Raw genomic sequence first — 112,586 nt, 5'->3', positions numbered from 1 at the left:
TCACGCGGCAGGGCAAATCGATCGTGATGATTTCGAGCGAGCTGCCCGAGATCGTCGGCATGTGCGATCGCGTCGCTGTGTTCTCTGGCGGGGCCATCGTGGCGACGCTCGAAGGCGATGCCATCAACTCGGGCGACATCATGCGTTGCGCCACTTCATCGGGGAGCCTTCAATGACTGCCACTGCGGGTCTTTTGATTCGATGCGCTGCGTTTGGCGTTCGTTGTTCTGGGCGCTGCTGTTCAGGGCGTCGCTCACGCCGACACGGTGCTCTTTTTCGCGAATGTCCCCCGCTTCGCTCCTCCTTTATTTCGCGAAAAAGAGCACCGTATCGGCGTGAGCGTTGGACAGAGCGGTTGTTGATCGCCGATCACCAGCAGCCCGCCCATGTGCGAATGACACCGGGTGCTCCCCGCAGCGAAATAAAGGAGGAGCGAAGCGGGGGACATTCGCACAGGGGAGCTCCCGGTGTCATTCGCACGCACCCCGAACAAAAGCCCTCGTCTTCACAAACCAGCAATGCCCAGTGGAGCACCTGAAATGAACGCCACCACCACCCACCCCACACCGCCGGCGCCTGCAGGCAGCTTCTTCACCCAGTTGCGCCGCTCCACAGCATTCCTCCCACTGGTAGGACTCATCGCCATCTCGATCTTCATGATCGTCGCGACCGACAACTTCCTCTCATGGGGCAATCTGCAGAACATCGCGCTGCAGTCGTCCATCAACGCGATCATCGCGGTAGGCATGACGGCCGCGATCCTTACCGGCGGCATCGATCTTTCGGTGGGTGCGGTGGTCGCGCTGTCGGGCACGCTGGCCTCGGGGATGATGGTGCAGTTCGGACTTCCTCCGATGCTTGCCGTGCCGCTGGGGCTGGCCGTCGGCGTGGTGATCGGCCTCTTCAACGGCTACTGCGTGGCCTATCTGCGCATGCCGCCGATCATCGTGACGCTGGCCACCATGGGCATCGCACGCGGCGTTGCATTGATCTACACGGGCGGCTATCCGATCGATGGCTTGCCGGACTCGTTCGCCTTCCTTGGCGGCGGTGTGCTGGCGGGCATCAAGGTGCCGATCCTCATCATGCTGGCGACTTACCTCGTGGCCTACGTGCTGCTGAACATGGCACCGTTCGGCCGCTATGTGTATGCCATCGGAGGCAATGAGGAAGCCACGCGGCTGTCTGGCGTGCGTGTATCGCGCTACAAGCTGCTTGTGTATGGGCTGAGCGGATTCACCGCAGCGATTGCCGGCATCGTGCAAGCCGCACGCGTGACCAGTGGACAGCCCGGCGTGGGCGTGGGCTTCGAACTGGACGCCATCGCGGCGGTGGTGATGGGCGGTACGTCCATTGCCGGTGGACGCGGTGCCATCGTGGGCACGCTGGTCGGCGCGCTGTTGCTCGGCGTGCTGAACAACGGTCTCAACATGATCGGCGTGTCGCCGTACCTGCAATTGATCATCAAGGGCGGGATCGTTCTGCTCGCCATCTTCATCAGCCGCGAGGCGAAACGCTGACCCTCTTTCCTGTCTTGCTCCTTCCCCCTCTGGGGGAAGGCTGGGATGGGGGGCAGGCGGCGCTGGATCAGCCACAGCGCCTTATCGACCGCCGCTTGCCCCCACCCCTGCCCTCCCCCGGAAGGGGAGGGAGAAAGACCCGAACACAACACACCCTCTGACCACAAGGACCCCATGTCGTATCAAAAACTCCAGCCCAACGCATCGGGCGCCATCGGTGAACTCGCCGCCATGCAGGCCGTCGTGTGCCACGGCCCCAAGGACTACCGCCTCGAAACCGTCGCGATGCCCACCATCGGCCGCAACGAACTGCTGATCTCCATCGCCGCCTGCGGCATCTGCGCCTCCGACTGCAAGTGCCACTCGGGCGCGAAGATGTTCTGGGGCGGCGACGGCCAGCCTTCGTGGGTCAAGGCGCCGGTCATTCCTGGCCACGAGTTCTTCGGCTACGTCGAAGCACTCGGCGAAGGCGCGGCCGAACACTTCGGCGTGGAGAAAGGCGACCGCGTGATCGCCGAGCAGATCGTGCCCTGCGGCAAGTGCCGCTTCTGTACTTCGGGCAAGTACTGGATGTGCGAGGTGCACAACATCTTCGGCTTCCAGCGCATCGTGGCCGATGGCGGCATGGCCGACTACATGCGGCTGCCGCCGACCTCGCGCGTGCACAAGATCCCCGATGACATCTCGCTGGAAGACGCTGCCATCATCGAGCCGCTGTCGTGCGCGATCCATACGGTGAACCGTGGCGACATCCAGCTCGACGACGTGGTGGTGATCGCTGGCGCCGGCCCCCTCGGCCTGATGATGGTGCAGGCCGCGCGCCTGAAGACGCCGAAAAAGCTGATCGTGATCGACCTCGTGCCCGAGCGCCTGGCACTCGCAAGGCAGTTCGGCGCCGACGTGACGATCAACCCGAAGACCGAGAACGCCGATGCCATCGTCAAGGGCCTGACCGAAGGCTACGGTTGCGACGTGTACATCGAGACCACCGGCGCACCCATCGGCGTGACGCAGGGGCTGGAGATGATCCGCAAGCTCGGTCGCTTCGTCGAGTTCAGCGTGTTCGGCTCGGAGACCAGCGCCGACTGGTCGATCATCGGCGACCGCAAGGAACTGGACGTGCGTGGCGCGCACCTGGGGCCCTACTGCTACCCGATTGCCATCGACCTGTTGGCGCGCGGCCTCGTCACCTCGAAGGGCATCGTGACGCACGACTTTCCGTTGACCGAATGGGAGCGCGCCTTCGCGCTGGCAAACTCGCTGGATTCCATCAAGGTGCTGCTCAAGCCGCAGCCCAGACCCTGAGACCACACACCATGAAATACGTGATCGGCGTCGACATCGGCACGCAGAGCACCAAGTGCCTGCTGGTCGGCATCGACGGCAAGGTGCATTCGCAACACAGCGTGGCCTACCAGCCCGAAACGCCGCAGCCGCTGTGGGCGCAACAGGACTGCACGGTGTGGTTCGACGCGGTGTGCGAGAGCGTCCGCACCTGCGTCGCGCAGAGCGGCATCGCGCCCACGGACATCGCCGCGATGTGCGTGAGCAGCCTCTACGGCGGCGCGGGCATCCCGGTCGATGACGCCATGCAACCGCTGCACCCCTGCCTGATCTGGATGGACCGGCGTGCCACCGCCGAAGTCGCGTGGGTGAACACGAATGTCGATGTGCCGCGTCTCGAAGCCATCACCGGCAACGGCGTCGACAGTTATTACGGCTTCACGAAGATCCTGTGGGTTCGCGAGCAGTTGCCCGAGGTGTGGGCAAAGACCGCGTACTTCCTGCCGCCCAACAGTTACATCAACTGGCGGCTGACGGGCGAGCTTGCGGTCGATCACAGTTCGGCCGGCAACATCGGCGGCGTGTACGACGCGGCGCGGCGCCGCTGGTCGAGCGAAGCACTCGACATGCTCGGCATTCCGGCGCGCATGATGCCGCCGCGCCTTGTCGAGTCGAGCGATGTGGTGGGTGGCCTGAGCGCGGAATGGGCTGCGAAGCTGGGCCTTGCCGAAGGCATGCCGCTGATGGCGGGTGGCGTCGATGCGGCCGTGGCGACTTTCTGCGCGGGCGTCACCGGCAGCGGCGACCATGTGGCGATGATCGGCACCAGCATGTGCTGGGGCTTCGTGAGCCCGACGGTCGATGCGCGGCACAAGCTCATCACCATGCCGCACGTGTACCGGGGCGCGGACCGCAGCTATGTGTTCGGCGGCGCGATCACGGCGGGGGCGGCCATCACATGGTTCAAGGACACCTTCTGCCAGGCCGAAATTGCCGAGGCCGCGCGCACCGGCGAGGACGCGCACGCGCTGATCGAGCGCAAGGCTGTCGACGTTCCGCCCGGTGCGCAGGGGCTGGTCTTCCTGCCCTACCTGATGGGCGAGCGCAGCCCGATCTGGGACGCACAGGCCAAGGGCGCATTCATCGGCCTTTCGCTCGCCCACAGCCGCGCGCATCTGTACCGCGCAGTGCTCGAAGGCGTGAGCTTTGCGCTGCAACACAACATCGAGGCCGGCCGGCAGAGCGGGCAGCCGCTGGACGACCGGCTCATCGTGGTCGGCGGCGCAGCGCATTCAGACCTGTGGATGCAGATCGTGGCGGACATCACGGGCTACCGGGTGTTCACCATCGAGGAAGAGGTCGAGGCGGCGCTTGGTGCGGCGATGCTTGCTGCGCTCGGTGCTGGGCTGGTCGACGCAACTGTCGCAGAGAGCGGCTGGGTCACGCTGGTTGAACGGGCGCGGCCGGAGCCTGCGGCGCAAGCGGTGTATCGCGAGCGCTTCGAGATCTACAAATCGCTTTACCCGGCGTTGCGGGATGCGATGCATCGGCTGGGGTGAACTCTTTTCTTTCGATTTGAGGCGCCGCTGTTCGGGGCGGCACTCACGCCGACACGGTGCTCTTTTTCGCGAATGTCCCCCGCTTCGCTCCTCCTTTATTTCGCGAAAAAGAGCCCCGTATCGGCGTGAGCGGTCAGAGCGGTCGTTGATCGGCTGCACACCAGCAGCGTGCCTAGGTGCGAATGACACCGGGTGCTCCCCGCAGCGAAATAAAGGAGGAGCGAAGCGGGGGACATTCGCGGAGGGGAGCTCCTGGTGTCATTCGCACCCGCCCTGAACACAACATCAAATAGACCCACTGACATGACCACCTCCTTCGACTTCTCAGGCAAGCGCGCACTCGTGACCGGTGCGAGCAGCGGCATCGGCCGCGCAGTGGCGGTACGGCTCGCGCAGTCAGGCGCGCAGGTCACCGCCATAGGACGCAACGCGGCCGCGTTGGAAGCACTGCACACTGAAGCCAATTGCACGCCGCTGGCACTCGACGTGGCCGACGCCCCCGCGCTGGAAAGCGCACTCGCGACATTGCCAGCCTTCGACCTCGTGGTGAACTGCGCCGGCATAGCCCTGCTCGAATCGGCACTCGACCTGCAGGCCGAGAACTTCGATGCCGTGATGGCCGTCAATGCACGCGCGGCGGCATTGGTGGCCTCGCGCTGCGGCAAGGCCATGATCGCGGCCGGCGTGCGCGGCAGCATCGTCAATGTGTCGAGCCAGGCCGCACTGGTGGCGCTCGACGCGCATCTTTGCTACTGCGCCTCGAAGGCCGCGATGGATGCGATCACGCGCTCGTTGTGCCTCGAATTCGGACCGCACGGCATTCGCGTGAACAGCGTGAACCCCACCGTCACGCTCACGCCGATGGCCGAACAGGCCTGGGCCGATCCGGTCAAGAGCGCAGCGGCGATCCGGGGCATTCCGCTGGGTCGCTTCGCGCAGGTGGAAGAAGTGGTCGCGCCGATCCTGTTCCTGCTGAGCGACGGCGCGTCGATGGTGAGCGGTGTCGCGCTGCCGGTGGACGGCGGCTACACCATCGTCTGAAAGAAAGAAGGAAGCCGCTCAGGCGAAGCGGCTGCCGCCCTGAGGAGCGTCGAGCAGCGCATCGAGGTTGCGCGTGATCTTCTGCTCGATCTGATCGCTGAAGCTGCTGAACAGAAAGCCCAGCGTGGCATCGAGCGTGAAGGTGCTGGCCGTGACCTCGACAGTGCCGTCGATGCCGGCGCGGGTGAACTGCGCGGTGTCTCGGTCTTTGCCTTCGGTGTAAGCGCATTCGAGGCCGAACTCCTGCTCGGCCTGTTGCACCCATTGGCGCGCGACTTCGCGTGCGCCGGCAATGCCCAGCGTGTGGTTGCGTTCGATATGGATGTCAGGCACCGTGATCTCCGTTTTTGTCGTTGTGGTCGCTGTGGGTTTGCAGGATACCGGTGGCCGCCTGCAGCGCGCTGCGGCGTTCTTCCTCGGTCGGCAGCCGGGAAATGCGCCGGACCTCAGTGTAGAAGCGCGGCCAGTCGTGGCCCTCGCGCTCGAAAAGTTTCTCGAAGCTAGGCACCAGGTCGTCGTAGGCGCCCTGTGCACCGAAGGCCGCGTTGTTGGCGCGCGCCACCCAGCCGTCATAAGCGCCCTGGCGCGGCCCGGTCCAGCCCTCGCGCAGCTTGGCATAGCGCGCGCGGAAGTCGGCCATGGCAGCCTGCTTCATGACTTCCACGGCGGCCCAGTCCTTGGCCTTGGCTTGCGGCGATTCGTAGACCTGCGTCAGCGCGCGACGGGTGTTCAGTGCCAGCGCCCTGAAGTCCTGGCGTTGCGAATCGAACTGCGTGTATTCGCGGCGGGCTGCATCGCCGGCTTCGCGCTGCAGCCACATCGCGCCGCCGATGCGTTCGACCGCTGTGGCGTAGGACTCGTTGAACACCGTGTCGCCCGCCACGTAAAGCACCTGGTGCGCCAGCTCGTGGAACACGATGCGCGCGAGTTCGCCCTCGGGGTAGCCGATGAAGGTGGACAACAACGGATCGCCGCCGGCCCAGTTCATCCAGCCCAGCGTGGAATACGCGGGCACGGGGTACACGGCCACTTCCATGTCGAGCTTCTTCTGCGCCTCGGCTTCGGTCTTGGCCGCAGCTTCGTCGTAGTAACCGCGATAGCCCACGCAGCCCGCGACCGGGAAGCACCAGCTCTTGAGCGTGAGCGAATACGGCGGCGCGGCCACCACGTTCCACACGGCGGCGGCGCGGTGCAGGTCGGCGTACGACTTGTAGCTCGGGTTGTCGGGCAGGCCCAGCTCGGTCACGGCGAAACTGCGGATGCGTTGCGTGAGTTCGAGCTTGGCCTTGAGCGGCGCCGAAACAGCCGGGTCGGCCAGCCATTCGGGCACGGGCTTGGCGGCCCGCATGATGCCGATGTGGCCACTGGCGGATTGCCAGTAATAGCCGAGGTCGGCGCAGCCGGAGAGCGACAACAGCGCCGCACCGGCCAGCGTCAAGGCAAACAGCGGCCTCATGCTTTTTCGACTTGCACCAGACAGTCGTAGAAAGTGGGTCCGCGGCCGATGTCGGTCAGGCGCTGGCTGGTGAGTTCGTTGACGTTGGTGCCGTCCATGCCGAGCTTGCGCCACCAGATGCCCATGCCGTGCACCACGCCCTGGCGCGCACGGCGCGAGACCTCGGCGCGGCAGCGGTGCTCGCCGCGCTTGTTGAACACGCGCACGGTGGCGCCGTCCTCGATGCCGCGCGCGGCGGCATCGGCCTCGTGGATTTCGAGCAGCGGCTCGACTTCGATGGCGCGCAAGCTCGTCACATTGACGAAGGTCGAGTTGAGAAAGTTGCGCGCGGGCGGCGAGATCATCGCGAGCGGGAACTCGGTCGAGCTGCCGGCGGGCTCCCAGTTGGGCACGTGGTCGGGCAGGCCGTCCATGCCCATGGCCTGCAGGCGCCCACTGAAGAATTCGCAGCGGCCCGAGGGCGTTGGGAACTTGCCTTCGGCAAAGGGCGCATCGGGCAGCTTCACCGTGGTGAAGCCCTGCGCAAGCAACTGCGCGAAGTCAATGGTGTCTTCGGCAAAGGCGGTGCGGCACAGCGATTCGTCGCTCTCCGAGAAGCAGGGCTCGTCGAAGCCCATGCGGCGCGCGAGTTCGCGAAACACCCAGGCGTTGCTGCGGGCCTCACCGCGCGGCGCCACGGCCGGGCGGTTGAGCAGCACGTCGGTGTGGCCGTAGCTGCAGTGGATGTCCCAGTGCTCCAGTTGCGTGGTGGCGGGCAGCAGGTAGTCGGCGTAATCGGCGGTGTCGGTGCGGAACTGCTCCAGCACCACGGTGAACAGGTCTTCGCGCGCGAAGCCCGCCACCACCTTGGCCGACTCGGGCGCCACGGCAACGGGGTTGCTGTTGTAGACCACGATGGCCTTTACCGGCTTGGCGGTGTCGAGCAGCGCGTCGCCAATGGTGCTCATGTTGACGGTGCGCGGCCGGCGGCCGGCCAGCAGGTCGGGCCGCTGCAACGCGGCGCGGTCGACCGGGTAGTGGCCCGAGCTGCTCAGCAGCAGGCCACCCGCGCGGTCGCGCCACGCACCCACCAGCGCGGGCAGGCAGGCGATGGCGCGGGCCGCGTTGCCGCCGCCGCGCACGCGCTGCATGCCGTAGTTCAAGCGGATCGCGGCTGGCTTGGTGGTGCCGTAGGCCTGGGCCAGCGCCACGATCTGTTCTTCGGGCACGCCGCAGACTTGCGCCGCACGCGAAGGCGGCCACTGCAGCGCACGCTCGCGCAACTGTTCCCAGCCCAGCGTGTGTTGAGCGATGTAGTCGTGGTCGAGCCAGTCATGCACGATCAGCTCGTGCATCAGTGCCAGCGCCAGCGCGGCGTCGGTGCCGGGCAGCAGCGCGATGTGTTCGTCGCACTTGTCGGCGGTTTCGGTCTTGCGCGGGTCGATGCACACCAGCCGTGCACCGGCGCGCTTGGCGGCCTGCGCATGGCGCCAGAAATGCAGGTTGCTGGCGATGGAGTTGCTGCCCCAGATGAGGATCAGCTTGGCTTCGGCGAAGAACTCGATCCGCATGCCGACCTTGGCGCCCAGCGTGTAGACCATGGCCTCGCCGCCAGCCATCGAGCAGATCGTACGGTCCAGCAGCGTGGCGCCCAGCTTGTGGAAGAAGCGCCGGTCCATCGATTCGCCTTGCACCAGCCCCATGGTGCCCGCGTAGCTGTAGGGAAGAATTTCTTCAGAATTGCCCTGCAATGACCGAAGTTGCGCGGCGATGTCGTCCAGCGCGGCATCCCACGACACCGGCTCGAACTGGCCGCTGCCCTTGGGGCCGACGCGTTTGAGGGGCTGCACCAGCCGTTCGGCATGGTCGTTGCGCTCGATGTAGCGCGACACCTTGGTGCACAGCACGCCACCGGTGTGCGAGTGGGCGGCATTGCCCTGCAACTTCACGGCGACACCGTCCTTGACGGTGGTGACGAGCGCGCAGGTGTCCGGGCAGTCGTGGGGGCAGGCCCCCAGCACGGTGGACGTTGCGGTCTGGGGTGCTTCTTCGAGCAAGGTATCCGGTGCGTGGGCCATCGGGCGAGTCTAATTTGTGCGCAAACCAAAGCACAGAGGGAGGTTTTCACGATGACGGCCGTTGGGGCATTCGTGGCGCCGCTTGTTCAGGGCGGGTGCGAATGACACCGGGTGCTCCCCTCCGCGAATGTCCCCCGCTTCGCTCCTCCTTTATTTCGCTGCGGGGAGCACCCGGTGTCATTCGCACAGAGGCACGCTGCTATTGATCCTGCGATCAACGACCGCTCTGAGCGCTCACGTCGATACGGGGCTCTTTTTCGCGAAATAAAGGAGGAGCGAAGCGGGGGACATTCGCGAAAAAGAGCACCGTGTCGGCGGGAGCGACGCCCTGAACGGCAGCACCCCAATTCAACGCATCAAATCAAAAAGGCTCAGCCAGCAAGCCCATCCACAGCCTGAAACATCGCCTGCCGAGCCTGGCTGACGATCTGCCCACGCCACGCATCGGTGTCCGTATAAAAGGCCTCGACCATCCGCGCGCGAATGCCATCGGCCAGATCGGACGGTGCTTCCGGGTGCTTGTGCAGCCAGTGGTCGGCACGCAGCGCACCGGTCACTTCGATCATCGGCAACGTGCCGTATTCGAGCGCGATGCCGGTGTACTCGGCCTGCGGGCACTCCTCATACATGGCGTCCCACATCAACCCACGCAACAGCGCCGAGGTCGACGAGCCATCGTAGATCGACGTGACCGGCTCCGCAGGCGTGCCCCACCAGGCATTGGCGCGCGCATAGGCGACCTTGTCGTCCTTGCAGGCAAAGATGCGCTCGCCCAGACCGTTCGGCCCGAGCCCCGTGTGCAGGTCGATCCAGGCCACGCGGCGCGCGCGGCCCGCATGGCGGCGCAGCACTTCGCGAATGGTCTTGTTGCTCCAGGTCGGCGCCTTGCCGCCGAAGAACAGGCCGTCGTCGAACTGGTACTGGCCGCTGGTGACGGCCGCCTGGTAGGCGGTGGCGCCGTGCTTGTCGATCCACTTCGCAATCGCGGCCTGGTTGTCTGGCGTGGGCGGCCAGGTGTCGGGCAACAACAGCGCATGCAGCTTGGCGTAGGGCTCGTTCACCGGCACCGGCTTGGAGAAGTCGATGAAGTTGCGGTTCAAGTCGACGTTCTCTTGCGTGACACGTCGGCCATAAGAAAAACCGTGCGGGTTCAGCGCGTGCACATACAGCACCGCCACACCCTGCGCCCTGGCCTTCTCTCGCCATTCGGCGTCGTGCAGCGCGAACACCTGCACGCCGCTGCCGCAATGGCCTTCGACGCCGTGGCAGGCGCTGGTGACGATCAGCAGATGCTCGGCATTGGCATCGCCGTCGAGCGCCACGTCCATCGACAGGTCTTCACCGTCGCGGCCCTTGAGCGGGTGCGCATGCGGCTCGACCGTGAGGCCGGCACTCACGCAGCCTTGAAGGAATTTCTGGCGCGCCTGCGCGTAGCGCGGCGAGAAGGCTTCGGCGATGCCGATCATGGGGCGCCCCCGCCGGGCTTGAGGAACTGCTCGGCGATCTGCACCCAGCAGGTGGCGCCCAATGGAATGAGGTCGTCGTTGAAGTCGTAACTCGCGTTGTGCAGCGTGCACGGGCCTTCGCCGTGGTGCACGTCGCGGTGCGCGCCGTCGCCGTTGCCGATGAAGGCATAGGCACCGGGCTTGGCCTGCAGCATGAAGGCGAAGTCTTCCGAGGTCATGGCGGCTTCCTGCTTGAGCACGTTCTCGGCACCGACGATGTCGCCCATCACGCGGCGCGCGAAGTTGGCCTCGGCCTCGGTGTTGATGGTCGGCGGGTAGTAGCGCTCGAAGCGGAAGTCGCAGGTGGCGTCATGCGCCGCGCAGATGTGCTCCGAGACCTGCTTCATCTTCGCCTCGATCATGTCCAGCACGTCGAGCGAGAAGGTGCGCACGGTGCCCGACAGCTCGCAGTTGTCGGGAATCACGTTGTTGGTTTCGCCCGCGTGGATGGTGGTGACCGAGATCACGGCCGAATCGGTCGGCTTCATCTTGCGCGTCAGGATGGTCTGGAAGGCCTGCACGATCTCGCAGGCGATCGGCACCGGGTCGATGCCGGTCTGCGGCAGCGCGGCGTGGCCGCCCTTGCCGATCACGTTGAGGTAGAACTTGTTGCCCGACGCCATCACCGGGCCGGGGCTCACGGCGAACTGGCCGGCGGCCATGCCGGGCCAGTTGTGCATGCCGAACACGGCGTCCATGGGGAACTGCTCGAACAGCCCTTCCTTGATCATTTCGCGGGCACCGCCGCCGCCCTCTTCGGCCGGCTGGAAGATCAGGTAGACGGTGCCGTCGAAGTTGCGGTTCTTGGCCAGGTGCTGCGCGGCTGCGAGCAGCATGGCCGTGTGGCCGTCGTGGCCGCAGGCGTGCATCTTGCCGTGGTGCTGGCTGGCGTGGGCGAAGGTGTTGAGTTCGGTGACGGGCAGCGCGTCCATGTCGGCGCGCAGGCCGACGGCGCGGTGGCTGGTGCCGTTCTTGATGATGCCGACCACGCCGGTGGTGCCGAGCCCCCGGTGGATGGGAATGCCCCATTCGGTGAGCTTGCCTGCCACCACATCAGCGGTGCGGACTTCTTCGAAGCAGAGTTCGGGGTGGGCGTGGAGGTCACGTCGGACGGCGGCAATGCCGGCCGCCTGCGTGACGAGGGAATCAATGAGTTTCATGGCGTGGTCTCAAAACGCCAGTCTATCCACTCTGGCATTTCGAGGCACGGCGGAAAACACGCAGCCGGTGCGTCAATGGCCTGCGGTCCAGAAGCCGCGATGCGGCGCCGCGGCTTCGTCTTCGAGCAGCGGCCCCACCACTTCGACGCGCCGCTGACCACGCACGAAGACCTCGCGGCAAGGCAGCGAGAAGGTCGGGTTTTCCGGATGGTCGCCGGTCAGGCCGAGCAGCGCATGTTCGGAAAGCGCATAGACCACGCGGCCGATGTTCGTCCAGTAGATGGCGCCGGCGCACATGCAGCAGGGCTCGGCGCTGGTGAACAGCGTGCAGCGGGCCAGTTGCTCCGGCGTGCGCAGGCGCGCCGCCTGCGCGGCCGCGACCAGCTCGGCGTGCTGCGTGGGGTCGCCCTCGGGGGGCATCGAGTTGTTGCCGGCCGTCACGACGACTTCGCCGTGCTCGTCGGCCACCAGCGCGGCAAAGGGATGGCGGCCACGGGCCTTCGATTCTTCCGACAGCGCGATCGTCATGCGCAGCAGTTCGAGGTCGCGCGTGGACAGGTTGGCGGGCGTGGCGTTGGGTGGGCTGTGGTTCATGTCAGTAGAGCTTCGTCAAGAGAAAAAAGATTTGTCTGGATCAGTGCACCACGGCAACGGGTGCTTCTTCGGTCACCGTCGCCGCCCCCCGGTTCAGCAGCAGATTGAGCAGCACCGCCGTGATCGCACCCAGGAAGATGCCGCTTTCGAGCACCAGCTTGAGCGGGCCGCTGGCATGCGCGAACAGCGCGGGGAACGACATCGGCAGCACGCCCACGCTCACCGACACGGCCACGATGATCGCGTTGCGCGTGCCTTCGAACTTGACGCGCGAGAGTTCCTGGATGCCCGCCACCGTCGTCATGCCGAACATCACGATCGCGCAGCCGCCGAGCACCGGCCGCGGCACCGAGGCGATCAATGCACCGAGCTTGGGAAACAACCCCATCAGCACCATGATGGCGCCCGCCGAGGCCACCACGTAGCGGCTCTTGATGCCCGACAGCGCGATGAGTCCGGTGTTCTGCGTGAAGGCGTTGTAGGGAAAGCTGTTGAAGACGCCGCCGATCATGGTCGACAACCCATCGGCACGAAAGGCGTTGCCCAGCGTCGCCTGGGTCGACGGACGACCGACGATCTGCCCGATGGCCAGGCAGTTGCCAGTGGTCTCGGCCATGATGACCAGCATCGCGAGCGTCATGATCAGGATGGGAGCCAGCCCGAACGCGGGCAGGCCGAATGCGAAAGGCGCGCTCACCTCGAACCACGCCGCATGGCCCACCTGCACGAAATCGGTGAGCCCGAAGGCCGCTGCAATCGCCGTGCCCGCAATCAGCCCCAGCAGCACCGCGAGGTTGCCGACGAAGCCGCTGAACCGCGCATAGACGAACAGCGTGATGGCAATGGTCGCAAGGCCCAGCAGCAGGTTCTGCACGCTGCCGAAGTCGGCCGCATCCGGGTTGCCGCCGCCCAGCCAGATCGCGGCAGCCGGCATCAGCGAAATGCCGATCACGGTGATGAGGCTGCCGATGACCACTGGCGGAAAAAAGCGCAGCAGCCGGCTGATCACCGGCGCCAGCAGCACCGTGATGGCGCCGCCGGCGATGACGGCGCCGAACACATAAGGCAGGCCGTATTCCTTGCCGATCATGATCATCGGCGCCAGCGCGATGAACGAGCAGGCCTGCACCAGCGGCAGCCGCGCGCCGAACTTCCAGAAACCCAGGGTCTGGATCAGCGTGGCAATGCCGGAGGTCAGCAGGTTGGCATTGATCAGCGTCACGACCTGCGCCTGCGTGAGCCCGAGCGCGCTGCCCAGGATCAGCGGCACGGCCACCGCGCCCGCATAGAGCACCAGCACATGCTGCAGCCCGTAGGTTGCCATCTGCTGCGGGGGCAGCACTTCGTCCACGGGGTGGGCACCGGAAGAAAGGGTCATCGAAAGTCTCCGCGTTGTATGTCGGCTGTTTTTTTGCCCGGCTCTGCGGCCGGACGGGGCGGATGATCGATGGCCTCCATCGGGCGTCAAAGTTAGTATTCATCGTTTTTTTCGATGGAAGAAGGACGCCGTGCGCTATTCGCTGGAGCAACTCGAAACCTTTGCCGCCGTGGCGCAGGCCGGTTCTTTTTCGGCGGCGGCGCGCCAGTTGGGCAAGACGCAATCGACGGTGAGCGCGGCCATCGGCAACCTCGAAGTCGACCTGGGCGTGGCGCTGTTCGACCGCGCGACCAAGATCCCCACGCTGACGGAGGCCGGCCATCGCATGCTGCGCGAGGCCAACGGCGTGCTCGACCGATGCCTCGCACTGGAAGGCCATGCGCAGAGCCTGGCGGAGTCGGTCGAGTCCGGCCTCACGCTGGCCATCGAAATTCCCTACAACGTGCTGATGCCTGCGTTCGCGGCCTTTGCCGCGCAGTTTCCGTATGTCGACCTGGAAGTGCGGCATCCGCTGCACGGCGATGTCAGCGCACTGGTGCAGCAGGGCGAGGCGCAGCTCGGCATCGGGTTCGCGCAGCCGGGCTATGCGCGCGAGCTGGACTTCGTGCAGATGGGCAAGCTGGTGATGGCGCATGTGGCAGCGCGCGGGCATCCGCTGGCGGCCATGGCTGCGGTGAACTTCACCGACCTGCACCGGCATCGCCGGCTCGCCTTCAGCGCGCACAGCGAGCGGCTGCCCACCACCGAGTACCTGGGCGCCACGCGATGCTGGCGCGCCGAGAGCTACCTGGCGCTGCTGGAGATGACGCGCGCCGGCCTGGGCTGGGCCACCTTGCCGAGGCGGCTGGTCCAGCGCGAACTGGCCGATGGCGAACTGGTCGAGCTACAGCTGGGTGCCTACCCGCACACCGACTGGCTGCTGGGCGTCGACCTGCTCTGGAACAAGGCGCGCCCGCTCGGCAAGGCGGGCACCTGGCTGCGCACCGAGCTGGCGCGCTTCAAGGTATCGGAGACCGACAGCGCCGGCCATCCGACCACCTTCTGAAAGCCGCCGGACCTCAGCGGCCGATGCTCTTCAGGTAGTCAGCGCGCGCGGCCAGCGCGGTGTCGGTGAAGTCGGTGAACACGCCGTCCACGCCGAGCTTGTAGTACACGGCGTATTCGTTCTTGCCATCCTTGTTGTAGTCGGAAGCCAGGCGGCGCGACTCGTTGCGGAAGGTGAAGGGGTGAACGAACAGGCCGGCCTTGTGCGCGTCGGCAATCAGCGTGGTCGGGGCCATCGAGGTGGCGTCGGCATCGTTGATCTTGCCGTCCTTGTTCACGTCGACCGGCTTGCCATCGGCGCCAATGGTGCCCTTGATGCTGACGATGTAGCGCTTCCACGGGCCGATGCCATCGGCATAGGTCTTGATTTCGGCCAGGCCCGCGGGCGTGACCATGGCGTCGAAGTTGCGCTTGTCGCCGGCCTTGGTCCAGTCGTAGGGGCGGTCGCTGGGCACGGCGAAGGTCACGGCGCCGGTCTTCAGGTCGACGCTGTCACCGTCGATCAGCTGGATGATCTTCGTGTTCAGGCCCTTGGCTTTCATGTACTTCAGGCTGCCCGGCTCGAAGGACTGCACATAGATGGGTGCGGCCTTGTTGTTCCAGCCGGCGGCGACGATGGCGGCGACCATCTTGTCCTCGATCGGCAGGCCGAGTTCGCGGAAGTAGGTCGGGTTCTTCGACTCGGGGTAGATCGCGATGGTGCGGCCGGTTTCCTTCGTCTTGGCCTTGGCGAAATCGATGATCTCCTGGAAGGTCACGACCTTGAACTTGCCGTTGTATTCCTGCGCGCGCTCGGCGTCGGTCGAGATGCCGCCCAGGGTCTTGATTTCGGCGAGCGTGAAGTCGTTGCTGAACCAGCCGGTCTGGGTTTCGCCGTCGACCTTGATGGTCTTCTTGCGCGAGGCGAAGCGGGGGTGCTTGGCCACGTCGGTGCTGATGGCGAGGTTGGGGTCGTGGCGGGCGATGAGCACGCCGTCCTTGGTGGAGACCAGGTCCATCTCGATCACGTCGGCGCCCAGTTCGATGGCGCGCGAATAGGCTTCGAGCGTTTCTTCCGGCAGATAGCCCGAGGCACCGCGATGCGCGATGACCAGCGGCGGGTTGCCATCGAGCGTCAGCAGCTTGTTGGAGGGGCCGGTGGTGCTGCAGGCTGCGACGCACAGGGCGGCGGTCGCGGTCAGGGCGATCTGAAGGGTGCGCATGGTCTTTTTCTCCGTCCAAAAAAGAGGCAGCGTACCCGCTTCGCATGACGGCTTCGACATCTGTCGACGCGCCGCACCGACTTCCGGGAGAATGTGTTGCATGCTCCACACGCTTTCCCCCCAAAGCCTTCTGCTGGCCCAATCCTTGGTGCGCATGAACACCATCAGCGCCAACAGCAACCTGCAACTGATCGACTTCGCGCAGAGCCACCTCGCGGCCTTGGGCGTGAAGAGCCGCATCACCTACAACGCCGAGCGCACCAAGGCGAACCTGTTCGCCACGCTGGGCGAAGGCAAGCCGGCCGGTGTGATCGTCTCGGGCCACACCGACACGGTGCCCTGGGACGGGCAGGACTGGAGCGTCGATCCGCTGTCCGCCGTGGTGCAGAACGAGCGCCTGTACGGACGCGGCTCGGCCGACATGAAGAGCTTCATTGCCATCGCGCTGGCCAACGCCCATCGCTTCCTGGAAAGCGACTCGCCCTTCGCGGTGCACTTCGCCTTCAGCTATGAAGAAGAGATCGGCTGCTTCGGCGTGAAGGAACTCATCGCCGACATGCGCGACGCCGGCATCAAGCCGCTGGCCTGCATCGTGGGCGAACCCACCAGCATGGTGCCGGCCATCGCGCACAAGGGCGTGTACCGCTACAAGTGCTGCGTGCGCGGCAAGGAAGCGCATTCGTCGCTCACGCCGAAATCGGTCAACGCCATCGAGATGGCGGCGCGCGTGATCGGCAAGGTGCGCGACATGGCGGAAGACTTCGAGCGCAACGAGCCGCGCTACGAGGGCTTCGACGTGCCCTTCAGCACCGCGAGCGTGGGCCAGTTCCACGGCGGCATTGCCGACAACGTGGTGCCGCGCGACGCCGAGTTCCGCTATGAATTCCGCGACCTGCCCACGGCCGACGCCCGGCGCATGCAGGCCGATGTGGTGGCCTATGCCGGCAGCATCGAGCCCGCGATGAAGAAGGTGGCGCCCGATGCGGGCTTCAAGTTCGAGACCATCTGCGAGATCCCGAGCTTCCTGGGCGCGGCCAACGACCCGATCACGCTGCTCGCGCAACGCCTGGCGGGCGAAGAGCGCACCACGCTGGTGGCCTTCGGCACCGAAGCGGGCCTGTTCAAGAACGCCGGCATCCCCACGGTGGTGTGCGGACCCGGCAGCATCGAGCAGGCGCACCAGCCCGACGAATTCGTGAGCCTGGAACAGCTCGCGCGCTGCGAGCTGTTCATGGAACGCCTGGCCACCTCGCCGGCCATTGGCTGACGACAACGGCAGCGACGCATTGCGTCGCATGAAACGCGTCGCGCTCGGCCTGTTGTGCGCGGCGGCGCTGCTCTATGCGGTGGCGAGCGCGCTGCATGCGCAGCATCCGGCCTGGGGCTATGTGGCGGCCTTCGCGGAAGCCGCGATGGTCGGCGCCATTGCCGACTGGTTCGCGGTGGTGGCGCTGTTTCGCCGGCCGCTGGGCCTGCCGATTCCGCACACCGCGATCATCCCGAGCAACAAGGACCGCATCGGCGCCAAGCTCGCCGGCTTCATCTGCAACAACTTCCTGAGCACCGAACAGGTGCTCGCCAAGCTGCGCCAGTTCGATGCGGCCGGCCGCATCGCCGATTGGCTGGCCCACCCCTCGAGCGGCGAGAAGCTGGGCGAATGGGGCGTGGCCGCCACGCGCTACGGGCTCACGGCTTTCGACGACGAGCGGGTGCGCGACTTCATGGGGCGCGCCGCCGCTGCAGGCCTCGCGAAAATCGACCTTTCGCGCCTGACCGGCCAGGCGCTCGACGCGCTCACGGCGGGTGGGCGCCATCAGGCGCTGCTCGACGACGTGCTGCAGCAGGTGGCCGGCCTGCTCGAAGGCGAGCAGATGCAGGCGCACATCACCGAGGCGATTGCGCGCGAGATCAAGACGCTGCGCTACGTGGGCCTGGACCAGGTGGCGGCCAAGCTGGCCACGCGCAAGATCGTGGCGGCGGTGGCGCACACCATCGGCGAACTCGCGGCCGAGCCCGACCATCCGATGCGCAAGCGCTTCGACCACTTCGTCGACGACTTCGTGGTGCGGCTGAAGCTCGATCCCGAATTCCAGCAGCGCGGCGAGCAGATACGCGCCGAGCTGATCGCGCACCCGGCCCTGGGCGACTACCTGCACGGGCTCTGGGGCGAGTTGCTGGCATGGCTGCACGACGACCTGGGCCGCGGCAATTCGACGATCCGCCAGCGCATCGCGTCGATGACCGGCGCGCTCGGCACGCGGTTGCAGGCCGACGAACCGATCCGCCGCTGGATCAACGAGCAGATCGAGGCGGCCGCGCCACTGGCCATCGAGCGCTACCGCGAGGACATCCGCCACTACATCGAGGAGCGCGTGGGCGAGTGGAATGCACAGGAGATGACGCTCGAACTCGAACGCAACATCGGGCGCGACCTGCAGTTCATTCGCATCAACGGCACGCTGGTGGGCGGGCTGGTGGGGCTGCTGATCCACACGGTCACGCAACTGCTGCGCGGCTGAACGAAGAAGGCACGCAAGGTGTGAATGGGAGCTGAAGGCTGCGGGTAATCCACAGCGAACGAAAGTGCGCATCCTGTCCCCGGGGGGACGCGGGTGACACGTCCGCCTCCTAGACTGCTCCGCGCACTCAAAAGAGGAGAAGAACGCATGCCCCGCCCTCGCCTTCACGCCGCCTCGCTGGCTGCCATCGTCGCCCTGCTGGGCGCCTGCAGCACGGTGACGCCGCCGGTGTCCGCGCCGCCGCCATCGGCCGCACCGTCATTGCCGTCGGCACCGCCCACGCGGCCCGCATCGTGGGCCGCGCCCGAAGCGCTGGTCGCGCCCTCCTCGTTCGCTGGCGTGCACGGGCTGGCCATCGATGCCAAGGGCCGCCTGCTCGCGGGCAGCGTGCTGGGCAACACGCTGTGGGAAGTGGACCGCACCACCGGTGCGGCGAAGGTGCTGGTCGACGCGCCCGAAGGCCAGGCGGACGACATCGCGGTCGGCCCCAACGGCGAGCTGGCATGGACCAACTACCTCATGGGCAAGCTGCGCTACCGCGAGAGCGACACCGCGCCGCTGCGCGTGCTGGCCAAGGACCTGCCCGGCCTGAACTCGCTCGACTTCGATCGCCGCAACGGCAAGCTCTACGCCTCGCAGGTGTTCCTGGGCGACGCGCTCTGGGAGATCGACCGCGACGGCAAGAAGCCGCCCCGGCTCATCAAGAAGGACATGGGCGGCTTCAACGGCTTCGAGGTCGGGCCCGACGGCATGCTGTACGGGCCTCTGTGGTTCAAGGGCCAGGTGGTGAAGATCGATCCGGCGAATGGCGCCATGACCGTGATCGCCGAGGGCTTCAAGATCCCGGCCGCGGCCAACCTCGACGGCAAGGGCAACCTCTGGGTGGTCGATGCGCGCAGCGGCGAGCTGGTGCGCGTGGACCTGGCCACCGGCAGCAAGACCGTGGCCAAGCAACTGCGCCCGTCGCTGGACAACCTCGCCATTGCAAAGGACACGCCCGACGGGATGATCTATGTGTCGAACATGGCGAACAACGAGGTGCAGTCCTTCAACCCCGCCACGGGCGACCTGCGCACGCTCACCAGCGGCAAGGTGGCGGTGCCGGCCGGCATGAAGATCGACGGCAACGACCTCTGGGTGGCCGACGTCTTCGGCTTTCGCCAGGTCGACGTGCGCACCGGCGAAGTACGCGACGTGTTCCGCATGCAGCGCGATCCGGACCTGGACTACCCCTTCGCGGTCGGGCTGTCGGCCAGGCTGTTCGCGCTCAGTTCATGGTTCGGCGGCACGGTGCAACTGGTCGACCGCCAGACGCTCAAGACCGTCGAAACCATCCACGGCCTGAAGGCGCCGTTCGACGCGATCCCCATGCCCGACGGCAGCGTGATCTACGCCGAACTGGCCAGCGGCAGCATCACCCGCGCGAGCGGGCCGAAGTTTGCTGACAAGTTGGTGCTTGCTAGCGGTCTGAGCGGCCCGGTGCAGATGATCGTGGGCCAGGATGGCGCGCTCTACGTCACCGAGGCGGCCGGCAAGCTGCTGCGCATTCCGCTGGACGCCAGTGCGCCGCTGCGCACCGTGGCCGACGGGCTGGCGCTGCCCGAAGGCGTGGCACAGACACCGTGGGGCAGCTTCATCGTGGCCGAAACCGCGGCCCGCCGGCTGGTCGAGATCGATCCAGCCAACGGCAGCCGCCGAACCGTGGCCGACAACCTGCCGATCGGCCTCGCGCCAGGGCCCGGCTTGCCTGCGCCCTACGTGGTCACGGGTGTCGCCGTGGGCAGCGACGGCACGATCTACATGGCGGCCGATCGCAACAATGCGATATATCGGATTCGCGCCGTAAGGTAGCGTAACAATAAGTGTAAATTTCCATTTACTTTTAAAAACAAATATTACAGACTGGCCGGGACGTCTCGTGGCGTCCCGATCGCATCCGGCTGTCGGGGGCATTGGCGAGGCGTTTTTTCCTGAAGGGACAAACGCATGACTCCGCTCGTCGTAGGCCAACTGCTATCGCCCGAATACTCGCTCGGGCTGGTGGCGCTCTCCTTCCTGATCTCATTCGCCGGCTCGCTGGTGGCGCTCATCTGCGCCGGGCGCATGGTGGGCGCGGATGGCAAACCCAACCTCGCCGTCGTGGCCTGCGCCGCGGTGGCGCTGGGCGGCATCGGCATCTGGTCGATGCACTTCATCGGCATGCTGGCGTACCGGCTGCCGGTCGGCATCTCGTACAACATGCCGCTGACGGTGGTGTCGCTGGTGGCAGCCATCCTGATCTCGGGCATTGCCCTCTACATGGCCGGCGGACGGCGCAAGTTCAGCAAGTCGGGCTGGGCGGCGGGCAGCCTGCTGGCCGGGCTCGGCGTGTGCGTGATGCACTACATGGGCATGTTCGCAATGAACATGCGCGCGTCGATGGACTTCAACATCGCCACGGTCGGCTTGTCGGTGCTGATCGCCATCAGCGCGGCCGCCGCCGCCCTGTGGCTGGCGTTCAACCTGAACAAGTTCACCCACAAGGTCGCGGCCGCCGCCGTCATGGGCGTGGCGGTCTGCACCATGCACTACGTGGGCATGAGCGCGGCCAGCATGATCTGCATCGCCTCCGCACCCACCGATGCACTGGCCATCGGCGGCAGCTCCATGGGGCTCACGGTGTTCGGCACGGCCGGCGCGGTGCTGATCTTCATCTACTGGGTGGTCACCGGCAGCAGCCTCGACGCGCCGCCCACACAGCGCGCGCGTACCAGCTAGTTGGCACAAGCGGGCCCGGCGCCCGCGGCCTAAAGTCTGTGCAGACCCCCAACAACAAGCGATCTGCACAGACTCTCCATGCCCGTCATCGAATCCCGGCTGCACGCGGCCAGCGACACCTTTCAGGCCAACCGCACCAGCATGCTCGCCTTGCTCGAACAGGTGCGCGCACACGAGGCCCGCGCCGCCGCCGCCTCCGGCGCCTCGGCCGAGCGCTTTGCCAGGCGCGGGCAACTGCTGCCGCGCGAACGCATCGCGCTGCTGCTCGACACCGGCGCGCCCTTCCTGCCGCTCGCCTCGCTCGCGGGGCTGGGCCATGACAACCCTGACCTGTCGAAGAGCGTGCCCGGTGGCGGGCTGATCTCGGGCATCGGCCAGGTGGCGGGCGTGCGCTGCATGGTCAGCGCCTCCGACTCCGGCATCGACGCCGGCGCGCTGCAGCCGATGGGGCTCGACAAGCAGTTGCGCGTGCAGGAGATCGCGCTCGAGAACAAGCTGCCCTATGTGCAGTTGGTGGAAAGCGCTGGCGCCAATCTCATGCAGTACCGCGTGCAGGACTTCGTGCGCGGCGGCAGCATCTTTCGCAACCTCGCGCGGCTCTCGGCCGCCGGGCTGCCGGTGGTGACGGTGACGCATGGTTCATCCACCGCGGGCGGCGCCTACCAGACGGGGCTGTCCGACTACATCGTGATGGTGCGCGACCGCACACGAGCCTTCCTCGCGGGGCCGCCCTTGCTGAAGGCTGCCACCGGCGAGATCGCCACCGAAGAGGAACTGGGCGGCGCCGTGATGCACACCCACATCTCGGGCCTGGGCGACTACCTGGCCGAAGACGACCGTGACGCCATCCGCATCGCGCGCTCGATCCTCGGCGGCATCGACTGGGCACGCGATGAAGCGCCCCGCAAGTTCGCACCGCCGCGCTACGACGCCGACGACCTGCTCGGCATCATGCCGAGCGATGGCCGCCGTCCGGTGGACATGCGCGAAGTCATCGCGCGCATCGCCGATGGTTCGGAGTTCCTGGAATTCAGCGAGCACTACGGCAGCGCCACCGTCTGCGGCCACATCCGGCTCGAAGGCCATGCCGTGGGCCTCATCACCAACAACGGCCCCATCGATTCCGACGGCGCCACCAAGGCCACGCACTTCATCCAGGCCTGCTGCCAGTCGCGCACGCCCATCGTCTACCTGCAGAACATCACCGGCTACATGGTGGGCCGTGCGCATGAAGAGGCCGGCATCATCAAGCACGGCGCCAAGATGATCCAGGCCGTGACCAGCGCCACGGTGCCGCAGATCACGCTGTACTGCGGCGCTTCTTACGGCGCGGGCAACTACGGCATGTGCGGCCGGGGCTTTGCGCCACGCTTCTGTTTCTCGTGGCCCAACGCGCGCACCGCGGTGATGGGCGGCGAGCAGGCCGCCAAGACCATGGCCATCGTGATGGAGGCCGGCATGGCACGCAAGGGCACGGTCGATACCGCGAAGATCGACGCAATGCAGCAGCAGATCGTCGAGCGCTTCGACCGGCAGATGAGCGTGTTCACCACCAGCGCGATGCTGCTGGACGATGGCGTGATCGACCCGCGTGACACGCGCGCGGTGCTGGCCGAAGTTCTATCGATCTGCCGCGATGCCGATGCACGCACGCCGCAGGCCATGCAGTTTTCGGTGGCACGGCCATGAGCAGTTTCCACAAGATCCTGATTGCGAACCGCGGCGAGATCGCGGTACGCGTGATGCGCACAGCGCGCACCATGGGCTACCGCACCGTGGCGGTGTATTCCAGCGCCGACGCAGATGCCGAACACGTGCGGCAAGCCGACCAGGCCGTGTGGATCGGCGAGTCGCTGCCCGCGCAAAGCTATCTGAACATCGCCGCCATCATCGAGGCCGCGCGCACCAGCGGTGCCGATGCGGTGCACCCCGGCTACGGCTTCCTCGCGGAGAACGCCGAGTTCGCACAGGCCTGCCGCGATGCGGGGCTGGTCTTCATCGGCCCTTCGCCCGAAGCCATTCGCACGATGGGCGACAAGGCCGGCGCCAAGCGGCTGATGCAGGCAGCCGGCGTGCCCTGCATTCCGGGCTACCAGGGCGAAGACCAGGGTGCCGCAAAACTCGCGACCGAAGCCGCGCGCATCGGATGGCCCGTGATGATCAAAGCCACCGCTGGTGGCGGCGGGCGCGGCATGCGGCTCGTGACCTCGGCCGCATCGTTTGCCGAGTTGCTGCAGAGCGCGCAATCCGAAGCGCTCAACGCCTTCGGCGATGCCACGGTGATCCTGGAGCGCGCCATCGTTGCGCCGCGCCACATCGAGATCCAGGTGTTCGCCGACCGGCACGGCAACGCCATCCATCTCGGCGAGCGCGACTGCTCGGTGCAGCGTCGGCATCAGAAGGTCGTCGAAGAAGCGCCCTCGCCGGCAGTGTCCGAGGCGCTGCGCGAACGCATGGGCACCACCGCCGTCGTCGCCGCGAAGGCCATCGCGTACGAAGGCGCGGGCACGCTCGAATTCCTGCTCGATGCCGAAGGCCAGTACTGGTTCATGGAAATGAACACGCGCCTGCAGGTCGAACACCCGGTGACCGAGGCGGTGACCGGGCTTGATCTGGTCGAACTGCAGCTGCGCGTAGCAGCCGGCGAGCCCCTGCCGCTGACGCAGCAGGACGTGCGCATCACCGGCCACGCGATCGAGGTGCGGCTTTGCGCCGAAGACCCGCAGCAGGGCTTCATGCCGCAGAGCGGCACGCTCGCCGCATGGCGGCCGGCAGTGGCCCTGCGCACCGAACACGCGCTGCGCGACGGTGCGGTCGTGCCGCCCTTCTACGATTCGATGATCGCCAAGCTCGTCGCCCATGGCCGCACGCGCGATGAAGCCAGGCACCGGCTGATCGCAGGCCTGCAGGACACGGTGGCACTGGGCATCGCGACCAACCAGCAGTTGCTGCAGCGCGTGCTCTCGCACGACGTGTTTGCAAGCGGCGGCGCGACCACCGCGTTCATCGCCGATCACCTCGATGCGCTGCTCGCACCCGATGCGGCCACCCACACGCAAGCCGCCCTGCTGGCCGCACTGCTGCTCCAGTTGGGTGAGCGCGGGTGGCCTTCACCGCTCGCGCACACGCTGCCCAATGCCCTGCGATTCACGCTCGACGGCAAGGTGCATGCAGCCCGCGTGACACCGCGCGGCGTCGGGCATTTCGATGTGGCACTGGACGACGGCGCGCCCGCGCGGGTCGAGCTGCTGGCCTTGCCGGGCGACGGCACGGTGCGCTTCTCGTGCCGGGGCGTGGCGGATCAAGCACTGGCAGTGCGCGAAGCTTCAGACCACCTGTGGATTCACTTCAACGGCCGGTCCTTCGAGCTGCGCGACCTCACGCATGTCACGGAGGCGCGCGCCGACGCCGCAGGCAGCGACGGCCTGCTGCGCGCCTCGATGAACGGCCGCGTGATCGCCCTGCTGGTGGCCGAAGGCGACGCGGTCGCGGCTGGTCAACCGCTCGTCACGCTGGAGGCAATGAAGATGGAACACGTGCATTGCGCCCCGCGTGCCGGCCGTGTCGCCGCACTGCATGTGGCCGTGGGCGCACAGGTGGCCGCGCGCCATGTGGTCGCGGAGATCGCCGACGCATGACGACCGCCGCCGTCGCCTTCTTCCTTTCAATTTCCCGGAAGTCTTTCGCATGAACGCCCCCTCTTCCCGCTACCGCTCCGTCTTCGCACCCGGCCTTTTCGGCGGGCAGGTCATCGTCGTCACGGGCGGCGGCTCGGGCATCGGCCGCTGCACGGCACACGAGTTGGCAGTGCTCGGCGCGCAAGTCGTGCTGGTCGGCCGCAACGCCGAGAAGCTCGCAGCGGTGCAAACCGAGATCGTCGAGGCCGGTGGCAAGGCCAGCACCCAGGCCTTCGACATCCGCCAGGAAGAAGCAGTGCGCACGGCCATCGCTGCCATCGTCACCGCGCATGGCCGCATCGACGGCCTCGTCAACAACGCTGGCGGCCAATACATCACGCCGCTGGCCGACATCTCGGCCAAGGGCTGGGAGGCGGTGATCCACACCAATCTCACCGGCGGCTTTCTCGTGGCGCGCGAATGCTTCGTGCAGAGCATGCGGGCGAACGGCGGCGCCATCGTCAATATCGTGGCCGACATGTGGGGCTCGATGCCGAACATGGGCCACAGCGGCGCGGCGCGCGCCGGTATGGTGAGCTTCACCGAAACGGCTGCGCTCGAATGGGCCGCCAGCGGCGTGCGCGTGAACGCGGTGGCGCCGGGCTACATCGCATCCAGCGGCATGGACCACTACCCGCCAGAAGCCGGCGACATGCTGCGCGCCATGCGCAAGACCGTGCCCGCAGGCCGCTTCGGCAACGAGGCCGAGACCTCCGGCGCCATCGCCTTCCTGCTGAGCCCTGCGGCCAGCTTCATCAGCGGCAGCGTGCTGCGCGTCGATGGCGCGCGGCCGCAGGTGCGCATGGGCTGGCCGATGGCGCTGCCGAATGCAGAAGCGCAGCAGCGCGCGGCGGTGCGGCCTTTCGATGGCTTTCACCTGGCGCAGACGCCGCGCGTGTTCCAGACACCGCCGAAGAACGAATCGAACGACTGACCGGAGACAAGCAACATGCAGTACACCCACGAACACCTCGAGATACAGAAGACCCTGCGCCGCTTCATCGACGAAGAGATCAACCCGCATGTGGACGAATGGGAAGCGGCCGAGATCTTTCCCGCGCACGAGGTTTTCAAGAAGCTCGGCAACCTCGGCCTGCTGGGCCTGAACAAGCCCGAGGCCTTCGGCGGCGCCGGGCTCGACTATTCGTATGCGATGGCCATGGCCGAGGCGCTGGGCCACATCAGTTGCGGCGGCGTGCCGATGGCGATTGGCGTGCAGACCGACATGTGCACACCCGCGCTCGCACGCTTCGGCAGCGATGAACTGCGCCGCGAATTCCTGGCGCCCGCCATCGCGGGCGACATGGTCGGCTGCATCGGCGTGAGCGAGCCCGGCGCGGGCAGCGACGTGGCGGGCCTGAAGAGCCATGCGCGCAAGGACGGCGACGACTACCTCATCAGCGGCCAGAAGATGTGGATCACCAACAGCCTGCAGGCCGACTGGATGTGCATGCTGGTCAACACCAGCGACGGGCCGGTGCACCGCAACAAGTCGCTGGTGATGGTGCCGATGAACCTTCCCGGCATCGAGAAGGCCAGGAAGATCCGCAAGATCGGCATGAATTCCAGCGACACGGGCCTCATCTATTTCGACAACGTGCGCGTGCCGCAGCGCTATCGCATCGGTGAAGAGGGCCAGGGCTTCATCTACCAGATGCAGCAGTTCCAGGAAGAGCGGCTGTGGGCCGCCGCGAGTTCGCTCGAATCGATGGAAGACTGCATCGCACAGACCATCGAATGGGCGCAGCAGCGCCAGATGTTCGGCGGCACGCTGGCCGACCAGCAGTGGGTGCAGTTCAAGCTGGCCGAACTCAAGACCGAGGTGGAGGCGCTGCGCGCGCTGACGTACCGCGCCTGCGACCTGCATGTGCAGGGCGAGGACGTGCTCGAACTGGCCTCGATGGCCAAGCTCAAGACCGGGCGCCTGACGCGGCAGGTGGCCGACACCTGCCTGCAGTTCTGGGGCGGCATGGGCTTCACGCTCGAAAACCGCGTCTCGCGCCTGTACCGCGACGGCCGGCTGGGCTCGATCGGCGGCGGCGCGGACGAAGTGATGCTCGGCATCCTGGCGAAAACCATGGGCATCGCCAAGCGGCCGCCGCAGCACGGCTGAAGCGCAGCATGGACGCCGAACTGCATGCCGACCGCACGGCGCTCGCCGACACGGTGCGGCGCTTTGCCGAAAGCGAGATCGCGCCGCATGTGCAGGCATGGGACGACGCGGGCGAATTTCCGCGCGCGCTGTACACGCGCGCCGCCGAATTGGGGCTGCTCGGGCTGAGCTATCCCGAGGCGCTGGGTGGCACGCCGGCCTCTTACGCGCTCAAGCTGCCCGCATGGATCGCGCTCGCGCGCCACGGCAAGAGCGGTGGGGTGCTGGCCAGCCTGTTCTCCCACAACATCGGCCTGCCGCCCGTGGTGCTGCATGCGAGCGATGCAGTGCGCCAGGAAGTGGTGCCGCCGGTGCTGCGCGGCGAGAAGATCGCGGCGCTCGCCATCACCGAACCCGGTGGCGGCTCGGACGTGGCAGCGCTGCGCACCACAGCAAAGCGCGACGGCGATCACTACGTGGTGAACGGCGAGAAGACCTTCATCACCTCGGGCATGCGCGCCGACTGGATCACGGTGGCCGTGCGCACCGGCGAAGGGCGTGGCGCGGGTGGTATCTCGATGCTGCTGGTGCCGGGCGATTCGGCCGGCCTCAGTCGCACGCGCCTGTCGAAGATGGGCTGGCTGTGCTCCGACACCGCCACGCTGCATTTCGACAACGTGCGCGTGCCCGCGCGCTACCTTCTGGGGAACGAAGGCGAAGGCTTTCGCATGGTCATGGGCAACTTCAACGGCGAGCGCATCGGGCTGGCGGCCGGCGCACTGGGCTTTTCGCAAGCCTGCCTCGACGAAGCGCTGGCCTGGGCGCGCGAACGCAAGACCTTCGGCGCCGCGCTCATCGAGCACCAGGTGGTGCGCCACAAGCTGGTGGACATGCAGATGCGCATTGCCTCCACCGAGGCCTGGCTCGAAGCGGTGTCGGCCGAGGGCGATGCACACGAGGCGGCGGGCCGATTCAACGCGCCCGAGTGGGTGGCGCAGATCTGCATGCTCAAGAACCACGCGACGCAGACCATGCAGTTCTGCGCCGATCAAGCGGTGCAAATTCTCGGCGGCATGGGCTTCATGCGCGGCACGGTGAGCGAGCGCATCTACCGCGAGGTCAAGGTGATGATGATCGGCGGCGGCGCCGAGGAAATCATGAAGGAACTGGCGGCGCGGCAGATGGGCTGGTAGGCGCGCGCCTACACCGGGCGTCGGTGCCGACCCATCTTCGCGCCCATCTGGAACGCCTGCGCCCTGCGCGTGTCCAACGATCCAGCGACTCCTGTCGGGGTCGCGGGAGATCACCATGCTCTCTTTCACTTATGGCATTGGCGCCGTCGTTCTCGTCTTGCTGGCGGTGCTGGTTTTTTCGGCGATCTGGATTTTTCGGGAGTACGAGCGCGGCATCGTGTTCACCCTCGGACGGTTCTCGAAAGTCTCGGGCCCCGGTCTGGTGATCGTGATCCCGGGCATCCAGCAGGTGGTGCGGGTCGATCTGCGCACCGTGGTGCTCGAAGTGCCGACGCAGGACGTGATCTCGCGCGACAACGTGTCGGTGAAGGTCAGCGCGGTCGTGTACTTCCGCATCGTCGATGCGGAGAAAGCCATCATCGAGGTGAAGGACTTTTTCAATGCCACCAGCCAGCTGGCGCAGACCACGCTGCGCTCGGTGCTGGGCAAGCACCAGTTGGACGACATGCTGGCCGAGCGCGAGAAGCTCAACCTGGATGTGCGCGAGTCGCTGGACGTGCAGACGGCGTCATGGGGCATCAAGGTGTCGAACGTCGAGATCAAGCAGATCGACCTCACCGAATCCATGGTTCGCGCCATCGCGCGGCAGGCCGAGGCGGAGCGCGAACGCCGCGCCAAGGTGATCCACGCCGAGGGCGAACTGCAGGCGTCCGAAAAGCTGTTCCAGGCCGCGCGCGTGCTGGCACAGGAGCCGCAGGCGATCCAGCTGCGCTACCTCGAAACGCTGACGGTGATCGGCGCGGACAAGAACACGACCATCGTGTTTCCGTTGCCCATGGATCTGATTTCGAGCTTCCTCGGCAAGCACGCATAGCGCACGGAAACGGAAAACTGTTCTTCACACACGAGGCTCGCGGCGCATGGCCTTTCTCAAGGCGCGTGCCTACCATCGTCCCCATGTTCAAGCACATCGTGATGTGGGACCTGCGCGGCGAGTCGCAGGAAGAAAAAGCGCAGGCCGCGCAACTGCTCAAGCACAAGTTTGAATTGCTGCGCGGCCAGGTTCCGGGCCTGCTTCACATCGAGGTGGGCGTGGATTCGAGCCGCGTGGCCTATGCCTGCGACGTGGTGCTGTACAGCGAGTTCGACAGCCAGGCCTCGCTCGACGGCTACGCCACGCACCCGGCGCACCTGCGGGTTCGCGAGGAGCTGGGTGACCTGCGCGTCGCGCGACACCAGGTGGACTACGCGGCGGGCTGAACGGCAGCCGCCGTTCAGTCGTTCCTTTCAGCGTCGCCTTGCTGCTGCGTTGCCGCGGCAAGTGCAGCCGCCGCGCGCAGCTTGTCCTTCTTGCTCGGCCGCTTGCCCTTGATGCCACCGGTGCCCGACGCATCGACCACCGGCGCCGCGACTTCCGTCGGCTCGAAGCCTTCGATGCGCTCGCGCGGCAGGCTCAGGCCCTGACGTTTCTCGATCACGCGGAAATGCGCTTCGGTGGATGCGCTCACGAAACTGATGGCCAGGCCGCTTTCACCCGCGCGACCGGTGCGGCCGATGCGGTGGATGTAGTCGGTCGGCGAGCGCGGCAGGTCGTAGTTGATGACCACGGGCAGTTGCGCGATGTCGATGCCGCGGGCCGCAAGGTCGGTGGCAATCACCACATCCCAGCGGCTCTGCTTGAACTGCGCAAGGATGTCGGTGCGCGTGCCCTGCGCGATGTCGCCGTGGAAGGGCACGGCATACACGCCGTTCTTGTAGAGCTTCTCGGCCACGATCTGCGCCGAATGCTGCGTGGCGACGAAGACCAGCACACGCTCCCACTCGTTCTCTTTCAGCAGATGGCGCAGCAGTTGCGTGCGACGGTCGGGGTCGACCTCGATCACGCGCTGCACGATGTTCGGCTCGGTGCCAGGCTCGCCCTGCACGTCGATGACGGCGGGGTCGCGCAGCATGCCGTCGGCCAGCGCCTGGATGGCGGGCGGGAAGGTGGCGGAGAACAGCAGGTTCTGGCGCTGCGCGGGCAGCATCGCGAGGATGCGGTTGAGTTCTTCGGCAAAGCCCAGGTCGAACAGGCGGTCGGCCTCGTCGAGCACGAGCGTCGACACGGTGTTGAGCTTGAGCGCGTTGTGGTCCACCAGGTCGAGCAGCCGGCCGGGCGTGGCGATCACGATGTCGGCACCGCCGCGCAGGCCCATCATCTGCGGGTTGATCGACACGCCGCCGAAGGCAATCGCGATCTTCAGGCGTTCGGGCAGGTGCTGCGCCAGGCTGCGCATGGTCTCGCCGACCTGGGCTGCGAGTTCGCGCGTGGGCACGAGCACCAGCGCGCGCACGCGGCGGGGCGACTGCGAGGCTTCGGCGACCAGGCGCTGCAGCAGCGGCAGGGAAAATGCGGCGGTCTTGCCGGAGCCGGTCTGCGCCGAGCCCCGCACGTCGCGACCTTGCAAAATCGCGGGGATGGCCGCAGCCTGGATGGCGGTCGGCGCGGCATAGCCGCTTTCGGCGGCAGCCTGCACGAGCGCGGGGGCCAGGCCCAGTGAGTCGAATGGCATGTGAGCAGACAGAGAGAGAAACCCGGAAACAAAGAAGAGATGGATCGAATGGCGACGACGAAAAGCAATCAGGCCACTGCCCTGGTGTATTCCACCGAGGCGGGCGGCCGCATGTGCCCCGATTGCGGCGCGCCGATGGCGCAGTGCCGCTGCAAGGATCTGAAGGCGCGCGTTCCGGCCACTGACGGCATTGTGCGTGTATCGCACGAGACCAAGGGACGCAAAGGCAAGGGCGTGACGGTGGTCAAGGGCCTGGCGCTCGATGCGGTGGCGCTCGCGGCGGTGGGAAAACAGCTCAAAACCGCCTGCGGCTCGGGCGGCACGGTGAAGGACGGCACCATCGAAATCCAGGGCGACCATCGCGAACTGGTGATCGCGGCGCTGGCCAAGCAGGGCCACACGGTCAAGCGGGCGGGAGGATAGATCGATGCAGCCCGAAGACCTCCAGCGCCTCGTGACCCTGCAAATGCCCTTCGGCAAGCACAAGGGCACGCTGATCGCCGATTTGCCCGGAAATTACCTGACGTGGTTTGCACGCGAGGGTTTTCCCTCGGGAGAAATCGGCCGGCTCCTCCAGTTGATGCATGAAATAGACCACAACGGGCTCTCGGACCTGCTCAAACCGTTGCGAAACGGCCCATCCGGCCGGGTTGTTTCTCAATAACACATGATTTCCCCACTCTTTTTGTAAATGGGGCTGGATAATCCGACCTACGTGTCTGCGAGCTTGTCTCCCGTGCACGTAATTCGGTGATCGGTCAGTTTCGCGCCACAGCGCATTTTGTTTGTTGTGATTCTGGGACTCCATCGCTTTGTTTTGTTGGTTTGAATTAGGAGTCCCTCCATGGGCAAGAAACTCTACGTAGGCAACCTCGCCTACTCTGTGCGTGACAACGACCTGGAACAGGCTTTCGGCGAGTTCGGCTCGATCGTCAGCGCCAAGGTCATGATGGAACGTGACACCGGCCGTTCGAAGGGCTTCGGCTTTGTCGAAATGGGCAGCGATGCAGAAGCACTCGCAGCCGTTGAAGCCATGAACGGCCATTCGCTCCAGGGCCGTGCCCTGACGGTGAACGAAGCCCGTCCGATGGAAGCTCGTCCTCCCCGCACCGGCGGTGGTGGCGGCTACGGCGGCGGCGCTGGTGGTGGCGGTGGCGGCTACGGTGGCGGCGGCGGCGGTGGTTACGGCGGCGGCGGCGGTGGCCGTAGCGGCGGTGGCGGCGGCTACGGTGGTGGCGGCGGCGGTGGCCGCGGCGGCTACTAAGCCCTCACCCGCACTCATGAGAGCTTCGGCTCTCTGAATGAATAAAAAGCTCCTTCGGGAGCTTTTTTCGTTTCTGCCCTGCACCTTTCAAGGAACCCCGGGGAGAACCCTGTCCCCCCGGTACGCATTTGTCCGTACCGGGGCGGTCAGCCAACGGTCAGCCGCCGACGACGACCCTCATCCCTCCAAAACAAGAGGGTCGAGAGATGAAAATAAAGAGTCAGGCTGACTTCTTTTCAGGAGTCATGTTCACCACCGTGGGGGGCGCTTTCGCGATCGGCGCGACCACCTACACGGTCGGCAATGGGGCCCGCATGGGGCCCGGATACTTCCCGCTGATGCTGGGCATCCTGCTGGCCATCCTCGGGGCCATCATCATGTTCCAGTCGCTGGTGGTGGAAACCACCGACGGCGATCCGATCGGCAAATGGGCCTGGAAGCCGCTGGCCTTCGTGCTCGGTGCCAACCTCGCCTTCGGCGTGCTGCTGGGCGGACTGCCCAGCATCGGACTGCCGGCGATGGGCATGATCATCGCGATCTACGCGCTCACGATCATCTCGAGCATGGCGGGCGAGCAGTTCAAGCTGCGCGACGTGCTGGTTCTCTCGACCATCCTGGCGGCTGGCAGCTACGTGGCGTTCATCTGGGCGCTCAAGTTGCAGATCCAGGTCTGGCCCACTTTCATTTCGGGCTGAGGAGAGAACACCATGGACCTGATCCACAACCTTTCCATCGGTTTCGGCGTTGCCTTCACCTTCACCAACCTGCTGTATTGCCTGCTGGGCTGCATCCTGGGCACGCTGATCGGCGTGCTGCCGGGCATCGGCCCGGTCGCGACCATCGCGATGCTGCTGCCCGCCACCTACGCGCTGCCGCCCGTGTCGGCGCTGATCATGCTGGCCGGCATCTACTACGGCGCGCAGTACGGCGGCTCGACCACGGCCATCCTGGTGAACCTGCCCGGGGAGTCGTCCTCGGTGGTCACCTGCATCGACGGCTACCAGATGGCAAGGCAGGGCCGCGCGGGTCCCGCGCTGGCGGCGGCGGGCCTGGGCTCGTTCTTCGCGGGTTGCGTGGGCACGCTGATCCTGGCGGCCTTCGCGCCGCCGCTGACCGAGCTGGCCTTCAAGTTCGGCCCGGCCGAGTACTTCTCGCTGATGACGCTGGGCCTGATCGGCGCGGTGGTGCTGGCTTCGGGCTCGCTGCTGAAGGCGGTGGCGATGATCGTGCTGGGCCTCTTGCTCGGCATCGTGGGCACCGACGTCAACTCGGGTGTGGCGCGCTACAGCTTCGACATTCCCGAACTCACCGACGGCATCGGCTTCGTGGTGATCGCGATGGGCGTGTTCGGCTATGGCGAAATCATCGGCAACCTCTCGCAGCCCGACGATGAGCGCGAAGTGTTCACGCACAAGGTCAAGGGCCTGTGGCCCACCAAGGACGACTTCAAACGCATGATGCCCGCCGTGCTGCGCGGCACGGCGCTGGGCTCGGCCCTGGGCATCCTGCCGGGCGGCGGCGCACTGCTGGCTTCGTTCGCGTCTTATGCGCTCGAAAAGAAGATCCGCATGAAGCCGGGCGAAGTGCCCTTCGGCAAGGGCAACATCCGCGGCGTGGCGTCGCCCGAATCGGCCAACAACGCCGGTGCGCAGACCTCCTTCATTCCGCTGCTGACGCTGGGCATTCCGCCCAACGCGGTGATGGCGTTGATGGTGGGTGCCATGACGATCCACAACATCCAGCCCGGCCCGCAGGTGATGACCAGCAACCCTGAGCTGTTCTGGGGCCTGATCGCCTCGATGTGGATCGGCAACGCGATGCTGATCATCCTGAACCTGCCGCTGATCGGCATGTGGATCAAGCTGCTGACGGTGCCTTACAAGTTCCTGTTCCCGGCGATCGTGCTGTTCTGTGCGATCGGCGTGTACTCGACCAACAACAACACCTTCGACGTGTGGATGGTGGCGGCCTTCGGCTTCATCGGCTATCTGTTCATCAAGCTGCGGACGGAGCCTGCGCCGCTGCTGCTGGGCTTCATCCTGGGGCCGATGATGGAAGAGAACCTGCGGCGCGCGCTGCTGCTGTCGCGTGGGGCGTGGAGCGTGTTCGTCACGCGGCCGCTGTCGGCAGGGTTGCTGGTGGCTGCAGCGATGCTGTTGGGCATCGTGCTGTTGCCGGCCATCAAGGCCAAGCGCGAGGAAGCCTTCGTCGAGGAGTGATCGGCTTCGGCCTCCATCAACAGCCCCCTTCTGGGGGCTTTTTCATTTGCGGCTCTTGTTTCTGGGCGCCGCTGTCCGGGGTGCGTGCGAATGACACCAGGTGCTCCCCTCCGCGAATGTCCCCCGCTTCGCTCCTCCTTTATTTCGCTGCGGGGAGCACCTGGCGTCATTCGCACAGGGCACGCTGCTATTGATCCTGTGATCAACGACTACTCCGAACGCTCACGTCGATACGGGGCTCTTTTTAGCTAAATAAAGGAGGAGCGAAGCGGGGGACATTCGCGAAAAAGAGCACCGTGTCGGCGTGGGCGACGCCCTGAACAGCAGCAGCGCCCCACAAGCACACCGCGTCAAACCCAAGACCAGGGTTTCATTTCAGAAACGCGTCGTAAGCCGTCTTCAAGATCAGCGCACTCACGACCACGATGAACACCACCCGCACAAAGCCCGCGCCGTGCTTCAGCGCCACGCGCGTACCCAGCAGGCTGCCCGCCACATTGGCCACCGCCATCACCAGCCCGTAGTGCCACCAGACGTGCCCCTTGGCCGCCAGCAATATCAGCGCGGCGGCGTTGGTCAACGTGTTGATGATCTTGGCGGAGGCCGAGGCATTGAGGAAGTCGTAGCCCATCCAGCGCACGAACAGGAACACCAGGAAACTGCCCGCGCCCGGCCCGAAGAAGCCGTCGTACAGCCCGATCGACAGGCCGATGGCGCAGGCGGCCAGCGTTTCGGCCCGGCCGCTGAAGCGCGGCGCGTGCAGCCGCCCCATGTCCTTGCGCGCCAGCGTGTAGAGCAGCACCCCGAGCAGGATGACCGGCAGCGCCCGGCGCAGGAAGTCCCCCGGAAACATCGTGACGCCCCAGGCGCCCAGCATCGAACCGGCAAAACCGAGCAGCGCGGCCGGCCACAACGCGCCCCAACGCATCTGCACGCGCTGGCTGAATTGGGCCGCGGCGGCGGCCGTGCCCCAAATGGACGCGCTCTTGTTGGTGCCCAGCAGCGTGGCCGGCGGTGCGCCCGGAAACACGGCGAACAGCGCCGGCACCAGGATCAACCCGCCACCACCCACGATCGAATCGACAAAACCCGCGAGCAGCGAGGCGCCCGTCACCACCAGCATTTCCATGGCGGGATTGTCTCACCGGGGTTGCTACCGAAACGATAGCGGCATACGCATGTACTGCGTGCGAACCGGGGCTGTTTGGTCTAAAGGAAAAGTGCGCCCCGCGACATTCGGACGGACATAAAAAAAGGCGCCGACCAGCGGCGCCTTTTCAAGTTCAGACATGGCATCTCGTATGGAGCCTTGGAAAGCATTTTTCTTGTTCGGGGGATTGTCTCCTCGGACCCTCGGCAGCACGAGCAGGGCCCGTTCGCGAGTGGGCAGACTTTAGGGGGTGCACCGCGCCAGTGCATTGGGAATTACCCGCTTTGCCTTACCTCGGAAGACCTGTTCGCAAACCAAAGTGTTTCTGCTAGTTAACGATGTGGCACGACTTGTGCACGTAAAGCCACAGTCCACAACTCGAAGAAGAGCACTGCCATGGCCTTGGTCCCGCAAGCCTCCATCAACGCGGCCGACACCGCCTGGATGATGACCTCGACCGCGCTGGTGCTGCTGATGACGCTGCCCGGCATCGCGCTGTTCTATGCGGGCATGGTGCGCCGCAAGAACGTGCTGGCCACCATGGCGAGCGTCGTGGCGATTTCTGCGGCGGTCTCGCTGACCTGGTTCGCGCTGGGCTATTCGCTGGCGTTCACCGAAGGCTGGCCCTGGCTGGGCGGCACCGGTCGTTTCTGGTTCTCGGGCTTCGAGTACCTGAAGGAGGCGGGCCAGGTGGCGGTGAGCCATGTCGCGCCCAACGTGCCCGAATCGGTCTACGCGATGTTCCAGTTGACCTTCGCGATCATCACCACTGCGCTGGTGCTGGGTGCCTTCGTCGAGCGCATGCGTTTTTCGGCGGTACTGTGGTTCGCGCTGCTGTGGAGCGTGCTGGTCTATGCGCCGATCGCGCACTGGGTCTGGGAGCCGGGTGGCTGGCTCGCGCAGATGGGCGCGCTCGACTTCGCGGGCGGCTCGGTGGTGCACGTCAATGCGGGCATCGCGGGGCTGGTCTGCGCCTATGCGCTCGGGCCGCGCAAGGGCTACGGGCGCGAGGCCTTCGAGCCCTACAGCCTGGCGTTCACGATGGTGGGGGCCGGTCTGTTGTGGGTGGGCTGGTTCGGCTTCAATGCGGGTTCGGCGGTGGCGGCCGACGGGCGCGCGGGCCTGGCGATGCTGGTCACGCACATCGCGGCGGCAGCCGGGGCGATGACCTGGATGATTGGCGAGTGGACCGTGCGGCGCAGTCCGTCGCTGCTGGGACTGTGCTCGGGGCTGGTGGCGGGGCTGGTCGCGATCACGCCGGCGGCTGGTTTCGTGACGCCGTTGGCCGCGCTGGCCATCGGCGGCATCGCGGGACTGGCCTGCTACTGGGGCGCGACCGGGCTGAAGCATCTGCTGGGCGCGGACGATTCGCTCGACGTGTTCGGTGTGCACGGCATCGGCGGGGTCGTGGGCGCGCTGCTCACGGGGGTGTTCGCCGATGCGCGCATCTCGGGCGCAACCGGCAACGTACTGACGCAGGCCATCGCCGTCGGCAGCGTGGCGATCTACAGCGCCACGGGCACGGCGGTGGTGCTGTTCCTCGTGCACATCCTGGTCGGATTGCGCGTCGATCCGGAAAGCGAGCAACTGGGCCTCGATCTTGCACAGCATCGTGAACACCTGGGGAGCTGATCCACCGACGGAGGAACCATGCCATCCATGTCAGAAAGCGAACGCATCGCCCTCGCCGCCCGCCTGCATGTGGCATTGCGGCGAAAGCATGGGCGCGTGACCGACACCGAGTGGATGGCAACCAATGCCGAGTACGCCGCCGAGATCGTGCGCATGACGCGCGCGCATGCGGCGGACACGCAGGACGCAGAGCTTGAGCAACTTGCCACGCGTCTCGAGCAGGCCATGGAGCCGTTGGCGCGTGCTGCGCGGCTGGCGGCGCGGCAGCCTGATGGGAATCCGCCTACGCCGCCGCCTCGTTATGTGGGTGGGTTGCGTTGACTTCTTCGGGAGTGTTCAGGGCGAGTGCGAATGACACCAGGTGCTCCCCTCCGCGAATGTCCCCCGCTTCGCTCCTCCTTTATTTCGCTGCGGGGAGCACCTGGCGTCATTCGCACAGGGGCACGCTGCTGGTGTGCAGCCGATCAAAAAGTGCTCTGAGCGCTCACGCCGATACGGGGCTCTTTTTCGCGAAATAAAGGAGGAGCGAAGCGGGGGACATTCGCGAAAAAGAGCACCGTGTCGGCGTGAGCGTCGCCCTGAACGGCATCGCTCAAAACCACACAAAACTCAGCCCGCAGCCAACGCAGCCTTGCGAATCGACTGCAGCGTGCTACCGGGCGTGATCGCTTCCGGGTCCAGCAGGCAATGCAGGATCGCCGGCTTGCCGCTCGCACGGGCGCGGGCCAGCGCAGGGCCGAATTCTTCGGTCGTCGTCACACGCTCGCCATGGCCGCCGAACACCTCGGCATAGCCGCGGAAGTCGGGGTTCTTCAACTGCGTCGCGCTGATGCGGCCGGGATAGTGCTTTTCCTGGTGCATGCGGATCGTGCCGTACATGGCGTTGTCCAGCAGCACCACGATGATCGGCAGGCCGTATTGCACGGCGGTCGCGAACTCCTGGCCGTGCATCATGAAATCGCCGTCGCCCGCGAACACGACCACCTCGCGCTGCGGCCACAGCCGCTTGGCGCCGACGCCGGCCGGCAGGCCGTAACCCATCGAACCGCTGGTGGGAGCGAGCTGGCTCGCGAACGCGCGGAACGGCCAGAAGCGATGCACCCAGGTGGCAAAGTTGCCCGCGCCGTTGCAGAAGATGGTGTCGGCAGGCAGAACTTCGCGCAGATGCTGCATGACCTCGCCCATCTGCAACGGGCCGGGAATGCGGATCGGGGCCGGATCGCTCCAGCGCAGGAAGTCTTCGCGCGCCGTCTTCGTCTCGGCCTGCCAGGTCGGCGTCGAAGCCGGGCGCAACGCGGTCACCGCTTCGGCAAACGCCTGCGGCGTGGCGTGGATGCCCAGCGCGGGCCGGTAGAGCTTGCCGATCTCGTCGGCATCGGCGTGCACATGCACCAGTGCCTGCTTGGGCTGCGGAATGGCCAGCAGTTCGTAGCCTTGCGATGGCACTTCAGACATGCGCCCGCCGACCAGCAACACGAGGTCTGAATCGCGGATGCGTTCGAGCATGCGCGGGTTCGCTCCGAGCCCCAGGTCGCCCGCATAGCAAGGGTGCTCGGCCGACAGCAGCATCTGGCGACGGAACGAGCAGTACACGGGCAGCGAGAAAGCCTCGGCGAAAGCCGCGAACTGCAGTCCGGCCTGTTCCGACCAACGGCTGCCGCCGAGGATGACAACCGGCCGCTGCGCCTGTGACAGGCGCTGCTGCAGATCGGCCAGTTGCGCCGCGCCGGGATGGGTTTCCGTCACCGCATAGGGCAGCGCGTCGGCCACCGCCGCGGCTTCGGTCAGCATGTCTTCGGGCAGCGCGATCACCACCGGGCCGGGCCGGCCCGAGGTCGCGACATGGAAGGCGCGCGAGACGAGTTCCGGCAAGCGCGCCGGATCGTCGATCTGCACGACCCACTTGGCCATGGTGCCGAAGACCGCGCCGTAGTCCAGTTCCTGGAAGGCCTCGCGGCCCAGCGCATCGCGTGCGACCTGGCCCACGAACAGCAGCAGCGGTGTCGAGTCCTGGTGCGCGATGTGCACGCCGGCCGCCGCGTTGGTGGCGCCCGGACCGCGCGTGACGAAGCAGATGCCGGGCTTGCCCGTGAGCTTGCCCTGCGCCTCGGCCATCATGGTGGCGCCGCCTTCCTGGCGGCACACGGTCACGTCGATGGATGCGTCGTGCAGCGCGTCGAGCACGGCGAGAAAACTTTCGCCAGGCACGCAGAAGAGCTGCTGCACGCCGTGAGTGATGAGCTGGTCGACCAGGATCTGGCCGCCGGTGCGGGAGGAAGTCATGCGATGTCCAAGGAGATGAAGGTATCGGGTGTTGCGCCTTCCCCCTCCGGGGGAAGGTTGGGATGGGGGCAAGCGGCGCCAGTTGTGCCGACAGCATTTGATACGCCGCCAGCCCCCACCCCTGCCCTCCCCCGGGAGGGCAGGGAGAAATTCAAAGTCATTCGAGCGCTTCGCAAGCGGCCGCGATGCGTGTGCATGCCTCTTCCAACTGCGCCATCGACGTCGCATACGAGATGCGGAAATACGGCGCCAGCCCGAACACGCTGCCCGGCACCACCGCCACTTCGAAGTCTTGCAGCAGGTAGCGGCAAAAGTCGCTGTCGGTCTGCAGCAGCACGCCGCCACGGGTGCGCTTGCCGAGCACGCCGGCACAACTGGCGAAGGTATAGAACGCACCCTCGGGCACGCGGCAATGCAGGCCGGGCATGCGGTTCAGCGCCGCCACCACGAAGTCGCGCCGCGCCTGGAAGTCGGCGCATCGTTCGGCCACGATCTCCTGCGGCCCGGTGAGCGCCTCGATGGCCGCAGCCTGGCTGATCGACGACGGGCACGAGGTCGACTGGCTCTGCACCACAGCCATCGCACCGATCAGCGCACGCGGCCCCGCGCCGTAGCCCAGGCGCCAGCCGGTCATGGCGTAGGCCTTCGACACGCCGTTCACTGTCAGCGTGCGTTCGCGCAATCGGGGTTCGATCGCCACGGGTGTGGCGAAGGCCAACCCGTCGTAGAGGATGTGTTCGTAGATATCGTCCGCCAGCACCCACACCTGCGGATGGCGCAGCAGCACCTCGCACAACGGCTGCAACTGCGCCGCGCTGTAGGCCGCACCGCTCGGGTTCGATGGTGAGTTCAAAAAGAGCCAGCGCGTGCGCGGCGTGATCGCCGCTTCGAGCTGCGCTGCGGTCAGGCGAAAGCCGTTCGCCTCGGTGCAGGCCACCGACACCGGCACGCCGCCGCAGATCTGCACGATGTCCGCATAAGAGGTCCAGTACGGCGCAGGCAGGATCACCTCGTCGCCGGGGTTCAGGCTCGCCATCAACGCGTTGAAGATCACCTGCTTGGCGCCCGCGCTCACACTGATTTCGTCCAGCGCAAAGTCCAGCGCGTTGTCGCGCCTGAACTTGAGCTGCACCGCCGCCTTCATCGCCGGACTGCCGTCGAGCACCGTGTAGCGCGTCTCGCCGTGTCCAATCGCGCGCACCGCCGCTTCGCGAATGTTGTCCGGCGTGTCGAAGTCGGGCTCACCCGCGCCCAGCACGATCACCGGCCGGCCCGCGCGCTTGAGCGCGTTCGCCTGGTCGGTGATGCGCAGGATCTCCGAGACGTGGATGGCGCGCACACGTTGCGCTGGCGAGAACACGGCGGCGTCTGAGGTCACTTGGCGTAGGTCTCCAGTGGCTTGTCGTTGGGTTCGAGCATCAATTGCTTGAGCGCCGGGCTCATCGGCAGGTTCAGGCTGGTGTTCTTCGGCGGAATGGCCGCGACGAACCACTTGGTGTAGATCTTTTCCAGCTCGCCGCTCTTCATGAGCTTGCGCAGCGAATCGTCCACCGCCGCCTTGAAGGCCGGGTCGTCCTTGCGGAACAGCAGCGCGATGGGCTCGGAGCCCAGCGCCTCGCCCACGATGCGGTACGAGGCCGGGCTCTTCGAGTTCGCGATGATGCCGGCGAGCAGGTTGTCGTCGAGCACGAAGGCATCGGCGCGGCCCGACTCCATCAAGAGGAAGCTCTCGAGGTGGTCCTTGCCGAGCATCGTGTTGTACGAGACGTTCTGCGCGCGCTCACGCTTGCGCAGCAGTTGCACGGCGGTGGTGCCGGTCGATGCCGACACGTTGCGGCCCGCGAGCTGGTCGAGCGAGGTGATGCCCGAATCGACCTTGGTCGCCATGCGCACTTCGCTCACGTACGTGGTGAGCGCAAAGGCCACCTGCTGCTGGCGCGCGGTGTTGTTGGTGGTGGGGCCGCAGCCGATGTCGAGCGTGCCGTTCTGCACCAGCGGAATGGTGTTCTGCGCGGTCACGGCCATGTATTCGAGCTTGGCGTTGGGCGCGATGTCTTTCAGCACGCGCTCGCACAGCTCGACGTGGTAGCCCACGTACTTGTCGCCCGCACCCAGCATGTAGGCCATCGGCGGCGAGGCTTCGCGCACACCGAGCACGGCCTTGCCGTTGGCCTTGATCTTGTCGAGCGTGCCGGTGGTGGCGGTCTGCGCGCTGGCGCTGCCGAATGCGAGTGCGAGCAGCGCTGCGGTGGCGAGGGTCTTCAGTTGCATCTTCATCTTCTCTGTCTCCTGGTAGTTTTTCTTCGAAGGGCACGGCACGCCCTGCCAGCACGGCGTGGTGGCTTTTTCGTGGGACATCGCGGAACCGGCTTTGCCGGGCCGCAGATGTCGCCCCCGGTAGGGGGTTGGCGAAGCGACACGAAGTGCGCGCAGCCTGGGGGCGAGCCTCAATCCCCGATGTCGAAAGTCACGCCTTGCGCGAGCGGCAGTGCGGTCGAGTAATTGATCGTGTTGGTGGCGCGGCGCATGTACGCCTTCCAGCTGTCGGAACCGGCTTCGCGCCCGCCGCCGGTTTCCTTCTCGCCACCGAAGGCGCCACCGATCTCGGCGCCGCTCGGTCCGATGTTGACGTTGGCGATGCCGCAGTCCGAGCCCGCGCTCGACATGAAGCGCTCGGCCTCGCGCACGTTGAGCGTGAAGATCGACGACGACAGGCCCGCGCCCACCGCGTTGTGCCACTCGATGGCTTCGTCGAGCGAGCTGTAGCGCACCACGTACAGGATGGGCGCGAAGGTCTCGCGCAGCACCGGGCCGGCATGCGCCTTCAATTCCACGAGCGCCGGGCGCACGTAGTAGGCGTCCTTCGTGCCGATGCCGTCGACGCGCTGGCCGCCGTGCACCGTCGCGCCGGCTTCGCGGCTTTCGCCGAGCGCCTTCTGCATGCCGTCGAAGGCGGCGCGGTCGATCAGCGGGCCGACCAGTGTGCCGGCCTCGCGCGGATCGCCCACCTGCACGTTGCCGTAGACCTTCGCGAGCTTGGGCACCAGCGCGTCGTACACGCTATCGTGCACGAACAGGCGACGCAGCGTGGTGCAGCGCTGGCCGGCCGTGCCCATCGCCGAAAAGGCGATGCCGCGCAGCGTGAGGTCGAGGTCGGCCGAGGGCGTGACGATGGCGGCGTTGTTGCCGCCCAGTTCAAGAATCGCGCGCGCAAAACGCGCAGCCAGCTTGGGCCCGACCTGCCGACCCATTGCGGTGGAGCCGGTGGCCGAGAGGATCGGCACGCGGTGGTCGTCGACCAGCACTTCACCGATGTCGCGCTGGCCCAGCAGCAGACCGAGCAAGCCTTCGGGCGCATCGCCAAAACGTTCGATGGCGCGCTGCGCGATGGCGTGCGTGGCCAGCGCGGTCAGCGGTGTTTTCTCGGACGGCTTCCACACCACCGAATCGCCGCACACCAGTGCCAGCGCCGCATTCCACGACCACACGGCCACGGGAAAGTTGAAGGCCGAGATCACGCCGCACACGCCCAGCGGATGCCAGGTTTCCATCATGCGGTGCTCGGCGCGCTCGGTGGCCAGCGTGAGGCCGTAGAGCTGGCGCGAGAGGCCGACCGCGAAGTCGCAGATGTCGATCATTTCCTGCACCTCGCCCGCGCCTTCGGACGGAATCTTGCCGGCCTCCAGCGTGACGAGGCGGCCCAGGTCGCGCTTGGCGGCGCGCAGTTCTTCGCCCAGCAGGCGCACCAGCTCGCCGCGGCGCGGTGCCGGCACGTTGCGCCAGGCCTTGAAGGCTTCGTGCGCGCGGCCGATGGCGCCGGTGGCCTCGACCGGCGTGGTTTGCGGCACCTGCGCGATCACCTCGCCGGTGACCGGCGAGCGCACCGTCAGCTCGCCGCCGGTGTAGGCGGTGTGCGGCACGCCCAGGCGCTGCAGCAGTTGTTCGACTTCGGTGACGACCGGGAGGGAGGTGTGGGGTTCGGACATCCGGCCAATATCAGCGAATCCCGCACCCTTGCATAGTGAAAATATGGAAGGACCTGATGCGTTTCAGGAATGAACTTGCAGGGTCTGCGTGCGGTTAACGCACCAATCGGGTCGCCGCCAGCACCCACAGCACTGTCAGCACGCCATTGCTCACGGCAAACAGCACCAGCCGGTGGATCACGTGGTTGTAGGTCAGGTGGACCACGCTGTGCACCACGCGCAAGGCCACATACGTCCATGCCAGGCAGATCATCGTGGGCGACGGCGGCGTCGCCACGTAGCACAGCAGGCACACCACATAGAACAGCACCGGCAGCTCCAGCAGATTCATGTAGTTGCGGTTCGGAATGCGCACGGCATCGGGCACCGCCGCCGACTCGCCCACCTTGAAGTCCGCGCCCCGGATCTCGCGGCGCTTCACCGCGCGGATGCGGACGAAGGGAATCAGTAGCAGGACGAGGCCGGTCCATGCTGCCAGCGCGAACACGGGGTAGAGGATCGAAGGGTTGTTCATGGGTGGGGGCTCCTCGCGCGCATTGTCGTGTCAGGCAAAAGAGCCTGACTGGCCTGTTCGGCGACTGAAGGCAGAGTCGAAATTGCAAGGGCGGCCATGGATTCGCCGCGGCCAGATCAGGCAATATCAGGAATGCACCCGGAATTCAAACAAGAAATCGTGGTCCTGACGGGGGCCGAAGTGGTTCGCCGCCGCGCCGGCATGTACTTTGATGTTCATGACCGGGACATCGCAGCAACGCTCGCCCTGCAGGCCCTGTGCCACGCCATCGACGACGCGATCGACGGCCGATGCACACAGGTTTTTCTGACCATCGACGGCGCGGCAATCGACGTGCGCTACGACAGCGGCATGCCCCTCGAGCCCGATGCGCAGCATCCGAACTGGACGGTGGCGCAGATATTTCTCACGATCCATGCCGCCTGCCATTCGCGCAAGCGTCATCTGGAGGTGGGTTCGGAGTTCTGCGGGATCGGGCTCGCGGTGCTGAACGCCGTTTGCAGCGAGCTCACAGCGGAGATCAGGGACAACGGAAAGCAATTGCGGCTGCACTTCGAGCGAGGCGAGTTGCACGAAGAAGTCCCGGTTTCGACCACCCTGGAAGCCGACGAGACGCGGCTGCATTTCGTGCTCGATCCATCAATACTTCCGGACAACCGGCCCGGCGAAGACGCATTGCGCCGTGCCCTGCACGATCTGCGCTCCCGGTTTCCGGGCCTGAAGATCGAGATGAAATTCGCCCCCGCGAGCGATTGAAGCAAATCGCCCGGCGCTTCCCGCTCAACCCGGCCTGGGCGCCTCGGGCAGCGTGATGCGCTGCCCCGCCGGCGAACTCGCCAGGCTCTGCGCCGGCCGCCGCAGCGTGGCGTCGAAGGGGTTGATCTTCGGGCCGATGGCCGCCGCCTCGCGCTTGAGCAGCTCCACCACCGTGGGCATGCGGTCGGGGTTGAGCCGGTCGGCGATCGTGCCCACGCTCAGCGCGGCCACGGCACGGCCTTCACGGTCGAGGATCGGCACCGCCACGCCGGCCATGCCTTCGAGCAGCCCGGTGTTGCGCCCGGCGTAGCCCTGCTGCCGCACGCGCTCGATCTCGGTGCGCAGGTACACCTCGTCGTACACGCCGTATTCGCGCACGCGCGACAGGTTGAAGCGAATCACTTCTTCGCGCTCGGCTTCCGGCAGAAAGGCCAGGATCGCCAGCGCGCCCTGCCCCACGCCCAGCGCGATGCGCCCGCCGATGTCGCCGGTGAAGGAGCGGATCGGAAATGGCCCCTCGCTGCGGTCCAGGCACACCGCGTCGAAACCGCTGCGCGCCAGCAGGAAGATGCTGTCCCCCAGGCTCGCGCACAGCCGCAGCAGCACCGGCCGGCAGATCGAGCGCAGGTCGCCGGGGTTGCCCGCGCTGGCCGCGAGCGCGAAGAAGTCGATGCTGAGCCGGTAGAGCTTGCTGCGTTCGTCCTGCTCGACCATGCCTTCGGCCATGAGCGATTGCAGCAAACGGTGCGTGGTGGCCTGCGTGAGGCCCACGGACCGTGCGATCTGTGTCACGCGGCCGCCCTCGGCCTGCACCGCGCCGAGCGCGCGGATCACCGAGAAGACGCGGGGCACGCCGCCGCTGGCCGCCGTTGGGGTTTCCATACCTTCCTCCTGTGGAATTTCTTACACTGCGCTCGGCCATCATATTTCATTGAATGGAATAAATTAGATAAAGATTCTGATTAATGGAATACCCGAGGCGATCTGGCGCAATCGTTGCAATAGAGTGAATCGAAAGCAGCAAGTCGTCCATGGCATGCACCAAGGTGTCGCACGCCATCCCTTCGCACCGCAGAAAGGCTCTTCCATGTCATTCCTCCGGCTCACCGACGTGACCAAGTTCTATGGCGCGACCCGCGCGGTGTCGGCCATGAACCTCACGGTGGAAAAGGGCGAGTTCGTCTCGCTGCTCGGCCCTTCGGGCTGCGGCAAGACCACCACGCTGCAGATGATTGCGGGCTTCGAGGCCGTGAGCAGCGGGCGCATCGAACTCGCGGGCAAGGACATCACGCACGCCAAGGCCAACACGCGCGGGCTGGGCATCGTGTTCCAGAGCTACGCGCTGTTCCCGCACATGACGGTGGCCGACAACGTGAGCTTCGGCCTGGAGATGCGCAAGATGCCCAAGGCCGAGCGCGCCGAACGCGTGAAGCAGGCGCTGGCGCTGGTGCACCTGGAGGCGCACGCCACGCGCTACCCGCGTGAACTCTCGGGCGGCCAGCGGCAGCGTGTGGCGCTGGCCCGCGCGCTGGTGATCGAGCCGCCGGTGCTGCTGCTGGACGAGCCGCTGTCCAACCTCGACGCCAAGCTGCGCGAAGAGATGCAGTTCGAGCTGCGCCAGATCCAGCGCAAGGTCGGCACCACCACGGTGATGGTCACGCACGACCAGAGCGAGGCCATGTCCATCAGCGACCGCGTGGTGGTGATGGAAGGCGGCTGCGCCACGCAGATCGACCATCCGCAGCGGGTGTACGAACATCCCAGCACGCGCTTCATCTCGACCTTCGTGGGCAAGGCCAACCTGCTGAACTGCCGCGTGTCGAACAGCGGCGCCACGCGCACCTGCGTCGAGGTCGGTGCGCTCTCTCTCGACGTGGACGACACGGGTTTCTGTGTCGACGCATCGGCGCTGCTGAGCGTGCGGCCCGAGAAACTGCAGCTCGTCCCATCAGGCCAGGGCCGCATCGACGGCGAGGTGCAGGAGCGCTTCTTCCTCGGCAGCCAGTGGCTCTACCGCATCGCCACGGCGGTCGGCGACCTCACGGTGCTGAGCCCCAACGACGGCCGCGACGCGCTCGACGAAGGCGCCCGCACCGGCATCGACTGGCCCGCCCACTGCATGCGGCTGCTGCCCGCCGACGAGGCCGTGGCGGCATGAGCAGCGCGCGGAACAAGGCCACGCCCTGGTGGCTGTCGGGGCCGGCACTGCTGCTGTTCACGGCCCTGCTGCTGGTGCCGCTCGCGCTCACGGCCGTGCTGTCGTTCAACGTGTACGACCCGGCCACCGGGCCGAAGGCCGGCGAGTTCACGCTGGCGCACTACGCGCTGGTGTTCTCCGACTCTTACTACCTCGGCATCTTCTGGCGCACCTTCTGGGTCTCGGGCCTTGTCACGCTGATCTGCGTGGTGGTCGGCGCGCCCGAGGCCTATGTGCTCAGCCGCATGCGCAACCCGTGGCGCTCGATCCTGCTGCTGGTGGTGCTGGCGCCGCTGCTGGTGTCGGTGGTGGTGCGCGCCTTCGGCTGGAGCATGCTGCTGGGCCCCGAGGGCGCGGTGAACGGGCTGCTGGGTCTGGTGGGCATCGGGCCGGTGAAGATCCTGTACACCCACACGGCCGTGGTCATCGCGCTGGTGCATGTGATGCTGCCCTTCATGGTGATCCCGGTGTGGACCTCGCTGCAGAAGCTGGACCCCGGTGTCGAGAACGCGGCGCTCTCGCTCAATGCCACGCCCTTCACCACGCTGCGGCGCATCGTGCTGCCGCAGGTGATGCCGGGCATTCTGTCGGGCAGCCTGATCGTGTTCGGCCTGGCTGCGAGTTCGTTCGCGATTCCGGGGCTGCTGGGTGGACGCCGGCTGAAGATGGTCGCGACCATCGTCTACGACGAATACCTCAGCGAGCTGAACTGGCCGCTGGGTGCTGCCGTCGCGCTCGTGTTGCTGGTGGCCAACCTCGTCGTGATGCTCAGCTACAACCGCCTCGTCGAAGGCCGCTACAAGAAAGCGCTGGGCTGAAGCGATGAACAAGAACGGCCCCATCGCCCTCACGTTCAACGCGCTCGTCATCGTCTTCATGCTGGCACCGCTGGTGGTGGTGTGCATCGTGGCGTTCACGCCCGAGAACACGTTGACCATCCCGACCACGCACTTCTCGCTGCGCTGGTTCAAGGCGGTGTTCGCGCACTCCGACTTCATGCAGTCGTTCTGGAACAGCCTGTGGCTGGCGCTCAGCTCGGCCACCATCGCGACGCTGCTCGCGGTGCCGGCCGGCATGGCAATCACGCGCTATGAATTCCCGGGGCGCGACTTTCTCAACGGCTTGTTCCTGTCGCCGCTGATCGTGCCGCACCTCGTGCTGGGCGTGGCGCTGCTGCGCCTGTTCGCGCTGGTCGGCGGCACGGGCAGTTTCGGCTGGCTGGTGATGGCGCATGCGCTCATCGTCACGCCCTACACGCTGCGGCTGGTGGTGGCCGCGCTGGTGGGCTTCGACCGCAGTGCCGAGCAGGCCGCGCTGTCGCTGGGCGCGAGCCAGGCCACGGTGTTCCGTCGCATCACGCTGCCGATGATCCTGCCGGGCGTGACGGGCGGCTGGATGCTGGCCTTCATCAACAGTTTTGACGAAGTGACGATGTCGATCTTCGTCACCGCACCGAGCACGGTGACGCTGCCGGTGCGCATGTACATGTACGCCACCGAGTCGATCGATCCGCTGATGGCGGCGGTGTCGGCGCTGATGGTCGCGGTCACCGCTGTCGCGATGATCGTTCTCGACCGCCTCTATGGGCTGGACCGCGTGCTGGTGGGACGCAGATGAGCATGAACACATCGACAACAGGCGCACGCGCGCTGCTGCATCGCGTGGCCGAGCAGAACGGCCGCGAGGCCGTGTCCTTCACGCTCGACGGCGCACCCGCGCGCGCGCTGGCCGGGGACACGGTGCTGACCGCCGTGCTCACGCAATCCGGTCAACTGCGCCGCAACGAATTCAGCGGACTGCCGCGTGCCGGCTTCTGCATGATGGGCGCCTGCCAGGACTGCTGGATCGCTACCGACGAGGGCGAACGGCTGCGCGCCTGCTCGACCTTCATCGCACCGGGCATGGCGCTGGTCACGGGAAAGAGCGGCGCATGACGACGACAACAACGGCCAACGAATTGCGGCCCGTGATCGTCGGCGCCGGACCGGCCGGCGTGCGCGCCGCGCAAACACTGGTGGCGCATGGCCTGCGGCCCGTGGTGATCGACGAAGCCCCGCGCGCTGGCGGACAGATCTACCGGCGTCCGCCCACGGACCTGGCGCAGCGCACGGCGCGAACGCTCTACGGCTTCGAGTCCAAGCGCGCCGACGCAGTGCACGAAGCCTTCGACGCGCTGCAGGGCCGCATCGACCACCACCCCGACAGCCTCGTGTGGAATGCGCAAGGGCAGCAGCTCGACGTGCTGCACAACCCGACGCGCAGCACCCGCCGCGTGCCCTACAGCCATCTCATCGTGGCGACAGGCGCCACCGACCGCGTGCTGCCGGTGCCGGGCTGGACGCTGCCGGGCGTCTACACGCTCGGCGGTGCGCAGGTCGCGCTCAAGTTTCAGGGCTGCGCCATCGGGCAGCGCGTGGTGTTCATGGGCACGGGGCCATTGCTGTACCTGGTGGCGTACCAGTACGCGAAGGCTGGTGTGGCGGTGGCAGCAGTGCTCGACACCGCGCGCCTTGCAGACCAGCTCGCCGCAACGCCCGCGATGCTGACGCAGCCGGCGGTGTTCGCCAAGGGCGTGTACTACGTGGGCTGGTTGCGCGCGCACGGCGTGGCCCTGCACAGCGGCGTGCGTCCGCTGCGCGTGCTCGGCGACGAGCAACAGGGCCGCGTCACCGGCGTGGCATGGCACGACGGCCACGAAGAACGCACGCTGGCCTGCGATGCCATCGGCTTCGGCTACGCGCTGCGCTCCGAGACACAACTGGCCGACCTGCTCGGCTGCCGCTTCGACTACGCGCCGATGCACCGCGCCCATCTGCCGGTGCGCAATGCGGCCGGCCGCACCAGCGTCGAAGGCGTGTACCTCGCGGGCGATGGCGCCGGCATCATGGGCGCGGACGCGGCCGAATGGGCGGGCGAGCGCGCGGCGCTGGCGCTGCTGGCCGACAGCGGCATGGCCATCGACACGGCGCGTGCCACCGCGCTCGAACACAGGATCGACAGATTGACCACGTTCCGCCGTGGCCTGGAGCGCGCCTTTCCATTGCCGCAGGACTGGGCCGCGCACGCGCCCGACGATCTGGTCGTGTGCCGCTGCGAGAACGTCACGGCCGGCACGCTGCGCCAGACCATCGCCGTCAATGGTGCGGACGAGATGAACCGGCTCAAGGCGCTGTCGCGCGTGGGCATGGGCCGCTGCCAGGGCCGCATGTGCGGCGCGGCGGCGGCGGAGATCCTGGCGCATGCCACCGGCCAATCGGTGCAGCAGGTGGGTCGCCTGCGTGGACAGGCGCCGATCAAGCCGATTCCGATCCGGCTCGTGCCCTGCACGGAGGGCGACGCATGACGACGATCCGCATCTTGCGCACCGATGTCGCCATCATCGGCGGCGGCATCGTCGGCGCCTCCGCCGCACTGGCGCTGCGGCAGATGGGCCTCGGCGTGGCGCTGCTGGAGCGCGACCTTTGCGGCTCGCGCTCCAGCGGCGTGAACTACGGCGGCGTGCGGCGACAGGGCCGTCCGATGAGCCAGTTGCCACTGGCACAGCGCGCGCACCGCATCTGGGGCCGGCTGCCGGAGTTGCTGGGCACCGACGGCGAATACATCCGGTCGGGTCATTTCAAGATCGCGCGCAGCGAATCGGACATGGCCTCGCTCGAACGCTACCGCGCGCTCAGCAGCGACTTCGACCTGGGCCTGGAACTGATCTCCGCCGCGCGCCTGCGCGAGCAATGCCCCTGGCTCGGCTCGCGCGCCGTGGGCGGCTCGCTGTGCCTCGAAGACGGGCAGGCCAATCCGCGCCTGGTGTCGCCGGCCTTCGCGCTCGCCGCGCAGCGGGCGGGCGCGCAGGTCTTCGAGCGCCACAAGGTCGACGAGGTCGCGCACGACGGCGCCATGTTCATGGTGCGCAGCGGCAATGCGCTCGAAGTGCATGCGCCCGTGCTGCTCAACTGCGCGGGGGCCTGGGCCGGTGCCATTGCCGAACAGTTCGGCGAGACGCTGCCGCTGCGCTCGGGCCATCCGGTGATGGCGGTGACGGAGCCTGTGCCGCATTTCATGGACTGGAGCCTCGGCGTCGAGGGCGGCGGCATCTACTGCCGGCAGGTGGCGCGCGGCAACCTCGTGCTGGGCGGCGGCGCGGGCATCGCGCTCGATGCCGACCGCGCGCGCGTCGACCGCGACGCCATCGCCACGCTCGCGGTGCAGGCCGTCGAGCTGCTGCCCGCGCTGCGCCATGCGCATTTCATCCGCACCTGGAGCGGCACCGAAGGCTATCTGCCCGACCGAGAACCGGTGCTGGGCCCGAGCCGCACCACGCCGGGCCTGTTCCACGGCTTCGGCTTCGCGGGCGCGGGCTTCCAGATCGGCCCGGCCGCCGGCGAGGTGCTTGCCGAACTCGCGCGCGACGGGCGCAGCAGCACGCCCATCGAGGCCTTTGCCATCGAGCGCTTCGACCCTGTTTCCGAACCCGCATCCACGACCGCTTCCGACGCCCTTCCCCACTGAAAGGAAAAACCATGCCCCGCCTCACCCGCACCTTCTTCGCACGCAGCCCCTTGATCGCAGCCATCGCCACGCTTGCATGCAGCGGGGCTGCACTCGCGCAGACCCCGACGCTCTACATCGGCATGAACGGCGGCACCATGGAGAAGGCGTACACGCAGTACGTGTTCCCGGCCTTCGAGAAGGCCTACGGCGCCAAGGTGGTGGTGGTGCCCGGCACCTCGTCCGACATCCTCGCGAAGGCGCAGGCCAACAAGGACAAGCCGCAGATGCACGTGATGTTCCTGGACGACGGCATCATGGTGCGCGCCATCGGCATGGGCCTGTGCCAGAAGCAGAAGGCCAACCAGTCGCTGAGCGAGATTTTTCCCGCCGCGCGCTTCAAGGACGACATGGCCAGCGGCGTGAGCCTGGGCATGACGGGCCTGGCCTACAACGCGAAGATGTTCAAGGAAAAGGGCTGGGCCGCCCCTACCTCGTGGATGGACCTGGCCGACCCCAAGTTCAAGGGCAAGGTGGTGTTCCAGTCGATGTCGTCCTCGTCCTTCGGGTTGCACGGCTTCCTGATGTTCAACCGCATCCAGGGCGGCAACGACAAGAACGTGGAACCCGGCTTCAAGGCCTGGCCCACCACCATCGGCCCGAACGTGCTGGAGTACATCCCGAGTTCGGCCAAGCTGTCGGAGATGGTCCAGACCGGCGAAGCGGCGATCTTTCCGCTCACGCCCACCATCGTGGACTCGCTCAAGGCCAAGGGCATTCCGGTCGAGTACGCGCCGCCCAAGGAAGGCGCGGTGGTGCTGGTCACGGCCCAGTGCGTGGTCGCCAACAACAGCGAGCCCGAGTTGTCGCAAAAGCTCGCCGAGTTCCTGCTCAGCCCGGTGGCTCAGGCCAATGTGCTGCAGTACGGCGCGCAGATCCCGACCAACCCCAAGGCCCCGGTCGCGGGCGACAGCGCAACGCAGGTGGCGAACATCAACAAGTGGATGAAGACCGCCATCACCATCGACTGGGAAAGCATCAACGCGAACCGGCCGGCGTGGAATTCGCGCTGGAACAAGACCATCGAAAAGTAGGCTCGCCCCCAGGCTTCGCGCACTTCGTGTCGCTTCTCCAACCCCCTACCGGGGGCAATACCTGAGGCCCGGCAAAGCCGGTTCCTCGGTGGTCTCGAAGGGGGCGGGGCGGGCGATCAGGCCTTCGTCCTTCGCAGCAGCACCGGGAGGCACAGCAGGTAGAGCACGGCGCCGACCAGCCACACGATGCCCGGAAAGCGCACGCGCCACGCGAAGTAGAGCGCGCTGATCAACAGGGGCCCGACCACCGAGGCCAGGCTGGAGATGCTCGCGAGCACGCCTTGCAGCCGCCCCTGGTCGGCCTCGCCCACGCGCCGCGAGAGCATCGCCTGCAGCGCGGGCTGGCCGACGCCGCCCATGCACAGGAACGGCAGCAGCGCGAGCGCCATCCAGCCCTGCGAGGCGAAGGCGAGCAGCGCGTAGGCCGTGCAGTCGGAGAGGGTGCCGACCGCGATCGCCACGCGCTCGCCCCAGCGCTCGACCAGCGGGCCCGCCAGGACGCCTTGCACCACCGCGTGGATCAGGCCGAAGCCCGCGAGCGAAAGGCCGACCGTGGTGCCGTTCCAGGCGTAGCGGTCCTCGCCGTGGATCACCCAGGTCGTGCCGGCGACCTCGCCCACCAGCACGAGCACCAGGAACACGCCCAGGATCGGCAGCAGCGCGGGAAAGCCCGCGGCCCAGCGCAGCGGCGCGAGCGGATGCAGCACGCTGCGGTCGAAGGGCTGCGCCGCGAGCGCCGGCGGGCGCGACTCGCGCAACACCAGCAGGCCCACGAGGAAGGTCAGTCCGTTGAGCACCGCGGCCGCGATGAAGGGCAGCCGGACGCCGTGGTCGCCGAGCACGCCGCCGATGGCAGGCCCGGCGATGAAGCCCAGGCCGAAGCAGGCGCCCATGCGGCCGAACCAGCGCGCGCGCTGATGCTCGGGCGTGAGGTCGGCAATGGCCGCAGAGGCCACCGCCATGTTCGCGCCCGTCATGCCCGCGATCGCGCGGCCCAGGAACAGCATCCACAGCGAGGGCGCGAAGGCCATGAAGAGCGCATCGATCGCCGCGCCCGCCACCGACACCAGCAGCACCGGCCGGCGGCCGAAGCGGTCGCTCAGCGCGCCGAGCACGGGCGCGCAGAGGAACTGCATCAGCGCATACAGCGAGAGAAAGGCGCCGAAGCGCCAGCCGAGGTCGCCGGTGTGGCCGACCTCGCGCAGCAGGCCCGGCACGATCGGCATGACCAGGCTGATGCCGACGGCGTCGAGCGTGACGATCGCAAGGATCACCGCATGCGCGTGGCGGCCGCCCGCGAAGGAGGATGGAGAAGAAATGTTGAAATTTATCATTGATAAGGAATTATCAGCGATAAATTCCAGGTTGTGAAGCACCCCCTATTGGCTCGGACACGGGCACGGATATCTGCATGAAACTGGATCGCGAAGTCATCCTCGAAGCGGCGCTTGCGCTGCTCGACGAGGTCGGCATGGACAAACTCAGCACCCGGCTGCTGGCCGAACGGCTCAGCGTGCAGCAGCCTGCGCTGTACTGGCATTTCAAGAACAAGCGCGCGCTGCTCGATGCGATGAACCGCGAGATCCTGCTTCGCGCCCACGACCGCCGGCTGCCGCTGCCCGAGGAATCGTGGGAAACCTTCCTGCGAGAGAACGCGCGCAGCTTCCGCCGTGCGCTGCTGGCGCGGCGCGACGGCGCGCGCCTGCATGCCGGCTCGGAGCCCGACCCGGATGATCTTGAGATGGTGGAGGCCCAGCTCGCGGCCGTGGTCAGCCGGGGCATGCCGGCGACGCAGGCCATGACGCTGCTGATCGCGCTGGGCCGCTACACCGTGGGCTGCGTGCTCGAGGAACAGGCAGCGCCGCCGGACGCGCAAGTGCGGCAGCAAACGCTCGATGCCGCGGCGGCGTCACGCCCCCTGCTGGCCGAAGCGTTCGCCAACTACCGCAAGGCCGGTCCCGATGCGATGTTCGAGGTGGGCGTGGACCTCATGCTCGAAGGCGCGAAGGCGCGCCTCGAAGGCGATGCCCCCGCCGCGCGCCGCCGCAGCGCCACCACGGGCAACACCAAGTCACCCAAGCCCACGCCGCGCCGCTGACGCCGGCTCAGCGGCCGCTGTTGTCTTCGAGAATCCAGCCCGCTGCCTTCTCGGCCATCATCAAGGTCGGACTGTTCGTGTTGCCGCTGGTGATGGTGGGCATGGCGCCCGCATCGACCACGCGCAGGCCCTGCACGCCGCGCACGCGCAGCCTGGCGTCGAGCACCGCCATCGCGTCGCCATCAGCGCCCATCTTCGTGGTGCCGACCGGATGGAAGATGGTGGTGGCGATGTCGCCCGCGAGCCGCGCGAGGTCTTCGTCGGTCTGGTACTGCACGCCGGGCTTCCATTCCTGCGGCTTGTACTTGGCGAGCGCGGGTTGCGACGCGATCCGGCGCGTCACGCGCAGCGAGTCGGCGGCCACCTTGCGGTCTTCGTCGGTGCTCAGGTAGTTGGGGGCGATGGCGGGCGCGTCTTCGAAGCGCTTGCTCTTGATGCGCACCGAGCCCCGGCTCGTGGGGTTGAGGTTGCACACACTCGCGGTGAAAGCCGGAAAACTGTGCAGCGGATCGCCGAAGGCATCGAGCGACAGCGGCTGCACGTGGTACTGCAGGTTCGGCCATTCGTGGTCGGGCGAACTGCGCGTGAAGGCGCCGAGCTGCGACGGCGCCATGCTCATCGGTCCGCTGCGTTTGAGCAGATATTCAAGGCCGATCTTCGCCTTGCCGACCATCGACGACGCCAGCACATTGAGCGTGGGCGCGCCCTCGATCTTGTAGACCGCGCGGATCTGCAAATGGTCTTGCAGGTTGGCGCCGACGCCGGGCGCATCGAGCACCACGTCGATGCCGTGCTGGCGCAGCAGTTCGGCCGGGCCGATGCCCGAGAGCTGAAGAATCTGCGGCGAGCCGATGGCGCCCGCGCTCAGGATCACTTCGCGCTCGGCATGCGCGGTGGCCATCTCGCTGCCGTTCCATACCTCGACGCCGCTGCATCGGCGCGTGCCGTCGGGCAGCGTCTCGAACAGCAGGCGCGACACCTGCGCGCCGGTCCACAGCTCGAAGTTGGGCCTGCCATAGCAGGTCGGCCGCAGGAAGGCCTTGGCCGTGTTCCAGCGCCAGCCGTTCTTCTGGTTGACCTGGAAGTAGCCCACGCCTTCATTGCTGCCGCGGTTGAAGTCGGTGGTGTGCGGCACATCGGCCTGCGCAGCGGCTTCGGCGAAAGCGTCGAGGATGTCCCAGCGCAGGCGCTGCTTCTCAACGCGCCACTCGCCACCCGCGCCATGCATCTCGTCGGCGCCGAGATAGAAGTCCTCGTGCTTCTTGAAAGCCGGCAGCACGTTCTGCCAGCGCCATGACTCGTCGCCGGTGAGCTGCGCCCACTGCTCGTAGTCGCGCGACTGGCCGCGCATGTAGATCATGCCGTTGATGCTCGACGAGCCCCCAAGCGTCTTGCCACGCGGATAGCGCAGCGTGCGGCCATTCAGGCCCGCATCGGGCTCGGTGCTGTAGAGCCAGTCGGTGCGCGGGTTGCCGATGCAATACAGGTAGCCCACCGGAATGTGGATCCAGTGGTAGTCGTCCTTGCGACCCGCCTCGATGAGCAGCACGCGCTTGCGCTTGTCGGCGCTCAGGCGGTTGGCCATGAGCGAGCCGGCGGTGCCGGCCCCGATGATGATGTAGTCGAAGCTTGTGTCGCTCATGGCGGTTGTCTTGTCTCTCTTTGTTCTTCGAGGATACGGCAGTGCCGACCGTGCTGCGCCCGCAGCCGCCTTTTACTTGGCGGTCGGCATCACGAACTCGGCGCCCTTGCCGATGCTCTCGGGCCAGCGCTGCATGACCGACTTCTGCTTGGTATAGAAGCGCACGCCCTCTTCGCCGTAGGCGTGCATGTCGCCGAACAGGCTCTTCTTCCAGCCGCCGAAGCCGTGCCACGCCATGGGCACCGGGATCGGCACGTTGATGCCGACCATGCCGACCTGGATGCGGCGGCTGAATTCGCGCGCCACGTTGCCGTCGCGGGTGAAGCAGCTCACGCCGTTGCCGAACTCGTGCGCGTTGACGAGGTCGACCGCGTCCTTGAAGTTCTCGACGCGCACGCAGCTGAGCACCGGGCCGAAGATTTCTTCCTTGTAGATGCGCATCTCGGGCGTGACGTTGTCGAACAGCGTGCCGCCCATCCAGAAGCCGTCGCCACAGCCTTCGCCTGCCACCTTGCCGTCGAATTGGCGGCCGTCGACCAGCAGCTTCGCGCCTTCCTTCTCGCCCTGCGCGATGTAGCCGGTGATGCGCTCGTGCGCAACGCGGGTGACGATCGGGCCCATCTCGGCCGCGAGGTTGGTGCCGTTGAGCACCTTGAGCGTCTTCGTGCGCTCGATGAGCTTGGGCACGATCTTGTCGGCCACGTCGCCCACCAGCACCGCGACGCTGATCGCCATGCAGCGCTCGCCGGCCGAGCCGTAGCCCGCGCCGATCAGCGCATCGACGGTCTGGTCGATGTCGGCGTCGGGCATGACGACCATGTGGTTCTTCGCGCCGCCCAGGGCCTGCACGCGCTTGCCGTGGCGTGCACCGGTTTCGTAGATGTAGTTGGCGATGGGCGTGGAGCCGACGAAGCTGATGGCCTTGACGTCGGGGTGCTCCAGCAGCGCATCGACGGCCACCTTGTCGCCCTGCACCACGTTGAACACGCCGTCGGGCAGGCCGGCTTCCTTGAGCAGCTCGGCCATGCGCAGCGAGGCGCTCGGATCGGTCGGGCTGGGCTTGAGCACGAAGGTGTTGCCCGCGGCAATCGCCACCGGGAACATCCACATCGGCACCATCACCGGGAAGTTGAAAGGCGTGATGCCGGCGACCACGCCGAGCGGCTGACGCAGCGTCCAGTTGTCGATGCCGGTGCTCACCTGGTCGGTGAAGTCGCCCTTGAGCAGTTGCGGAATGCCGCAGGCGAACTCGACGATGTCGATGCCGCGCGAAACCTCGCCCTGTGCGTCGGTGAAGACCTTGCCGTGCTCGGCGGTGATGAGGTGGGCCAGTTCGTCCTTGTGCTCGTTGAGCAACTGCAGGAACTTGAACATGACGCGGGCGCGGCGGATCGGCGGCGTGTCGGCCCAGGCCGGGAAGGCGGCTTGTGCGGCGGCCACGGCAACCGAGACTTGTGCCGCATCGGCCAGGCCCACCTTGCCGGTGACGGCACCGGTGGCGGGGTTGGTCACGTCCTGCGTGCGGCCGGAGGTGTTGGCGGTGGGCTTGCCACCGATGTGGTGGTCGAGGTGAAGGGTGGACATGGATCGGGGCTTTCGCGTGACGGGAAAAACGGAAGGATGGCGGCAGTTTAGGCAGCGACCGCCGACGCGCATAGCCACGAGACTTGAACTTATTGTTCACCATAGCGAACAATGGATGCATGAAACCTCAAAATATCGAGTCGCTGTGGACGCACCTGCACTGGCTCACGGTGCTGGCGCAGCAGGGCAGCTTCACGGCTGCAGCGCTGCGGCTGGGCGTGAGCAAGGCGGCCATGAGCCAGCGCATCGCCGAGCTGGAGCGCGCGGCCGGTGCGCCTTTGGTGCAGCGCACCACGCGCAGCGTGCGGCTGACGGAAGCGGGCCAGCGGCTGGTGGAAGACATGCGCGCGCCCTTCGAGCAGATCGCCCACAGCTTTGCCGGTGTGCGCGACCTGGCGGGCGTGCCGCGCGGGCTGGTGCGCGTCACTGCGCCGGTGGCTTTTGCGCGCCAGCAACTGGTGCCACGGCTGGCCGACTTCCTGCGCGCGCAGCCCGAGGTGCGGATCGAACTCGACCTGTCGGACCGGCTCAGCTCGCTGGCGATGGAAGGCTTCGACCTCGCGATCCGGCACACGGCTGCGCCGCCCGACACGCACGTCGCCTGGACGCTGTGCGACACGCGCTCGGTGCTGGTGGCCAGCCGCGCCTACCTGCGCCGGCGCGGCACGCCGCGCGAGCCGATGGCGCTGGCCGAGCACGACTGCCTGCACTACCCGCGCGCGCAGGACACGCCGACCTGGCACTTCGAGGCGCGCACCGCCTCGCAGAAATCCAAGGCGCCGCGCCTGACGGTGCCGGTGTCGGGCCCGCTGGTCGCCAACAACAGCGAAGCGCTGCGCGACGCGGCCCTGACCGGCCTGGGCATCGCGCTGGTGCCCGACTTCAGCGCGCAGTCGGCGTTGCAGTCGGGCAAGCTGGTGGAGGTGCTGCCGCAATGGCGCTCGGTGGGCGCCTTCGGCGAGCGGCTCTATGCGATTCGGCCCTACGCCACGCACGTGCCACAGGCGGTGACGGCCTTTGTCGGCTGGTTGCGCGAGGCGCTGGGTGCGGGCTTCGACGCCTGAGCCGGCTGCCGGCCGGCCCGCCGGAGCGCGATCCTGAAGGGATGCTGAAAATCCGCGAACAACCCGTCATCGGCGTTTCTTGCCCAGTCAGCGCGATTCCTCGCGAAAAACGGCGTTGAGCCCTACGCAAACGAGGGGTCTGGAGCACGTGCGGCATGGATGCACCCGGTTACGATGCGCCCTTCCCTGCCTCCTTTTTGTTTACTTTCCTGTTCATGCGCCCCATGTCGAATGCACCGTCGCCTGCCGACGTTTCAGCCGCCGGCAGTGTGATGCCGCTGGTGCGGCAGCAAGAACAGGACGGCCGCGCGTGGACCGTGGCCAGCGGCCGCTGGACCGCGCTGGGCATGTCGTCCAAGCCGGCCTGGTTGGCACTGGCGAAGAGCCTGCAGGCCGCCGCGCCCGCCGAAGACCGCGCCTGGGACCTGCGCCCCATCGAGCAGCTCGACCACATCGGCGCGCAGTTGCTATGGGACCACTGGCGCCACGAATGGCCGGCCACGCTGGAGATGTCGCCGCAGCACAAGGCAGTGCTCGACCAGGTGGCGCAGTTCACGGTGGCCACGCCGAGCGAGCCGCCCAAGACATTGAGCGACCGCATCCGCGAGTTCTCGCACAACGGTCCGCGCGCCATGTATGTGATGCGCGACTTCACGGGCCTGATCGGCCAGTTGGCGCTCGACGTGGGCCAGCTGATCCGAGCCCCGCACCGCGGCCCCTGGCGCGACTTCTCCGGGCACCTCTACCAGTTCGGCGCCACGGCACTGCACATCACGGCACTGGTTGGCCTCTTGATCGGCGTGGTGCTGGCCTACCTGATCTCGCAGCAACTGCGCCAGTACGGCGCCGAGACCTTCGTGGTCAACATCCTCGGGCTGTCGCTGGTGCGCGAACTGGGGCCGGTGCTGGCGGCCGTGCTGATCGCGGGCCGCTCGGGCTCGGCCATCACCGCGCAGATCGGCGTGATGCGCGTGACCGAAGAACTCGACGCGATGCGCGTCATGGGCATCCCGCACGGCTTTCGCCTGGTGATGCCGCGCGTGCTGGCGCTGGCCATCGCCATGCCGCTGATCAGCCTCTGGACCTCGATGGCGGCGCTCGCGGGCGGCATGCTGGCGGCCGATGCGGCGCTCGACATTTCGCCGGCGTACTTTCTGTCGGCGCTGCCGCGCGCGGTGCCGATCTCGAACCTGTGGCTGGCCATGGCCAAGTCGGCGGTGTTCGGCATCCTGATCGCGCTGATCGGCTGCTACTTCGGCATGAAGGTCAAGCCCAACACCGAGAGCCTGGGGCGCGGCACCACCTCGTCGGTCGTGACCTCGATCACCGCGGTGATCCTGGTGGACGCGCTGTTTGCGGTGCTGTTCAAGGGCATCGGGTTCCGGGGATGAGCGCATGAGCATGCCCATCCGCGCCGACACCCCCACCGCCGTGGTCGACATCCGCGGCCTGTGGACCGTGTTCACGAACGCCGAGGGCGAGCAGGTGGTGCACCGCGACCTGAACCTGCACATCGACCGCGGCGAAGTGCTGTCGCTGGTGGGTGGCTCGGGCACCGGCAAGACGGTGCTGCTGCGCCAGATCCTGGGGTTGGAAAAGCCCACGCGCGGCGTGGTCGAGGTGCTGGGCCAGCCGCCCGGCGAACTCAGCGCCACCGGCGCGGCCAACGTGGGCATGCTGTTCCAGCACGGCGCGCTGTTCTCGGCCTTCAGCGTGCTGGAGAACATCGCCTTTCCGCTGCGCGAGCTGAAGCTGCTGCCCGACGAACTCATCCGCCATGCAGCGCTGGTGAAGCTGCAGATGGTGGGGCTGGAGCCCCGGCACGCCAACATGAGCCCTTCGGACCTGTCGGGCGGCATGATCAAGCGCGTGGCGCTGGCGCGCGCGCTCATCATGGACCCGCCGCTGCTGTTGCTCGACGAGCCCACCGCCGGCCTCGACCCCGAGGCCTCCGACAGCTTCTGCACCCTGCTGCGCAGCCTGCACCGCGAGCTGGGCCTGACGGTGGTGATGGTCACGCACGACCTGGACACGCTGTTCGACCTGAGCACCCGCATCGCGGTGCTGGCCGACCAGAAGGTGATCGTCACCGGTACGGCGCGCGAGGTCATCGCCTACCCGCATCCCTTCATTCACGAATACTTTCTCGGCGGGCGCGGACAGCGCGCCCTGGAGGCCCTGCATGACAAACCCGCCGAAGCACCCCCACCGCCACCCGCCGCCAGCGCGGGCGCACGCTGAAAGGTAGCCCACCATGGAAAACAAGGCCCATGCCCTCGCCGCCGGCGCCTTCGTGCTCGGCCTCATCGCCGTGCTCGTCGGGCTCGTGATCTGGTTCACGCGCGACAACACCGTGCGCAACATCTACGAGTTGTCCACGCGCGAGGCCGTCAGCGGCCTGCAGCCGCAGGCCACGGTGCGCTACCGGGGCATCGCGGTCGGCAAGGTGGCGTCGATCGACTTCGATCCCAAGGTCAAGGGCAACGTGCGGGTGCGCATCACCGTCGACGAACGCGTGCCGCTCACCACCTCCAGCTTTGCCACGCTGAGCTACCAGGGCGTGACCGGCCTGGCCTTCATCGCGCTGGACGACAAGGGCGAATCGACCGTGGCCCTGAAGCCCGACAACGACGACCCGCCGCGCATTCCGCTGAAGCCCTCGATGCTGTCGCAACTGCAGGACCGTGGCGAAGCCATCATCAACCAGGTCGAGGAAGTGACCAAGCGCGCCAACCAGTTGCTGAGCGACCCCAACCAGAAGCGCGCGGCCGATGCGCTGGAGAACATCGCCGCCGCCTCGGCCAGCGCCAACACGCTGCTCAAGACGCTGGACAGCACGGTGAAGACGGGCCTGAATCCGGCACTGACGAAGCTGCCGGACACGCTGGCCTCGGTGAAGAAAGCGGCCGGCGACGTCTCGCGCGTGGCCACCAACTTCAACACCACCGTGGGCCGGCTGAACGCACCCGACGGGCCGGTCGAACGCCTGAGCGACGGCACCAAGGCGCTGGCGCAGGCAGTCGATTCATTCAACTCGGCCACGCTGCCGCGCGTGAACCGCGTGGCCGACGACACCTCGCACGCCGTGCGCCGGCTGGGCCGCGCGGCGGACAGCATCAACGACAACCCGCAATCGCTGCTGTTCGGCAACGGCGGCACGGCCGCGGGCCCGGGCGAGCCCGGCTTTTCCGCGCCGGCGGCCACGCGTCCCTGAGGGAAGGCAAGCACCACCATGAACGCCATTCGATCCACCCTGAACACACGCGCACGCCGCGCGGGCGCCGTGGCGCTCTTCGGCATCGCGCTGCTGGCCGCCGGCTGCGGCGCGCTGCCCGACAAGCCCGCGCGCTCGGCGCTGTACGACTTCGGCCCTGGCGCCACGGCCCCGGCCGCAGCAGCGCCTGCCGCAGCGACGCTGCCCACGCTGGCATTGGCCGAGTTCGAGAGCAACACGCGCATCGACGGCACGCAGATCCTGTACCGCCTGGGCTATGCCGACGCCAACGAGCTGCGTCCCTACGGCCAGTCGCGCTGGAGCCAGCCGCCCGCGCAACTGCTGCGCCAGCGGCTGCGCGACACGTTGGCACAGCAGCGCACCGTGCTCGGCCCGGAAGAGAGCGCGACCATCGCGCGTGCCAAAGGCGAAGTGCCCGACACGCTGCGCATCTCGCTCGACGAGTTCAGCCACTACTTCGATTCGGCCAGCAGCAGCGTCGGCCTGGTGCGCCTGCGCGCCACGCTGATCCGCGGCGCGGTCGGCGGCGACCGCGTGCTGGGCCAGCGCATGTTCACCGTGCGCCGCCCCGCACCCACGGCCGATGCACCCGGCGGCGTGAAGGCGTTGATCGCGGCCAGCGACGGTGCCGTGGCCGAGGTGATGCAGTGGGTGGATCAGTTGCAAAAGCAACAGCCACGACAGTAAACCGCTGAACGAAGGGCCATCCCCATGAACGTCACGCGCATCGTCGGCATCCTGCTCATCGTCGCGGGCATCACCGCCCTGGGCATGGGCAGCTTCAGCTTCACGAAGGAAACCCATCAGGCCAAGCTGGGCCCGCTGGAGTTCTCGGTGAAGGAAAAGCAGACCGTCAACTTCCCGGTCTGGGCCGGCGTCGCCGTGATCGTTGTGGGTGGCGCGCTGGTGCTGCTGGGCGGCAAAAGAGGCTGAGCCGACTGGCTCACACGGTGTGAAGAAACCGTAGCGAGCGCCCCGAGCTTGCATCGAGGACCGCAGCCGTACTTTGTACGGTGAGGACCGCAGGTGCGAGATCGGGACGCGCAGTAGGTTTATTCACACCTTGTCAGTCGCCTGAAGGCGTGGGCGCTGCGCCCAGCTTGTGCCGCACCGCCTGCAGGATGCGATCACCCAGCAGCAGTTGGCCGTGCATCGAGATGTGGGTGTCGTTCGGGAAGTAGAAGTCGCGCATCTTCATCTTCTCCTCCTGCGTGAAGCTGAAGAGATCCGGCCCCAGGTCGGTCTGCTTGAGCGCCGTCACGAAAGCCTGCGAATGCGTCGGCTCCAGGTAGGTGGTCCATTTGTTCGGCACCACCATCCACAGGATCGGCACCTTCGACTGCGATTTCGTGAAGGCCTGCATCTGCGCCAAGTGCTCCGGCGTGATTTCTCCCATGTCGCGGTCGGCCGCCAGGAACAACGCCAGGTCGCAGCGCCGATGGCTGAAGCGCTGGCAGCCGTCCTGCACGGGGCGGGCCAGGGTCTGCTGGTCGCACTCGTCGTTCACCCTGCCGGCGATGGCGGCGCGGGTGCATTGGGACGTGAGCCAGCCGGAGATGAGCTGCCCGTCCCAGTTCAAGGCAAAGCCGGGCACATGCTCGGGCGGCGGCGAGCGCGGCTCGGCCTGCGACTCGAGCGGCTTCTTCATGTTGCCGCACTCCTTCGAGTTGGCCAGCCGCAGGCCGACGATGCGCTCCACGCTTTCGACGATCACCAGCTTGCCGCGAAAGCCCGCCTTGGCGAGCCAGTCGTCGAAGTCGCCGCACAGCCGTTCGTCGATCGTGTCCCAGAAGACGGTGGTCACGCCGTAGCCGGCCTTGACAAGCCGCGACTGCCAGCGATACGTGGCCGAGAAGCTGTCGCCGATGACGACGATGTCGGCCTTGTCGATGGGAACGCCCTCCAGCAATTCGGGCTCGACGTGCGGCGGCTCGATGCGCCAGCCGAAGTCGTAGTCGGAAATACGGCCGATGCGCGCCAGGTCACCATATGCAGCGGGAGTGAGCAGCGTCTGGAACAGCAGTCCGGTGAAGACGGCAAAGGCCGTCAGGAATATCGACAACCAGAGTTTTGCGGGCGTCATCTTTTGAAATAGGTATACGGAAGCGCGAACTCGCGACGCCTCGTGGGGCGCACGAGTTTAGACCGTCGCCCAGGCGAAAGTGCCCCGCGTCGGTGCAACGGCTTCAGCCCAGCCCCGCCAGCAGCCGCGGCAGCAGGTCTTCCGACGCCCCGCGCAGCACCGCCGAGGCCGCATCGTCCAGGTGCGGCAGCGGCTCCAGGTTGAGCGTGACCAGCTTCGCGCCGTGGGCCAGCGCGGTCTGCGGCAGCTCGGCGGCCGGGTAGACGATGGTCGTGCTGCCGACCACCAGGAACAGATCGCACTCCTGCGCCGCCATCTGGGCATCGAGCAGCACGCCGGAATTGAGCATTTCGCCGAACATCACGACGTCGGGCCGCGCGTGCGAGCCGCAGCGCAAGCAACGGTGAAAGGGCCACGGGCCGCTGCGGTTGCCGCAGTGGTCGCAGCGCCAGCGGCGCAGCGAGCCGTGCAGTTCGAGCACGTCCTGTCCGCCAGCCAGCGTCAGCAGGCCGTCGACGTTCTGCGTGACCAGCCGCGTGGCGGGGCGCAGCCTTTGCAGTTGCGCCAGCGCGTCGTGACCCGGATTGGGCTGGGCCGACTCGACCACCGACAGGCGCTGCGCCCAGAATTTCGTGAAGCCGGCCGGGTCGCGCTGCAGGTCTTCGGCGTGGGAGAACTGCAGGGCGTTCTGGCTCTTCCAGAGACCGTCGGCGTCGCGGTAAGTCGGGATGCCCGAGGCGCGCGACAAGCCGGCGCCGGAGAAGACCACGACGCGCCGGGCGTCGCGCAGCAACGCGATGGCCGCATCGAGAGAAGAAGAAAGAGATGTATCGAGGCTGACTGGCGTCATCGTTCGGTTCTGGAAAGACCGGCGGCCGGGGCAACGGTGGCGCCCAGCCGCTGGGAGACGGTGTCCGCGCAGGCCTTGAGGGCGCGCGAAATCTCGCCGTCCCACGCGGTGTTGAAGATGCCGGCCGGGCCGATGGCGGTCACGGCCAGCACGATGGCGCCGGTGTGGTCGAACACCGGTGCGGCCATGGCGCTCACGCCCTCGATCACCTCGCCGTCGGAGCGGCTGATGCCGTGGTCGCGCACTTCCTGGAGCTGGCGCTCGAAGTCGCTCCAGGAAGGCAGCGGCTGCACCGGCGGCATGCCGGGGGGCGGGGCGGGCTCTGCAGCGCCCTTTCGCGGCTTCTGGCGCTGGCGCTCTTCTTCGAGCAGCGCCCGCACCACGGCGGCATCCAGGTAAGTGGCAAAGACGCGGCCCGAGGCGGTGTTGGTGAGCGAGAACACCGTGCCGTGCCGCATGTTCACATGCACCGGTGACGGCGACTCGGCCGTGCGCACGATGGTCGCGCCGCGCGCGCCCCACACGGCCAGCGCCACGGTGTGGCCGATCTGCTGGGCCAGTTGGCCGATCAGCGGCGTGGCGATGTGCACCGGGTCGGCCTGCTGCAGGCTGATCAGCCCCAGTTGCAAGGCCAGCGGCCCGAGCAGATAGTGGCCGCTGGCGCGGTCCTGCTCGATCAGGCCCAGGCGCCCGAAGCTCACCATGTACGGATGCGCCTTGGCGGCCGTCATGTCGGCCTCGCGCGCGAGGTCTTTCAGCGCCATCGGCCGGCCGTGGTGCACCAGCGCGCGCAGCAGCTGGCCGCCGACCTCGATGCTCTGGATGCCGCGCTGGGCGCGGTCGGTGTCATTCGCTGCCATGGCCCGCCTTGCCGTCTGATTGTTCGTTCATGAAGAAGGGATTAGACATGAACTGATCCGCCGCTTACACTTCGGAAATTCGTTATCCGCGAATTCGTTCGCCCTAAACGAATCTTTTCGCCGAACCAGATACCCCACCCACAAACCGGAGACACACGATGAGCCAAGCCAAGAAGTTCGCCAGCCAGGCCGACATGGAAGAGAAGACGATCACCTTCAGCCAGATCTCGGAACACGCCTGGGCGTACACCGCCGAAGGCGACCCGAACACCGGCATCATCATTGGCGACGACTGCGTGCTGGTGGCCGACACCCAGGCCACGCCCGCCATGGCCGCCGACGTGGTGCGCCGCATCCGCGAAGTGACCGACAAGCCCATCAAGTACGTGGTGCTCACGCATTACCACGCGGTGCGCGTGCTGGGCGCGGCGGGCTACGGCGCCGAACACGTGCTGGCCAGCCAGGACACGCGCGACCTGATCGTCGAGCGCGGCGAAGAAGACAAGGCCAGCGAAATCGGCCGCTTCCCGCGCCTGTTCCAGAACGTCGAGACCGTGCCCCCGGGCCTGACCTGGCCCACCATGACCTTCACCGGCAAGATGACGCTGTGGCTGGGCAAGCTCGAAGTGCAGCTCATCCAGCTCGGCCGCGGCCACACCAAGGGCGACACCGTCGTCTGGCTGCCGCAGGAACGCACGCTGCTGTCGGGCGACCTGGTCGAGTTCGGTGCCACGCCGTACGCCGGCGACGCCTACTTCAAGGACTGGCCGCAGACGCTGGACAACATCGCGGCCCTCAAGCCGGCCGCACTGGTGCCGGGCCGCGGCGCCGCACTGACCACGCCCGAAGCCGTGGCCGAGGGCCTGACCGGCACGCGCAATTTCATCTCCGACGTGTATGCCAGCGTGCAGGAAGGCGTGAAGGCCGGCCGTGACCTGAACGCGGTCTACAAGGACACCTACGCCAAGCTCAAGCCCAAGTACAGCCAGTGGGTGATCTTCGACCACTGCATGCCCTTCGACGTGAGCCGTGCGTACGACGAAGCCTCGGGCCATGCGGACCCGCGCGTGTGGACGGCGCAGCGGGACATCGATATGTGGAAGGCGCTGGAAGGCTGATCGGTATTTCTCCCTCCCCTTCCGGGGGAGGGTTGGGGTGGGGGCTGACGGCCTTGAACGCCGCGCTGCATCGACAGCTGCTTGCCCCCATCCCAACCTTCCCCCAAAGGGGGAAGGAGCAAGACAAAGACACAAAAGACACGGAGACAACACGTGATCGACTATCAAAGTCTGCGCTTCGACTACCAACGCCACGCCGACCAGGACGCGGCCACCCCTGCCCACCACCCCGTAGTGATCGTGGGCGCCGGCCCCGTCGGCCTCACGCTCGCGATCGACCTCGCGCTGCGCCAGGTTCCGGTGGTGCTGCTCGACAACGACACCACCCTGTCCAGCGGATCGCGCGCGATCTGCTTCGCCAAGCGCACGCTCGAAGTGTTCGACCGCCTGGGCTGCGGCGACCGCATGGTCGAAAAGGGCGTGTCGTGGAATGTCGGCAAGGTGTTCTTCCATGACGAGCAGGTCTACCGCTTCGACCTGCTGCCAGAGCCCGGCCACGAGCGCCCGGCCTTCATCAACCTGCAGCAGTACTACGTCGAGGGCTACCTCGTCGAACGCGTGGCCGCCCTGCCGCTGATCGACCTGCGCTGGAACCACAAGGTGACCGGCATCGAACAACAGGGCGACGGCGCCGTGCTCACGGTCGAGACGCCCGACGGCAACTACCAACTGGCCGCCGATTACGTCGCCGCCTGCGACGGCTCGCGCTCCAACCTGCGCCAGTTGCTGGGCCAGGAAGCCAAGGGCCGCACCTTCCGCGACCGCTTCCTGATCGCCGACATCACCATGGACGCGCAGCTCCCCACCGAGCGCCGCTTCTGGTTCGACCCTTCGTTCCACCCCGGCCAGAGCGTGCTGCTGCACAAGCAGGCCGACGGCATGTGGCGCGTGGACTTCCAGCTCGGCTGGGACGCCGACCCGGTGGAAGAGCGCAAGCCCGAGAACATCACGCCGCGCGTGCGCGCGCTGCTCGACAGCATCGGTTTCGAGGGCGTGCAGTTCCAGATCGGCTGGGCCAGCGTCTACACCTTCGCCTGCCAGCGCATGGCGCACTTCCGCCATGGTCGCGTGCTGTTCGCGGGCGACTCGGCGCACGGCGTGTCGCCCTTCGGCGCGCGCGGCGCCAACTCGGGCGTGCAGGACGCGGACAACCTCGCCTGGAAGCTCGCGGCCGTGGTGCAGGGCGCCGCACCCGATGCGCTGCTCGACAGCTACGCCAGCGAGCGCGAGTTCGCGGCCGACGAGAACATCCGCAACTCGACGCGCGCCACCGACTTCATCACGCCCAAGAGCGACGTGAGCCGGCTCTTTCGCGACGCGGTGCTGGAGCTGACCCGCCGCCACGCCTTCGCACGCACGCTGGTCAACAGCGGACGGCTCTCGGTGGCCACGGTGCTGCGCGATTCGCCGCTCAACACGCCGGATGCCGAAGCCTTCGCGGGCGCGATGGTGCCCGGCGCCGCGGCGGCCGACGCACCCGTGGTGCGCGCCGACGGCAGCACCGGCTGGCTGCTGCGCGAATGCCATGTCGCGCAGTTCACGGCTCTGGTGTTCGGCACCGGCGACGCGGCCGCGCGCAGCCTCCAGGCGCTGAAGGCCAGCGACGTTGCGCTGCACATCGTGCAGGTGCAGGCCACCACGCCCGCCGGCGAACTCGCGGCGCAGCGCTACGACGCACAACCCGGTACTGTCTACCTCCTGCGACCCGACCAGCACGTGTGCGCGCGCTGGCGGCAGCCCACGGCGGACCACATCCGCGCGGCGACCCACCGCGCACTGGCAAAGGCATGAACGCGATGCAACAACAGCAGGCACTGATCACCACGCCGAACCTCGACGCGCCCGACGATTTCTACGAGGCGCTGATCGAGGCGCACCAGGGGCTTTCCACCGAAGAAAGCCACGCCTTCAACGCACGGCTCGTGCTCGTGCTGGCCAACCACGTCGGCTCGCTCGCCGTGCTGCGCGAAGCGTTCGACGCCGCGCGCGCCAGCTGATCCGACACGCACGCACTCCAACCTCATCGCGATTTTCGAAAGAGAAACACCATGACCCAACCCTCCCCCGCCACAGAGCGGCGCTACCAGAGCGGCTTCGGCAACGAATACGCCTCCGAGGCCGTGGCCGGTGCCCTGCCCCAGGGCCGCAACAACCCGCAGCGCGGGCCGTTCGACCTGTACACCGAGCTGATCTCGGGCACGGCCTTCACCGCGCCGCGCCACGAGAACCGCCGCACCTGGCTGTACCGCCGCCAGCCCTCGGTGGTGTCGGGCCGCTACCAACCCTATGCGCAGCCGCACTGGACCACCGGCGCCGACCGCGAGATCGCGCTGCCGCCCGAGCCGCTGCGCTGGCATCCGCAGCCGCTGGACGGCGCCGCCGGGGCCGACTTCATCGACGGCATGTACACGATCGCGGCCAACGGCGACGCCGAGTCGCAGGTCGGCATCGGTTCGCTGATGTACCTGGCCGGCCGCTCGATGGAGCGCCGCGCCTTCGTCAACGCCGACGGTGAGATGCTGGTGGTGCCGCAGCAGGGCCGCCTCGTCATCACGACCGAACTCGGCGTGCTCGATGTCAAGCCCGGCGAAATCGCGCTGCTGCCGCGCGGCATGGCCTTCAAGGTCGCGCTGCCCGATGGCCTCTCGCGCGGCTATGTCTGCGAGAACTACGGCGCGCATTTCCGCCTGCCCGAGCTGGGCCCGATCGGCTCGAACGGCCTGGCCAACGCACGCGACTTCCAGGCGCCCGTGGCGGCGTTCGAGACAGAGGAAGGCGCCTACGAACTGGTCAAGAAATTCGCCGGCCGCTTCTGGAAGGCACCGGCCAGGCAGTCGCCCTTCAACGTGGTCGCCTGGCACGGCAACCTCGCACCGCTGAAATACGACACCGCGCATTTCATGGCCATCGGCTCGATCAGCTTCGACCATCCCGATCCGTCGATCTTCACCGTGCTGACCTCGCCCAGCGACACGCCCGGCACCGCCAACTGCGACTTCGTGATCTTCCCGCCGCGCTGGATGGTGATGGAAAACACCTTCCGTCCGCCATGGTTCCACCGCAACCTCATGAGCGAGTTCATGGGCCTGGTGCTGGGCGAATACGACGCCAAGCCGGGCGGCTTCAAGCCCGGTGGCGCGAGCCTGCACAACTGCATGGTGCCGCACGGCCCCGACGAAGAGGCCTTCGACAAGGCCACGCACGCCGACCTCAAGCCGCACAAGCTGGACAACACACTGGCCTTCATGTTCGAGAGCCGCTACCGATTCATTCCCACCCACTTCGCCCTCCAAAGCCCTGCGCTCGACACCGACTACGCCGACTGCTGGGCCGGCCTGAAAGACCAATTCAAAGCATGAACAAGAAAACCGCTTTCGTCATCACGCGCCGCGCCGCGGCCGTCGCCCTGCTCGCAGTGCCCTTCTTCGCACAGGCTGCCGACTACCCGTCCAAGCCCATCCGCTTCGTCGTGCCCTACAGCCCCGGCGGCACCACCGACCTGGTGGCGCGCACCGTGGGCCAGAAGGTCTCGGAGAAGCTGGGCCAGCCGGTGCTGATCGACAACCGCGGCGGCGCGGGCGGCAACATCGGCATGGACGCCGTGGCCAAGGCCGCGCCCGATGGCTACACCATCGGCTTCGGCGCCATCTCGACCAATGCGCTGAACCCGCACATCTACAAGTCGATGGCCTTCGACCCACGCAAGGACTTCACCGCCATCAGCCTGCTGGGCACCTCGACCATCGTGCTCGAAGTGCCGGCCGCCTCGCCGGTGAAATCGGTGGCCGACCTGATCGCAGCCGCGAAGAAGAACCCCGGCCTGCCCTACGCCACCGCGGGCGCCGGCACCTCGATGAACCTGGCCGGCGTGATGTTCGCGCAGATGACGGGCACCGACCTCGTGCACGTGGCCTACAAGGGCAGCGGCCCGGCCATCACCGACATGCTGGGCAACAACATCGGCGCGATGTTCGACAACCTGCCGGCGTCATTGCCGCACATCCAGTCCGGCAAGCTGCGCGCGCTGGCGGTGGCGGGCCCCAAGCGCTCGCCTTCATTGCCCGATGTGCCGACGATGGCCGAAGCCGGGCTCAAGGGCTATGCGCTCGACCCGTGGTTCGGCGTGTACGGACCCGCGAAGCTGCCGGCGCCGATCGTGAAGGCCCTGAACGAAGCCTTCGTCGAAGCGCTGGCAATGCCCGACGTGAAGGCCAAGCTGCAGCAAGCGGGCTTCTCGCCGCGCGGCTCGACGGCGCAGGAGCTGACGACGCTGACCGAGACCGAATACAAGCGCCTGGGCGAAGTCGCCAAGAAAGCCGGCATGAGCGCCGACTGAACAGATTCACAGAAAGACAGACATGACCGCACTCAACGCCACCCATGACCCGAAGCTGCGCAGCTGGGTCGCCTCGGCCAATGAAGCCGGCACCGACTTCCCGATCCAGAACCTGCCCTTCGGCCGCTTCCGCACCGCCGGCAGCAGCGAAGGCTTTCGCGTCGGCGTGGCCATCGGCGACCAGGTGCTGGACCTGAAGGCTGCAGGCCTGATTGACACCGACGACATGAACGCGCTGATGAGCGCCTCGGTGAAAGACCGCCAGGCGCTGCGCGCCGCGATCTCCGCGGGTCTTGCCGAAGGCAGCGACAAGCAGGCCGCATGGTCGAAGGCGCTGCTGGCGCAGGCCAAGGCCGAGATGACCGTGCCTTGCCGCATCGGCGACTACACCGACTTCTACACCGGCATTCACCACGCGACCACCATCGGCAAGCTGTTCCGCCCCGACCAGCCGCTGATGCCCAACTACAAGTGGGTGCCCATCGGCTACCACGGCCGCGCCTCGTCCATCGGCGTGAGCGGCCAGACCTTCAAGCGCCCGCAGGGCCAGACCAAGGCGCCCGATGCGGTCGCGCCTAGCTTCGGTCCTTCCAAGCGCCTCGACTACGAACTGGAGCTGGGCTTCCTGGTCGGCCAGGGCAATGCGCTGGGCGAGCCCATCGCCATCGGCGAGGCCGAAGACCACCTGTTCGGCGTGACGCTGCTCAACGACTGGTCGGCGCGCGATCTGCAGGCCTGGGAATACCAGCCGCTCGGCCCCTTCTTGGCGAAGAACTTCGCCAGCACGCTGTCGCCGTGGATCGTGACGATGGAAGCGCTGGCCCCGTTCCGCGCGAAGTTCGAGCGGCCTGCGGAAGATCCGCAACCGCTGCCGTACCTCGACTCGGCATCGAACCGCGAGGGCGGCGCGCTCGACATCACGCTCGAAGTGCTGCTGCTGACCGCGAAGATGCGCGCGGCCGGCGAAGCGCCCGCGCGCCTGACGCGCGGCAACACCACCGAAGCCGCCTACTGGACTGCCGCGCAGCTCATCACGCACCACACGGTGAACGGCTGCAACCTGCAGCCAGGCGACCTGCTGGGCTCGGGCACGCTGTCGGGGCCCAAGCCCGATGAAGCCGGTTCGCTGATGGAACTCACGCTGGGTGGCAAGCAGGCGATCACGCTGCCGAACGGCGAGAAGCGGACGTTTCTGGAAGACGGTGACACGCTGATCATGCGCGGCTACTGCGAGCGCGCGGGGGCTGTTCGCATCGGCCTGGGTGAAGTCGCCGGTACGGTGGTTTAAGGCCCCTTGGTATTCCTCCCTCTCCCAGAGGGAGAGGGAACAACACGAGAAGCGAGGATCAGGGCGCCGGCGCCACCGTGCTCGCAGCCGCCGGCCACGCCACTTCGCTCGCCACGCGCGGCTTGCCGATCGGCGCGGTCGCCTTGCCGATCTTCATGGCCGCCAGGTCGGCCTCGCTCGGGTACTGGTTCGCCAGCCAGTAGTCGAACACGCGGCGCGCGATAGGGGCTGCGGCACCCGCACCCCAGCCTGCGTTCTCGACGATCACCGCCACGGCGATCTTCGGGTCGTTGACCGGCGCGAAGCCCATGAAAAGCGCGTGATCGCGCTGATGTTCTTCGAGCGCCCGTGCGTTGTACTTGGTGTTCTGCGCTTGCGTCACGGCCTGCGCCGTGCCGGTCTTGCCGGCGGCCTGGTAGAGCGCACCCGCGAACACGCCACGCGCCGTGCCGCTGGTGACCACGCTGGTCAGGCCTTCGCGAATCACCGAGATGGCAGCCGGCGTGTAGCCGAGGTTTTCCGCCAGCGGCTGCGGCAGCGGCACCACCTGCCCGCTGACCGTGTCGCGCGTGGCCAGCACAAGGTGCGGCTTGTGCTTGATGCCACCGTCCGCCACGATGGCCGTGGCCTGTGCCAGTTGCAGCATCGTGAAGGCGTTGTAGCCCTGCCCGATGCCCAGCGAGATGGTTTCGCCCGCGTACCACTTCTTGGCCTCGGGCCGCTTGTAGGCGTTGCGCTTCCACTCGGTGCTCGGCAGCACGCCGCGCACTTCGCCGCCCAGGTCGATGCCGGTGATCTGGCCGAAGCCCAGCGGCTTCATGGCGTCGTGGATCATGTCCACGCCCATCTCGTTGGCCAGCGAATAGAAATAGATGTTGCTCGACAACTGGATCGCGCGGCGCATGTCGACGCCGCCCAGGTTGCCTTCGGGGCTGCCGAAGCGGTGGCCGCCGAAGTTGAAGTAGCCGGGGTCGTTCACCACCACGCTGGGGCCGCGCTTGCCGGTCTGCAGCGCTGCCAGCGCCATGAAGGGCTTGTAGGTGGAGCCGGGTGGGTAGGTGCCGCGCAGCGCGCGGTTCAGCAGCGGCTTGTCGAGCGATTCGGTCAGCGCCGCCCAGCTCTCGGTGTCGATGCCTTCGACGAACAGGTTCGGGTCGAAGGTGGGCTTGCTCACGAAGGCCAGCACTTCGCCTGTCTTGGGGTCGATGACCACCACCGCGCCGCGCCGCTCGCCGAACATGTCTTCCACCAGCTTCTGCAGCTTGATGTCGAGCGACAGCATCACCGTGTTGCCGGGCGTGGCCGGATGGCTCGCCAGGCGACGCACGGCACGGCCGCCGGCCGAGGTTTCCATCTGCTCGACGCCGGTCTGGCCGTGCAGCGTCTTCTCGTAGCTCTGCTCGATGCCCAGCTTGCCGATGTAGTCGGTGCCCTTGTAGTTGGCCTGCTCGTCCTCGTCCCAGTCTTCCATCGCGGTCTTCTCGCGCTGGTTGATGCGGCCGATGTAGCCGAGCACGTGGGAGGCCAGCTCGCCCTGCGGGTAGTTGCGGAACAGGCGCGCCTTGATTTCCACGCCCGGGAAGCGATAGCGCTGGGCCGCGAAGCGCGCCACTTCTTCGTCGCTCAGGCGGGTGCGGATCGGAATGGAGTCGAAGCTGCGCGAGTCTTCGCGCAGGCGCTTGAAGCGGCGGCGGTCGCGCGGCGAAACTTCGAGCACCTGCGTCAGGCTGTCGATGGTTTCCTCGACATCGCCCACCTTCGAGGGCGTGATCTCCAGCGTGTAGGCCGAGTAGTTCGAGGCCAGGATGATCCCGTTGCGGTCGAGGATCAGGCCCCGGTTGGGCACCACCGGCACGATGGCCGTGCGATTGCTCTCGGCCTGCTCGGCCAGGTCTTCATGCCGCGTGACCTGCAGGTAGACCAGCCGCGCGCACAGCAAACTGAACGCGAACAGCACCACCATGCCGATCACGATCACACGGCGCTTGAAGCGCGCGAGGTCGGCAGCGACGTTGCGGATTTCGGTCATGGCGGAAGGAGCTTAGGCGCGTGCCAGTGCGAAGGCAAATGCGGCAGCGGGCCTGAATTAGAGAGGTCGGTTCTCGTCGGGTTCCGGCGTGCGGCGTTGCGGCGCCAGCAAGAGGGCCGAAGCCAGCGGCCAGAGCGCGGCCTCGATGCCCGGCGAGATCAGCACCGTCCAGCCCGGGAACACGCCGCCGCCGATCATGCGCGTGATGACCTCGATCAGCTGCGACAGCGCAAAGAGCGGCAGCACCTGCAGCGCCTGCGACAGCACCGGATACCACAGCAGGCGCCGGTGGATCGTGATCGCGAAGAAGCCCAGCGTGGTGTAGGACAGCGCATGCTGGCCCAGCATCGACGACTGGTGCACGTCCATGCACAGGCCGAACACGAAGGCCGCGCCGATGCCCACGCGCGCGGGCTGGTGCACGCCCCAGAACACGATCACCAGCGCCAGCAGGTCAGGCATCCAGACGGCACGGCCGATCGGCACCATGTTGACCAGCAGCGCCACGATGAGGCTGGTCCACATGAAGAGCGGGCTGACGGGCAGCAAAAGCTGCTGCTGGCCGGGTCGCTTGATCATCGGCGTTCTCCGGGCTTCTTTTCGTTCTTGCCGGCACCGGGCTTGCCGTCGGGCCGCTTGCGCTGGGTGGTCACAGGTGCGGCGGGCGGCGGTGCCGTGGGGGCGCCGGTGGGTTCGAGCACCAGCACGTAGCGCGCGGCCGTCACATGGGCGAGGGGCATGCAGTAGATGCGGGCAAAGGCCGAGTCGGCGCGGCGTTCGATGCGTTCGATCTTCGCGACCGGCAGGCCGGCCGGGTAGATGCCGTCGACGCCGCTGGTGGACAGCAGGTCGCCTTCCTGCAGGTCGGCGTTGGCCGCCATGAAGCGCAGCTCCAGGCCGCCGCCGTGGGCCGAGGCATCGCCGAAGGCCACGCTGCGCACGCCGGTGCGGGTGTTCTGCACGGGAATGGCGAGGTCGCGGTCGATCACCAGCGTGACCTCGCTCGTGAAGGGCAGCACCTGCGTGACCTGGCCCAGCACGCCGCGTGCGTCGATCACCGGCGAGCCGGCCGCCACACCCTGGGTCATGCCCTGGTCGATGACGATCTTGCGGGTGTAGGGGTCGGCGGCGTCATAGAGCACCTCGGCCGCGCGGCCCGGCGTCTGCGTGGTCTGGCGCAGTTCGAGCAGCTCGCGCAGGCGGGCGTTGTCCTGTGCCAGCGTGTCGGCCTGGCTGGCGCGCTCGGCCTGCATCATCAGCGCCTTGCGGGCATCGGCCTCGTTGCGCTGCGCAGTCTGCAGGTCTTCGAGGTAGCGTCCGCCGCCCATCATGATCTGCACCGGCTTGAGCGCCACCCATTGCACCGGATAGAGCACCGCGCCGAGCCCAGCACGGATCGGCTGCACGATATGAAAGCGTGCATCGGCCACCATCAGGAAGAGCGACAGCGCGCCGAAGAAGATCAGCTTGCTGAGTGCCGACTGCCCCTGGTTGAACAGGGGTGGCGCTGTGCGATCGAGCGTGCCCAGAGGCATGAATTCAGACCCGGCTGTGGTGCGGAATCAAATAACAAAAAGCCGGCCCGCGCAAGCAGAGGCCGGCCGATGAGGGCAGCAGCCTGTTTACTCGCTCGTGAAGATGCTGCCGAGGCGGTCCATGCGCTCCAGGGCGATGCCGCAACCGCGTACCACGCAGGTCAGCGGGTCTTCGGCCACGAGCACCGGCAGGCCGGTTTCCTCGGCCAGCAGGCGATCGAGGTCGCGCAGCAGGGCGCCGCCGCCGGTGAGCATCATGCCGCGGTCGGCAATGTCGGCGCCCAGTTCGGGCGGCGTCTGCTCCAGCGCGTTCTTCACGGCCGAGACGATGTTGTTGAGCGGATCGGTCAGGGCTTCCAGCACTTCGTTGCTGCTGATGGTGAAGCTGCGCGGCACACCTTCGGACAGGTTGCGGCCCTTGACTTCCATCTCCTTGACTTCGGAGCCCGGGAAGGCCGAGCCGATGGTCTTCTTGATGACTTCGGCCGTCGGCTCGCCGATCAGCATGCCGTAGTTGCGGCGGATGTAGTTGATGATGGCTTCGTCGAAGCGGTCGCCGCCCACGCGCACGGAGCCCTTGTAGACCATGCCGCCCAGGCTGATGACGCCCACTTCGGTGGTGCCGCCGCCGATGTCCACCACCATCGAGCCCGAGGCTTCGCTGACGGGCAGGCCGGCGCCGATGGCCGCGGCCATGGGTTCTTCGATGAGGTAGACGGAGGTGGCGCCGGCGGCTTCGGCCGCGTCCTTGATGGCGCGGCGCTCGACCTGGGTCGAGCCGCAGGGCACGCAGATGATGATGCGCGGGCTCGGCGTGAGCAGCGTGCGCGGGTGCACCATCTTGATGAACTGCTTGATCATCTGCTCGGTGATCACGAAGTCGGCAATGACGCCGTCCTTCATCGGGCGGATCGCCTCGATGTTGCCGGGCACCTTGCCCAGCATGGCCTTGGCCTCGCGGCCGACGGCCTGAATCACCTTCTTGCCGTGGGGGCCACCTTCGTGGCGAATGGCGACCACCGAAGGCTCGTCCAGCACGATGCCCTTGTTACGGGCAAATATCAGGGTGTTGGCGGTGCCGAGATCGATCGCAAGGTCGGTGGAAAAGTACCGACGGAAAGCTCCAAACATGTGCGAAATCCTCTGGAGCACGGCCTGCACATCGGCAGGTCGTCGCTCTGTTTTTGGGTCGTTTGACGGGGTGAATTGATCGTTTTTGACGCAAAAGCCGGCGCGTTCGCGGGGGTTGCGGCAAAGGCGGGATAATACCCGAATCCCCTCTGATTCCTGTATTAGCACCCTCTTCGGCGTGCGATTACCTCGGCTTTTTTAGCCATCCGACCCTATGTCACTATCTGCTTCCGATATTGCGCGCATTGCCTCGCTGGCGAGGCTGCAGCTTGCTCCTGACGAAAGCGAGCGCATGCTCAGCCAGATCAACGGCTTTTTCGATCTGGTCGAACGCATGCGTTCGGTGGACACCGAAGGCGTCGAGCCGCTGGCCCATCCCGTGGCGGCCATCGAGGACATCACCTTGCGTCTTCGCGACGACGTGGTGAGCGAGCCCGACAACCGCGAAGCCAACCAGAAGAGCGCCCCGGCCGTCGAAGCCGGCCTGTTCCTCGTGCCCAAGGTGATCGAATAATGAGCAGCGGTGAATTGCACCAATTGAGTGTGGTTGCGCTGGCCAAGGCGCTGGCCGACCGCAAGGTTTCGGCCGTCGAGGCCTCGCAGGTTTTCCTGGACCGCATGAAGGCGCACGAGTCGCTCGGCACTTTCGTGGCCGTCGACGAAGAAGTCACGCTGGCCCAGGCCCGTGCGGCCGATGCGCAAATTGCAGCGGGCAACGCGCCCGCGCTGACCGGCGTGCCGATCGCGCACAAGGACATCTTCGTCACCACCGACTTCGCCACCACCGCCGGCTCGAAGATGCTCGCGGGCTACCGCTCGCCTTTCGACGCGACCGTGGTGCGCCGCCTGGCCGAAGCCGGTGCGGTCACGCTCGGCAAGCTGAGCTGCGACGAATTCGCGATGGGCTCGGCCAACGAGAACGTCGCCGTGCCCGCTGTCGGCCACGACAAGGCCGTGCCGGTGCAAAACCCGTGGAACCGCGAACGCATTCCGGGCGGCTCTTCAGGCGCCAGCGCGGCGGCTGTTGCAGCGCGCCTCGCACCTGCGGCCACCGGCACCGACACCGGCGGCTCGATCCGCCAACCCGCCTCGTTCTGCGGCGTGACCGGCATCAAGCCGACCTACGGCCGCGCCTCGCGCTACGGCATGGTGGCCTTCGCATCGAGCCTCGACCAGGCCGGCCCGATGGCCCGCTCGGCCGAAGACTGCGCGCTGCTGCTGTCGGCCTTCTGCGGCCCCGATCTGGACCGCGATTCGACCTCGCTCGACAAGCCCGCAGAGAACTTCAGCCGCTCGCTGAACGATTCGCTCGAAGGCCTGCGCATCGGCGTGCCGAAGGAGTTCTTCGGCGAAGGCGTGGCACCCGGTGTGCGCGCGGCGATTGATGCAGCGCTGTTGCAGTATGAAAAACTCGGTGCCAAGCGCGTCGAGGTGTCGCTGCCGCGCACCGAGCTGTCGATTCCCGTGTACTACATCCTGGCTGCGGCCGAAGCGTCGAGCAACCTGAGCCGCTTCGACGGCGTCAAGTTCGGCCACCGCGCCAAGCAGTACAAGGACCTGTCCGACATGTACGAGCGCACGCGCGCCGAAGGCTTTGGCGATGAAGTCAAGCGCCGCATCATGATCGGCACCTACGTGCTGTCGCACGGCTATTACGACGCCTACTACCTGCAGGCGCAGAAGGTGCGCCGCATGATCGCCGACGACTTCCAGCAGGCCTTCAAGCAGTGCGACGTGATCGCCGGCCCGGCCGCGCCGACCACCGCGTGGAAGATCGGAGAGCACGGCGACGACCCCGTGGCCGACTACCTCGCCGACATCTTCACGCTGCCCGCATCGCTGGCCGGCCTGCCCGGCATGAGCGTGCCCGCAGGCTTCGACAGCGGCATGCCCGTGGGCCTGCAACTGATCGGCAACTACTTCGGCGAAGCGAAGCTGCTGAACACAGCGCACCGCTTCCAACAAGCCACCGACTGGCACGCACGCACGCCGGAGGGCTTCTGAGATGAGCGAGACCGTGAACACATTCGAAGCACAACAACAGGGCCGCCCGACCGGTCCGCTGGTGCGTGGCTATGAAGTCATCATCGGCTTCGAGACGCACGCGCAACTGTCGACCGCGAGCAAGATCTTCAGCCGTGCTTCCACCGCCTTCGGTGCCGAGCCCAACACACAGGCCTGCGCGGTCGACCTGGCGCTGCCCGGCACGCTGCCCGTGATGAACAAGGGCGCGGTCGAACGCGCCATCAAGCTGGGCTTGGCGCTGGGCTCGCACATCGCGCCGCGCAGCGTGTTCGCACGCAAGAATTATTTCTACCCCGACCTGCCCAAGGGCTACCAGATCAGCCAGTTCGAGATCCCTGTGGTGCAGGGCGGTTCGGTCTCGTTCTTCCTCGGTGAAGAGCACAAGACCGTGCGCCTCGTGCGTGCCCACCTCGAAGAAGACGCGGGCAAGTCGCTGCACGAGAACTTCATCGGCCAGAGCGGCATCGACCTGAACCGCGCCGGCACGCCGCTGCTGGAGATCGTGACCGAGCCCGACATGCGCTCCACCGCCGAGGCCGTGGCCTACGCGAAGGAACTGCACAAGATCGTCACGTGGATCGGCATCTGCGACGGCAACATGCAGGAAGGCAGTTTCCGTTGCGACGCCAACGTGTCGGTGCGCAAGCCTGGCGACAAGCTCGGCACGCGGCGCGAGATCAAGAACCTGAACAGCTTCAAGCACATGCAGCAGGCGATCGACTACGAGATCCGCTGGCAGATCGAAGAGATCGAGGACGGCCGCAAGATCGAGCAGGCCACCGTGCTGTTCAACGCCGACACGGGCGAGACGCGCGCGATGCGTGCCAAGGAAGACTCGGCCGACTACCGCTACTTCCCCGACCCCGACCTGCCGCCGCTGGTGATTGCGGCCGAGTGGATCGAGCGCGTGAAGGCCACGATGCCCGAACTTCCGCGCGCCATGGCCGAGCGCTATGTGCGCGACCACGGCCTGTCCGAATACGACGCAGCGCAGCTCACGCAGAGCACGGCGCTCGCACGTTATTTCGATGAAGCCGTGAGCGCGGGCGCCTCGCCCAAGCTCGCGAGCAACTGGATCACCGGCGAGATGGCACGCCGCCTGAACGCCGCCGAAATCGGCATCGAAGCCGCGCCCGTCAAGGCACTGCAACTGGCCCAGTTGTTGAAGCTCGTCGCCGACGGCACGCTGCCGAACAACGCGGCGCGCCAGGTGTTCGATGCGCTGTGGACCGGCGAAGGCAGCGACGTCGACGCGATCATCGAAGCCAAGGACCTGAAGCCGATGGCCGACACCGGCGCGCTCGACAAGATCCTCGACGAGGTGATTGCCAAGAACGCGAAGAACGTCGAGGAATACCGCGGCGGCAAGGAGAAGGCGCTCAACGGCCTCGTGGGTCAGGTCATGAAGGCCAGCGGGGGCAAGGCGAACCCGGCGCAGGTCACCGAATTGCTCAAGGCAAAGCTGGGCTGATCCAGTCCCTTCGTGAACCACCGCGGAACCGGCTTTGCCGGGCCGCTGGTGGTGCCCCCGGCAGGGGGTTGGAGAAGCGACACGAAGTGCGCGAAGCCTGGGGGCGAGCCCTTATCGTGGTGTGCCGCCGTTCTGCGGCGACCAGAGCGCCTTCAAACGCCCGCGCTCTTCATCGAAGCGTGCATTCACGCGCTTCTTCTCTTCATCCTGCTCGGCAATGAAGCGGTTCTGCACCGCCACGCTCTGCGTGTTGTCCTCGAGCTTGCGGCGCACCGCACCGGGCGCCTTGCTCGTGTCCGCCTTGTAGAACTCCAGCTCCTCGTCGATCTTCTTGCGGTCTTCGCCCAGCTCGGCAATGCGCTTCTTCGCCGCCTGGATCACCGCATCGATCTGCACCAGCGCCTCGTTGCGCTCGCGGTCGTGCGTGGCGGCGTTCGGGTAGCGCACCAGCAATGCGCGCTCGCGGCGGCGCTCGTCGGTGATGCGCGCCGTCTGGATGGCGGCTTCGCGCGCACGGTCTTCACGCTCGGCCAATTCGCGCGCCGTGTAGGTGGGCTCGACCTTGCGGCGGATGGAGCCACTGGGGTTCAGCTCGCGCTGTTCGCGGTCGTTGCATTCGGCAATCGGCCGATCGGCTGTCAACGTGCGGCCGCGTGCGTCGGTGCAGGTGAAGATGCCTGCAGCGGGGCCGTCTGTCTTCTGCTGCGCATGCACCGTGCCGCAGAACGCGGCCAGCAGCAGCAGGGATGTTGTTGTCGATGCCACCGCCAGCAGGCGGGTCGGCTTGCCGTGATCGCGCGTGTGCATCGGCGTCGTGCCTCAGCTGGCGCCGTAGCGCGTGCGGTAAGCCAGCACGCGTTCGCGGTGCGCGCCAAGGTCGGCCGCCGCATTGCCCGAAAGGTAGCTCAGCAGGTCGTCCAGCGTGGCGATGGCAATCACCGACAGGCCGAGTTGGTTGCGCACGTACTGCACGGCGCTGTGGTCCACGTCGACGCCGTTCTCGGTGGCCTTCTCCTGCCGGTCGAGCGCGATGGCCACGGCATGCGGGGTGGCGCCGGCCGCCTGGATGGCGGCGATCGACTCGCGCACCGCGGTGCCGGCCGACATCACGTCGTCGACGATCAGCACGCGGCCCTTGAGCGGCGCGCCCACGAGGTTGCCGCCTTCGCCGTGCGCCTTGGCTTCCTTGCGGTTGTAGGCAAAGGGGTAGTTGCGGCCCCGGCGGGCCAGCTCGGCGGCCACAGTGGCGCCCAGCGGGATGCCCTTGTAGGCGGGGCCGAAGATCATGTCGAATTCAAGGCCGCTCTCGATCAGCCGGTCTGCATAGAATCCCGCGAGACGCGCGATCTTGCCGCCGTCGTCGAAGAGCCCCGAATTGAAGAAATAAGGACTCATCCGACCGGCTTTTGTCTTGAATTCGCCGAAGCGCAGTACGCCGGCATCCAACGCAAACTGGACGAAGTCCTGTGCGACCGCGCTGCTTTTCTCACCATCTACAGCCATCGGGAATTTCCTTGTGTTCAAACTGACCAGTCTCAATCTCAATGGCCTGCGTTCGGCCGCCAACAAAGGCGTGGCCGACTGGGTGGCCGAACTTGCGCCGGATTGTATTTGCATGCAGGAGATCCGGGTCCAGGCCAGCGACGTCGAGGGCCGCTTCGAGGAGTTGGCCGGCCTGAAGGGCCACTTTCATTTTGCTGAAAAGAAAGGCTACGCCGGCACCGCGGTCTACAGCAAGCACGCACCGAGCCAGGTCGTGGTCGGCTGGGGCGATGCCGAATTCGACGCCGAAGGCCGCTACCTCGAACTGCGTTTCGACACGCCCAAACGCAAGTTCTCGGTCATCAGCTGCTACTTCCCGAGTGGCAGCTCGGGCGAAGAGCGGCAGGCCGCCAAGTTCCGCTTTCTCAAGGGCTTCTTTCCGCACCTGCTGGCGCTCAAGAAAGAGCGCGAGTTCGTCCTGTGCGGCGACATCAACATCGCGCACCAGCAGATCGACCTGAAGAACTGGCGCGGCAACCAGAAGAACAGCGGCTTCCTGCCCGAAGAACGCGCCTGGATGACCAAGCTGCTGGACGCCGGCACCGACGGCGCGGGCCTGGTGGACGTGTACCGCAAGCTCAAGCCCGAGACCACCGACGAGGCCTACACCTGGTGGAGCAACCGCGGCCAGGCCTACGCCAACAACGTGGGATGGCGGCTGGACTACCACCTGGCCACGCCGGCGATGGGCGCGCTGGCACGCACCGAGGCCATCTACAAGACCATCAAGTTCAGCGACCACGCACCGATCACGGTGGAGTACGACTTCACCCTGTAAGTCGCCCGCCGCCGATGCCCATACCGACACCCGCGCCCGCCGCCTCGACGGCGGTGTACCTGCCGCGCGACGTGGTGAATGCGCCCGAAGTGAAGGCCGCGATCGCGCGCCGCAGCGCCGAGCGCGGTGACGACGCCGACATGACGGCCTGGCTGCTGAACCACTTCTTCCGCTGGGCCATCGGCAGCTTCGACAACGTGCTGACGGTGCAGTCGCCCGCCGACTACCTGGCCGCGGCCGGCCCCGACAAGCCGTTGCCGGAGTGGCTGGCCAAGCAGCTTGCACCACGCGCCCCCGCCGCCGTGAACGCAGCGGCGGCACTGGACAAAGACAAGTCCAAGGCCGGCGAGGCCGAATCGCCTGCGACCGAAGCCGCCCCGAAGACCTTCTACTACCTCGACCCCGAGCACCTGCTATTGGTCGACCGCGAACGCATGCTGGTCGAGTTCCTGCGCTCACGGCGCGGCACGCGGCTCGAACAGAAGCTGCAGCGCATCACCTGCTTCATGGCGATGGCCATGTGGGAGCAGGAACACCAGCGCATGCAGGCCAAGCGCAACAAGGGCTGGGTGCCCAGCAGCGGCCTGGCGCTGAAGGAACTGCTGCGCACGCCCAACGGCGTGATCTTCGAGTTCATCGGCAGCCACGCGGCACTGCGCGAGGAAATGGCCTACGAGTCCTTCCACATGCAGCATTGCCTGGGCCAGTTCGCCAACATCAAGAAGCTCAATGGCGGCTACGGCGAGCAGTACGCCAGCGCCGCGCAGAGCGGCCGGCTGCGCCTGTTCACGCTGCGCAGCGCGGGCAACCTGCCGCACGTGACCATCAGCCTCGAAGTGCATGCCGACGGGCTGCGGGTGGACCAGATCAAGGGCAAGCAGAACCGCCACCCGGTCCGCAAGTACGCCGACGATGTGCTGCAGTTCCTGCGCACGCTGCCGCCGCGCGGCGAGCGCCACAGCGACTGCGAGGGCATGGGCCTGGTGTTCGAGCCCGAGGCGTCGGGCGATGCCGCCCGGGGCCAGTGGAAGTTCGTCACCGACGTGCAGAGCCCCGACTTCCTGCTCAGCGTGATGAGCGGCAACTTCCACCTGATCGAGCACTTCGAGCAGCCGCCGCCGGCGCTGCAATGGCTGCTGCTGCGCATCGCGCCGCATGAGCTGGCGCGGCTGCGGCAGATGGACGTGGCCGTGGCGGCCGCCGCCCGCCTGATGCTGCCCGCGAACCGGCTGCCGCCGTCGCTGCAGGCGGCATCGCAGGACGCGCCTGCGTCGATGGTCGAGATCGAAGGCATCTCGCTGAGTGCCGCCGTGTGCGCGCCACCGGCCGCAGTTGCATTGCCATGATGCAGGCCGTCCTCGTGCTGATGCTGCTGGGCTTGCTGTACCTCGGCCTGCGCGTGGCCTGGTTCATCGTGCGCACGTCTTTCCGCATCGCCACGCGCGGCGCGGACAAGGCGATCAGCCACATGGAGAAGGCCAATGCCGACCTCTCGGCGCGCATGGCGCAGGCCAAGGCCCAGTCCGAGAAGGTCGCGCCCAACCGCCGCCGCTGGGCACTGGCGCTCGGCGACATCCTGCTGCAGCGCAACGGCCTGCGCTGCGACAGCGATGCGCTGGCGCTCGATCTGCCCGCCGAGCAGCGCCAGCGGCTGGCCAGACAGGTGCTGCGCGAAATGAACATGGCCGCCGACCTGCCCGAGCGCGACATTGCCACGCAGATGCAGGCCGCCCTGGTCGGCTGGGTCGGCGGGCTCGGCCGCACCCATGCCAATTTCTACGAGCAGCTCGCGGCCGAAGGCAAGGTGCGCGACGCGCTGGCCTTCGACTGCGCACGCACCGCCTTCCTGGTGCGCTGCATCGCGCTGCTGGGCTGGGTGCCCGAGTCGCAGGCCTGGCTGGTGCTGTTCCTCAATGCGCAGCGTGCGCAGGACAGCTTCGAGAGCTGGGAAGATTTCGGCCACGCCTACGCACGGGCGCGGCTGCACTGGCTGCGCATCAGCAGCCAGGACGGCCCCGCCTCTTCGCGCGCCACGCTGGAAGTGCAGGAGCATCTGCAGAACAGCAACGGCAACTGGCTCACGCTGCCGTGGAAGCGCTACCGCATCTTCGACCCCCAACCCACCCCCGCACCTGCCGCGTCGGCCTGACGCGCAACCGCCCATGACGACAAACACGCCCCCCGCCGCAGCGAACGTGATTCCCCCCGCGCCCGCGCGCTGGAAGCTCTGCGACATCGACGCCATGCTGCGCGCCGCCGACCACGCCGCGCTGGACCAGCGGCTCGACGATGCGCTCGCCGCCAGCTTTCACGACCGTGACGACGAAGAGCGCTACTACGGCGCATTGCCCGACGACCTGGCCGGCTGCACCGCGGCCGGCGCCGAAGGGCTGGCCCGGCTGACCGCCTGGCAAGCCGCCAATCCGCAATCGGCCCACGCCTGGCTCTGCGAGGCGCACTACTGGTATCACTGGGCCTACGAATACCGCGGCTCGGGCTGGGCCAGTTCGGTCACCGCATTGGGCTGGGAATGCGCCCATGCCTGCGCCACGCGCTGCGCGGTCGCGGCCTTGCGGGCATTGACCCTCGCACCCACGATGTGGACCACCTGTGCCCTGCTGCTGCAAAGCACCTCGGCCTTCAACGAACCCGACTGGCTGACGGAGCTGGTGCGCAGCGGCCGCTGGCCCGACAGCCCGCTGCAGCACGAGTTCTCGCTGGGCGACCCGGCCACCCGCGAAGAGCTGCTGGCCATGCTCGCGCGCTCCGGCCTGACGCACGACGAGCGCATCGCCTGCCCCGAGGAAACGCCTGTCGCGCTGCCCTCGCCCGTGCAGGGCAAGAAGATGATCAGCGGCACGTCTTACTGGATCCACGCCACGCTGCACGTGCACCCGCGGCTGTTCTTCTTCATGCGCCAGTGCGTCTGGTTCCAGCAGCCGCGCTGGGGCGGCAGCCACGAACGCGTGCGCGCCTTCATCGCCTCGCCCGCCTGCGCCCACCTGAACGAAGTCGAGAAAGACCGGCTGCGCCACGAGATCTGGCGCGACGTCCACCAGGGCAACGCGGTCGACAAGGACGACGACCCGGCCGAAGCCCAGCAGCGCATGGCCGCCACGCGCCAGCGCGCCAACGAGGCGCTCTACCCCTACCACCGCTGGGAAACCCTGCGCTGGCTGGCCGTGAGCCACTACATGCTCGACCAGCATCCGGAAGCGCTGGCCTGCCTGCGCGAAGCCGAGAGCCACCACCCCATCGACGACGAGTACGCGATGAACATGGCGGTGCACCTGGCACTGGAGCAGGAGCCCGAGGGCCACTGGCTGGGCCAGGCCATCTGCAACAGCGCCAACGCCTACGAATGCAACACCGCGCTGATCCTGCACGGCTACTGCAGCCTGAAGGGCGCCTTCGGCTTCGTGCCCAACGAAGCGGCCGGCAACGCATGGCTGGCCGCAGCACGCGAGCGTGCCGCAGGCACCGAGCACTGGGACGACCTGGCGCGCGCGCTGTGGCGCGTGCCGCGCAACAAGGAGGCCTTCGAGATGCTGGAACTCGGGCTGGCGGCGGGCGACACCTCGTGCCTGCTCACGCTCGGCATCTTCCATGCCGGCGGCCTGCATGGCCCACAAGACCGGCAGCAAGCCATTCGCTGCTACGACCAGTCCATGAATGCCGGCAACGGCCTCGCGGCGTACAAGCTCGGCTACCTCTGCCACGACATGGCCTGGGAAGGCGCCACGCCCGTGGCGCAGCGCCCGGCGCTGCAGGTGCAGGCGGTCGAAGCGATGTTGAAGGCGCACGAACTGGGCCGCGAGGACGGCACCGAAGGCGCGCTGATGTTCATCAGCGACCTGACAGACATCCCCGCGCGGCACCGGTATCTGGACTTCGTGCGCGAGCATGCGACGAACGGCGACGCCGCCGCCATGGCCACGCTGTCGGTGCTGCTGGCCGACAGCAACGACAAGGTGCTCTACAACTACCGCGAGAGCGTGCGCTGGATCATGGGCGCCCAGGCCGTCTCACCCGAAGACGAATTCGTGGTGAACGCGACGAAGAACACCCACCAGAGCGGCTTTGTGGCCTCCACGCTCTACAAGCTCACGCGCCGGCAGATCAAGGCGCACGAGATTCCGGGCGGCGACAACGCGATGGTGTGAGCGCCAGCGGGCCGAAGCCCGTTACCGCGACAGCGCGGGCAGCGCCTTCACCAGCGTGGCAACGAAGGCCTGCATGGCCTCGGTCTCATGCGCGCCCCGCTTGGTGATGCGGTAGAAATCGAGTCCGGCCTTCGGCTTGGTCAGCACGTCGGTGCGCACGCGATGGCGGCGACAGGCGGCCAGCGCAAAGGTCGGCATCACAGCGGTGCCGAAGCCGGCCTCCACCATCGAGATCAGCGTGCCGAAGAAGTTGAACGCGGGCCGCTGCGCATCGGCCAGGCCGATGGCGGCCAGGTGCTGGTCGATCACCTTCTGGATCGGGTTGCCCGGCGGCAGGCCGATGAGCCCGATGCCGCGCAGCGCCGACCAGGGCGCGGTGCCGATGGCGGGTGGCTCGTCGGCGTCGTCCGCCAGGGGCGCCACGCGCATCAGGTGGAAGCGCCCGACCGGCGTGCGGTCCAGCCCCGCCGCGGCCTTGAAGAAGAAGCCCAGGCCCATGTCGGCATCGCCGGCCGTCACCATGGCTTCGACGTCGCGCAGGTCGGCATCGAACAGGCGCAGGCTCACCTGCGGATGGGCCTGCCGGAAGGTGTTGAACACCTGCGGCAACAAGTGCGACGACACCAGCGGCGTGGCCGCGATGCGCAGGGTCTGGCGCGCCTCGTCGCCTTCGGCGCCGAGCTGCGCGGCCACATCGTCCAGGTCGGTGATGAGCCGCTCCACCACCGGCAGCAAGCGCCGCCCGGCCGGCGTGAGGCTCACCACGCGCGTGGTGCGGTCGAACAGCCGGCAGCCGAGCTGCTTTTCCATTTCGCGGATCAGGATACTCAGCCCCGCCTGCGTGATGTGCGCCTGCTCGGCCGCCCGCGTGAAGTTGCCGATGCGCGCCACGTGCAGGAAGGCGCGCATCTGACGGGTCGAGAGGTTCATAAGGATTCATGATAAATCCATATCACATCTAAATTTCCCAAATGGTTTATGTGCGTTCCTAATGCGGCCCGGGACACAACGCAACACCACGAACGACCATGAACGAAGTCATCATCCTGGGCGCCGGCATCGGCGGCCTGACCCTGGCACTGAGCCTGCACCAGGCCGGCATTCCCTGCCGCGTGTACGAGGCCGTGCCCGAACTCAAGCCATTGGGCGTGGGCGTGAACCTGCTGCCGCACGCGGTGCGCGAGCTGACCGAGCTGGGCCTGCTGCCGCAACTCGACGCGGTGGGCGTTCGCACCAAAGAGTCGATCTTCTTCACCGAACATGGCCAACTGATCTTTCGCGAAGCGGCGGGCGAGCATGCGGGCTACGACTGGCCCCAGTTCTCGATCCATCGCGGCGACCTGCAAACCGTGCTGCATGAAGAAACGCTCAAGCGCCTCGGCCCCGACAGCGTGGTCTGCAACAGCCGCTGCACGGGCGTGACGCAGGACGTCGAGGGCGTGACCGTGCATTTTGCGAACGCGCCCTCGGTGCGCGGCGCCATCGCGGTCGGCTGCGACGGCATCCACTCGGCACTGCGCAAACAGCTCTATCCGAACGAAGGCGCCCCGCGCTATTCGGGTGTGAACATGTGGCGCGGCACTGCGCGCTGGAAGCCTTTCCTGTCGGGCGCGAGCATGGTGCGCGCGGGCTGGCTGTCGGTCGGCAAGATGGTGATCTACCCGATCCGCAACGACATCGATGTCGAAGGCCATCAGCTCGTGAACTGGGTGGCCGAGATCCATGCGCCGCAGCCCGCGATGCGCGACTGGAGCCGCACCGGCCGCGTCGAAGACTTTTTGCCCGCGTTCGCCGACTGGCATTTCGACTGGCTCGACGTGCCGGCGCTGATCCTGGCCTCCGACACCATCCTCGAGTACCCGATGGTCGACCAGGACCCGCTGCCGCGCTGGACGCACGGGCGCCTCACGCTGTTGGGCGATGCCGCGCATCCGATGGTGCCTCGCGGCTCCAACGGCGCGGGCCAGGCGATCATCGACGCGCGCTTTCTCGCAGGAGCACTCAAGGACCTGGGCGTCGGCAACGCCGCGCTGGAAGACTACGACCGCGTGCGCGTGAAGGCCACCACCAACGTGGTGCTGACCAACCGCAGCAACCCGCCCGACGCGATCCTGCGCGAAGTGTTCGAGCGCTCGGGCGGCCAGCGCTTCGAGCAGATCGAAGACATCGTGACCACGGCCGAGCTGCAGGCCATCTCGGACAACTACAAGCGCGTGGCCGGCTACGACCCGGTCGCGCTGAAGGCACGCGCTTCGTACCTCTGAGCGCCGACACACACCCATCCACAAAAAGAAAACGGAGACCCCCACCATGCGACTGCTCACCCAGACCCTCGCCGCCCTGCTCGTTTCAGCCACCGCCGTGGCCGCCCATGCGTGGCCCGACCAGCCGATCACACTGGTGGTGCCCTACACGCCCGGCACCGGCATCGACCTCGTGGCGCGCCAGCTCTCGGGCCGCCTGCCTGCCCTGCTGGGTCAGCCGGTGATCGTGGACAACGTGGCCGGTGCCAGCGGCAACATCGGCAGCGAGAAGGTGGCGCGCGCCAAGCCCGACGGCTACACGCTGATGGTGCAGGTCAACACGCTGGTGATGAATCGCAGCCTCTACAAGTCGCTGAGCTACGACCCGGTGGCCGACTTCACGCCCGTCTCGCTCACCTCCTGGGGCACGCTGCTGCTGGTGACCAACCCGAACGTGCAGAAGGCCGGCACGGTGGCGCAGATGGTGAGCGCGGCCAAGACCAACCCCGGCAAGCTGACCTACGCCACGCCGGGCGTCGGCACGCCGCACCACCTGTCGATGGCGCTCTTCATGCAGGGCACCGGCACCGAGATGCTGCACGTGCCGTACAAGGGCACCGCCGGCGCGGTGACCGACCTGCTGGGCGGGCGCATCGACTACATGTTCCTGCCGGTGCACGTGGCGCTGCAGCACATCCAGGTCGGCAAGCTCAAGGCCATTGCCACCGGCAGCAGCAAGCGCCTGCCGCAACTGCCCGATGTGCCCACGCTGGCCGAGGCCGGCGTGACCGCCGACAACGTGGACATGTGGTACGGCGTGCTCGCGCCCAAGGGCACGCCGCCCGAAGTGGTGGCGCGGCTCAACAAGGAGATCGCGGCGGTGCTGAAGCAGCCCGAGGTGGCGAAGTCCTTCGAGTCGCAAGGCATGGTGCCGGCGAGTTCGACGCCGGCCGAGTTCGGCGCGCTCATCAAGAAGGATGCGGACCGCTGGGCTGGGGTCGTGAAGCGCGGCAGCATCACCGCCGACTGAGTTCCTGCCTTTCTCCCTCCCCTTCCGGGGGAGGGTCGGGGTGGGGGCATGCGGCCTTCGCGAAGGCTGCGCTGTGGCAAAGGCCGAGAGCCCCCATCCCAGCCTTCCCCCAGAGGGGGAAGGAGCAACCCCTGCAACTCAGCGCGGGCCCAACGCCTTCCCCGCATGCCGCGCAAGATGCACCTGGTGCAGCGTGATCTTGCGCACTTCGGCCTGGCTGGTCTCGATGTGCGCGCGCAGCAGCATCGCGGCCTGGTCGCCCCGGTTCGCGCGGACGGCCTTGAGGATCTTGCCGTGCTCTTCGTAGGTGGCATCGATGCGCGGCTGCTTGGTGAAGTCGAGCCGGCGAATGATGCGGATGCGGTCGGTCACGTCGCCATGCACGCGCGCCATCTCGGCGTTGCCGGCGGCGGCCACCAGCGCGCAATGAAAGGCCTCGTCCCAGTGGGCGACCTGGGCGGTGTCGGCGCTGCGCTGGGCCACCGGCACAAGCCAGATGTCGGCCAGCGCCTCGATCAGGCCGCGGTCGATGTGGCGGTCGGTTTCGCACAGGCGGTGCACGGCGGTGGTTTCGAGCACCATGCGCAGGTCGTAGAACTGCTCGAACTGGTCGAAGTCGAAGGGCAGCACCCGCCAGCCGCTGCGAAACAGCACTTCGACAAAGCCTTCCTGCTGCAGCCGGAACAGCGCCTGCCGAACGGGCGTGCGCGACACGCCGAGCCGGTCGCTGATCTCGCTCTCGGTGAAGCGATCGCCGGGCACGAGGATGAAGTCGGCCACGTCGCGCTTGAGCTGCGCGTAGACCTCGTCGGCCCGCGTGCGGAAAACGGCCGCGTCGGCGGTTGCGGCGGCGGGGGCAGGTGAAGCGGGGCGGGGACGGACGGTAGACACGTGGGGAATGGTAGTCGCTGGCGCCTGCGTCATGCGGCGTTGTTCAGCGCCAAGAGCAGCGCGGTGCTGGGCGCGGTCCAGCCGACGATGGCGCCCTGGGCGCGGACCATGTCGAGCGTTGCCGCCTTGAAGGCAGGAAAGTAGCTCTCGGTACAGTCTTCGAGCAGCAGGCTGTCGTAGCCCCGGTCGTTGGCTTCGCGCATGGAGGTCTGTACGCAGACCTCGGTGGTGACGCCGCCGAACAGCAGATGGGTGATGCCGCGTTGCTGCAGCAGCGCGTGCAGGCCAGTGGCGTAGAAGGCGCCCTTGCCAGGCTTGTCGATGACGATCTCCCCATCGATGGGTGCGAGCGCGTCGATGATCTGGTTGCCGGGCTCTCCGGCCACGAGGATGCGGCCCATCGGGCCTTCGTCGCCGATGCGCAGGGCGGGGTTGCCACGGTTGCGTTTGGCGGTTGGGCAGTCGGACAGGTCGGCGGTGTGCGACTCCCTCGTGTGGACCACGAGACCGCTTGCATTTCTCCATGCCTGCAGAACCCTTTTTGCGGCTGGCACGATGGCCTGGAGCAACGAGACGTCGTTGCCCAGTGTTTCGCCAAACCCACCGGGCTCCATGAAGTCCCGCTGCATGTCGATGAGGACCAAGGCTGTGCTCTTCAGCTCGAAATCGTAGGCAAAGGGGGCGGCTTCTATGCGCATGGCTGTTCTCGCTTGCTTTCAGGGCAGGGGTACACACGCCACCCCGGAGCCCGGTATGCGGTGCGGGGCGGGCGCCCCCTCTGCGCCGCCGAGGAGCGCAGCGTTTCGCGGACAAGGGCTCGCAGCTGTTTGAGCGAAGCGAGTTCTGCGAGACCCCGCGAAATGCGAGCACCGCAGGGCAGCCGCGAAGCGGCCGGCGCAGCGGGGGCGACCGCACCGTGCCGCATACCGGGCGCCCCCAAAATCGCCAGAGCACTCATGCAGCAGCCTCCAGCGAAGGCTCGGAATGTCCACCCCCCATGTGCGCCCCGATCACATGCCGCTCGGCCCCTGCAGCAGAAGTCTCGAACACCACGCGCCCTTCGCTCATCACGACAATGCGATCCGCCAGCTCCAGAAGCTCATCGAGGTCTTCGCTGATCAGCAGCACCGCCCCGCCCTTCTCGCGCACCTGCACGATGCGCGAATGAATCTCCGCGACCGCCGCGAAGTCGAGACCGAACACCGGGTTCGCCGCGATCAGCACGTTGATGTCACCCGCCAGTTCGCGCGCCAATACCGCGCGCTGCACATTGCCACCCGACAGGCTGCGAATCGGCGCCCCTTCACCTTGCGTCTTGACGCCGTACTCGGCAATCCACTCGCGCGCCCGGCTGCGCCAGAACGGAAAGTTGAGCACCCCGCCCCGCGACAAGGGCGGCCTGTCGAAATCCCGCAGCGCCATGTTCTCCGACACGCTGAGATCGCCCACGCATGCGTTGCGCAAAGGCTCTTCAGGCAGGCTGCGGACCTTGAGGCTGCGGTTCTCCGCACGCCGTGCGTTGTAGGGCTGCCCCATCACCGTCACGCGGCCCGCGAGTCGCGGTCGCTGCCCGACCAATGCCTCGACCAGCTCGCGCTGGCCGTTGCCTGAAACACCAGCCACGCCAAGGATCTCGCCTGCGCGCACCGACAGGCTCAGGTCGTGCAACGCCAGCGTGCCGCGATCGCCCTGGGCCTTGAGACCTTCCACCTTCAGTGCGACAGGCGCGCTTTCACTCACCGGCTTTCTGGCAACGGGCGAAGACACTGGCGCCGCAACCATAGCCCCCTCTTCACCCATCATGGCCTGCGCAAGCTGCGACGGGCTCGTGCCCACCACGCGGCAGTGATGCACGGCCTTGCCGCGCCGCAACACCGTCACGCTGTCGGCATACGCCATCACTTCGCGAAACTTGTGCGTGATGATGAGCACGGTGCACAGGCCGCTGCGCGCGAACTCACGCACATGGCCCAGCACCTCGTCGGCCTCCTGCGGCGTGAGCACCGAGGTCGGCTCGTCGAGGATCAGCAAACGCGGCTTCAGGTAAAGCTGCTTCAGCAGTTCGAGTTTCTGTTTTTCGCCCGCGGCCAGCTCCGAAGGCCGCACATCGAGATCGAGGCTGAATGGCGTGGTCGCGAGAAATTCTTCCAGCTCGGCGCGCTTTTTCTTCCAGTCGATCAACGCGGGCGTCTTGCCACCGGCCAGCAGCAGGTTCTCGGCCACCGTCATGCCGGGTGCGAGCGTGAAGTGCTGATACACCATGCCGATGCCCAACGCGCGCGCCACGATCGGGTTGGCAATGTCCTGCTCGCGGCCGTCGATCAGGATGCTGCCCTCTTCCGCGCGCTGGAAGCCGGCCACGCACTTCACCAGCGTGCTCTTGCCCGCGCCGTTCTCGCCGAGCAACGCGTGCACCGAGCCGGGTTCGACGCGCATCGTCACGCGGTCCATCGCGGTGAAGCTGCCGAAGCGCTTGGTCAGCTCGTAGGTGTCGAGCGCGAGCGCGCCGGTGCCAGCCGGAAGGCCGCCGATGGGTTGGGCAGAAAGAGTCGCGGCCATGTTGCGCTTCAGGCTTCTGTCACTTCGGGCGCGAGCGTGGCCAGCAGCGCCTGCGATGTGGTGTGCGCACCGAACACGCCGCCTTGCATCGTGATCATCTTCAGCGCCGCCAGATGGTTGCCGTGGTCGGTGGCCGCCGTGCAGTCGGACAGCAGCAGGCACTCGAAGCCGCGGTCGTTGGCGTCGCGCATCGTCGTGTGCACGCACACATCGGTCGTGATGCCCGCGAGGATCAGGTTCTCGATGCCGCGCGTGCGCAGGATCAGTTCGAGGTCCGTTGCATAGAACGAGCCCTTGCCCGGCTTGTCGATCACCACCTCGCCGGGCAACGGTGCGAGTTCGGGAATCAGCTCCCAGCCCGGCTCGCCGCGCACGAGGATGCGGCCACAGGGCCCGTCGTCGCCGATGCCCACACCGTTCGCGCCGATCTGGCGCGAGCGCCAGCGCTTGTTGGCCGGCAGGTCGGCAAGGTCGGGCCGGTGGCCTTCGCGCGTGTGGATGATGTGAAAGCCCAGCGGGCGCAGCGCGGCGAGCGTGCGCGCGATGGGCTGAATGGGCGCCTGCACCAGCGACAGGTCGTAGCCCATCACGTCGACATACCCGCCCTTGCCGCAGAAGTCGGTCTGCATGTCGATCACGATCAGCGCGGTGTTGTCGGACCGCAGGGCGCCGTTGTAGGGCCACGCATAGGGCTCGGCGGCGACGTGGCGTTCGGTGGTGGTGTTGGCGATGGTAGTCATGAATGGTCGTTCAGCCTGCACAGCGGCTCAGCTCCTTGTCGATGAAAGTTCGCCGGGGCTGCCCACGGCCGCACTGCCCGGCTTGCAGGTGAACACCAGGATCACCAGCGTGAGCACGTAAGGCACCGTGTTGAACAGGTGGTAGCCCCAGCCGATGCCAATGGACTGCAGCGCCGGCCCGATGGCACCTGCGCCGCCGAAGAGCAGTGCCGCGCCCACGCAGCGCAGCGGGCTCCAGCGCGCGAAGATCACGAGTGCGACGGCGATCAGGCCCTGCCCGCTGGAGATGCCTTCGTTCCAGCTTCCCGGGTAGAACAGCGTGAGCGACGCGCCGCCGAGCCCGGCGATGAAGCCGCCTGCGGTGGTGGCCGCGATGCGCAGGCCGGAGACCGAGTAGCCGAGCGCGCGCGTGGCCTGCGCCGAATCGCCCGCCATGCGCACCAGCAGGCCGGCGCGTGTGCGCGCAAAACCCCACCAGAGCAGCACCGCCAGCGCCACGCCGATGGGCACCAGCGCGTTGAGCTGCAGGGCCGAGCGCACCACCGTGTTGTCGCTCCAGAAGCCCAGCGGGATCGCGGGGATCTGCGGCGCCTGCGGCTGGATCAGCGGCTTGCCCAGGTAGAACGCGAGCCCGGTGCCCAGCAGCATCAGCGCGATGCCGGTGGCCACGTCGTTCACGCGGTCGAGCGAGCACAGAACGCCGTGCAGCAGCGCCAGCGCCGCGCCCGCCGTGGCACCGATCAGCACGCCGAGCCAGGCCGAATCGGTGAGGTACGCGCCACCGAAGGCCGCCATGGCCGACAGCACCAGCACGCCTTCGAGCCCGAGGTTGATGCGGCCCGATTTCTCGGTGAGGCATTCGCCCAGGCTCACGAACAGGAAGGGCGCGCCCACACGCAATGCGCCGCCGACGATGCCGGCGACCAGCGCGATCCACTGGTCGGCCGTCATGTGTAGCTCCTGGCCTCGGGCAGCATGCGGTCGCCCACGGTCTTCCAGTTGACCGTGCGCAGCCCTTCGCTCGCAAGGATCAGCACGAAGGCGATGCCCTGCAGCACCAGCACCGATGCATCGGGCAAGCCGAGCCGCCGCTGCAGCAGGCTGCCGGCCGCGCCGAAGCCGCCGAACAGGATCGCCACCGGCACGATGGCCACCGGGTTGTGCCGCGCAATGAACGACACGAGGATGCCCGCGTAGCCGTAGCCCGCGATCAGCGAAGCGTTGGCGTTGGTGTGCACCGCCGCCACCTCGACCGCGCCCGCCAGCCCCGCGCATGCGCCGCCGAGTCCGCAGGCCGTGAGGATGAGCCGCGTGGCCGGCAGGCCCACGAGCTGCGCGGTGCGCGGATTGCCGCCGACCACGCGCACCGAGAAGCCCGAGGCCGTCGCGCGCAGCCACCACCCGAGCCCGAGGCAGGCCACGACGCCGATCGCCAGCCCCCAGTGCACGTCGGAGCCACCAATGCCGCCGATCAGCATGCCCTCGTTCAGCGCATAGGTCGATGGCTTGTTGAGGCTCGCCGGATCGCGCAGCGGCCCTTCGACCAGGTGCTTGAAGATGCCGATGGCGATGTAGGCCAGCAGCAGGCTGCTGATGGTTTCGTTGATGCCGCGGTACTGGCGCAGCCAGCCCGCGAGCATGATCCACAGCCCACCCGCGATGGCGCCCGCAATGCAGACCACCACCGTGCCGATGACATTGCCGGGCAGCGGCACCGCATGCGCGAGCGCGGCACAGGCCAGGCCGCCGAAAACCAGCGCACCTTCGCCGCCGATGATGATCAGCCCCGCACGCGCAGGCAATGCCACACACAACGCCGTGAGCATCAGCGGCGCAGCGCGCTGCAGCGTGTTCTGCCACGAGAACCAGTCGCCGAACGCGCCCTTGAACAGCGTCGTCCAGACCCCCACCGGATCGACACCCGCAAAGGCCACCAGCAGGCCGAACAGCAGCAGTGCCGCCGCAATGGCGAACACCGGCAGGGCAAGTTCCTTGAGCGCGTGGCGCATGACGATGCTGCGCGGCTCAGACCTGGCCGACGACACCTTCGACGAGGTAGTTCATCTTTTCCAGCTCCAGGTCGGTCTGCTTGAGCACCTTGCCGGCCGGCACCACGACGGCGCCCTTGTTGTCCTTGATGCCGTCCTTGAAGATGTCGAAGGTGCCCACGATCATCCTGGCCTTGATGTCGTCGGCCTGCTTCTTCGCGGCGTCCGGCACCATGGGTCCGTAGGCCGACATCTTCACGTAGCCTTCCTTCAAGCCGCCGCGCAGGAAGTTGGGGTGCGGCTTGCCGGCCTGCGCGGCGTCGATCGCGGTTTTGTAGGCGGTGATCCAGTTCCACTCGGCACCGGTGAGGTACGCGTTGGGCGCCAGCTTGGCCTGGCTCGCGTGGTAGCCGCAGACCATCTTGCCGCGCTTGGCGGCCGTCTCGACCACCACCTTGGGGCCGTCGACGTGCATGGTGAACACGTCGCAGCCCTGGTCGGCCAGGCTGTTGGTGGCTTCGGCTTCCTTCACCGCCATCGACCAGTCGCCGGTGAAGATCACGCTGCAGGTGATGTTGGGCTTGACCGAGCGCGCGCCGAGCGTGAAAGCGTTGATGTTGCGCAGCACCTGCGGAATGGGCTTGGCGGCGACGAAGGCGATCTTGTTGCTCTTGGTCATGTGCGCCGCGATCACGCCGTTCAGGAACTGGCACTCGTCGATGTAGCCGAAGAAGCTGCCGACATTCTTCGGGTGCTTGCCCTCGGTCCAGAGGCCGCCGCAGTGCGAGAAACGCACGTCCGGGTACTTGGGCGCGACGGCGAGGATGTGCGGATCGAAGTAGCCGAACGAGGTGGGAAACAGCAGCTTGGCGCCGTCCTGCGAAATCATGCCGGCCATGGTCTTCTGCACGGCGGCGGTCTCGGGCACGTTCTCTTCTTCCACCACCTTGATGCCGGGCAGCTTCTTGATTTCGGCGGCGGCCATGGCGTGCGCCTGGTTGTAGCCGTAGTCGTCGCGCGCGCCGACGTAGATCACACCGACAGTCAGCGGCTTGGGCTGTGCGCCGGCCAGTGCACTCCAGCCTCCGAGCGTGCCGGCAGCGCCCAGCGCGGCCAGGGACTTGAGGGAATCACGGCGATTGAGTGGGCTTGTCATGGCGTTCTTTCCAGAAGTTGAAGGAGGTGCAAAAAATGTGCCGCGCGTTCCGGCGTCAGACCGGCAGGCTCACGTGGGCGGCGACCACGCGCCAGCCTTCGGCCGTGCGCAGCCAGGTCTGGCTCTGGCGGCCGATCTCGCGGCTGCCAGAGCGGCGGAACTCGACATTGGCGGTCGCGAAGTCGCGGCCATAGGTGGTGATGACGGTGCGCAGCAGTTCGCGCGGCGGGCTCTGCACGGGCAGCGAGGCGCGAAAAGCGCGGATGTCGGCGTGGCCGTAGTGGTTCTCGGAGAAGCCGTAGCGCAGCGTGTGCGGGCTGTTCCAGAACAGCTCGTCGAGCACCGCGCGCTGGTTGCTCACCAGCGCTTCTTCGTAGCGCGCGAACACGGCGCTCACTTCGGCATGCACTTCGGGGATGTTGATCTCGGGGGTCATCGGCGCACCTCTCGCTGGAAGATGTCCAGGCTCAGCTTCTTCATGGCAACGAAGCTGTCGGTGCTCAGCGTCTCGACCGTGCGCGGGCGCGCGTCGCCGTAGCGCAGGATCTCGGCCACCTTGGTGGGTCGCTTGGTCAGCAGCAGCACTTCGTCGGCGAGGTACACGGCTTCTTCGAGGTCGTGCGACACCAGCAGCATGGTGGTGCCCGTCTGCATGAACACCTCCTGCAGCTTCTCGCGGATGAAGAGGGTCATCTCGAAGTCGAGCGCGGAGAAAGGCTCGTCGAGAAACAGCACCTCGGGGTTGGGCGCGAGCGCCCGCATGATCGATGCGGTCTGCTGCTGGCCGCCCGACAGCTCGTACGGAAAGCGCTTGAGGTCGAACTTGACATCGAACGAAGCCACCAGTTCTTCCATGCGCCGGTCGACCTCGGCCTTGCTGCGGCCTTCGAGCTTCAGCGGGTAGGCGATGTTGTCGATGGTGCGCATCCACGGGAACATCGCTTCGCGGTAGTTCTGGAACACGTAGCCGATCTTGGTGTCCTTGCGCTGCTTGCCGTCGAACAGGATCTCGCCCGCGTCGATGGGCACGAGCCCCGCGATCATGTTGATGAGCGTGGACTTGCCGCAGCCGTTGGGGCCGAACACCGAGACGATGGCCTGCTTGGGAATGTCGAGGTCGAAGTTCTCGTACAGCGGCCAGCCCGCGAAGTACTTGGTGAGGCCGCGAATCGTGATGTGCGTGCCGGCCGGGCCGGGCCTGAAGGCGGGCTTGGGCACGTCGGCATACACCGGGCCGTTGATGACGATGTCCTGTGTGGCTTTCATCGTCCGCTCCAGTGCACGATGCGACGCTCGGCGATCAGAAAGAGGATGTTGAGCGCATAGCCCAGCGCGCCGGCCGCAAGGATCGCCGCATACATGCTCTTGACGTTGAGGACCTGCTGCGCATCGATGATGCGGTGGCCCAGGCCCGTGTCGGAGCCGATGAACATCTCGGCCACGATGACGATCACCAGCGCCATCGACACCGCCGAGCGCAGGCCGACGAAGCTGGGCTGCAGGCTTTCCCAGATCAGCACATCCTTGAAGACCTGCCAGCGCGAGGCACCCATGACACGCGCCGCCATCACGCGCTGCTTGCGTGCGTTCATGACGCCGTAGGCACTGTTGAACACCACGATGAGCAGCGCGCCGAAAGCCGCAATGGCGATCTTGTTGACCTCGGACACACCGAAGATCAGCAGGAACAGCGGGATCAGCGCGGACGACGGCGTGGAGCGGAAAAAGTCGATCAGGAACTCGACGCTGCGGTACGCCTTCTCGTTGCTTCCGAGCAGCACGCCCAGCGGCACGCCGATCACCGCGGCAATGGCAAAGGACTGCAATGTGCGCCACACCGTCATCGCGAAGTCGGTGAGCAGCGGGCCGCCCGCAAGCCCCGTGATCAGCGCCGCAATGGTGTCGGCCGGCGTGGGCAGCAGGATCGGCTTGATGAATCCGAGCCGCACCACCAGGTCCCACACGATGAACAGCATCACCGGGCCGATGAAGGGCAACAGGCGGTCGCGCAGCGGTGGCTTGGGCGCCACTGCCGTGGCACTGGCCGGCGGGGTCCACGGCGCGGCCGTGGTCGAGCTTGCGTCGGCCATGGTCAGGCTTTGTAGAGAAGGCCGTCCACCGGCACCTTCTTGTCGAAGATGCCTTTCTCGGTGAACAGGTCGTAGAACTTCTGGAAGTACGCGACGTCGCTTGGCTTGAACTCGTTGTAGAGCATGTACGACGCAAGCGGCACTTCGGCCGTGAGCTTGCCTTCGATGGCGGTGTAGCCCTTCATGTGCTGGCGCGCGTCGTCGGGCTTGGTGCGCACCAACTCCACACCACGTGCATAGGCCGCGATGTACTTCTTCGCTACCTCGGGGTTCTTCTTGATGAAGTCGGTGGTGAGGCTGGCGGCGCCGCCGTGCCACGGCGCCATCGGATCGCCGAGGATGTACCTGGCGACCACGCCCGCTTCGATGACACGGGTGGTGCCGTTCATGCGGCCGACGGTGCCGGTGGGCTCCAGCGTGTAGCAGGCATCGACCTGGCCCGCGACCAACGCGGCCACGTGCTGGCCGATGGGCAGCTCGGTCACCGTGGCGCCCTTGGCGCCCGCGCGCTCCAGCATGGTCTTGCACAGCGTGACGTTCTGGATGCCGGGGCCGGAGGCGACCTTCTTGCCGGCCAGCTCGGCCATCGTCTTGATGGGGCTGTCTTTCGCGACGATGAACTCGTCGAGCACGAACTTGGCGTTGCTCGGGTTTGTGCAGAAGATCTTGAAGAGGCCCGGTTGCGCGATCTCGCCGATGGCGAGGTTGGCCGAGCCGGTGCCGTTGGCGCTGCCGTCGCAGCGGCCCGCGAGCATGCCTTCCATGACCTGTTGCGCGCCGGCGAACTTGAGCGGCTCGACGTCGAGCCCCGCTTCCTTGAAGTAGCCGCGGTCGACCGCCGCGAAGAAGGGCAGGCCCGCGGCCACGGGCCAGAAGCCGATGCGCAGCTTGGGCGTGGCCTGCGCACGCACGATGGCGGGTGCGGCCAGCACGGCGAGGCCGGCCGCGCCGGCTTGCAGCAACTGGCGGCGCGATGTGGAGGATTTCTCTGGGGTGCTCATCGGAACTCCTGGATCAGTGGGAAGGGGGTGCTGCGGTGCGGCTCGCGATGTAGGCGCGCCAGCCGCCGTGATGGGTCACGTCTTGCGCGCCGGCCAGCGCATGGCCTTCGCAGATGAAGCCGTGCACCCAACTGCCATCGGCCAGCTCGACGCTGCCAAGGCCGAGCGGCGGTGGGATCAATGCCAGAAAGCTGCCGATCTGCGCCAGCGGCACCGCCCACACTTCGAGTGCGATGGCGCCGCCGCCTTCGGCCACGCGCTGGAGGCCAGGCTTCGGCGGCGTGGTGCCGGGCAATGCGTAGAGGCGATAGGCGCTCGCGGTCGTCATTGCGCGCAGCAATGTGGCGCCGCGCTCGGAGAGCTGGCCGTTGAGCGGCATGCCCGAGAGATGCGCGCCGACCACCGCGATGGGCAGCGTGTCGGCGTCCGGCGCGGCAAAGCCGGGCACGGGGCGGGGCGCCGGCAGCGGCAGGCCGGTCGCGCCCTGCGCGAGGCCGGTGGCGTGGTGGTAGCGCTGGCCGAGGTCGGCCAGGGCGAGGTCGCTGCCGCACGGGCCGATCAGCGTGATGCCGAAAGGCAGACCGTCCGCGCGCAGGCTGCTCGGCACCGAGAGCGCGGCGTAGTCGAGCAGGTTGACGAAGTTGGTGTACGCGCCGAGGTTGCGGTTGCGCACGACCGGGTCGGCGCGCATCTGTTCGCGGCTGTAGTGCGTGGGCGCGGTAGGCACCAGCAGCACGTCGATGTCGCGCCACATCGGCTCGACCTGCTGCGCGATGGCGCGCAGGCGCGTTTGTGCGTCGAACACGTCGGCGGCCGTGTAGTCGCGGCCGCTCGCGAGGATGCTGCGCACGGGCTCGATCACTTCGCTGTCGTGCGCGTCGAAGAACTCGCGCACGGCGGCGTAGCGTTCGGCGACGAGTGCACTCTCGTAGAGCAGTGCGGCGGCTTCGGCGAGCGGCGCATAGGAAATGGTGACGGGCGAGCCGCCCAGCGCGATGAGTTTTGTCTGCGCATCGGCGAAGGCCTGTTCGGCGGCGGTGTCGCCGAAGAAGGCCAGCGTGTCGGGCACGCCGAAGCGGAAGTGCGCTGGCAGCGGCTTGCGGCGCAGTGCAAGGTCGCGCGAGTACGGGTCGCGCGCGTCGTGGCCTGCCGTGGCGAGCAGCACATCGACCGCCAGCGCCACGGTGCGCGCGAAGATCGACACGCAATCCGCGCTCTGCGCCGCGGGCACCACGCCGAAGGCGCTCAGCAGGCCGCGCGAGGGCTTGAGGCCGACGATGTTGTTGAGTCCGGCGGGCACGCGGCCGGAGCCGGCGGTATCGGTGCCCAGCGCGAAGTCGACTTCTCCCGCCGCTACCGCGTAGGCCGAGCCCGAGCTGGAGCCACCGGAGACAAGGCGCGCATCGAAGGCGTTGGGCACTTCGCCATAAGGAGAACGCGTGCCGTTGAGGCCACAGGCGAACTGGTCGAGGTTGGTCTTGCCGACCAGCGATGCACCGGCGTCGAGCAGTCGCTGCACCACGGCTGCGTGGGCGGTCGGCAGGCGATCGAAGGCCGGGCAGGCGGCGGTGGTCGGCACGCCGGCGACGTCGATGTTGTCCTTGACCGCGAAGCGCAGGCCGGCGAGCGGGAGTACCGCACCGAGCGCGTTGCTGGTCTGCGCGCCGACCAGGGGCGTCGCGAATTTCGCGATCCAGGCGGCGGCGGGCGATCCGTTTTCTTCATGCACCATCTTCAGGCATCCAAACTTGTGTACAAGTCGAGATGCAAGCGGCGTGCCAACGGGCTCGTTGGGGCGTCAGGCCGAATGAAGCCTGCTTTTTATTTGTCGCGTGGTTTGGTTGCGGCGCGGTTTTTTGCGCTGTTGTTCAGGGCGTGCTCACGCCGACACGGTGCTCTTTTTCGCGAATGTCCCCCGCTTCGCTCCTCCTTTATTTCGCGAAAAAAAGCCCCGTATCGACGTGAGCGTTGGACAGAACAGTCGTTGATCGCGGGATCACCAGCAGCGTGCCCAAGCGCGAATGACGCCGGGTGCTCCCCGCAGCGAAATAAAGGAGGAGCGAAGCGGGGGACATTCGCGGAGGGGAGCTCCCGGTGTCATTCGCACTCGCCCTGAACAGCAGCGCCCCGAACAGCAAACAGCGAAAAAACTCAGCCCTTCTTGGCGTCCCGATAAAGCTTCTCGACCTTCGGCAGATTTGCCTCCAGCTTCGTGATGCGGTCCGGCCCCGTCGGGTGCGTCGACAAAAAGCTCAACCCACCCTGGTTCTTGGACGCCGCGGCCATCTTCTGCCAGAGCGACACGGAAGCCTTCGGGTCATAGCCCGCGCGTGCCGCGAGTTCGAGGCCAACGAGGTCGGCTTCGGTCTCGTCGCTGCGGCTGAACTTCAGGGTGATGAGCTGCGTGCCCGCACGGGCCGCAAGATCGCCCACCTGCCCCAACCCCAGCAGTTGCGCGCCGATGGACAGCGCCGCCCCCGTGCCCGCACTTTTGGCCATGCGGGCGCGGGCATGCTCACGCAGCGCGTGGGCCATTTCGTGGCCCATCACCATCGCAACCTCGTCGTCGCTGAGCTTGAGCTGCTCGAGGATGCCGGTGAAGAAGGCGATCTTGCCGCCGGGCATGCAGAAGGCGTTGATCTGCTTGCTGCCGATCAGGTTGACCTCCCACTTCCAGTCACGCGCGCGCGAATTCCATGGCGTGGCGAAGGGAATGAGCCGCTGCGCGATGGTGCGCAGGCGCTGCAGTTGCGGGTTGTTGTCGCCCGCCAGCGCACCCTTGGCGCGCGCCTGTTCGAGCAACTGGCCGTATTGCTGCACGCCGGCCGCCTCGATCTTGTCGGCCGGCACGAGGTTGCGCGCCATCGAGGCATTGCCGACATTGACCTGTGCCAGCGCCGGCCCGGCCAGCATCGCGCCCGCCGCAGCCAGCAGGAAGGCCCGCCGCGGTTGCCAGGGCGACGCAGCGGAGACGGCGGAAAGGGGGCGTTCGCATCGTGGGCACATGGGGCCGGATCATAGGAACAAATGAAAGCAAAAGGCCGGGCGATGTCCCCGTGCACTCATGGACAATCCGGGGCTCATGTCCGCCTCGCCTGTCGAAACCCCCACCGCCCCCTCACCGCCCTGGCGCGATTCGCTGAAGGTCTACCTGGAGCCCGCCACGCTGCGCATGCTGGCGCTGGGCTTCTCGGCCGGGTTGCCGCTGCTGCTGGTGCTGGGCACGCTGAGCTTTCGCCTGCGCGAAGCCGGCATCGACCGCACCACCATCGGCTACCTGAGCTGGGTCGGGCTGGCCTATGGCTTCAAGTGGGTCTGGGCACCGCTGGTCGACCGGCTGCCGCTGCCGCCGCTGACCACGCTGCTGGGGCGCCGGCGTGGCTGGCTGCTGCTGGCGCAGGGCATGGTCATCGCGGGCCTGATCGGCATGGCGATGAACGATCCGCGGCTCGGACTCACGCCATTGATCTGGTGCGCGCTGCTGGTGGCCTTCGGCTCGGCCACGCAAGACATCGCGCTGGACGCCTTCCGCATTGAATCGGCCGAGACGCGCAAGCAGGCTGCGCTCGCCGCGGCCTACCAGACCGGCTACCGGCTCGCGATGATCTGGGCCGGCGCCGGCGTGCTGTGGGTCGCGGCCTGGGCCGAGGTGGCACCGGCCGCCGCAGTCGCGGGCGCGGCCGCTTATCAGAACGGCGCCTGGAAGACGGCCTACCTGGTCATGGCCGCCTCGATGGCGGTCGGCGTGCTCACCGTGTTGCTGTCGCCCGAGCCGGTGCGGCGCGTGCTGCCCAAGGCGAAGAACGCGGCCGAATGGCTGCGCAGCGCGCTGGTCGAGCCCTTCGCCGACTTCATCCGCCGCTACAAATGGCAGGCGGCACTGATCCTCTCGCTGATTGCCATCTACCGCATCAGCGACGTGGTGATGGGCATCATGGCCAACCCCTTCTACGTGGACATGGGCTTCACCAAGGACGAAGTGGCCACGGTCAGCAAGATCTACGGCGTGATCATGACGCTGGCCGGTGCCTTCGTCGGTGGCGTGCTGTCGATGCGGCTGGGCGTGATGCGCGTGCTGATGCTGGGCGCGGTGCTGAGCGCAGGCAGCAACCTGCTGTTTGCCTGGCTGGCCACGCGCGGGCACGACCTGACGGCGCTGATCGCGGTGGTCTCGGCCGACAACCTGGCCGGCGGCATTGCCTCGGCCGCCTTCATCGCCTACCTGTCGAGCCTGACGAACATCAGCTATTCGGCCACCCAGTACGCGCTGTTCAGCTCGCTGATGCTGCTGCTGCCGAAGTTCATTGCCGGCTACTCCGGCGCGTTCGTCGACGCCTACGGCTACAGCACCTTCTTCACCGCCACCGCAGTACTGGGCGTGCCGGTGCTGGTGCTGGTGGCGCTGGCCTCGCGCCTGACGACAGCCACCACAGGCGCCACCGACCGTCAATAGGGCCTGCGCCCTAGCAGCCATCTATGGGAAACGGCCGACGCGGCGCCGCGCGCACTGCTGGTAGGCTGTGACGTTCATTGCGTGAAAATTACGCCTGCCTGTCTTGCGCCCGCCCGACGCCCTTTCGCTTGCCGCCTGCCCCAACAACCATCGTGCCGTCCAGAATTCCCCCCCTTCAAATCAGCGCCTTCACGGCGACTTCGGCCGTCGGTGTCGGCAAGGAATCGCTCGCCGACGCGCTCGCGCAGTCGCGCAGTGGCCTGCGCGCCAACGACTTCGGCGATGCGCCGCTGCCCACCTGGATCGGCCGCGTGGACGGTCTCGAAGAGATCCGCCTGCCCGAAGCGCTCATGCCCTGGGACTGCCGCAACAACCGGCTCGCGTGGCTGGGCCTGCATGCCGACGGCTTCATCGAAGCGGTGGCCGCCGCGCGTGAAAAGTACGGCGCGTCGCGCATCGCGCTGGTCATGGGCACCTCGACCGCCAGCATCGGCGAGACCGAGCTGGCCTACACGCAGCTCGACGCCGAGGGCATGTTCCCGGTCAATCAACGCCGCCCTGCGGTGCATACGCCCCATTCGCTGGCGATGTTCACGGCGCAGGTGCTGGGCATCAGCGGGCCGAGCGAAACGATCTCGACCGCCTGCTCGTCCAGCGCCAAGGTGTTCGCCTCGGCCGAACGGCTGATCCGCCTGGGACTGGCCGACGCGGCCGTGGTCGGCGGCGCCGACACGCTGTGCGGCAGCGTGCTGTTCGGCTTCAACTCGCTCGAACTGGTGTCGAGCGAACCGTGCCGGCCTTTCGACGCCGGCCGCAAGGGCATCAGCCTGGGCGAAGCAGCGGGCTTTGCGCTGGTCGAGCGCGTGCAGACCGGTGCCGACGCTGCGCCGATGCACCTGCTGGGCTACGGCGAAGCGAGCGACGCGCACCACATGTCGACGCCGCACCCCGAGGGTCTGGGCGCCGAACGCGCGCTCGACGAGGCGCTGGCGCGCGCGGGCCTTGCCCCCGAGGCCATCGACTACATCAACATGCACGGCACCGCGAGCCAGAAGAACGACGAGGTCGAAGGCGCGCTGGTGGCGCGCCGCTTCCCGGCCCGCACGCACGCCAGCTCGACCAAGGGCTTCATGGGCCACACGCTGGGCGCCGCCGGCATCGTCGAGGCGGTCATCAGCCTGCTGGCGATCGAGCGCGGCCTGATGCCGGGCACCGTCAACACGAGCACGCTGGACGAAGGCTTCGGCCCGCAGATCAAGCTGCAGCCTGCACACGGCGAAGTGCGTTACGCGCTGTCCAACTCTTTCGGCTTCGGTGGCAACAACTGCTCGCTGGTGTTCGGCAAGGCGGAGGCCGCATGAGCGCCCCCACCCTCTACATCGAAGGCCCGGCCTTCTGGACACCCACGCTGCCGGGCTGGGACGTCGCGCGCGCCGCCTTCCGGGGCGAAGGCACGCTGACCGATCCGCCCGCCAAGCGCCCGTCGCCGCAGGTGCTGGCACCGGCCGAGCGGCGCCGCGCGCCCGACACCGTGGCGCTGGCCCTCGAAGTGGCCGCCGCCGCGATGGTGGCCTCGGGCCGCAACGCGGCCGACGTGCCCTGCGTGTTCACGTCGGCGCACGGCGACCTGTCGATCAACGACTACATGTGCAGCACGCTCTCGACCGATCCGAAGATGCTGTCGCCCACCAAGTTCCACAACTCGGTGCACAACGCGGCCGTGGGCTACTGGACCATCGGCACCGGCTGCATGGCGGCCAGCAACGCGGTCTCGGCCTACGAACACAGCTTTGCCTCCGGCCTGCTCGAAGCCGCGGTGCAGTGCGCCGCCGACCAGGAGCCGGTGCTGCTGGTGGGCTACGACACACCCACGGTCGGTCCGCTGACTTCGGTGACCGACAGCCGTGGCCTGCTCGCAGTGGCGCTGGTGATCGCGCACGAACGCACCGAGCGCACCGTGGCGTCGTTCGACTGGTCGCTGGCCAGCGATGCGGCCAACGCGCCGGCGGCACCGCGCTCGGCCGCCGCACGCACGCTGATCGGCATCAACCCGATGGCCGACGCGCTGGGCCTGTTCGAGGCGCTGGCGCAAGTCGAAGGCAGCACGGGGACACCGATTGACCTGCCGCTGTCGGATGCGCTCGCGCTGCGCCTGCAGTTGCGGCCCGCAGGCTGACAGCCGGGGCGGTCGGCGCGGTCCGTCATCCGCGCGTTGTTGGTAGTCAAAGAAGCACATGGCGCCCATGAATACTGGGCAGGGCGCTATGTTTTTCGCAGTGTTCCCGGTTGACAGGCCGGCGCTGCGTTTACCCAACTTTACGGAGCGTTCAAGCCCGGTTGCTCCCCGTGGACGACCATGAAGCGCATGAGCACCCCCCAACTCCTGATGATCGAAGACGACGCCCGCCTGGCGCAGATGGTGGGCGAATACCTGACGCAGTCAGGCTTCGCCTTCAACCATGCCGGTGACGGCAGCAGCGGCCTGGAGCAACTGCAGCAGCACGCGCCCGACCTCGTGATCCTCGACCTGATGCTGCCCGACACCGACGGGCTCGAAGTCTGCCGCCGCATCCGCGCGCTGCCCGGCCCCATCTCCAAGGTGTCGGTGCTGATGCTCACGGCCAAGGGCGATCCGATGGACCGCATCATCGGCCTGGAAATCGGCGCCGACGACTACCTGCCCAAGCCCTTCGAGCCGCGCGAGTTGCTGGCGCGCATTCGCGCCGTGCTGCGCCGGCGCAGCGAGACCACCACCGAATCCGAGGCCTCCACGGTGATGCGCTTCGGCACGCTGGAGATCGACCGCAATGCGCGCACCGTGTCGGTGGCCGGCGCGCTGGCCGACCTCACCTCCTACCAGTTCGACCTGCTGGTGGCGATGGCCGAGCGCGCGGGCCGCGTGCTCACGCGCGACCAGATCATGGAAGCCGTGCGTGGCCGCGAGCTGGAAGCCTTCGACCGTTCGATCGACGTGCACATGGGCCGCATCCGCGCCGCCATCGAGGTCGATGCGAAGAACCCGAAGCGCATCCTGACGGTGCGCGGCGTGGGCTACGTCTTCGCCAAGCAGCAAGACTGAAAAGATGTTCACCCCCCGGCTTTTCACCCGCTTCGCTCCGTGTAATTCGCCACCCCCCGAGGGGGAGGCGCGGCTCGCCTTGGGGCGGCCCGGCGGCGGCCGCATCGGGCCATGCTGAAAAACCTCTACTCCCGCCACCTCTACGTCCGCATCTGGCTCGCGGTGGTGGGCGGTGTGGTCATCCTCACGCTGATGGCCAACTGGATCGTGCGCGAGGCGGCGCAGGCCGAGCGCGAGCGGCTGATCACGGTGCCGCGCGAAGTGACAGTGCTGGACGCGCAGGACAAGCCGATCGGCACCGGCCAGGCCATGCGCGTGCCGGGCAAGGGCTGGGAGTTCGACGTGACGCTCAGCGACGGCAAGGTCATCACGCTGCAGATGGCGCCGCGCACCCGGCCCACGGGTGCGTCCGACTTCGCGCCGTGGCGCACGCCCTTCGGGCTGGGCTGGATGATCGCGCTGGTGGGTGTGGCGGTGGCGCTGGCCGTCTACCCGATCGTGCGGCGCATCACGCAGCGGCTGGAATCGCTGCAGCGCGGCGTGCAACGTTGGGGCGAAGGCGATCTCTCGGTGCGCGTGACCGAAGAAGGGCAGGACGAAGTGGCTGATCTCTCCAAACGATTCAACGCGTCGGCCGAGCGCATCGAACAACTGGTGCGTTCGCACAAGTCGCTGCTGGCCAATGCGTCGCACGAACTGCGCTCGCCGCTCACCCGCATCCGCATGGGCCTGGAGCTGATGGGTGAACGCCCGAGCCCGGCCGCACGCGACGAAATCTCGCGCAACATCGGCGAGCTGGACCAACTGATCGACGAGATCCTGCTGGCCAGCCGACTCGATGCCAGCGAAGCCGACCTGGGCACCATCGAGGCGGTCGACCTGACAGGCCTTGCGGCCGAAGAGTGTTCGCAAGTGAACGCCGAGCTTGATCTTGCCGAAGGCACCGACAACGCGGCCCTTACCGTGCCCGGCGTGTCGCGCCTGCTGCGCCGCGCGATCCGCAACCTGCTCGAAAACGCCCGCCGCTACGGCGCCGGCGAAATCGCGGTGGAGCTGGGCAGCGCCAATGGCTTCGCCACCGTGCGCGTCAACGACCGGGGGCCGGGCGTGCCGCCTGCGCTGCGCGACCGCATCTTCGAGCCCTTCTATCGCCTGCCCGGCGCCAGCGAGCGCAATGGCGGCGTCGGCCTGGGGTTGTCGCTGGTGAAGTCGATCGCCGAACGCCACGGCGGCTCGGTGCATTGCGAAGACCGGCCGGGCGGCGGCGCAAGCTTCGTGATTCGCCTGCCGGTTGCACGCGGGCACTGAGAGCACCCCGCGGCTGCGTGGGCGTAGTCAGCTTGGGTCATTGAGCCCAACCTAAAATCCCGCCCCTATGCAGAGATCGCACATCGTTCGGCCCGCGGCCATGTTCTGGGGGCTGGTGGTGTTCATGCCGGTCGGCGTCACCTACCTGTCGGCCATTCTTCTTCTGCTCACGCTGATGCTGGCCGGCGACACGCGCGAACGCATCACGCGGCTGCGCGCCAACCCGCTGTGGTGGCCGGTGATGGCCTACCTGGCCTGGACCCTCCTCGTGCTGGCCTTCGGGCGGCACTATCCCGAAACCGGCTCCAACCTGTTCCACGGGGTGCGCATCGGCCTCACGATATTGATGGCGATGGCGCTCACGCGCGAGGAAGCGATATGGGCGCTGCGCGGCTTCCTGCTGATCGCGGCGCTGAACATTTTGCTGATCGTGCTCTATTACGCCATCGGCTTTCCGATCTGGTCGCCGCTGCGCGCGGTGGTCATGGAAGTGGGCAACAAGTCGATCAGCAATGCACTGCTGTTCAGCGTGGTCGCGTCCACGGCCGCCGTGTGGGGCATTGCGCAGATCGCCGCGCACAAGCCGCTGCGTGCCATTCCCGCCTTCGTGCTGATGCTCGGGCTGGGCCTGGTGGTGGCGCTGCCGCTGACCTCGCGCACCTCGGTGCTCGCGCTGTTGCTGGTGATTCCGGCCGTGTGCATCCACCAGTGGCGCAATCACCTGAAGATGCTGGTGGGCTCGCTGGTGCTGGGAACCGTGGTGCTCGGTGCCGGGCTCTACCAGTTGCCGCAACTGCAGCAAAAGGTCGAGACCGGCGTGCAGGAACTCGAGAAGGCGGAGGCCGGCGCCGTCTTCAAGGGCAGCTGGGTCATCCGCTACTACATGTACCGCGACACCGGCCTCATGATCGCCGACCGGCCGCTCACCGGCTGGGGCATCGGCGGCTGGACCGAGCAATGGCACAAGCGCGGCCCGGAGCTGTTTGCCGACTCGAACATGCCGCACAACGACTTCCTGTGGGTCGGCTCGCAGGGCGGACTGCCGGCCTTGCTGAGCCTGCTGGTCATCATGGCCGGCGCGGTCTGGCAGGCTTGGAAACGGCCCGACATCGCGGGCCGCTACGCGCTGGCGGCCACGCTGATCGCGCTGATCGCATCGAGCGTGAACTCGGCGCTGCGCGATGCGCAGATCGGCCTGGCACTGCTGTGGATCTCGCAGGTCTACCTGCGGCTGGCGCTGGAATCGAAAGACCCGGCGCCCTGGCGCGACCTGTGGCCGTGGCCAGGAAAACCGGCGCTTGCAGCACAACAGGCCTGAGAGAAATCGCCTGCGCCGGCTGCTGCAACAGGGCGTGATCGGCGCACACGCCGCGCACTGACTCAACCGTTCTTGTTGCGCCTGGCCTCGGCCGCCGCGTGCTGCTTGCCAGCGAAGCCGACGAAGAACCAGATCACCGCCGCGTGCAGCACGCCGACGAAAAGCAGCACCAGCGCTGTCGGCCCGAGAGACAGGGCCGGCACGCCCGAGAGCGGGCCGGCGGCCACGGTCACTGCCGCCTGCATGGCCAGGTCGATGACCAGCATGCCCAGGACGGCGCGTTTCTTTTCTTCGGGCATGAAGTAGCGGCCGTTCTTCTTGGCGAAATCCATGCACACCCAGGTCACGGCGGCCAGCAAGGCGGCCACGTTGCCGCTCGTGTGGGAACTGGCGCCCGCCAGGTTCAGCACCACGGCGACGACGACCAGCAGGACCACGTAGGCCGCCGCAAAGCGGCACAGGAGGCCCCGCAGCGTCATGTCAATGCCGCGCCGAAACCGTTTCGCCGGCCTTCAGCCGGTACAAGGTGCCGCAGTACGGGCACTTGGCTTCGCCGGTGCGCGCCACGTCCAGGTAAACCTTCGGGTGGTTGTCCCAGAGCTGCATGTCCGCCTTGGGGTTGGGGCAGAACACGCCGCCCTGATGGTTGAGCTCCTTGGCCAGGAGTTCGACGACTGCATTGGTAGACATGGGGTTCAGACTTTCGTGAGCCAGTGGGCGTACTTGGGATTCTTGCCGTTCACGATGTCGAAGAAGGCAGACTGGATTTTTTCGGTGATCGGGCCGCGCGAGCCGCCATCGCCCCGGTTGCCGATCTCGATGCGGTCGAGTTCGCGGATGGGCGTTACTTCAGCGGCGGTGCCGGTGAAGAAGGCCTCGTCGGCGATGTAGACCTCGTCGCGTGTGATGCGCTTTTGCACGAGCTCGAGCCCCAGGTCCTTGCAGATGTGCAGGATGGTGTTGCGCGTGATGCCGTTCAGGGCGCCGGCCGACAGGTCGGGCGTGTAGACCACGCCGCCCTTGACCACGAAGATGTTCTCGCCCGCACCTTCGGAGACGAAGCCGCTCGCGTCGAGCAGCAGCGCTTCGTCGTAGCCGTCGTCCAGCGCTTCCATGTTGGCCAGGATCGAGTTGGTGTAGTTGCTCACCGTCTTGGCCTGCGTCATCGTGATGTTGACGTGGTGGCGGGTGTAACTGGACGTCTTCACGCGGATGCCGCGCTTCATGCCTTCTTCGCCCAGGTAGGCGCCCCAGGACCAGGCCGCGACCATGGCGTGGATCTTGTTGCCCTTGGGGCTCACGCCCAGCTTTTCAGAGCCGATCCAGATGAGGGGGCGCAGGTAGCAGCTTTCGAGCTTGTTCTCGCGAACCACCTGTTTCTGGGCTTCGTTGAGCTGTTCGTGCGTGAAGGGGATCTTCATGCGCAGGATCTTGGCGCTGTTGAACAGGCGCTCGGTGTGCTCGGCCAGGCGAAAGATGGACGTGCCGCCGTCCGCTGTCTTGTAGGCGCGTACGCCCTCGAAGGCGCCGCAGCCGTAATGCAGCGTGTGGCTGAGCACGTGGATCTTGGCGTCGCGCCAGTCCACGAGTTCGCCATCCATCCAGATCTTGCCGTCACGGTCGTCCAGCGAGGGGGGGATCGAGCTCATTTCCTGATTCCTTTGGGAGCGATGGGGGAAGTCGCAAAAGCTTTCGATTTTACGGCCGAGCCCGGATGGAGGTGCCTGACAA

General features: G+C 67.1%; 105 protein-coding genes (1 of these 105 running past the window's edge). 60 read left to right on the top strand and 45 right to left on the bottom strand.

All coding sequences use genetic code 11. The features are described 5' to 3' along the window. The 5 genes from H7F35_RS13895 to H7F35_RS13875 form a co-directional block, all read left to right on the top strand. On the top strand, positions 1–176 hold the end of the coding sequence (locus H7F35_RS13895) for a sugar ABC transporter ATP-binding protein (RefSeq protein ID WP_187114265.1). Its footprint begins 1,318 nt before the window's first position; only the last 176 of its 1,494 coding nucleotides appear in the window; its start codon lies off the left edge, out of view; it ends in the stop codon at positions 174–176. A 363-nt stretch (positions 177–539) separates the two neighbouring features. Further along, positions 540–1,520 (top strand): ABC transporter permease, encoded by a 981-nt coding sequence (locus H7F35_RS13890; protein WP_187113420.1) that lies wholly within the window; start codon positions 540–542, stop codon positions 1,518–1,520. Between the two features lie 174 nt (positions 1,521–1,694). Then, complete coding sequence (locus tag H7F35_RS13885; protein WP_187113419.1) at positions 1,695–2,825, top strand: alcohol dehydrogenase catalytic domain-containing protein; 1,131 nt, start codon at positions 1,695–1,697, stop codon at positions 2,823–2,825. Positions 2,826–2,836: 11 nt separating this feature from the next. Beyond that, a complete protein-coding gene (locus H7F35_RS13880; RefSeq protein WP_187113418.1) occupies positions 2,837–4,363 on the top strand; it encodes an FGGY-family carbohydrate kinase in 1,527 nt (508 codons plus the stop codon). Between the two features lie 303 nt (positions 4,364–4,666). Continuing rightward, on the top strand, positions 4,667–5,404 hold the full coding sequence (locus H7F35_RS13875) for an SDR family oxidoreductase (RefSeq protein WP_187113417.1): 738 nt from the start codon (positions 4,667–4,669) through the stop codon (positions 5,402–5,404). Positions 5,405–5,422: 18 nt separating this feature from the next. On the opposite strand, the gene H7F35_RS13870 is transcribed toward H7F35_RS13875, so the two are convergent. The 7 genes from H7F35_RS13870 to H7F35_RS13840 all read right to left on the bottom strand — a co-directional run bounded on the left by H7F35_RS13870 (position 5,423) and on the right by H7F35_RS13840 (position 13,554). Then, a complete protein-coding gene (locus H7F35_RS13870; protein ID WP_187113416.1) occupies positions 5,423–5,737 on the bottom strand; it encodes a polyhydroxyalkanoic acid system family protein in 315 nt (104 codons plus the stop codon). Then, positions 5,730–6,860 (bottom strand): aminopeptidase, encoded by a 1,131-nt coding sequence (locus H7F35_RS13865; RefSeq protein WP_187113415.1) that lies wholly within the window; start codon positions 6,858–6,860, stop codon positions 5,730–5,732. The genes H7F35_RS13870 and H7F35_RS13865 overlap by 8 nt, the downstream gene beginning before the upstream one ends. Continuing rightward, positions 6,857–8,917 carry a molybdopterin-dependent oxidoreductase gene (locus H7F35_RS13860; protein WP_187113414.1) on the bottom strand — a complete coding sequence of 687 codons (2,061 nt, stop codon included), beginning with the start codon at positions 8,915–8,917 and terminating at the stop codon, positions 6,857–6,859. The genes H7F35_RS13865 and H7F35_RS13860 overlap by 4 nt, the downstream gene beginning before the upstream one ends. Before the next feature lie 371 nt (positions 8,918–9,288). Then, a complete protein-coding gene (locus tag H7F35_RS13855; RefSeq protein ID WP_187113413.1) occupies positions 9,289–10,383 on the bottom strand; it encodes a M14 family metallopeptidase in 1,095 nt (364 codons plus the stop codon). After that, positions 10,380–11,582 (bottom strand): M20 aminoacylase family protein, encoded by a 1,203-nt coding sequence (locus H7F35_RS13850; protein ID WP_187113412.1) that lies wholly within the window; start codon positions 11,580–11,582, stop codon positions 10,380–10,382. The genes H7F35_RS13855 and H7F35_RS13850 overlap by 4 nt, the downstream gene beginning before the upstream one ends. Positions 11,583–11,654: 72 nt before the next feature. After that, positions 11,655–12,176: a nucleoside deaminase gene (locus H7F35_RS13845; protein WP_187113411.1), complete on the bottom strand. Its 522-nt coding sequence runs from the start codon at positions 12,174–12,176 to the stop codon at positions 11,655–11,657. Between the two features lie 40 nt (positions 12,177–12,216). Beyond that, entirely contained in the window at positions 12,217–13,554 is a 1,338-nt protein-coding gene (locus H7F35_RS13840; protein WP_187113410.1) for a nucleobase:cation symporter-2 family protein, read from the bottom strand. Positions 13,555–13,684: 130 nt separating this feature from the next. Between H7F35_RS13840 and H7F35_RS13835 the strand changes: the two genes are divergently transcribed. Next, positions 13,685–14,599, top strand: coding sequence for a LysR family transcriptional regulator (locus H7F35_RS13835; RefSeq protein WP_187113409.1), 915 nt, complete (start codon positions 13,685–13,687; stop codon positions 14,597–14,599). A 13-nt stretch (positions 14,600–14,612) separates the two neighbouring features. Here H7F35_RS13835 and H7F35_RS13830 read toward each other — a convergent pair whose 3' ends face one another. Beyond that, a complete protein-coding gene (locus tag H7F35_RS13830; RefSeq protein WP_187113408.1) occupies positions 14,613–15,800 on the bottom strand; it encodes a glycerophosphodiester phosphodiesterase in 1,188 nt (395 codons plus the stop codon). Between the two features lie 100 nt (positions 15,801–15,900). Between H7F35_RS13830 and argE the strand changes: the two genes are divergently transcribed. The 11 genes from argE to H7F35_RS13775 all read left to right on the top strand — a co-directional run bounded on the left by argE (position 15,901) and on the right by H7F35_RS13775 (position 29,298). Next, positions 15,901–17,067, top strand: coding sequence for an acetylornithine deacetylase (gene argE / locus H7F35_RS13825; protein ID WP_187113407.1), 1,167 nt, complete (start codon positions 15,901–15,903; stop codon positions 17,065–17,067). Beyond that, the gene (locus tag H7F35_RS13820) at positions 17,060–18,319 is read left to right on the top strand and encodes a DUF445 domain-containing protein (protein ID WP_261803620.1); all 1,260 of its coding nucleotides are present in this window, start codon (positions 17,060–17,062) and stop codon (positions 18,317–18,319) included. The genes argE and H7F35_RS13820 overlap by 8 nt, the downstream gene beginning before the upstream one ends. Before the next feature lie 147 nt (positions 18,320–18,466). Then, positions 18,467–20,170: a hypothetical protein gene (locus H7F35_RS13815; RefSeq protein WP_187113406.1), complete on the top strand. Its 1,704-nt coding sequence runs from the start codon at positions 18,467–18,469 to the stop codon at positions 20,168–20,170. 135 nt (positions 20,171–20,305) lie between these two features. Beyond that, entirely contained in the window at positions 20,306–21,076 is a 771-nt protein-coding gene (locus H7F35_RS13810) for an MHYT domain-containing protein (RefSeq protein WP_187113405.1), read from the top strand. A 78-nt stretch (positions 21,077–21,154) separates the two neighbouring features. Beyond that, a complete protein-coding gene (locus tag H7F35_RS13805) occupies positions 21,155–22,765 on the top strand; it encodes an acyl-CoA carboxylase subunit beta (protein WP_187113404.1) in 1,611 nt (536 codons plus the stop codon). Beyond that, on the top strand, positions 22,762–24,714 hold the full coding sequence (locus H7F35_RS13800) for an acetyl/propionyl/methylcrotonyl-CoA carboxylase subunit alpha (RefSeq protein WP_187113403.1): 1,953 nt from the start codon (positions 22,762–22,764) through the stop codon (positions 24,712–24,714). The genes H7F35_RS13805 and H7F35_RS13800 overlap by 4 nt, the downstream gene beginning before the upstream one ends. A 49-nt stretch (positions 24,715–24,763) precedes the next feature. Beyond that, the gene (locus tag H7F35_RS13795; protein WP_187113402.1) at positions 24,764–25,687 is read left to right on the top strand and encodes an SDR family oxidoreductase; all 924 of its coding nucleotides are present in this window, start codon (positions 24,764–24,766) and stop codon (positions 25,685–25,687) included. Positions 25,688–25,702: 15 nt separating this feature from the next. Continuing rightward, on the top strand, positions 25,703–26,866 hold the full coding sequence (locus H7F35_RS13790) for an acyl-CoA dehydrogenase family protein (protein ID WP_187113401.1): 1,164 nt from the start codon (positions 25,703–25,705) through the stop codon (positions 26,864–26,866). A gap of 8 nt (positions 26,867–26,874) precedes the next feature. Further along, positions 26,875–28,038 (top strand): acyl-CoA dehydrogenase family protein, encoded by a 1,164-nt coding sequence (locus H7F35_RS13785; RefSeq protein WP_187113400.1) that lies wholly within the window; start codon positions 26,875–26,877, stop codon positions 28,036–28,038. Positions 28,039–28,153: 115 nt separating this feature from the next. After that, the gene (locus H7F35_RS13780) at positions 28,154–28,912 is read left to right on the top strand and encodes a slipin family protein (protein ID WP_187113399.1); all 759 of its coding nucleotides are present in this window, start codon (positions 28,154–28,156) and stop codon (positions 28,910–28,912) included. A gap of 83 nt (positions 28,913–28,995) precedes the next feature. Then, positions 28,996–29,298, top strand: coding sequence for a Dabb family protein (locus tag H7F35_RS13775; protein ID WP_187113398.1), 303 nt, complete (start codon positions 28,996–28,998; stop codon positions 29,296–29,298). 14 nt (positions 29,299–29,312) lie between these two features. Here H7F35_RS13775 and H7F35_RS13770 read toward each other — a convergent pair whose 3' ends face one another. Next, the gene (locus tag H7F35_RS13770) at positions 29,313–30,590 is read right to left on the bottom strand and encodes a DEAD/DEAH box helicase (RefSeq protein ID WP_187113397.1); all 1,278 of its coding nucleotides are present in this window, start codon (positions 30,588–30,590) and stop codon (positions 29,313–29,315) included. A 48-nt stretch (positions 30,591–30,638) separates the two neighbouring features. Between H7F35_RS13770 and H7F35_RS13765 the strand changes: the two genes are divergently transcribed. The 5 genes from H7F35_RS13765 to H7F35_RS13745 all read left to right on the top strand — a co-directional run bounded on the left by H7F35_RS13765 (position 30,639) and on the right by H7F35_RS13745 (position 34,073). After that, positions 30,639–31,013 (top strand): translation initiation factor Sui1, encoded by a 375-nt coding sequence (locus H7F35_RS13765; RefSeq protein WP_187113396.1) that lies wholly within the window; start codon positions 30,639–30,641, stop codon positions 31,011–31,013. 4 nt (positions 31,014–31,017) lie between these two features. Further along, positions 31,018–31,254 carry a DUF3820 family protein gene (locus H7F35_RS13760; RefSeq protein WP_187113395.1) on the top strand — a complete coding sequence of 79 codons (237 nt, stop codon included), beginning with the start codon at positions 31,018–31,020 and terminating at the stop codon, positions 31,252–31,254. A gap of 180 nt (positions 31,255–31,434) precedes the next feature. Next, a complete protein-coding gene (locus tag H7F35_RS13755) occupies positions 31,435–31,854 on the top strand; it encodes an RNA recognition motif domain-containing protein (RefSeq protein ID WP_187113394.1) in 420 nt (139 codons plus the stop codon). A gap of 206 nt (positions 31,855–32,060) precedes the next feature. After that, the gene (locus tag H7F35_RS13750; RefSeq protein WP_187113393.1) at positions 32,061–32,549 is read left to right on the top strand and encodes a tripartite tricarboxylate transporter TctB family protein; all 489 of its coding nucleotides are present in this window, start codon (positions 32,061–32,063) and stop codon (positions 32,547–32,549) included. A gap of 12 nt (positions 32,550–32,561) precedes the next feature. Then, on the top strand, positions 32,562–34,073 hold the full coding sequence (locus H7F35_RS13745) for a tripartite tricarboxylate transporter permease (protein WP_187113392.1): 1,512 nt from the start codon (positions 32,562–32,564) through the stop codon (positions 34,071–34,073). A 370-nt stretch (positions 34,074–34,443) separates the two neighbouring features. On the opposite strand, the gene H7F35_RS13740 is transcribed toward H7F35_RS13745, so the two are convergent. Then, positions 34,444–35,202, bottom strand: coding sequence for a TSUP family transporter (locus H7F35_RS13740; protein WP_187113391.1), 759 nt, complete (start codon positions 35,200–35,202; stop codon positions 34,444–34,446). A 417-nt stretch (positions 35,203–35,619) separates the two neighbouring features. Between H7F35_RS13740 and H7F35_RS13735 the strand changes: the two genes are divergently transcribed. Both H7F35_RS13735 and H7F35_RS13730 read left to right on the top strand, forming a co-directional pair. Next, positions 35,620–36,855, top strand: a complete 1,236-nt coding sequence (locus H7F35_RS13735) for an ammonium transporter (RefSeq protein ID WP_187113390.1) — start codon at positions 35,620–35,622, stop codon at positions 36,853–36,855. 18 nt (positions 36,856–36,873) lie between these two features. Continuing rightward, entirely contained in the window at positions 36,874–37,176 is a 303-nt protein-coding gene (locus H7F35_RS13730) for a hypothetical protein (protein ID WP_093246454.1), read from the top strand. 288 nt (positions 37,177–37,464) lie between these two features. Here H7F35_RS13730 and H7F35_RS13725 read toward each other — a convergent pair whose 3' ends face one another. From H7F35_RS13725 to H7F35_RS13705, 5 genes are all read right to left on the bottom strand, one after another. Next, on the bottom strand, positions 37,465–39,138 hold the full coding sequence (locus H7F35_RS13725; protein WP_187113389.1) for a thiamine pyrophosphate-binding protein: 1,674 nt from the start codon (positions 39,136–39,138) through the stop codon (positions 37,465–37,467). 157 nt (positions 39,139–39,295) lie between these two features. Continuing rightward, on the bottom strand, positions 39,296–40,516 hold the full coding sequence (locus H7F35_RS13720; protein ID WP_187113388.1) for a pyridoxal phosphate-dependent aminotransferase: 1,221 nt from the start codon (positions 40,514–40,516) through the stop codon (positions 39,296–39,298). Beyond that, positions 40,513–41,415 carry an amino acid ABC transporter substrate-binding protein gene (locus H7F35_RS13715; protein ID WP_187113387.1) on the bottom strand — a complete coding sequence of 301 codons (903 nt, stop codon included), beginning with the start codon at positions 41,413–41,415 and terminating at the stop codon, positions 40,513–40,515. The genes H7F35_RS13720 and H7F35_RS13715 overlap by 4 nt, the downstream gene beginning before the upstream one ends. 170 nt (positions 41,416–41,585) lie before the next feature. Then, entirely contained in the window at positions 41,586–43,124 is a 1,539-nt protein-coding gene (locus tag H7F35_RS13710; protein WP_187113386.1) for an aldehyde dehydrogenase family protein, read from the bottom strand. 94 nt (positions 43,125–43,218) lie between these two features. Next, positions 43,219–43,638: an MAPEG family protein gene (locus H7F35_RS13705; RefSeq protein ID WP_187113385.1), complete on the bottom strand. Its 420-nt coding sequence runs from the start codon at positions 43,636–43,638 to the stop codon at positions 43,219–43,221. Positions 43,639–43,770: 132 nt separating this feature from the next. Between H7F35_RS13705 and H7F35_RS13700 the strand changes: the two genes are divergently transcribed. Beyond that, positions 43,771–44,394: a hypothetical protein gene (locus H7F35_RS13700; RefSeq protein WP_187113384.1), complete on the top strand. Its 624-nt coding sequence runs from the start codon at positions 43,771–43,773 to the stop codon at positions 44,392–44,394. A 24-nt stretch (positions 44,395–44,418) separates the two neighbouring features. Here H7F35_RS13700 and H7F35_RS13695 read toward each other — a convergent pair whose 3' ends face one another. After that, complete coding sequence (locus H7F35_RS13695) at positions 44,419–45,276, bottom strand: IclR family transcriptional regulator (RefSeq protein ID WP_187113383.1); 858 nt, start codon at positions 45,274–45,276, stop codon at positions 44,419–44,421. 205 nt (positions 45,277–45,481) lie between these two features. Here H7F35_RS13695 and H7F35_RS13690 point away from each other — a divergent pair, with 205 nt between their 5' ends. Genes H7F35_RS13690 through H7F35_RS13660 form a run of 7 tightly spaced genes read left to right on the top strand, consistent with a single transcriptional unit; the run spans position 45,482 to position 52,167 of the window. Continuing rightward, on the top strand, positions 45,482–46,552 hold the full coding sequence (locus tag H7F35_RS13690; protein ID WP_187113382.1) for an ABC transporter ATP-binding protein: 1,071 nt from the start codon (positions 45,482–45,484) through the stop codon (positions 46,550–46,552). Beyond that, on the top strand, positions 46,549–47,409 hold the full coding sequence (locus H7F35_RS13685; protein ID WP_187113381.1) for an ABC transporter permease: 861 nt from the start codon (positions 46,549–46,551) through the stop codon (positions 47,407–47,409). The genes H7F35_RS13690 and H7F35_RS13685 overlap by 4 nt, the downstream gene beginning before the upstream one ends. 4 nt (positions 47,410–47,413) lie before the next feature. Next, the gene (locus H7F35_RS13680) at positions 47,414–48,208 is read left to right on the top strand and encodes an ABC transporter permease (protein ID WP_187113380.1); all 795 of its coding nucleotides are present in this window, start codon (positions 47,414–47,416) and stop codon (positions 48,206–48,208) included. Positions 48,209–48,210: 2 nt separating this feature from the next. After that, a complete protein-coding gene (locus tag H7F35_RS13675; RefSeq protein WP_187113379.1) occupies positions 48,211–48,525 on the top strand; it encodes a (2Fe-2S)-binding protein in 315 nt (104 codons plus the stop codon). Then, positions 48,522–49,934: an NAD(P)/FAD-dependent oxidoreductase gene (locus H7F35_RS13670; protein WP_187113378.1), complete on the top strand. Its 1,413-nt coding sequence runs from the start codon at positions 48,522–48,524 to the stop codon at positions 49,932–49,934. The genes H7F35_RS13675 and H7F35_RS13670 overlap by 4 nt, the downstream gene beginning before the upstream one ends. Continuing rightward, positions 49,931–51,094 carry an NAD(P)/FAD-dependent oxidoreductase gene (locus tag H7F35_RS13665; RefSeq protein ID WP_187113377.1) on the top strand — a complete coding sequence of 388 codons (1,164 nt, stop codon included), beginning with the start codon at positions 49,931–49,933 and terminating at the stop codon, positions 51,092–51,094. Before H7F35_RS13670 ends, H7F35_RS13665 begins: the two co-directional genes overlap by 4 nt. An 11-nt stretch (positions 51,095–51,105) precedes the next feature. Then, complete coding sequence (locus H7F35_RS13660) at positions 51,106–52,167, top strand: ABC transporter substrate-binding protein (RefSeq protein WP_187113376.1); 1,062 nt, start codon at positions 51,106–51,108, stop codon at positions 52,165–52,167. A gap of 116 nt (positions 52,168–52,283) precedes the next feature. Here H7F35_RS13660 and tet read toward each other — a convergent pair whose 3' ends face one another. Further along, positions 52,284–53,501: a Tet(A)/Tet(B)/Tet(C) family tetracycline efflux MFS transporter gene (tet, locus tag H7F35_RS13655; protein WP_187113375.1), complete on the bottom strand. Its 1,218-nt coding sequence runs from the start codon at positions 53,499–53,501 to the stop codon at positions 52,284–52,286. A 77-nt stretch (positions 53,502–53,578) separates the two neighbouring features. Here tet and tetR point away from each other — a divergent pair, with 77 nt between their 5' ends. After that, the gene (gene tetR / locus H7F35_RS13650) at positions 53,579–54,265 is read left to right on the top strand and encodes a tetracycline resistance transcriptional repressor TetR (RefSeq protein WP_187113374.1); all 687 of its coding nucleotides are present in this window, start codon (positions 53,579–53,581) and stop codon (positions 54,263–54,265) included. Between the two features lie 7 nt (positions 54,266–54,272). On the opposite strand, the gene H7F35_RS13645 is transcribed toward tetR, so the two are convergent. Both H7F35_RS13645 and H7F35_RS13640 read right to left on the bottom strand, forming a co-directional pair. Next, entirely contained in the window at positions 54,273–55,907 is a 1,635-nt protein-coding gene (locus H7F35_RS13645; RefSeq protein WP_187113373.1) for a GMC family oxidoreductase, read from the bottom strand. Positions 55,908–55,979: 72 nt separating this feature from the next. Beyond that, complete coding sequence (locus H7F35_RS13640; RefSeq protein ID WP_187113372.1) at positions 55,980–57,491, bottom strand: CoA-acylating methylmalonate-semialdehyde dehydrogenase; 1,512 nt, start codon at positions 57,489–57,491, stop codon at positions 55,980–55,982. Between the two features lie 119 nt (positions 57,492–57,610). On the opposite strand from H7F35_RS13640, the gene H7F35_RS13635 reads away from it, so the two are divergent. From H7F35_RS13635 to H7F35_RS13610, 6 genes are all read left to right on the top strand, one after another. Next, on the top strand, positions 57,611–58,555 hold the full coding sequence (locus H7F35_RS13635; RefSeq protein WP_187113371.1) for a LysR family transcriptional regulator: 945 nt from the start codon (positions 57,611–57,613) through the stop codon (positions 58,553–58,555). Positions 58,556–58,779: 224 nt separating this feature from the next. Continuing rightward, positions 58,780–59,946, top strand: a complete 1,167-nt coding sequence (locus H7F35_RS13630) for an MlaE family ABC transporter permease (protein WP_187113370.1) — start codon at positions 58,780–58,782, stop codon at positions 59,944–59,946. 4 nt (positions 59,947–59,950) lie between these two features. After that, positions 59,951–60,796 (top strand): ABC transporter ATP-binding protein, encoded by an 846-nt coding sequence (locus tag H7F35_RS13625; protein ID WP_187113369.1) that lies wholly within the window; start codon positions 59,951–59,953, stop codon positions 60,794–60,796. Between the two features lie 13 nt (positions 60,797–60,809). Beyond that, positions 60,810–61,769 carry an MlaD family protein gene (locus tag H7F35_RS13620; RefSeq protein ID WP_187113368.1) on the top strand — a complete coding sequence of 320 codons (960 nt, stop codon included), beginning with the start codon at positions 60,810–60,812 and terminating at the stop codon, positions 61,767–61,769. A gap of 18 nt (positions 61,770–61,787) precedes the next feature. Beyond that, positions 61,788–62,477 (top strand): ABC-type transport auxiliary lipoprotein family protein, encoded by a 690-nt coding sequence (locus H7F35_RS13615; RefSeq protein ID WP_187113367.1) that lies wholly within the window; start codon positions 61,788–61,790, stop codon positions 62,475–62,477. A gap of 24 nt (positions 62,478–62,501) precedes the next feature. Continuing rightward, on the top strand, positions 62,502–62,723 hold the full coding sequence (locus tag H7F35_RS13610) for a hypothetical protein (protein ID WP_187113366.1): 222 nt from the start codon (positions 62,502–62,504) through the stop codon (positions 62,721–62,723). 133 nt (positions 62,724–62,856) lie between these two features. Here the strand turns inward: H7F35_RS13610 and H7F35_RS13605 are convergent, their stop codons facing one another. From H7F35_RS13605 to H7F35_RS13595, 3 genes are all read right to left on the bottom strand, one after another. Then, positions 62,857–63,873: a hypothetical protein gene (locus H7F35_RS13605; protein ID WP_187113365.1), complete on the bottom strand. Its 1,017-nt coding sequence runs from the start codon at positions 63,871–63,873 to the stop codon at positions 62,857–62,859. Between the two features lie 103 nt (positions 63,874–63,976). Further along, complete coding sequence (locus H7F35_RS13600; RefSeq protein WP_187113364.1) at positions 63,977–64,723, bottom strand: SIR2 family NAD-dependent protein deacylase; 747 nt, start codon at positions 64,721–64,723, stop codon at positions 63,977–63,979. Then, positions 64,720–65,583, bottom strand: coding sequence for an IclR family transcriptional regulator (locus H7F35_RS13595; RefSeq protein WP_187113363.1), 864 nt, complete (start codon positions 65,581–65,583; stop codon positions 64,720–64,722). Before H7F35_RS13595 ends, H7F35_RS13600 begins: the two co-directional genes overlap by 4 nt. A 158-nt stretch (positions 65,584–65,741) precedes the next feature. Between H7F35_RS13595 and H7F35_RS13590 the strand changes: the two genes are divergently transcribed. From H7F35_RS13590 to fahA, 6 genes are all read left to right on the top strand, one after another. Continuing rightward, positions 65,742–66,701, top strand: coding sequence for an MBL fold metallo-hydrolase (locus H7F35_RS13590; RefSeq protein ID WP_187113362.1), 960 nt, complete (start codon positions 65,742–65,744; stop codon positions 66,699–66,701). A 153-nt stretch (positions 66,702–66,854) separates the two neighbouring features. Further along, complete coding sequence (locus H7F35_RS13585) at positions 66,855–68,492, top strand: FAD-dependent oxidoreductase (protein WP_187113361.1); 1,638 nt, start codon at positions 66,855–66,857, stop codon at positions 68,490–68,492. After that, positions 68,489–68,698 carry a DUF2783 domain-containing protein gene (locus H7F35_RS13580; protein WP_261803619.1) on the top strand — a complete coding sequence of 70 codons (210 nt, stop codon included), beginning with the start codon at positions 68,489–68,491 and terminating at the stop codon, positions 68,696–68,698. The genes H7F35_RS13585 and H7F35_RS13580 overlap by 4 nt, the downstream gene beginning before the upstream one ends. 51 nt (positions 68,699–68,749) lie before the next feature. After that, the gene (gene hmgA, locus H7F35_RS13575; RefSeq protein ID WP_187113360.1) at positions 68,750–70,060 is read left to right on the top strand and encodes a homogentisate 1,2-dioxygenase; all 1,311 of its coding nucleotides are present in this window, start codon (positions 68,750–68,752) and stop codon (positions 70,058–70,060) included. Beyond that, positions 70,057–71,037: a Bug family tripartite tricarboxylate transporter substrate binding protein gene (locus H7F35_RS13570; protein ID WP_187113359.1), complete on the top strand. Its 981-nt coding sequence runs from the start codon at positions 70,057–70,059 to the stop codon at positions 71,035–71,037. The genes hmgA and H7F35_RS13570 overlap by 4 nt, the downstream gene beginning before the upstream one ends. A gap of 22 nt (positions 71,038–71,059) precedes the next feature. Next, positions 71,060–72,325, top strand: a complete 1,266-nt coding sequence (gene fahA / locus H7F35_RS13565) for a fumarylacetoacetase (protein WP_187113358.1) — start codon at positions 71,060–71,062, stop codon at positions 72,323–72,325. A 58-nt stretch (positions 72,326–72,383) separates the two neighbouring features. Here the strand turns inward: fahA and mrdA are convergent, their stop codons facing one another. From mrdA to H7F35_RS13545, 4 genes are all read right to left on the bottom strand, one after another. Next, on the bottom strand, positions 72,384–74,354 hold the full coding sequence (gene mrdA / locus H7F35_RS13560) for a penicillin-binding protein 2 (protein ID WP_187113357.1): 1,971 nt from the start codon (positions 74,352–74,354) through the stop codon (positions 72,384–72,386). Between the two features lie 57 nt (positions 74,355–74,411). After that, the gene (gene mreD / locus H7F35_RS13555; protein WP_187113356.1) at positions 74,412–74,933 is read right to left on the bottom strand and encodes a rod shape-determining protein MreD; all 522 of its coding nucleotides are present in this window, start codon (positions 74,931–74,933) and stop codon (positions 74,412–74,414) included. Continuing rightward, positions 74,930–75,889, bottom strand: a complete 960-nt coding sequence (mreC, locus tag H7F35_RS13550) for a rod shape-determining protein MreC (protein ID WP_187113355.1) — start codon at positions 75,887–75,889, stop codon at positions 74,930–74,932. The genes mreD and mreC overlap by 4 nt, the downstream gene beginning before the upstream one ends. Positions 75,890–75,976: 87 nt before the next feature. Then, a complete protein-coding gene (locus H7F35_RS13545) occupies positions 75,977–77,020 on the bottom strand; it encodes a rod shape-determining protein (protein WP_013538761.1) in 1,044 nt (347 codons plus the stop codon). A 214-nt stretch (positions 77,021–77,234) separates the two neighbouring features. Between H7F35_RS13545 and gatC the strand changes: the two genes are divergently transcribed. The 3 genes from gatC to gatB are packed head-to-tail and all read left to right on the top strand — an operon-like array spanning position 77,235 to position 80,516. Then, entirely contained in the window at positions 77,235–77,534 is a 300-nt protein-coding gene (gatC, locus tag H7F35_RS13540) for an Asp-tRNA(Asn)/Glu-tRNA(Gln) amidotransferase subunit GatC (RefSeq protein WP_187113354.1), read from the top strand. Further along, entirely contained in the window at positions 77,534–79,024 is a 1,491-nt protein-coding gene (gene gatA / locus H7F35_RS13535) for an Asp-tRNA(Asn)/Glu-tRNA(Gln) amidotransferase subunit GatA (protein ID WP_187113353.1), read from the top strand. The genes gatC and gatA overlap by 1 nt, the downstream gene beginning before the upstream one ends. Before the next feature lies 1 nt (position 79,025). Next, positions 79,026–80,516, top strand: coding sequence for an Asp-tRNA(Asn)/Glu-tRNA(Gln) amidotransferase subunit GatB (gene gatB / locus H7F35_RS13530; RefSeq protein WP_187113352.1), 1,491 nt, complete (start codon positions 79,026–79,028; stop codon positions 80,514–80,516). Between the two features lie 111 nt (positions 80,517–80,627). Here gatB and H7F35_RS13525 read toward each other — a convergent pair whose 3' ends face one another. Further along, entirely contained in the window at positions 80,628–81,323 is a 696-nt protein-coding gene (locus H7F35_RS13525; protein ID WP_187113351.1) for a DUF4124 domain-containing protein, read from the bottom strand. 12 nt (positions 81,324–81,335) lie between these two features. Continuing rightward, positions 81,336–82,019, bottom strand: a complete 684-nt coding sequence (pyrE, locus tag H7F35_RS13520; protein ID WP_007838033.1) for an orotate phosphoribosyltransferase — start codon at positions 82,017–82,019, stop codon at positions 81,336–81,338. Positions 82,020–82,032: 13 nt separating this feature from the next. Between pyrE and H7F35_RS13515 the strand changes: the two genes are divergently transcribed. From H7F35_RS13515 to H7F35_RS13500, 4 genes are read left to right on the top strand one after another with little or no spacing between them, the layout of a single operon-like run. Further along, the gene (locus H7F35_RS13515; RefSeq protein WP_187113350.1) at positions 82,033–82,836 is read left to right on the top strand and encodes an exodeoxyribonuclease III; all 804 of its coding nucleotides are present in this window, start codon (positions 82,033–82,035) and stop codon (positions 82,834–82,836) included. A gap of 14 nt (positions 82,837–82,850) precedes the next feature. After that, positions 82,851–84,182: a PcfJ domain-containing protein gene (locus H7F35_RS13510; protein ID WP_187113349.1), complete on the top strand. Its 1,332-nt coding sequence runs from the start codon at positions 82,851–82,853 to the stop codon at positions 84,180–84,182. Continuing rightward, the gene (locus H7F35_RS13505; protein WP_261803618.1) at positions 84,149–84,985 is read left to right on the top strand and encodes a DUF1266 domain-containing protein; all 837 of its coding nucleotides are present in this window, start codon (positions 84,149–84,151) and stop codon (positions 84,983–84,985) included. The genes H7F35_RS13510 and H7F35_RS13505 overlap by 34 nt, the downstream gene beginning before the upstream one ends. A 13-nt stretch (positions 84,986–84,998) precedes the next feature. Next, on the top strand, positions 84,999–86,999 hold the full coding sequence (locus H7F35_RS13500; protein ID WP_187113348.1) for a DUF4034 domain-containing protein: 2,001 nt from the start codon (positions 84,999–85,001) through the stop codon (positions 86,997–86,999). A 21-nt stretch (positions 87,000–87,020) separates the two neighbouring features. On the opposite strand, the gene H7F35_RS13495 is transcribed toward H7F35_RS13500, so the two are convergent. Continuing rightward, positions 87,021–87,929 (bottom strand): LysR family transcriptional regulator, encoded by a 909-nt coding sequence (locus H7F35_RS13495; protein ID WP_187113347.1) that lies wholly within the window; start codon positions 87,927–87,929, stop codon positions 87,021–87,023. A gap of 98 nt (positions 87,930–88,027) precedes the next feature. On the opposite strand from H7F35_RS13495, the gene H7F35_RS13490 reads away from it, so the two are divergent. Then, entirely contained in the window at positions 88,028–89,263 is a 1,236-nt protein-coding gene (locus H7F35_RS13490) for a flavin-dependent oxidoreductase (protein ID WP_187113346.1), read from the top strand. Between the two features lie 46 nt (positions 89,264–89,309). Continuing rightward, positions 89,310–90,272: a tripartite tricarboxylate transporter substrate binding protein gene (locus H7F35_RS13485; protein WP_187113345.1), complete on the top strand. Its 963-nt coding sequence runs from the start codon at positions 89,310–89,312 to the stop codon at positions 90,270–90,272. A 138-nt stretch (positions 90,273–90,410) separates the two neighbouring features. Here the strand turns inward: H7F35_RS13485 and H7F35_RS13480 are convergent, their stop codons facing one another. From H7F35_RS13480 to H7F35_RS13420, 13 genes are all read right to left on the bottom strand, one after another. Then, entirely contained in the window at positions 90,411–91,196 is a 786-nt protein-coding gene (locus H7F35_RS13480) for a GntR family transcriptional regulator (protein WP_222622023.1), read from the bottom strand. Then, positions 91,193–91,861, bottom strand: coding sequence for a cysteine hydrolase family protein (locus H7F35_RS13475; RefSeq protein ID WP_187113343.1), 669 nt, complete (start codon positions 91,859–91,861; stop codon positions 91,193–91,195). The genes H7F35_RS13480 and H7F35_RS13475 overlap by 4 nt, the downstream gene beginning before the upstream one ends. 256 nt (positions 91,862–92,117) lie before the next feature. Beyond that, positions 92,118–93,722, bottom strand: coding sequence for an ABC transporter ATP-binding protein (locus tag H7F35_RS13470; protein ID WP_187113342.1), 1,605 nt, complete (start codon positions 93,720–93,722; stop codon positions 92,118–92,120). Positions 93,723–93,730: 8 nt separating this feature from the next. Then, on the bottom strand, positions 93,731–94,462 hold the full coding sequence (locus H7F35_RS13465; protein WP_187113341.1) for a cysteine hydrolase family protein: 732 nt from the start codon (positions 94,460–94,462) through the stop codon (positions 93,731–93,733). A gap of 27 nt (positions 94,463–94,489) precedes the next feature. Continuing rightward, positions 94,490–95,413: an ABC transporter permease gene (locus H7F35_RS13460; protein ID WP_187113340.1), complete on the bottom strand. Its 924-nt coding sequence runs from the start codon at positions 95,411–95,413 to the stop codon at positions 94,490–94,492. After that, positions 95,410–96,471 carry an ABC transporter permease gene (locus tag H7F35_RS13455; RefSeq protein WP_187113339.1) on the bottom strand — a complete coding sequence of 354 codons (1,062 nt, stop codon included), beginning with the start codon at positions 96,469–96,471 and terminating at the stop codon, positions 95,410–95,412. The genes H7F35_RS13460 and H7F35_RS13455 overlap by 4 nt, the downstream gene beginning before the upstream one ends. 16 nt (positions 96,472–96,487) lie before the next feature. Continuing rightward, positions 96,488–97,606 (bottom strand): BMP family ABC transporter substrate-binding protein, encoded by a 1,119-nt coding sequence (locus H7F35_RS13450; RefSeq protein ID WP_187113338.1) that lies wholly within the window; start codon positions 97,604–97,606, stop codon positions 96,488–96,490. A 55-nt stretch (positions 97,607–97,661) separates the two neighbouring features. Further along, positions 97,662–98,042, bottom strand: a complete 381-nt coding sequence (hpxZ, locus tag H7F35_RS13445) for an oxalurate catabolism protein HpxZ (RefSeq protein ID WP_187113337.1) — start codon at positions 98,040–98,042, stop codon at positions 97,662–97,664. Beyond that, positions 98,039–98,872, bottom strand: a complete 834-nt coding sequence (locus H7F35_RS13440) for an ABC transporter ATP-binding protein (protein WP_187113336.1) — start codon at positions 98,870–98,872, stop codon at positions 98,039–98,041. Before H7F35_RS13440 ends, hpxZ begins: the two co-directional genes overlap by 4 nt. Then, positions 98,869–99,696 (bottom strand): ABC transporter permease, encoded by an 828-nt coding sequence (locus H7F35_RS13435; RefSeq protein ID WP_187113335.1) that lies wholly within the window; start codon positions 99,694–99,696, stop codon positions 98,869–98,871. The genes H7F35_RS13440 and H7F35_RS13435 overlap by 4 nt, the downstream gene beginning before the upstream one ends. Positions 99,697–99,698: 2 nt before the next feature. Further along, complete coding sequence (locus H7F35_RS13430; protein ID WP_187113334.1) at positions 99,699–100,697, bottom strand: ABC transporter substrate-binding protein; 999 nt, start codon at positions 100,695–100,697, stop codon at positions 99,699–99,701. A 13-nt stretch (positions 100,698–100,710) separates the two neighbouring features. Then, a complete protein-coding gene (gene atzF, locus H7F35_RS13425; RefSeq protein ID WP_187113333.1) occupies positions 100,711–102,429 on the bottom strand; it encodes an allophanate hydrolase in 1,719 nt (572 codons plus the stop codon). 419 nt (positions 102,430–102,848) lie between these two features. Continuing rightward, positions 102,849–103,703 (bottom strand): M48 family metallopeptidase, encoded by an 855-nt coding sequence (locus H7F35_RS13420; RefSeq protein WP_187113332.1) that lies wholly within the window; start codon positions 103,701–103,703, stop codon positions 102,849–102,851. A 58-nt stretch (positions 103,704–103,761) separates the two neighbouring features. Between H7F35_RS13420 and H7F35_RS13415 the strand changes: the two genes are divergently transcribed. The 6 genes from H7F35_RS13415 to H7F35_RS13390 all read left to right on the top strand — a co-directional run bounded on the left by H7F35_RS13415 (position 103,762) and on the right by H7F35_RS13390 (position 110,855). Continuing rightward, positions 103,762–105,150, top strand: coding sequence for an AmpG family muropeptide MFS transporter (locus H7F35_RS13415; RefSeq protein WP_187113331.1), 1,389 nt, complete (start codon positions 103,762–103,764; stop codon positions 105,148–105,150). A 152-nt stretch (positions 105,151–105,302) separates the two neighbouring features. After that, entirely contained in the window at positions 105,303–106,511 is a 1,209-nt protein-coding gene (locus H7F35_RS13410) for a beta-ketoacyl-[acyl-carrier-protein] synthase family protein (RefSeq protein ID WP_187113330.1), read from the top strand. Beyond that, on the top strand, positions 106,508–107,326 hold the full coding sequence (locus H7F35_RS13405; protein WP_187113329.1) for a beta-ketoacyl synthase chain length factor: 819 nt from the start codon (positions 106,508–106,510) through the stop codon (positions 107,324–107,326). The genes H7F35_RS13410 and H7F35_RS13405 overlap by 4 nt, the downstream gene beginning before the upstream one ends. Before the next feature lie 180 nt (positions 107,327–107,506). After that, entirely contained in the window at positions 107,507–108,229 is a 723-nt protein-coding gene (locus tag H7F35_RS13400; RefSeq protein WP_187113328.1) for a response regulator transcription factor, read from the top strand. Between the two features lie 111 nt (positions 108,230–108,340). After that, positions 108,341–109,537, top strand: coding sequence for an ATP-binding protein (locus tag H7F35_RS13395; protein WP_187113327.1), 1,197 nt, complete (start codon positions 108,341–108,343; stop codon positions 109,535–109,537). A gap of 67 nt (positions 109,538–109,604) precedes the next feature. Further along, the gene (locus tag H7F35_RS13390; RefSeq protein ID WP_187113326.1) at positions 109,605–110,855 is read left to right on the top strand and encodes an O-antigen ligase family protein; all 1,251 of its coding nucleotides are present in this window, start codon (positions 109,605–109,607) and stop codon (positions 110,853–110,855) included. 62 nt (positions 110,856–110,917) lie between these two features. Here the strand turns inward: H7F35_RS13390 and H7F35_RS13385 are convergent, their stop codons facing one another. Genes H7F35_RS13385 through H7F35_RS13375 form a run of 3 tightly spaced genes read right to left on the bottom strand, consistent with a single transcriptional unit; the run spans position 110,918 to position 112,504 of the window. Then, entirely contained in the window at positions 110,918–111,334 is a 417-nt protein-coding gene (locus H7F35_RS13385; RefSeq protein WP_187113325.1) for an ABZJ_00895 family protein, read from the bottom strand. 1 nt (position 111,335) lies between these two features. After that, entirely contained in the window at positions 111,336–111,545 is a 210-nt protein-coding gene (locus tag H7F35_RS13380) for a zinc-finger domain-containing protein (RefSeq protein ID WP_187113324.1), read from the bottom strand. A gap of 5 nt (positions 111,546–111,550) precedes the next feature. After that, positions 111,551–112,504, bottom strand: a complete 954-nt coding sequence (locus H7F35_RS13375; RefSeq protein WP_187113323.1) for a branched-chain amino acid transaminase — start codon at positions 112,502–112,504, stop codon at positions 111,551–111,553. Positions 112,505–112,586 lie beyond the last annotated feature (82 nt).

The sequence above is a fragment of the Variovorax sp. PAMC26660 genome (assembly GCF_014302995.1).
In the GTDB taxonomy this organism is placed as follows: domain Bacteria; phylum Pseudomonadota; class Gammaproteobacteria; order Burkholderiales; family Burkholderiaceae_C; genus Variovorax.
The sequence above is the reverse complement of the archived record's forward strand: the minus strand, read 5'-3'. Positions and strand labels throughout refer to the sequence as shown.

Excerpts from the sequence above, each read along its gene's own strand:
- H7F35_RS13890 (WP_187113420.1), top strand. The coding sequence starts at position 540 with ATGAACGCCACCACCACCCACCCCACACCGCCGGCGCCTGCAGGCAGC.
- H7F35_RS13885 (WP_187113419.1), top strand. The coding sequence starts at position 1,695 with ATGTCGTATCAAAAACTCCAGCCCAACGCATCGGGCGCCATCGGTGAA.
- H7F35_RS13880 (WP_187113418.1), top strand. The coding sequence starts at position 2,837 with ATGAAATACGTGATCGGCGTCGACATCGGCACGCAGAGCACCAAGTGC.
- H7F35_RS13875 (WP_187113417.1), top strand. The coding sequence starts at position 4,667 with ATGACCACCTCCTTCGACTTCTCAGGCAAGCGCGCACTCGTGACCGGT.
- H7F35_RS13865 (WP_187113415.1), bottom strand. The coding sequence starts at position 6,860 with ATGAGGCCGCTGTTTGCCTTGACGCTGGCCGGTGCGGCGCTGTTGTCG.
- H7F35_RS13860 (WP_187113414.1), bottom strand. The coding sequence starts at position 8,917 with ATGGCCCACGCACCGGATACCTTGCTCGAAGAAGCACCCCAGACCGCA.
- H7F35_RS13855 (WP_187113413.1), bottom strand. The coding sequence starts at position 10,383 with ATGATCGGCATCGCCGAAGCCTTCTCGCCGCGCTACGCGCAGGCGCGC.
- H7F35_RS13850 (WP_187113412.1), bottom strand. The coding sequence starts at position 11,582 with ATGAAACTCATTGATTCCCTCGTCACGCAGGCGGCCGGCATTGCCGCC.
- H7F35_RS13845 (WP_187113411.1), bottom strand. The coding sequence starts at position 12,176 with ATGAACCACAGCCCACCCAACGCCACGCCCGCCAACCTGTCCACGCGC.
- H7F35_RS13840 (WP_187113410.1), bottom strand. The coding sequence starts at position 13,554 with ATGACCCTTTCTTCCGGTGCCCACCCCGTGGACGAAGTGCTGCCCCCG.
- H7F35_RS13830 (WP_187113408.1), bottom strand. The coding sequence starts at position 15,800 with ATGCGCACCCTTCAGATCGCCCTGACCGCGACCGCCGCCCTGTGCGTC.
- argE (WP_187113407.1), top strand. The coding sequence starts at position 15,901 with ATGCTCCACACGCTTTCCCCCCAAAGCCTTCTGCTGGCCCAATCCTTG.
- H7F35_RS13815 (WP_187113406.1), top strand. The coding sequence starts at position 18,467 with ATGCCCCGCCCTCGCCTTCACGCCGCCTCGCTGGCTGCCATCGTCGCC.
- H7F35_RS13810 (WP_187113405.1), top strand. The coding sequence starts at position 20,306 with ATGACTCCGCTCGTCGTAGGCCAACTGCTATCGCCCGAATACTCGCTC.
- H7F35_RS13805 (WP_187113404.1), top strand. The coding sequence starts at position 21,155 with ATGCCCGTCATCGAATCCCGGCTGCACGCGGCCAGCGACACCTTTCAG.
- H7F35_RS13800 (WP_187113403.1), top strand. The coding sequence starts at position 22,762 with ATGAGCAGTTTCCACAAGATCCTGATTGCGAACCGCGGCGAGATCGCG.
- H7F35_RS13795 (WP_187113402.1), top strand. The coding sequence starts at position 24,764 with ATGAACGCCCCCTCTTCCCGCTACCGCTCCGTCTTCGCACCCGGCCTT.
- H7F35_RS13790 (WP_187113401.1), top strand. The coding sequence starts at position 25,703 with ATGCAGTACACCCACGAACACCTCGAGATACAGAAGACCCTGCGCCGC.
- H7F35_RS13785 (WP_187113400.1), top strand. The coding sequence starts at position 26,875 with ATGGACGCCGAACTGCATGCCGACCGCACGGCGCTCGCCGACACGGTG.
- H7F35_RS13780 (WP_187113399.1), top strand. The coding sequence starts at position 28,154 with ATGCTCTCTTTCACTTATGGCATTGGCGCCGTCGTTCTCGTCTTGCTG.
- H7F35_RS13775 (WP_187113398.1), top strand. The coding sequence starts at position 28,996 with ATGTTCAAGCACATCGTGATGTGGGACCTGCGCGGCGAGTCGCAGGAA.
- H7F35_RS13770 (WP_187113397.1), bottom strand. The coding sequence starts at position 30,590 with ATGCCATTCGACTCACTGGGCCTGGCCCCCGCGCTCGTGCAGGCTGCC.
- H7F35_RS13765 (WP_187113396.1), top strand. The coding sequence starts at position 30,639 with ATGGCGACGACGAAAAGCAATCAGGCCACTGCCCTGGTGTATTCCACC.
- H7F35_RS13760 (WP_187113395.1), top strand. The coding sequence starts at position 31,018 with ATGCAGCCCGAAGACCTCCAGCGCCTCGTGACCCTGCAAATGCCCTTC.
- H7F35_RS13755 (WP_187113394.1), top strand. The coding sequence starts at position 31,435 with ATGGGCAAGAAACTCTACGTAGGCAACCTCGCCTACTCTGTGCGTGAC.
- H7F35_RS13750 (WP_187113393.1), top strand. The coding sequence starts at position 32,061 with ATGAAAATAAAGAGTCAGGCTGACTTCTTTTCAGGAGTCATGTTCACC.
- H7F35_RS13745 (WP_187113392.1), top strand. The coding sequence starts at position 32,562 with ATGGACCTGATCCACAACCTTTCCATCGGTTTCGGCGTTGCCTTCACC.
- H7F35_RS13740 (WP_187113391.1), bottom strand. The coding sequence starts at position 35,202 with ATGGAAATGCTGGTGGTGACGGGCGCCTCGCTGCTCGCGGGTTTTGTC.
- H7F35_RS13735 (WP_187113390.1), top strand. The coding sequence starts at position 35,620 with ATGGCCTTGGTCCCGCAAGCCTCCATCAACGCGGCCGACACCGCCTGG.
- H7F35_RS13730 (WP_093246454.1), top strand. The coding sequence starts at position 36,874 with ATGCCATCCATGTCAGAAAGCGAACGCATCGCCCTCGCCGCCCGCCTG.
- H7F35_RS13725 (WP_187113389.1), bottom strand. The coding sequence starts at position 39,138 with ATGACTTCCTCCCGCACCGGCGGCCAGATCCTGGTCGACCAGCTCATC.
- H7F35_RS13715 (WP_187113387.1), bottom strand. The coding sequence starts at position 41,415 with ATGAAGATGCAACTGAAGACCCTCGCCACCGCAGCGCTGCTCGCACTC.
- H7F35_RS13710 (WP_187113386.1), bottom strand. The coding sequence starts at position 43,124 with ATGTCCGAACCCCACACCTCCCTCCCGGTCGTCACCGAAGTCGAACAA.
- H7F35_RS13705 (WP_187113385.1), bottom strand. The coding sequence starts at position 43,638 with ATGAACAACCCTTCGATCCTCTACCCCGTGTTCGCGCTGGCAGCATGG.
- H7F35_RS13700 (WP_187113384.1), top strand. The coding sequence starts at position 43,771 with ATGCACCCGGAATTCAAACAAGAAATCGTGGTCCTGACGGGGGCCGAA.
- H7F35_RS13695 (WP_187113383.1), bottom strand. The coding sequence starts at position 45,276 with ATGGAAACCCCAACGGCGGCCAGCGGCGGCGTGCCCCGCGTCTTCTCG.
- H7F35_RS13690 (WP_187113382.1), top strand. The coding sequence starts at position 45,482 with ATGTCATTCCTCCGGCTCACCGACGTGACCAAGTTCTATGGCGCGACC.
- H7F35_RS13685 (WP_187113381.1), top strand. The coding sequence starts at position 46,549 with ATGAGCAGCGCGCGGAACAAGGCCACGCCCTGGTGGCTGTCGGGGCCG.
- H7F35_RS13680 (WP_187113380.1), top strand. The coding sequence starts at position 47,414 with ATGAACAAGAACGGCCCCATCGCCCTCACGTTCAACGCGCTCGTCATC.
- H7F35_RS13675 (WP_187113379.1), top strand. The coding sequence starts at position 48,211 with ATGAACACATCGACAACAGGCGCACGCGCGCTGCTGCATCGCGTGGCC.
- H7F35_RS13670 (WP_187113378.1), top strand. The coding sequence starts at position 48,522 with ATGACGACGACAACAACGGCCAACGAATTGCGGCCCGTGATCGTCGGC.
- H7F35_RS13665 (WP_187113377.1), top strand. The coding sequence starts at position 49,931 with ATGACGACGATCCGCATCTTGCGCACCGATGTCGCCATCATCGGCGGC.
- H7F35_RS13660 (WP_187113376.1), top strand. The coding sequence starts at position 51,106 with ATGCCCCGCCTCACCCGCACCTTCTTCGCACGCAGCCCCTTGATCGCA.
- tet (WP_187113375.1), bottom strand. The coding sequence starts at position 53,501 with ATGATAAATTTCAACATTTCTTCTCCATCCTCCTTCGCGGGCGGCCGC.
- tetR (WP_187113374.1), top strand. The coding sequence starts at position 53,579 with ATGAAACTGGATCGCGAAGTCATCCTCGAAGCGGCGCTTGCGCTGCTC.
- H7F35_RS13645 (WP_187113373.1), bottom strand. The coding sequence starts at position 55,907 with ATGAGCGACACAAGCTTCGACTACATCATCATCGGGGCCGGCACCGCC.
- H7F35_RS13640 (WP_187113372.1), bottom strand. The coding sequence starts at position 57,491 with ATGTCCACCCTTCACCTCGACCACCACATCGGTGGCAAGCCCACCGCC.
- H7F35_RS13635 (WP_187113371.1), top strand. The coding sequence starts at position 57,611 with ATGAAACCTCAAAATATCGAGTCGCTGTGGACGCACCTGCACTGGCTC.
- H7F35_RS13630 (WP_187113370.1), top strand. The coding sequence starts at position 58,780 with ATGTCGAATGCACCGTCGCCTGCCGACGTTTCAGCCGCCGGCAGTGTG.
- H7F35_RS13625 (WP_187113369.1), top strand. The coding sequence starts at position 59,951 with ATGAGCATGCCCATCCGCGCCGACACCCCCACCGCCGTGGTCGACATC.
- H7F35_RS13620 (WP_187113368.1), top strand. The coding sequence starts at position 60,810 with ATGGAAAACAAGGCCCATGCCCTCGCCGCCGGCGCCTTCGTGCTCGGC.
- H7F35_RS13615 (WP_187113367.1), top strand. The coding sequence starts at position 61,788 with ATGAACGCCATTCGATCCACCCTGAACACACGCGCACGCCGCGCGGGC.
- H7F35_RS13610 (WP_187113366.1), top strand. The coding sequence starts at position 62,502 with ATGAACGTCACGCGCATCGTCGGCATCCTGCTCATCGTCGCGGGCATC.
- H7F35_RS13605 (WP_187113365.1), bottom strand. The coding sequence starts at position 63,873 with ATGACGCCCGCAAAACTCTGGTTGTCGATATTCCTGACGGCCTTTGCC.
- H7F35_RS13600 (WP_187113364.1), bottom strand. The coding sequence starts at position 64,723 with ATGACGCCAGTCAGCCTCGATACATCTCTTTCTTCTTCTCTCGATGCG.
- H7F35_RS13595 (WP_187113363.1), bottom strand. The coding sequence starts at position 65,583 with ATGGCAGCGAATGACACCGACCGCGCCCAGCGCGGCATCCAGAGCATC.
- H7F35_RS13590 (WP_187113362.1), top strand. The coding sequence starts at position 65,742 with ATGAGCCAAGCCAAGAAGTTCGCCAGCCAGGCCGACATGGAAGAGAAG.
- H7F35_RS13580 (WP_261803619.1), top strand. The coding sequence starts at position 68,489 with ATGAACGCGATGCAACAACAGCAGGCACTGATCACCACGCCGAACCTC.
- hmgA (WP_187113360.1), top strand. The coding sequence starts at position 68,750 with ATGACCCAACCCTCCCCCGCCACAGAGCGGCGCTACCAGAGCGGCTTC.
- H7F35_RS13570 (WP_187113359.1), top strand. The coding sequence starts at position 70,057 with ATGAACAAGAAAACCGCTTTCGTCATCACGCGCCGCGCCGCGGCCGTC.
- fahA (WP_187113358.1), top strand. The coding sequence starts at position 71,060 with ATGACCGCACTCAACGCCACCCATGACCCGAAGCTGCGCAGCTGGGTC.
- mrdA (WP_187113357.1), bottom strand. The coding sequence starts at position 74,354 with ATGACCGAAATCCGCAACGTCGCTGCCGACCTCGCGCGCTTCAAGCGC.
- mreD (WP_187113356.1), bottom strand. The coding sequence starts at position 74,933 with ATGATCAAGCGACCCGGCCAGCAGCAGCTTTTGCTGCCCGTCAGCCCG.
- mreC (WP_187113355.1), bottom strand. The coding sequence starts at position 75,889 with ATGCCTCTGGGCACGCTCGATCGCACAGCGCCACCCCTGTTCAACCAG.
- H7F35_RS13545 (WP_013538761.1), bottom strand. The coding sequence starts at position 77,020 with ATGTTTGGAGCTTTCCGTCGGTACTTTTCCACCGACCTTGCGATCGAT.
- gatC (WP_187113354.1), top strand. The coding sequence starts at position 77,235 with ATGTCACTATCTGCTTCCGATATTGCGCGCATTGCCTCGCTGGCGAGG.
- gatA (WP_187113353.1), top strand. The coding sequence starts at position 77,534 with ATGAGCAGCGGTGAATTGCACCAATTGAGTGTGGTTGCGCTGGCCAAG.
- gatB (WP_187113352.1), top strand. The coding sequence starts at position 79,026 with ATGAGCGAGACCGTGAACACATTCGAAGCACAACAACAGGGCCGCCCG.
- H7F35_RS13525 (WP_187113351.1), bottom strand. The coding sequence starts at position 81,323 with ATGCACACGCGCGATCACGGCAAGCCGACCCGCCTGCTGGCGGTGGCA.
- pyrE (WP_007838033.1), bottom strand. The coding sequence starts at position 82,019 with ATGGCTGTAGATGGTGAGAAAAGCAGCGCGGTCGCACAGGACTTCGTC.
- H7F35_RS13510 (WP_187113349.1), top strand. The coding sequence starts at position 82,851 with ATGCCCATACCGACACCCGCGCCCGCCGCCTCGACGGCGGTGTACCTG.
- H7F35_RS13500 (WP_187113348.1), top strand. The coding sequence starts at position 84,999 with ATGACGACAAACACGCCCCCCGCCGCAGCGAACGTGATTCCCCCCGCG.
- H7F35_RS13495 (WP_187113347.1), bottom strand. The coding sequence starts at position 87,929 with ATGAACCTCTCGACCCGTCAGATGCGCGCCTTCCTGCACGTGGCGCGC.
- H7F35_RS13490 (WP_187113346.1), top strand. The coding sequence starts at position 88,028 with ATGAACGAAGTCATCATCCTGGGCGCCGGCATCGGCGGCCTGACCCTG.
- H7F35_RS13485 (WP_187113345.1), top strand. The coding sequence starts at position 89,310 with ATGCGACTGCTCACCCAGACCCTCGCCGCCCTGCTCGTTTCAGCCACC.
- H7F35_RS13480 (WP_222622023.1), bottom strand. The coding sequence starts at position 91,196 with ATGACGCAGGCGCCAGCGACTACCATTCCCCACGTGTCTACCGTCCGT.
- H7F35_RS13475 (WP_187113343.1), bottom strand. The coding sequence starts at position 91,861 with ATGCGCATAGAAGCCGCCCCCTTTGCCTACGATTTCGAGCTGAAGAGC.
- H7F35_RS13470 (WP_187113342.1), bottom strand. The coding sequence starts at position 93,722 with ATGGCCGCGACTCTTTCTGCCCAACCCATCGGCGGCCTTCCGGCTGGC.
- H7F35_RS13465 (WP_187113341.1), bottom strand. The coding sequence starts at position 94,462 with ATGACTACCATCGCCAACACCACCACCGAACGCCACGTCGCCGCCGAG.
- H7F35_RS13460 (WP_187113340.1), bottom strand. The coding sequence starts at position 95,413 with ATGACGGCCGACCAGTGGATCGCGCTGGTCGCCGGCATCGTCGGCGGC.
- H7F35_RS13455 (WP_187113339.1), bottom strand. The coding sequence starts at position 96,471 with ATGCGCCACGCGCTCAAGGAACTTGCCCTGCCGGTGTTCGCCATTGCG.
- H7F35_RS13450 (WP_187113338.1), bottom strand. The coding sequence starts at position 97,606 with ATGACAAGCCCACTCAATCGCCGTGATTCCCTCAAGTCCCTGGCCGCG.
- hpxZ (WP_187113337.1), bottom strand. The coding sequence starts at position 98,042 with ATGACCCCCGAGATCAACATCCCCGAAGTGCATGCCGAAGTGAGCGCC.
- H7F35_RS13440 (WP_187113336.1), bottom strand. The coding sequence starts at position 98,872 with ATGAAAGCCACACAGGACATCGTCATCAACGGCCCGGTGTATGCCGAC.
- H7F35_RS13435 (WP_187113335.1), bottom strand. The coding sequence starts at position 99,696 with ATGGCCGACGCAAGCTCGACCACGGCCGCGCCGTGGACCCCGCCGGCC.
- H7F35_RS13430 (WP_187113334.1), bottom strand. The coding sequence starts at position 100,697 with ATGAGCACCCCAGAGAAATCCTCCACATCGCGCCGCCAGTTGCTGCAA.
- atzF (WP_187113333.1), bottom strand. The coding sequence starts at position 102,429 with ATGGTGCATGAAGAAAACGGATCGCCCGCCGCCGCCTGGATCGCGAAA.
- H7F35_RS13420 (WP_187113332.1), bottom strand. The coding sequence starts at position 103,703 with ATGTGCCCACGATGCGAACGCCCCCTTTCCGCCGTCTCCGCTGCGTCG.
- H7F35_RS13415 (WP_187113331.1), top strand. The coding sequence starts at position 103,762 with ATGGACAATCCGGGGCTCATGTCCGCCTCGCCTGTCGAAACCCCCACC.
- H7F35_RS13405 (WP_187113329.1), top strand. The coding sequence starts at position 106,508 with ATGAGCGCCCCCACCCTCTACATCGAAGGCCCGGCCTTCTGGACACCC.
- H7F35_RS13400 (WP_187113328.1), top strand. The coding sequence starts at position 107,507 with ATGAAGCGCATGAGCACCCCCCAACTCCTGATGATCGAAGACGACGCC.
- H7F35_RS13395 (WP_187113327.1), top strand. The coding sequence starts at position 108,341 with ATGCTGAAAAACCTCTACTCCCGCCACCTCTACGTCCGCATCTGGCTC.
- H7F35_RS13390 (WP_187113326.1), top strand. The coding sequence starts at position 109,605 with ATGCAGAGATCGCACATCGTTCGGCCCGCGGCCATGTTCTGGGGGCTG.
- H7F35_RS13385 (WP_187113325.1), bottom strand. The coding sequence starts at position 111,334 with ATGACGCTGCGGGGCCTCCTGTGCCGCTTTGCGGCGGCCTACGTGGTC.
- H7F35_RS13380 (WP_187113324.1), bottom strand. The coding sequence starts at position 111,545 with ATGTCTACCAATGCAGTCGTCGAACTCCTGGCCAAGGAGCTCAACCAT.
- H7F35_RS13375 (WP_187113323.1), bottom strand. The coding sequence starts at position 112,504 with ATGAGCTCGATCCCCCCCTCGCTGGACGACCGTGACGGCAAGATCTGG.